This is a genomic window from Ignavibacteriales bacterium, from assembly GCA_026390575.1.
Taxonomy (GTDB): domain Bacteria; phylum Bacteroidota; class Ignavibacteria; order UBA10030; family UBA10030; genus Fen-1298.
In genome coordinates this window covers 230,687-346,029 of sequence record JAPLFR010000001.1, presented here as the reverse complement: position 1 = coordinate 346,029, position 115,343 = coordinate 230,687, and the positions used below count along the sequence as shown (strand labels likewise).

The 115,343-nt window shown below is 44.0% G+C and carries 112 protein-coding genes, 5 tRNA genes, 2 pseudogenes and 1 riboswitch (2 of these 120 running past the window's edge); of the genes and pseudogenes, 16 read left to right on the top strand and 103 right to left on the bottom strand.

The annotated features are described in order from the left end of the window. The 3 genes from NTX44_01590 to NTX44_01580 form a co-directional block, all read left to right on the top strand. Positions 1-37: the 3' portion of a hypothetical protein gene (locus NTX44_01590; protein ID MCX6120294.1), read on the top strand. 710 nt of this gene lie to the left of the window's left edge; 37 of the gene's 747 nt are visible here — the last part of the coding sequence; its start codon lies off the left edge, out of view; it ends in the stop codon at positions 35-37. 876 nt (positions 38-913) lie between these two features. Continuing rightward, positions 914-1,087: a hypothetical protein gene (locus tag NTX44_01585; GenBank protein ID MCX6120293.1), complete on the top strand. Its 174-nt coding sequence runs from the start codon at positions 914-916 to the stop codon at positions 1,085-1,087. A gap of 99 nt (positions 1,088-1,186) precedes the next feature. Beyond that, complete coding sequence (locus NTX44_01580; GenBank protein ID MCX6120292.1) at positions 1,187-1,894, top strand: polysaccharide deacetylase family protein; 708 nt, start codon at positions 1,187-1,189, stop codon at positions 1,892-1,894. A gap of 1 nt (position 1,895) precedes the next feature. Here NTX44_01580 and NTX44_01575 read toward each other — a convergent pair whose 3' ends face one another. From NTX44_01575 to NTX44_01235, 69 genes and pseudogenes are all read right to left on the bottom strand, one after another. Further along, positions 1,896-3,020, bottom strand: a complete 1,125-nt coding sequence (locus tag NTX44_01575; GenBank protein ID MCX6120291.1) for a PP2C family protein-serine/threonine phosphatase — start codon at positions 3,018-3,020, stop codon at positions 1,896-1,898. A gap of 78 nt (positions 3,021-3,098) precedes the next feature. Next, the gene (locus NTX44_01570; protein MCX6120290.1) at positions 3,099-3,650 is read right to left on the bottom strand and encodes a BMC domain-containing protein; all 552 of its coding nucleotides are present in this window, start codon (positions 3,648-3,650) and stop codon (positions 3,099-3,101) included. 14 nt (positions 3,651-3,664) lie between these two features. After that, a complete protein-coding gene (locus tag NTX44_01565; protein MCX6120289.1) occupies positions 3,665-4,978 on the bottom strand; it encodes a 4Fe-4S dicluster domain-containing protein in 1,314 nt (437 codons plus the stop codon). Next, a complete protein-coding gene (locus NTX44_01560) occupies positions 4,975-6,117 on the bottom strand; it encodes a serine protease (GenBank protein ID MCX6120288.1) in 1,143 nt (380 codons plus the stop codon). The genes NTX44_01565 and NTX44_01560 overlap by 4 nt, the downstream gene beginning before the upstream one ends. After that, positions 6,111-7,352 (bottom strand): MgtC/SapB family protein, encoded by a 1,242-nt coding sequence (locus NTX44_01555; protein ID MCX6120287.1) that lies wholly within the window; start codon positions 7,350-7,352, stop codon positions 6,111-6,113. Before NTX44_01555 ends, NTX44_01560 begins: the two co-directional genes overlap by 7 nt. 12 nt (positions 7,353-7,364) lie before the next feature. After that, positions 7,365-7,859: a Cys-tRNA(Pro) deacylase gene (gene ybaK / locus NTX44_01550; protein ID MCX6120286.1), complete on the bottom strand. Its 495-nt coding sequence runs from the start codon at positions 7,857-7,859 to the stop codon at positions 7,365-7,367. 9 nt (positions 7,860-7,868) lie between these two features. Continuing rightward, entirely contained in the window at positions 7,869-8,156 is a 288-nt protein-coding gene (locus NTX44_01545; GenBank protein MCX6120285.1) for a hypothetical protein, read from the bottom strand. A 38-nt stretch (positions 8,157-8,194) separates the two neighbouring features. After that, positions 8,195-9,718, bottom strand: coding sequence for a FumA C-terminus/TtdB family hydratase beta subunit (locus NTX44_01540; GenBank protein MCX6120284.1), 1,524 nt, complete (start codon positions 9,716-9,718; stop codon positions 8,195-8,197). Between the two features lie 227 nt (positions 9,719-9,945). Continuing rightward, positions 9,946-11,970, bottom strand: coding sequence for a S9 family peptidase (locus NTX44_01535; protein MCX6120283.1), 2,025 nt, complete (start codon positions 11,968-11,970; stop codon positions 9,946-9,948). Between the two features lie 196 nt (positions 11,971-12,166). Next, a complete protein-coding gene (locus tag NTX44_01530) occupies positions 12,167-15,157 on the bottom strand; it encodes a histidine kinase (protein ID MCX6120282.1) in 2,991 nt (996 codons plus the stop codon). 122 nt (positions 15,158-15,279) lie between these two features. Beyond that, complete coding sequence (gene gdhA, locus NTX44_01525) at positions 15,280-16,608, bottom strand: NADP-specific glutamate dehydrogenase (protein MCX6120281.1); 1,329 nt, start codon at positions 16,606-16,608, stop codon at positions 15,280-15,282. Positions 16,609-16,963: 355 nt separating this feature from the next. Beyond that, positions 16,964-17,485 (bottom strand): hypothetical protein, encoded by a 522-nt coding sequence (locus NTX44_01520; protein ID MCX6120280.1) that lies wholly within the window; start codon positions 17,483-17,485, stop codon positions 16,964-16,966. Between the two features lie 66 nt (positions 17,486-17,551). Further along, positions 17,552-19,726 (bottom strand): TonB-dependent receptor, encoded by a 2,175-nt coding sequence (locus tag NTX44_01515; protein ID MCX6120279.1) that lies wholly within the window; start codon positions 19,724-19,726, stop codon positions 17,552-17,554. A gap of 115 nt (positions 19,727-19,841) precedes the next feature. Then, positions 19,842-20,087, bottom strand: a riboswitch (cobalamin riboswitch). A gap of 87 nt (positions 20,088-20,174) precedes the next feature. Next, positions 20,175-20,606: a single-stranded DNA-binding protein gene (locus NTX44_01510; protein MCX6120278.1), complete on the bottom strand. Its 432-nt coding sequence runs from the start codon at positions 20,604-20,606 to the stop codon at positions 20,175-20,177. Positions 20,607-20,701: 95 nt separating this feature from the next. Beyond that, positions 20,702-21,574, bottom strand: a complete 873-nt coding sequence (locus NTX44_01505) for an NHL repeat-containing protein (protein MCX6120277.1) — start codon at positions 21,572-21,574, stop codon at positions 20,702-20,704. Continuing rightward, positions 21,553-22,923: a GWxTD domain-containing protein gene (locus tag NTX44_01500; protein ID MCX6120276.1), complete on the bottom strand. Its 1,371-nt coding sequence runs from the start codon at positions 22,921-22,923 to the stop codon at positions 21,553-21,555. Before NTX44_01500 ends, NTX44_01505 begins: the two co-directional genes overlap by 22 nt. 139 nt (positions 22,924-23,062) lie before the next feature. After that, positions 23,063-24,097 (bottom strand): PorV/PorQ family protein, encoded by a 1,035-nt coding sequence (locus tag NTX44_01495; protein MCX6120275.1) that lies wholly within the window; start codon positions 24,095-24,097, stop codon positions 23,063-23,065. Positions 24,098-24,148: 51 nt separating this feature from the next. Then, positions 24,149-27,631, bottom strand: coding sequence for a T9SS type A sorting domain-containing protein (locus NTX44_01490; GenBank protein ID MCX6120274.1), 3,483 nt, complete (start codon positions 27,629-27,631; stop codon positions 24,149-24,151). A gap of 36 nt (positions 27,632-27,667) precedes the next feature. Then, entirely contained in the window at positions 27,668-30,640 is a 2,973-nt protein-coding gene (locus NTX44_01485; protein ID MCX6120273.1) for a TonB-dependent receptor, read from the bottom strand. Positions 30,641-30,658: 18 nt separating this feature from the next. Beyond that, the gene (locus NTX44_01480; protein ID MCX6120272.1) at positions 30,659-31,360 is read right to left on the bottom strand and encodes a hypothetical protein; all 702 of its coding nucleotides are present in this window, start codon (positions 31,358-31,360) and stop codon (positions 30,659-30,661) included. Between the two features lie 389 nt (positions 31,361-31,749). Then, positions 31,750-32,379, bottom strand: coding sequence for a ribosome biogenesis GTP-binding protein YihA/YsxC (gene yihA / locus NTX44_01475; GenBank protein MCX6120271.1), 630 nt, complete (start codon positions 32,377-32,379; stop codon positions 31,750-31,752). Positions 32,380-32,621: 242 nt separating this feature from the next. Beyond that, positions 32,622-33,002 (bottom strand): annotated as a pseudogene (gene rplQ, locus NTX44_01470) (50S ribosomal protein L17). A gap of 21 nt (positions 33,003-33,023) precedes the next feature. After that, positions 33,024-34,007, bottom strand: a complete 984-nt coding sequence (locus NTX44_01465; protein MCX6120270.1) for a DNA-directed RNA polymerase subunit alpha — start codon at positions 34,005-34,007, stop codon at positions 33,024-33,026. Between the two features lie 64 nt (positions 34,008-34,071). Beyond that, positions 34,072-34,701 carry a 30S ribosomal protein S4 gene (gene rpsD / locus NTX44_01460; GenBank protein ID MCX6120269.1) on the bottom strand — a complete coding sequence of 210 codons (630 nt, stop codon included), beginning with the start codon at positions 34,699-34,701 and terminating at the stop codon, positions 34,072-34,074. A 70-nt stretch (positions 34,702-34,771) separates the two neighbouring features. Further along, positions 34,772-35,167 (bottom strand): 30S ribosomal protein S11, encoded by a 396-nt coding sequence (gene rpsK, locus NTX44_01455; GenBank protein ID MCX6120268.1) that lies wholly within the window; start codon positions 35,165-35,167, stop codon positions 34,772-34,774. Positions 35,168-35,203: 36 nt separating this feature from the next. Then, entirely contained in the window at positions 35,204-35,587 is a 384-nt protein-coding gene (rpsM, locus tag NTX44_01450) for a 30S ribosomal protein S13 (GenBank protein ID MCX6120267.1), read from the bottom strand. A 15-nt stretch (positions 35,588-35,602) separates the two neighbouring features. Next, complete coding sequence (rpmJ, locus tag NTX44_01445) at positions 35,603-35,716, bottom strand: 50S ribosomal protein L36 (protein MCX6120266.1); 114 nt, start codon at positions 35,714-35,716, stop codon at positions 35,603-35,605. Positions 35,717-35,774: 58 nt separating this feature from the next. Further along, positions 35,775-35,993 carry a translation initiation factor IF-1 gene (gene infA, locus NTX44_01440; GenBank protein ID MCX6120265.1) on the bottom strand — a complete coding sequence of 73 codons (219 nt, stop codon included), beginning with the start codon at positions 35,991-35,993 and terminating at the stop codon, positions 35,775-35,777. Positions 35,994-35,999: 6 nt separating this feature from the next. Next, positions 36,000-36,761 carry a type I methionyl aminopeptidase gene (gene map / locus NTX44_01435; protein ID MCX6120264.1) on the bottom strand — a complete coding sequence of 254 codons (762 nt, stop codon included), beginning with the start codon at positions 36,759-36,761 and terminating at the stop codon, positions 36,000-36,002. A 15-nt stretch (positions 36,762-36,776) separates the two neighbouring features. Then, on the bottom strand, positions 36,777-38,114 hold the full coding sequence (gene secY / locus NTX44_01430) for a preprotein translocase subunit SecY (protein MCX6120263.1): 1,338 nt from the start codon (positions 38,112-38,114) through the stop codon (positions 36,777-36,779). Continuing rightward, positions 38,111-38,596, bottom strand: a complete 486-nt coding sequence (rplO, locus tag NTX44_01425; protein MCX6120262.1) for a 50S ribosomal protein L15 — start codon at positions 38,594-38,596, stop codon at positions 38,111-38,113. Before rplO ends, secY begins: the two co-directional genes overlap by 4 nt. Next, a complete protein-coding gene (rpmD, locus tag NTX44_01420) occupies positions 38,596-38,787 on the bottom strand; it encodes a 50S ribosomal protein L30 (protein ID MCX6120261.1) in 192 nt (63 codons plus the stop codon). The genes rplO and rpmD overlap by 1 nt, the downstream gene beginning before the upstream one ends. 21 nt (positions 38,788-38,808) lie before the next feature. Further along, complete coding sequence (rpsE, locus tag NTX44_01415) at positions 38,809-39,309, bottom strand: 30S ribosomal protein S5 (protein MCX6120260.1); 501 nt, start codon at positions 39,307-39,309, stop codon at positions 38,809-38,811. Positions 39,310-39,332: 23 nt separating this feature from the next. Beyond that, positions 39,333-39,701, bottom strand: a complete 369-nt coding sequence (gene rplR / locus NTX44_01410) for a 50S ribosomal protein L18 (GenBank protein ID MCX6120259.1) — start codon at positions 39,699-39,701, stop codon at positions 39,333-39,335. Between the two features lie 32 nt (positions 39,702-39,733). Beyond that, positions 39,734-40,282 (bottom strand): 50S ribosomal protein L6, encoded by a 549-nt coding sequence (rplF, locus tag NTX44_01405; protein MCX6120258.1) that lies wholly within the window; start codon positions 40,280-40,282, stop codon positions 39,734-39,736. A gap of 23 nt (positions 40,283-40,305) precedes the next feature. Continuing rightward, entirely contained in the window at positions 40,306-40,701 is a 396-nt protein-coding gene (gene rpsH, locus NTX44_01400) for a 30S ribosomal protein S8 (GenBank protein MCX6120257.1), read from the bottom strand. Positions 40,702-40,725: 24 nt separating this feature from the next. Further along, positions 40,726-40,911, bottom strand: a complete 186-nt coding sequence (locus NTX44_01395; protein ID MCX6120256.1) for a type Z 30S ribosomal protein S14 — start codon at positions 40,909-40,911, stop codon at positions 40,726-40,728. 15 nt (positions 40,912-40,926) lie between these two features. Then, entirely contained in the window at positions 40,927-41,505 is a 579-nt protein-coding gene (rplE, locus tag NTX44_01390; GenBank protein MCX6120255.1) for a 50S ribosomal protein L5, read from the bottom strand. A gap of 170 nt (positions 41,506-41,675) precedes the next feature. Next, positions 41,676-42,011 carry a 50S ribosomal protein L24 gene (gene rplX / locus NTX44_01385; protein MCX6120254.1) on the bottom strand — a complete coding sequence of 112 codons (336 nt, stop codon included), beginning with the start codon at positions 42,009-42,011 and terminating at the stop codon, positions 41,676-41,678. A gap of 5 nt (positions 42,012-42,016) precedes the next feature. Continuing rightward, on the bottom strand, positions 42,017-42,385 hold the full coding sequence (gene rplN, locus NTX44_01380) for a 50S ribosomal protein L14 (GenBank protein ID MCX6120253.1): 369 nt from the start codon (positions 42,383-42,385) through the stop codon (positions 42,017-42,019). A gap of 26 nt (positions 42,386-42,411) precedes the next feature. Beyond that, positions 42,412-42,690: a 30S ribosomal protein S17 gene (gene rpsQ, locus NTX44_01375; GenBank protein ID MCX6120252.1), complete on the bottom strand. Its 279-nt coding sequence runs from the start codon at positions 42,688-42,690 to the stop codon at positions 42,412-42,414. A gap of 12 nt (positions 42,691-42,702) precedes the next feature. After that, a complete protein-coding gene (gene rpmC, locus NTX44_01370; GenBank protein ID MCX6120251.1) occupies positions 42,703-42,954 on the bottom strand; it encodes a 50S ribosomal protein L29 in 252 nt (83 codons plus the stop codon). 11 nt (positions 42,955-42,965) lie between these two features. Next, positions 42,966-43,340: a 50S ribosomal protein L16 gene (gene rplP / locus NTX44_01365; GenBank protein MCX6120250.1), complete on the bottom strand. Its 375-nt coding sequence runs from the start codon at positions 43,338-43,340 to the stop codon at positions 42,966-42,968. Continuing rightward, positions 43,329-44,037 (bottom strand): annotated as a pseudogene (gene rpsC, locus NTX44_01360) (30S ribosomal protein S3). The gene rplP and the pseudogene rpsC overlap by 12 nt, the downstream one beginning before the upstream one ends. Positions 44,038-44,049: 12 nt before the next feature. Next, complete coding sequence (gene rplV / locus NTX44_01355) at positions 44,050-44,499, bottom strand: 50S ribosomal protein L22 (GenBank protein MCX6120249.1); 450 nt, start codon at positions 44,497-44,499, stop codon at positions 44,050-44,052. A gap of 23 nt (positions 44,500-44,522) precedes the next feature. Next, a complete protein-coding gene (gene rpsS / locus NTX44_01350) occupies positions 44,523-44,810 on the bottom strand; it encodes a 30S ribosomal protein S19 (protein ID MCX6120248.1) in 288 nt (95 codons plus the stop codon). A 13-nt stretch (positions 44,811-44,823) separates the two neighbouring features. Continuing rightward, the gene (gene rplB / locus NTX44_01345) at positions 44,824-45,657 is read right to left on the bottom strand and encodes a 50S ribosomal protein L2 (protein MCX6120247.1); all 834 of its coding nucleotides are present in this window, start codon (positions 45,655-45,657) and stop codon (positions 44,824-44,826) included. A 20-nt stretch (positions 45,658-45,677) separates the two neighbouring features. Further along, complete coding sequence (rplW, locus tag NTX44_01340; protein MCX6120246.1) at positions 45,678-45,968, bottom strand: 50S ribosomal protein L23; 291 nt, start codon at positions 45,966-45,968, stop codon at positions 45,678-45,680. Between the two features lie 11 nt (positions 45,969-45,979). Further along, positions 45,980-46,609 carry a 50S ribosomal protein L4 gene (rplD, locus tag NTX44_01335; protein MCX6120245.1) on the bottom strand — a complete coding sequence of 210 codons (630 nt, stop codon included), beginning with the start codon at positions 46,607-46,609 and terminating at the stop codon, positions 45,980-45,982. A gap of 26 nt (positions 46,610-46,635) precedes the next feature. After that, entirely contained in the window at positions 46,636-47,265 is a 630-nt protein-coding gene (gene rplC, locus NTX44_01330; GenBank protein MCX6120244.1) for a 50S ribosomal protein L3, read from the bottom strand. Positions 47,266-47,388: 123 nt separating this feature from the next. Next, positions 47,389-47,697 carry a 30S ribosomal protein S10 gene (gene rpsJ, locus NTX44_01325; GenBank protein MCX6120243.1) on the bottom strand — a complete coding sequence of 103 codons (309 nt, stop codon included), beginning with the start codon at positions 47,695-47,697 and terminating at the stop codon, positions 47,389-47,391. A 62-nt stretch (positions 47,698-47,759) separates the two neighbouring features. Beyond that, positions 47,760-48,971 (bottom strand): elongation factor Tu, encoded by a 1,212-nt coding sequence (gene tuf / locus NTX44_01320; GenBank protein MCX6120242.1) that lies wholly within the window; start codon positions 48,969-48,971, stop codon positions 47,760-47,762. 48 nt (positions 48,972-49,019) lie between these two features. Next, positions 49,020-51,122 carry an elongation factor G gene (gene fusA, locus NTX44_01315; GenBank protein ID MCX6120241.1) on the bottom strand — a complete coding sequence of 701 codons (2,103 nt, stop codon included), beginning with the start codon at positions 51,120-51,122 and terminating at the stop codon, positions 49,020-49,022. A 74-nt stretch (positions 51,123-51,196) separates the two neighbouring features. Beyond that, positions 51,197-51,664: a 30S ribosomal protein S7 gene (gene rpsG / locus NTX44_01310; protein ID MCX6120240.1), complete on the bottom strand. Its 468-nt coding sequence runs from the start codon at positions 51,662-51,664 to the stop codon at positions 51,197-51,199. Positions 51,665-51,675: 11 nt separating this feature from the next. Then, complete coding sequence (rpsL, locus tag NTX44_01305; protein ID MCX6120239.1) at positions 51,676-52,050, bottom strand: 30S ribosomal protein S12; 375 nt, start codon at positions 52,048-52,050, stop codon at positions 51,676-51,678. 103 nt (positions 52,051-52,153) lie between these two features. Next, positions 52,154-56,440 carry a DNA-directed RNA polymerase subunit beta' gene (gene rpoC, locus NTX44_01300; GenBank protein ID MCX6120238.1) on the bottom strand — a complete coding sequence of 1,429 codons (4,287 nt, stop codon included), beginning with the start codon at positions 56,438-56,440 and terminating at the stop codon, positions 52,154-52,156. A 72-nt stretch (positions 56,441-56,512) separates the two neighbouring features. After that, a complete protein-coding gene (gene rpoB, locus NTX44_01295) occupies positions 56,513-60,289 on the bottom strand; it encodes a DNA-directed RNA polymerase subunit beta (protein MCX6120237.1) in 3,777 nt (1,258 codons plus the stop codon). Positions 60,290-60,568: 279 nt separating this feature from the next. Continuing rightward, a complete protein-coding gene (rplL, locus tag NTX44_01290; GenBank protein ID MCX6120236.1) occupies positions 60,569-60,946 on the bottom strand; it encodes a 50S ribosomal protein L7/L12 in 378 nt (125 codons plus the stop codon). Positions 60,947-60,982: 36 nt separating this feature from the next. After that, entirely contained in the window at positions 60,983-61,504 is a 522-nt protein-coding gene (gene rplJ / locus NTX44_01285; GenBank protein MCX6120235.1) for a 50S ribosomal protein L10, read from the bottom strand. 96 nt (positions 61,505-61,600) lie between these two features. Then, positions 61,601-62,299 carry a 50S ribosomal protein L1 gene (gene rplA, locus NTX44_01280; GenBank protein MCX6120234.1) on the bottom strand — a complete coding sequence of 233 codons (699 nt, stop codon included), beginning with the start codon at positions 62,297-62,299 and terminating at the stop codon, positions 61,601-61,603. A 25-nt stretch (positions 62,300-62,324) separates the two neighbouring features. Beyond that, positions 62,325-62,750, bottom strand: a complete 426-nt coding sequence (rplK, locus tag NTX44_01275; GenBank protein ID MCX6120233.1) for a 50S ribosomal protein L11 — start codon at positions 62,748-62,750, stop codon at positions 62,325-62,327. A 38-nt stretch (positions 62,751-62,788) separates the two neighbouring features. Beyond that, on the bottom strand, positions 62,789-63,322 hold the full coding sequence (gene nusG, locus NTX44_01270; protein MCX6120232.1) for a transcription termination/antitermination protein NusG: 534 nt from the start codon (positions 63,320-63,322) through the stop codon (positions 62,789-62,791). A 17-nt stretch (positions 63,323-63,339) separates the two neighbouring features. Further along, entirely contained in the window at positions 63,340-63,522 is a 183-nt protein-coding gene (gene secE, locus NTX44_01265; GenBank protein MCX6120231.1) for a preprotein translocase subunit SecE, read from the bottom strand. Positions 63,523-63,559: 37 nt separating this feature from the next. Next, positions 63,560-63,632, bottom strand: a tRNA-Trp gene (locus NTX44_01260). A gap of 285 nt (positions 63,633-63,917) precedes the next feature. Next, a tRNA-Thr gene (locus tag NTX44_01255) sits at positions 63,918-63,990 on the bottom strand. Between the two features lie 62 nt (positions 63,991-64,052). After that, positions 64,053-64,125: transfer RNA gene (locus NTX44_01250), tRNA-Gly, on the bottom strand. A 74-nt stretch (positions 64,126-64,199) separates the two neighbouring features. Further along, positions 64,200-64,282 (bottom strand) — tRNA-Tyr (locus NTX44_01245). 66 nt (positions 64,283-64,348) lie between these two features. Continuing rightward, positions 64,349-64,421, bottom strand: a tRNA-Thr gene (locus tag NTX44_01240). Between the two features lie 176 nt (positions 64,422-64,597). Continuing rightward, complete coding sequence (locus tag NTX44_01235) at positions 64,598-66,646, bottom strand: DUF2723 domain-containing protein (protein MCX6120230.1); 2,049 nt, start codon at positions 66,644-66,646, stop codon at positions 64,598-64,600. A gap of 31 nt (positions 66,647-66,677) precedes the next feature. Between NTX44_01235 and NTX44_01230 the strand changes: the two genes are divergently transcribed. The 10 genes from NTX44_01230 (at position 66,678) to NTX44_01185 (ending at position 74,892) form a co-directional block, all read left to right on the top strand. Next, positions 66,678-67,985 carry an NCS2 family permease gene (locus tag NTX44_01230; protein ID MCX6120229.1) on the top strand — a complete coding sequence of 436 codons (1,308 nt, stop codon included), beginning with the start codon at positions 66,678-66,680 and terminating at the stop codon, positions 67,983-67,985. Positions 67,986-68,291: 306 nt separating this feature from the next. Continuing rightward, positions 68,292-69,158 carry a 3-hydroxyacyl-CoA dehydrogenase family protein gene (locus tag NTX44_01225; protein MCX6120228.1) on the top strand — a complete coding sequence of 289 codons (867 nt, stop codon included), beginning with the start codon at positions 68,292-68,294 and terminating at the stop codon, positions 69,156-69,158. Between the two features lie 45 nt (positions 69,159-69,203). Then, positions 69,204-70,085: a 3-hydroxyacyl-CoA dehydrogenase family protein gene (locus tag NTX44_01220; GenBank protein MCX6120227.1), complete on the top strand. Its 882-nt coding sequence runs from the start codon at positions 69,204-69,206 to the stop codon at positions 70,083-70,085. Between the two features lie 61 nt (positions 70,086-70,146). Then, positions 70,147-70,836: a DUF1573 domain-containing protein gene (locus tag NTX44_01215; protein ID MCX6120226.1), complete on the top strand. Its 690-nt coding sequence runs from the start codon at positions 70,147-70,149 to the stop codon at positions 70,834-70,836. A gap of 2 nt (positions 70,837-70,838) precedes the next feature. Beyond that, the gene (locus NTX44_01210) at positions 70,839-71,294 is read left to right on the top strand and encodes a rhodanese-like domain-containing protein (protein MCX6120225.1); all 456 of its coding nucleotides are present in this window, start codon (positions 70,839-70,841) and stop codon (positions 71,292-71,294) included. A gap of 55 nt (positions 71,295-71,349) precedes the next feature. Then, complete coding sequence (locus NTX44_01205) at positions 71,350-71,826, top strand: DoxX family membrane protein (GenBank protein MCX6120224.1); 477 nt, start codon at positions 71,350-71,352, stop codon at positions 71,824-71,826. Between the two features lie 23 nt (positions 71,827-71,849). Further along, entirely contained in the window at positions 71,850-72,431 is a 582-nt protein-coding gene (locus tag NTX44_01200; GenBank protein MCX6120223.1) for a GNAT family protein, read from the top strand. A gap of 217 nt (positions 72,432-72,648) precedes the next feature. Beyond that, a complete protein-coding gene (locus NTX44_01195; protein ID MCX6120222.1) occupies positions 72,649-73,152 on the top strand; it encodes a hypothetical protein in 504 nt (167 codons plus the stop codon). Positions 73,153-73,155: 3 nt separating this feature from the next. Beyond that, positions 73,156-74,376, top strand: a complete 1,221-nt coding sequence (locus tag NTX44_01190; protein MCX6120221.1) for a TlpA disulfide reductase family protein — start codon at positions 73,156-73,158, stop codon at positions 74,374-74,376. A 186-nt stretch (positions 74,377-74,562) separates the two neighbouring features. Then, positions 74,563-74,892 (top strand): heavy metal-binding domain-containing protein, encoded by a 330-nt coding sequence (locus tag NTX44_01185; protein ID MCX6120220.1) that lies wholly within the window; start codon positions 74,563-74,565, stop codon positions 74,890-74,892. A gap of 57 nt (positions 74,893-74,949) precedes the next feature. Here the strand turns inward: NTX44_01185 and NTX44_01180 are convergent, their stop codons facing one another. The 18 genes from NTX44_01180 to NTX44_01095 all read right to left on the bottom strand — a co-directional run bounded on the left by NTX44_01180 (position 74,950) and on the right by NTX44_01095 (position 94,012). Then, positions 74,950-75,450: a cupin domain-containing protein gene (locus NTX44_01180; protein ID MCX6120219.1), complete on the bottom strand. Its 501-nt coding sequence runs from the start codon at positions 75,448-75,450 to the stop codon at positions 74,950-74,952. Positions 75,451-75,603: 153 nt separating this feature from the next. Further along, a complete protein-coding gene (locus NTX44_01175; protein ID MCX6120218.1) occupies positions 75,604-76,824 on the bottom strand; it encodes an ABC transporter permease in 1,221 nt (406 codons plus the stop codon). A 58-nt stretch (positions 76,825-76,882) separates the two neighbouring features. Further along, on the bottom strand, positions 76,883-78,103 hold the full coding sequence (locus NTX44_01170; protein ID MCX6120217.1) for an ABC transporter permease: 1,221 nt from the start codon (positions 78,101-78,103) through the stop codon (positions 76,883-76,885). 42 nt (positions 78,104-78,145) lie between these two features. Then, positions 78,146-79,378, bottom strand: coding sequence for an ABC transporter permease (locus NTX44_01165; protein ID MCX6120216.1), 1,233 nt, complete (start codon positions 79,376-79,378; stop codon positions 78,146-78,148). A 237-nt stretch (positions 79,379-79,615) separates the two neighbouring features. Then, complete coding sequence (locus NTX44_01160) at positions 79,616-80,815, bottom strand: ABC transporter permease (protein ID MCX6120215.1); 1,200 nt, start codon at positions 80,813-80,815, stop codon at positions 79,616-79,618. A gap of 59 nt (positions 80,816-80,874) precedes the next feature. After that, positions 80,875-82,107 (bottom strand): ABC transporter permease, encoded by a 1,233-nt coding sequence (locus NTX44_01155; protein ID MCX6120214.1) that lies wholly within the window; start codon positions 82,105-82,107, stop codon positions 80,875-80,877. 1 nt (position 82,108) lies between these two features. Next, positions 82,109-82,834, bottom strand: a complete 726-nt coding sequence (locus NTX44_01150; GenBank protein ID MCX6120213.1) for an ABC transporter ATP-binding protein — start codon at positions 82,832-82,834, stop codon at positions 82,109-82,111. A gap of 16 nt (positions 82,835-82,850) precedes the next feature. Beyond that, complete coding sequence (locus NTX44_01145) at positions 82,851-83,828, bottom strand: tetratricopeptide repeat protein (GenBank protein MCX6120212.1); 978 nt, start codon at positions 83,826-83,828, stop codon at positions 82,851-82,853. Positions 83,829-83,853: 25 nt separating this feature from the next. After that, on the bottom strand, positions 83,854-85,119 hold the full coding sequence (locus tag NTX44_01140) for an efflux RND transporter periplasmic adaptor subunit (GenBank protein ID MCX6120211.1): 1,266 nt from the start codon (positions 85,117-85,119) through the stop codon (positions 83,854-83,856). A 51-nt stretch (positions 85,120-85,170) separates the two neighbouring features. Continuing rightward, entirely contained in the window at positions 85,171-86,523 is a 1,353-nt protein-coding gene (locus NTX44_01135) for a TolC family protein (GenBank protein ID MCX6120210.1), read from the bottom strand. A gap of 142 nt (positions 86,524-86,665) precedes the next feature. Beyond that, entirely contained in the window at positions 86,666-88,102 is a 1,437-nt protein-coding gene (locus tag NTX44_01130; protein MCX6120209.1) for an HD domain-containing protein, read from the bottom strand. 2 nt (positions 88,103-88,104) lie between these two features. Beyond that, positions 88,105-89,100: a Gfo/Idh/MocA family oxidoreductase gene (locus NTX44_01125; GenBank protein MCX6120208.1), complete on the bottom strand. Its 996-nt coding sequence runs from the start codon at positions 89,098-89,100 to the stop codon at positions 88,105-88,107. A gap of 73 nt (positions 89,101-89,173) precedes the next feature. Next, complete coding sequence (locus NTX44_01120; protein ID MCX6120207.1) at positions 89,174-89,899, bottom strand: hypothetical protein; 726 nt, start codon at positions 89,897-89,899, stop codon at positions 89,174-89,176. Next, the gene (locus NTX44_01115) at positions 89,896-90,228 is read right to left on the bottom strand and encodes a hypothetical protein (protein MCX6120206.1); all 333 of its coding nucleotides are present in this window, start codon (positions 90,226-90,228) and stop codon (positions 89,896-89,898) included. The genes NTX44_01120 and NTX44_01115 overlap by 4 nt, the downstream gene beginning before the upstream one ends. Beyond that, entirely contained in the window at positions 90,221-90,778 is a 558-nt protein-coding gene (locus NTX44_01110; GenBank protein MCX6120205.1) for a sigma-70 family RNA polymerase sigma factor, read from the bottom strand. The genes NTX44_01115 and NTX44_01110 overlap by 8 nt, the downstream gene beginning before the upstream one ends. A 287-nt stretch (positions 90,779-91,065) precedes the next feature. After that, complete coding sequence (locus tag NTX44_01105; protein ID MCX6120204.1) at positions 91,066-92,307, bottom strand: DUF5103 domain-containing protein; 1,242 nt, start codon at positions 92,305-92,307, stop codon at positions 91,066-91,068. 16 nt (positions 92,308-92,323) lie between these two features. Continuing rightward, a complete protein-coding gene (locus NTX44_01100) occupies positions 92,324-92,977 on the bottom strand; it encodes an HAD-IA family hydrolase (GenBank protein MCX6120203.1) in 654 nt (217 codons plus the stop codon). A 228-nt stretch (positions 92,978-93,205) separates the two neighbouring features. Beyond that, positions 93,206-94,012, bottom strand: a complete 807-nt coding sequence (locus NTX44_01095) for a DUF4382 domain-containing protein (protein ID MCX6120202.1) — start codon at positions 94,010-94,012, stop codon at positions 93,206-93,208. Between the two features lie 121 nt (positions 94,013-94,133). Here NTX44_01095 and NTX44_01090 point away from each other — a divergent pair, with 121 nt between their 5' ends. Beyond that, positions 94,134-95,297, top strand: coding sequence for a class I SAM-dependent rRNA methyltransferase (locus tag NTX44_01090; protein MCX6120201.1), 1,164 nt, complete (start codon positions 94,134-94,136; stop codon positions 95,295-95,297). Positions 95,298-95,385: 88 nt separating this feature from the next. Beyond that, positions 95,386-96,141, top strand: coding sequence for a hypothetical protein (locus tag NTX44_01085; protein MCX6120200.1), 756 nt, complete (start codon positions 95,386-95,388; stop codon positions 96,139-96,141). 67 nt (positions 96,142-96,208) lie between these two features. Here NTX44_01085 and NTX44_01080 read toward each other — a convergent pair whose 3' ends face one another. Next, the gene (locus tag NTX44_01080; protein MCX6120199.1) at positions 96,209-96,742 is read right to left on the bottom strand and encodes a transposase; all 534 of its coding nucleotides are present in this window, start codon (positions 96,740-96,742) and stop codon (positions 96,209-96,211) included. A gap of 80 nt (positions 96,743-96,822) precedes the next feature. Next, a complete protein-coding gene (gene uvrA, locus NTX44_01075; GenBank protein MCX6120198.1) occupies positions 96,823-99,675 on the bottom strand; it encodes an excinuclease ABC subunit UvrA in 2,853 nt (950 codons plus the stop codon). Between the two features lie 117 nt (positions 99,676-99,792). Between uvrA and NTX44_01070 the strand changes: the two genes are divergently transcribed. Further along, positions 99,793-100,170: a response regulator gene (locus NTX44_01070; GenBank protein MCX6120197.1), complete on the top strand. Its 378-nt coding sequence runs from the start codon at positions 99,793-99,795 to the stop codon at positions 100,168-100,170. A 187-nt stretch (positions 100,171-100,357) separates the two neighbouring features. Here the strand turns inward: NTX44_01070 and fusA (NTX44_01065) are convergent, their stop codons facing one another. From fusA (NTX44_01065) to metH, 14 genes are all read right to left on the bottom strand, one after another. After that, on the bottom strand, positions 100,358-102,469 hold the full coding sequence (gene fusA, locus NTX44_01065; protein ID MCX6120196.1) for an elongation factor G: 2,112 nt from the start codon (positions 102,467-102,469) through the stop codon (positions 100,358-100,360). 101 nt (positions 102,470-102,570) lie between these two features. Further along, positions 102,571-102,966, bottom strand: coding sequence for a DUF948 domain-containing protein (locus tag NTX44_01060; protein ID MCX6120195.1), 396 nt, complete (start codon positions 102,964-102,966; stop codon positions 102,571-102,573). Positions 102,967-103,022: 56 nt separating this feature from the next. Further along, the gene (locus NTX44_01055) at positions 103,023-103,355 is read right to left on the bottom strand and encodes a YtxH domain-containing protein (GenBank protein ID MCX6120194.1); all 333 of its coding nucleotides are present in this window, start codon (positions 103,353-103,355) and stop codon (positions 103,023-103,025) included. 258 nt (positions 103,356-103,613) lie between these two features. Then, positions 103,614-104,363, bottom strand: a complete 750-nt coding sequence (locus NTX44_01050) for a tetratricopeptide repeat protein (GenBank protein ID MCX6120193.1) — start codon at positions 104,361-104,363, stop codon at positions 103,614-103,616. 8 nt (positions 104,364-104,371) lie between these two features. Then, positions 104,372-104,668 carry an integration host factor subunit beta gene (locus tag NTX44_01045; protein ID MCX6120192.1) on the bottom strand — a complete coding sequence of 99 codons (297 nt, stop codon included), beginning with the start codon at positions 104,666-104,668 and terminating at the stop codon, positions 104,372-104,374. A 17-nt stretch (positions 104,669-104,685) separates the two neighbouring features. Beyond that, positions 104,686-105,588: a signal peptide peptidase SppA gene (sppA, locus tag NTX44_01040; GenBank protein ID MCX6120191.1), complete on the bottom strand. Its 903-nt coding sequence runs from the start codon at positions 105,586-105,588 to the stop codon at positions 104,686-104,688. 272 nt (positions 105,589-105,860) lie between these two features. Continuing rightward, the gene (trxB, locus tag NTX44_01035) at positions 105,861-106,802 is read right to left on the bottom strand and encodes a thioredoxin-disulfide reductase (protein MCX6120190.1); all 942 of its coding nucleotides are present in this window, start codon (positions 106,800-106,802) and stop codon (positions 105,861-105,863) included. Between the two features lie 538 nt (positions 106,803-107,340). Further along, positions 107,341-108,507 (bottom strand): PAS domain S-box protein, encoded by a 1,167-nt coding sequence (locus tag NTX44_01030; protein MCX6120189.1) that lies wholly within the window; start codon positions 108,505-108,507, stop codon positions 107,341-107,343. Positions 108,508-108,716: 209 nt separating this feature from the next. Next, the gene (locus NTX44_01025; GenBank protein ID MCX6120188.1) at positions 108,717-109,271 is read right to left on the bottom strand and encodes a cob(I)yrinic acid a,c-diamide adenosyltransferase; all 555 of its coding nucleotides are present in this window, start codon (positions 109,269-109,271) and stop codon (positions 108,717-108,719) included. 21 nt (positions 109,272-109,292) lie between these two features. Next, entirely contained in the window at positions 109,293-110,234 is a 942-nt protein-coding gene (gene queG, locus NTX44_01020) for a tRNA epoxyqueuosine(34) reductase QueG (protein MCX6120187.1), read from the bottom strand. 5 nt (positions 110,235-110,239) lie between these two features. Then, a complete protein-coding gene (locus tag NTX44_01015; GenBank protein MCX6120186.1) occupies positions 110,240-110,578 on the bottom strand; it encodes a Rieske 2Fe-2S domain-containing protein in 339 nt (112 codons plus the stop codon). A gap of 89 nt (positions 110,579-110,667) precedes the next feature. Next, positions 110,668-111,006: a YfhL family 4Fe-4S dicluster ferredoxin gene (locus NTX44_01010; protein MCX6120185.1), complete on the bottom strand. Its 339-nt coding sequence runs from the start codon at positions 111,004-111,006 to the stop codon at positions 110,668-110,670. Between the two features lie 151 nt (positions 111,007-111,157). After that, a complete protein-coding gene (locus NTX44_01005; GenBank protein MCX6120184.1) occupies positions 111,158-111,793 on the bottom strand; it encodes a 2,3-bisphosphoglycerate-dependent phosphoglycerate mutase in 636 nt (211 codons plus the stop codon). Positions 111,794-111,892: 99 nt separating this feature from the next. Next, positions 111,893-115,343 carry the 3' portion of a methionine synthase gene (gene metH / locus NTX44_01000; GenBank protein MCX6120183.1) on the bottom strand. 80 nt of this gene lie beyond the right edge of the window, so the window shows 3,451 of its 3,531 coding nt (coding positions 81-3,531); its start codon lies beyond the right edge, outside the window; the stop codon is at positions 111,893-111,895.

Here is a 115,343-nt window from a genome sequence, read left to right as displayed (position 1 = left end):
AGCACGGCAGCATCTTTTAAAACTCTCCAAACAATAATTACCGTTTAACTATATCCATACGCTGTGGTGTCGGGAATTTCTTCCCGACACTCTCAAGGATCGGTCAGGTCATCCACACAATAAACCGACGAGCAAACCGATCACGGATACAAAGTCATTTCACCAGACCGAACTGCAACCCCACCCTACCCCTCCCCTATAGGGGAGGGAAAAGGGAGGGGTTGGTTTTACTTTGCTGGTTCTGTCGGTGGATTCTTCGGCGGCGGAGTTTCTGGCCTATGCCGCACACCCGTATCTTTAATTTGTTATATCGGGAGTTGTTTCCCGACACTCACTAGGAATAATAATTGATGTGTTTTCGGGGTTGTGGGCTATTTTCACAAAGTTAATTATTTTAAAGATAGATTCCCGATAGAATCATTCGGGAATGACAAAAAGAAAGAAGAATGTCATTCCCGCGGATTGTAAGCGGGAATCTAAAATAGCCCACTATCTTTTTTCGTAGAACTACGTCTTTTTTAGGATCGGTCAGGACATTCACACAACAAGCCGGTAGGCAAATCGATCGCGTCTATACTGTCATTCCATAAAACCGAACCCCCCATATCCCCCCTTCAAATTGAAGGGGGGAAGTTCCGATGCAGTTCAATCGGAACGGGGGGTTGGGATTCGTTTTACTTTGCTGGTTCTGTCGGTGGATTCTTCGGCGGCGGATTTTCTGGCCTATGCCGCACACCCGTATCCATAATTTGTGGTGTCGGGAATTTCTTCCCGATACTCTCAAAAAAGTACTGACTGCACTGTAAAAGAAATTTTGAGTTAGCACTTGACAATTGTATAGCAAGTCAGTATCATCTTGCAGGTACCTGAATTCATTAGTTTATTCTTCTTACATAAACATAAGGAGGGGTTAATGAAACCTGCAAACGTACAACTGCCGAAGGAGCTAAAAACAAGCAAGATGCTCCAACGAAAACTGGAAAGCACTGAGTTTAAGTTAAAACTCAGAAACCAGATCACGAATCGTCAACGCATTGGCTTGAGTGTTACAGCAGGCCATGTTCGAGGAGGACATTCATTCCACTAAACACGAATTCAAAGTGAACTTACTATGTGCCTCTTGCTTTCTAAGAGGCATTTTTATATACACACCTTGCTCTTTTAATTTATGATATCACTCTTCCAAATGATCCTTCTTCTTTGTGTTGTTTTACTGCAGCCTCAACAAGCCAATGCGCAGGTATTATTCCATGGTTCCAGACACGAAAAGAAGATTGCACTGACGTTCGATGCGTGCCCTTCTTATACACACGGCGGATTTGATGAACGTATAGTCAAAACTCTTATTGATTCCGGTGTGCCTGCAACATTGTTCCTCAGCGGTAAATGGATTGTCAAACATCGAAACATTGCAAAGAAACTTGCACTGGTACCGGGATTTGAGTTAGGCAACCATAGTTATTCACATCCGCATTGTACGACAATTTCAGATGACAGCATAAGGCAGGAGCTTGAACGAACGGAAACTCTGTTGAAGAGTATTGCTGGAACTTCGTCAAAACTTTTTCGCCCTCCGTATTGCGAGACAGATCAGCGAGTTGATTCCATCACACAGAACATTGGGCTTACCACAGTAATGTACGATCTCGCATCCGGCGATCCGGACTCTACAATCTCGAGAGAACGCCTTATTCAGTACGTTGCCACAAGCGCACGAAATGGTTCCATTATCGTCATGCACATAAATGGCCGGGGCTGGCACACAGCCGAGGTTTTACCGGAGATTATTCAAGCGCTTCGCGCTAAAGGATTTATATTTTCTAAAGTGAGTGAGTTACTGAAGACACAGAAGAGTGTAGATTCGTCTGCTACAACCAGGAAGAACCTGAAATGAGTTATGTCCGTTTCAAAAGCACAAATGTAGTATCGTCTCTCAGATCCGCTCCTGCGCGATGCCGGGTGAGTTCGCTAATAATATGCTGACGCATTTGTTCCACTGTTTCTCCTGCGCAGTATTTGACCAGATCAGCAATTCTTTCCAGTCCATATTCTTTTCCATCCGTATCGACTGATTCGATCACGCCATCTGTAAAAAGGAAAAGCACATCGCCTTGTTCCAATTGAACAGACTGTGTTTCTAATGAATTACCAAAACAATTTGTCTTCTGCTCAGATCCAGTATCGCCGTTAGATGAGGGCGCCATCCCCACAGCAATGCCATTGGGCTTGAGCCATGTAATAGACTTATCAGCTGCCCGGCACAAGAGAGCCGGCGGATGACCTGCACGGCACAATTCCACTTTTCCATCGGAAAGCAGTTTTACCAAGAGAAGTGAAAGGAAATAATTTCGTTTCAGCTGTCCGAACACATGCGAATTAAGCCGAATGAGTAATTCCCGAGGATCGTTCGTTTCAGCTGTATAGAGCTGAAGAGCCGTCTGCATCTTTACGACATACAACGCCGATGAAATACCTTTCCCGGACACATCACCAATGACAGCCAGCGTACTGCTATCCGAAAGATTGAGAATATCATAATAGTCGCCGCCGACCTGCTTTGCCGCTTCGCTATGCGCGGCGAGTTGATATCCCGGAACGATCACATCGCTATCCGGCTGAAGACTCAGTTGAATGTCCCGTGCAATACCCAATTCATCTTTTGTAATCAGTTTGTCGGCAAGCTCCATTGCTAATAAAAATGTAACAATGATAAAAGAATAGACCGCAGACGCAGTCTTGCCTTCCGACACTGCAACGATAATAAACACAAACGCGATGGCATACATCAACCGCCGCGGCGGTGTAAGTTTCAAGAGGAAAGCAACGAAGAGATGCCACACAAATTTAACCGATCGTTTTATTCCTCTTCGCTCCCCCTCAACTGATTTTATGCTTCTTGTATAGAATTCGTACATCCCGCGCATATCTTCATTCAGTGATTTATTTAAATCATCCCATGTGAGATCGCGGGTAAGAATATTGTGCAAACCTTGAAGAAAACGAGGTATTCTTGGGGTCATGGTGTTACTATTTGATTTTTTCTTCACGCACAGTAATACGGCGGTACTGGAAAAAAGTTCACTCTAGGGAATAATAATTTAGACGATTTCTTTTAACAATTCTTTGCGCGGATTAGGAATGACAACTTTGTTCACTAACAATCCACGTTCCGAACACACCGCCGCTGCAGCATCAACCGCGGACTTCACGGAAGCAACATCGCCGGTCATTGTAACGAATGCTTTTCCGCCGAGCGCCATCGCCAAACGAATTTCTATCAATTGTACGCGTGCAGTCTTGACAGCGGCATCCGCAGCTTCGATAAGCGAAGCAACACTGAACGATTCAACAATTCCAAGCGCTTCGAGCATCTGCACTTGCGTTGTACCGGAAATAGCAGGGAATATATCCGGATGAATATTCGGAATAACAAATGTATCTATGATCATTCCCCTGCTTGCTTCTTTTCCCGCGTCAACACTCGCACGCACTGCTGCCACATCGCCGCCTATAAGCACCATATATTTGCCGGAGCATATACTGCGCGAAAGTATTAATTCCACAGCAGATGCTTTCAGCATTGCGTCAGCAGAATTAAAACCAGCCGCAATACTAGTTAATTCAATTAATCCTATTGCGTTCATTTCCATGGTCGTCTCATCTTTCAAGCTCGTTCGATAACAATCTCGCCATCTACTGTTTTCACCTGTCCATCAATGCTCGCATGAATGCGTGCACCAAGTTTTCCTTCCGGTATATCTGCGACAGCTTCACCAGCATTTACTCGCTGTCCGATCGATACAATTGCTTTTGCGGGCGCTCCAAGATGCTGTAAAAGCGGCAGCCGGATTTGATCAGGAGAGAATTTTTTCTCGACAAAGTGAGCCAGCACGTCATATTCTTCTATTCCCAATTTGGCTACGAGCTTTTTCAGCGGGACATGCCTTCCGTCATAAATTGGATGAATATGAACATCGCGGTCGCCACTCCATTTTATTCCCTTCGTACGTAAATCGCTTTTTGCCTTATCACAAGCTTCCTTTGGATAGAGATCTTCCGGGCAGGCATACAGTGTGCATAGACCGCACGCGCAGCACAATTGCGCCGATTGATTCCAAATATCTTCTCCCGTAGCTGTGAAGGACAAGCTCCGCATGACTTTGTGCGGCTGAACATCATACCCTAATAAATAGCGCGGGCAGAACTCCGTACAGAAGCTGCATTGATCGCATGCCGATTTTCCAATGCGATGCATCGCGTCCGCTGGTAAGCTTTTTCTTTGCACAAGTCGATGTGTCGTTGGAAGAACGATCAGTCCCGCGCAGGTTTTGGTGATCGGAAGCGTCATATCTGTTTCGAGTTTTCCCATCATGATTCCGCTTACGAACACTGCATAATCAGGAACTGTAACGCCTCCCGCCGCTTTCAAGACATCGGCGAATGATATACCGATAGGTACTTCAAATGTGGAAGGATGCGCAACAGCACCGGCTACGGAAATATATTTTGTGATGGACGGAAGATCTTGATCTGCGCGATGGAGATTCCGAAGTGTTTCTACGTTGTGTACAACAACGCCGACATCGAGAGGAATTCCTTGCGGAGGAATAAGACGTTTCGTTGTTTCGTACACAAGCACATATTCGTCGCCTGTCGGATAATAATCTCCAAGAAATTGTACTGTAATATTCGTCCCGCGCAGTGCTAATTTTATTCCATCTAACTTCTCTTCATACTTCTTTTTTACACCGATGATTCCCTGCTGCGCACCTGTCGCCGACATCAACAATTTCACTCCGCCTACGATTGCCTCCGGCTCCCGCATCATCAATTCTAAATCTTTGTGAAGAAGCGGTTCGCACTCCGCCCCGTTGGCAACGACAATGTCTGCTTTCGATGCGGCTTTCACTTGAGAAGGGAATCCAGCACCGCCGCATCCAACAACACCGGCTGTGCGTATGCTTTCTACAAGATTCATTTTTTCTCTGGCTTTACAATGGACGGGCGTTCGAGAAAAGATCGCAAATCATATCCCTGGCCGATGAGCTTGGATTGATTCGTTTGTAGAAAATCTACTATTAATTCTGCCGGAATTGCAGGAGCTACACCATAAATTATATCAGTTCGACTTTCAGCATACACATCGCCTTTAAATGGAATAGTGGAATCAAACTCAATAGATTCCCCTACCTTGGCAGGAGTCAAATAGTATTGTTGACGTCCGGGAACTAATTTCATCATTCCCACTAATTCAAAATTCGGAACGCCATCGCGGATGGCGAGCACAATGCCTCCGCTGAATCCCCTATTGAAAACAGCATCTGTGAGGAATGATCCATATTTATCCCGGTTAGGATTGCTGACAATTGCTTTTGTCACGATCCGATATCCGGCAGGGTATCCAAACAAGTATACAAACGCTCCCCATTCAAGTTCTTTTGCCTTTCCGATCGGATAATCGAAAACAGTAATAGCAGAAACACCAGAGGATTCGATTCTCTGTCCCAAAATTGCCATATCATTTTCTTTGTCGAGCGCTAAGATTTCTAAATTACGCGCTCCCGGAATTGCACTGGCGTAATTTATCTGGCGATCTTTCAAAGCGATACTTTGGATGAATTCTGTTTGTTGCCTATCTTCTCCACGATAAAAAGTATACACTGTATCGTTGAAGTCGACAACGTGTGCGCACGTCAGCATTGCAATTTTCTTATTCTCATAATATATCACTGTCGCACTTCCTGATGCAACCTGATTCAAATACACTTCTTTTTCTGCTTTTTCTTTGAAGAATGGATCGTGGATGTCTTTGAGGCGGATTTTTGCCTCTAATGGAAACACCCAGCTTTTATAATATGCAATGCAACTGACCATCCTTACAGATTCTGAAATCCGTTCAAGTTGTTCAGAACATCCGCGATATGGAAATTCAGAATCGTATCTGCCGTCTGTGAGCATGGGATACACTTCTCTGTAGGATGTCGTTGAACAGGATAATGACAACAAACAAGCAAGTACTAAAACACCACACTGAGATATTTTAGAGAATGTCATGGCTGCCCCGCTCGTGGATATATATGTACTATGTTCCTCATCGTTCACTGCTTTTGTTACCATACTATAAACGGGATGTGGAGCACTGCATAGATGGAATACTTCAACGCAGTCTCTTTCCTTGTCATCGGAGAGAGTGACCAAAAATAAATTGCTTTTGCAATAGTGTTGCTCATCATCGCAAGAATAATTGCCGACGTAAATATATGTACTGTTCCGTCCGATCCCTGCACTAACGACAGGATGAAGGGATCGATATCAGAGACACCAACGATCGCGGATACAGCCAGCAGTCCGGAATTTCCCAGAGTGGATTTCACGAATCTTGTTACGATAGAGAGAAGGACAAAGAGCAATGCGAAACCAATTGCAGGACGGATTTCAAAGGGGTTCTGTAAATCCGGCACTTCCGATTCTGATGCAGGCAGTTCCTTCCTGGTTATTCGCAGCGACAACACAACGCCCACGGCCGCAAGAAAAACAAAACGCGGCCAGAGTTTTGGAATAAACGAGGCATTGATGAACCAGATCAACACTAACACACGGAGATACATCACACTGCTTGCAAGCAATGCCGCCTGCAATGCACTGCTGCTGCGCGATGGATTTCGCTTTGCCATATGCCCCATTGAAAGCGTTACCGCCGTGCTAGAAACAATGCCTCCGAATATTCCCGACATCCATAATCCGAGCTTGGATCCAAATTTTTTCTCTAATAAATATCCGACAAACCCCAGCGTGGAAACGATGATAACAATTTGCCAGATTTTGAATGGATTGATATGGAATTGTGTAAATTCTTGGTTTGGGAGGACAGGCAAAATAATGACAGTCACCAAAATAAATTTGACTGTTGCCAAAAACTCCACTTTGCTGAGCCGTTCCACGTAGGATTCGAGCATGGCTTTTTCTGAGAGCAGCATGGTATTCATGACACCCAACGCCATCGCTATCCATACATCTACCAGCAGTGCCAATGCACCTGTGACAAATGTGAGTAATGCAGAGACCTCGCTTGTGGTGCCAAAACGATCGACACGGATTTTTGCGACGAAAGCAATGCCGGTGAGTGTGGCAATCGCCAATAATCCCACGGGCAGCATAGCAGTTGCCCCGATCTGGTACAGCCATGCGCATCCGAAACCAAACATGCTGATGATAGGATGTGTGCGCACACCGCCAAAAACAAGCTTTTGGTCAACTTTTATACTTTCTCTTTCGAGGCCAACAAGGAAGCCAAGCGCAAGAGCTATAATGAACCGAAGTTGTACGGTCCATTCAATTGTTCCTAATTCCATATCTTCTCCTGCTTATGAGTTGTGAAGAATTGCCGCTTCAACTTCAGTGATCTCTAAAGCCGCGCAAAGACTGAGCGGTGTGATCTCGATAATGAAACCGCGTTTTCCTCCATTGATATAGATTTTTTGTAGGTTTAATATAGTCTTTTCCACATAGACAGGCAATTGATGGCGCGTTCCGAACGGACTTGTTCCGCCGAACTGGTAGCCGGTGTGACGCTGCGCTGTGTTGGCATCGCACGGTGTCACTTGTTTTACTCCGATGATGCGCGCCATCTGTTTCGTGGAGACTTCTTTGTCGCCATGCATCAGCACGAGCATCGGTTTCTTCTGATCTGTCTCAAAAACTAATGTCTTGATAACTTGATGATCGGGCACATGAAACTCCGCTGCAAACTGATGCGTGCCTCCGTGTTCTTCGTAGCGATAGAGAAACGGAATAAATGCAATCTTTTTCTCACGAAGAAATCGAACTGCAGGAGTAATTGGATAATCTTCTTTCAGCATTGAACTTATTTATTTCACCTTCTTCATTTCCCACACAGTTCCGAGCTTTGAAGGACAATGAATTCGGTACACGCCTCCGTCATCTTTTTCCCATGAAGGGAAGCCTTGTGCCACCCGCCAGGTATACAGATCAAGAATATGAAGCAATGCAAAGCATACTTCATTTGGTCTTTGATACGGAGTTTGGTATTGGAACGTGTCACCTAATTGATGCTTACATTTCCCATGCTTCTCAATCATTTTAATTTCAATGGGCCCGGCATCTTTCCATTTACCGCGGTACTCTTCTTCCGTCATCTGGAATACTCCATTCGTGCATTTCTTTTTATTATCTATTATACAATCACCGGTTCTGCAAATTTCGCAAGCTCAGCTGCAGAAGCTTTCTCCACATCTGCATGGAGACTGTTGCCGTGCGCATCCATCGTGACAATCACGGGAAAATCTTTAACGCGTACGTGCCACATCGCTTCCGGAACGCCAAATTCCAGCAAGTCGACACCTTCTACTTCTTCGATGCATTGAGCATAATATTGCGCTGCACCGCCAATCGCGCTGAGATATACTGCACCGGCTTCCTTTAACGCAGCAAGTGTTTTTGCTCCCATCCCGCCTTTGCCGATCACTGCACGAACTTTAAATTTGCGAATGATTTCACCTTGATATGGTTCTTCACGAATGCTTGTTGTCGGACCGGCCGCATTCATTGACCATTTGTCGCCTTTTTTGAGCGCAACCGGACCGCAATGATAAATCACGCCTCCATCAAGATTCACCGGTGAGTCGTGCGTCATTAAATGATGATGAAGGACATCGCGTCCCATGTGCATCACTCCACTCAAGAGGAGAACGTCGCCGACTTTTAGTGCACGCACTTGGTCTTCGGACAACGGCATCGTAAGTGGAATCTCACGCCCGGTGAGCGGCAGGCTTTCTTCTTTTGCCATGCGCATCACTGGCGTATCTTCCTTGTAAAGCCATCTCTTAATTGCTCCGGTCTTTGCATCCAAAATCATACCGAGCCGGCGATAAGCCCAGCAATTGTACGCCACCGTCACAAAGAAACATGCAGGCAGGCGATGATAAGATCCTATCTTGCAACCGATGAGAGTTGATAATCCTCCAAATCCCATAGTACCGATGCCAAGTTTGTTGGCGTTTTGTAAAACGTAGTCTTCAAGTTTTGCAAGTTCTGGATTCGGATTGATGTCGTCAAGCAAACGGAACAGCTGATGCTTCGCGTAATGATACCCGGAAGCGCGATCTCCGCCAATCGCAACACCGATTGCACCGACGCTGCATCCCTGTCCCTGCGCCTGCCAGACAGCATGAAGCAAACACTTGCGGACACCATCTAAAGAGCGATCTGCTCTGCCGAGGTTTGGCAGTTCGCATGGCACAGCGTATTGAATGTTTTTATTTTCGCATCCGCCGCCCTTCAGAATCAATCGCACTTCAATTTCTTTTTCCTCCCACTGCTCAAAGTGCATTACCGGACAGCCATCTCCAAGATTATTCCCGCTGTTCTTGCCAGTAAGAGAATCAACTGCATTCGGTCGAAGTTTCCCAATCTTCGTCGCCTCAACGATCGCTTCCTTTATTTCCTTCTGCATGAATAGCTGGTTGGTGCCAGCCGGTGTTTTTATTTCGAAGGTTGGCATTCCCGTATCCTGGCAAATCGGCGCTTCGTTATCGCATGCCATATCCGTATTAATAGCCATCGCCTGCAATGCCAGCATTGCCTGGCTTCCTGGAGTCTCGCGCTCAATTGCCCATTTTAATGCCCGCCTAATGTCTGGAGGTAAATTTGTCGAAGTCTCACTGATGAGAGTCAGCATACTTTCTTTGAATTGAGACATTGGAGACGAAGTTTTTTTCTGAACCGTCCGTTTCACTTTGAGGATGGGTTTGCGCTTTGAGATGATTTTCTTTCCAGCTTTCTTTGAAACTTTAATTTTCTTCATTGCAAATTCCTCCATCGTTGTCGTCAAATCAGTTAGCAGTCGTCAGTTTTCAGTAACCAGTCGTTTAAACCATCTACCCGCTATCTTCTTCCACCTATCTTCTTCTATTTACCTCTTTTTTCTCACTTTGTATTCTCATCTATCCAATCCAAAACCGTTTTATACCACAACTCGGAATTTTGTGGTTTTGCCACAAAGTGAAATTCATCTGGAAAATACAGCATTTTTGATTTCACTCCTTGCCGCTGGAGTGCTGTGAACAACTGGAATCCTTCACTCACGTCTAATCGAAAATCCTGCTGGCCATGAACGACAAGTGTCGGGGTTTTAAAATTCCGTGCAAATTCCAGTGGTGACCACTTCTTATACAACTCCGGATTTTTGTACGGCGTTCCACCAAATTCCCACTCGTTGAACCAAAGCTCTTCCGTCGATCCATACGCGCTCGCCGGATTGAAAACACCATCGTGCGAAACAATACACTTAAAGCGATCCGTATGTCCAAGAATCCAATTCATCATATAACCGCCGTACGAAGCGCCGGCTGCAGCCATTCGAGTGCTATCTATGAACGCATACGTTTTCAGTGCGTAATCCAATCCACTCATCAAATCTTCATACACTTTGCCGCCCCAGTCTTTACTAATCTCATCTGTGAATTTCTGCCCGTAGCCGGTACTGCCCCGCGGATTGATCATAACCACAACATACCCGCGCGATGCAAACATCTGTGCATTCCACCGGTAGTGAAAATCATCGCCCCATTGCCCTTGCGGCCCGCCGTGGACGAGAAATATCAGCGGATATTTATTTCCAGCGGAAAAGAATGGCGGCTTCAATAAAAAGCCCTGTACACGTGTTCCTTCGGCTCCATCAAACCAGAAGTTATCCAATGAATTCATCTCTAATTGAGAAATCTTTTCTGTGTTGATAAAAGTGATCTGCTTCAAGTTCTTACCATCAATATCCATTCTAAAAAGCTCTGTTGGTAACTTGGTTGTTTCTTCTGTGATAATCATTGTCTTACCATCGGGCGTTAATCGCAGTGAAGTATTAAAACCTTTATCGAGAATTGTTGTTACATTATTACCATTCACTGTCACTTTAAAAATCGAAACATTGCCTTTGTCGTCAGCGTTGAAGAATAGCGATTTCGAATCCGGCGACCAGACGACATCGTTGATGCTGTAATCTAACATTTCTGTAAGGTTGACAAGCTTTCCTGATGCACGTTCATAAAGAACAAGTTCGCGTCGATCTGCTTCAAACCCAGCCCGCCTCATCATTCTATATGCAATATATTTACCATCGGGCGAATACAATGGCTGACTGTCGTTTGCAGGATTGTTGGAAATGTTCTTTGGCGTTCCCCCGGTTAACGGAACTATATAAATTTCGTTGTTTGTACTTATTGCGACAAGCGTGTCTGGATTCCTTGTGAATGCGATTTCTTTGCTAACCGGTGAGAAAGCATAATCCCAGTTACCGCCGAGATCGATGGGTGGTGTATCATACTCACCTGGGGTCACATCAATCGCCTTTCCACCACTAGATGGCATAATAAATAAGTGGCTGCGTTTGCCGTCTTTCCATGCATTCCAGACTCGATATGGTAATGTCGTGAATATTTTTGCTTTTACCTTGCTCTTCTCAACAGCTTCAAGACGCTTTGCATTGCAGTCTTCAGTCAAACAATCAGGATAAACATCTGAAGAAAACGCAAACCATTTTCCATCAGGAGATACAATAAGCCCGGACGCTTCAGTTGCGATATGTGATACTTTTTTTGCTTCTCCGCCGTTGATAGAAATCGTCCAAATCTGCGATTCACCATCCCGCGTGGAAATAAAGGCAATAGTTTTTCCATCCGGCATCCAACGCGGAGAATTGTTTCCGCCTTTGGCATTCGTCAGTTGACGGACATCGCCGCCAGTGACATTCACTACATAGATGCTGCTGGTAGACTTGTTTTCCTCTTTCAGTTGCCAAGTGACAACAAATGCAACATTTTTTCCATCCGGAGATATTTGAGGATCGGAAACTCGCCCGAAACTGATGAGATCATCAAATGTGATGGCATGCCTAGGCTGGGCATAGGTCATACTTGCGAAAAGCAAAGCAATAAAGAATATCAAAGAGGTTCTCATACAGACTCCATAAAGTGTTAATACTTCCGAAAGTTACGTGTGATCGAGTGATAATATTTTCGGAAGATTACTGAGAATATTTATTGGCATGAATGTAGATGAAAAACTCGAAACCCACAACGAGGAGAAGCGATCGATAATTTGGTTCTCGTTGAGAAACGAATTTATTTCATACTTTTCAGATCTTCTTTATTATTTACGAGTCCTGTTTTCCTGGTTTTACTATCACGCCTTTGTTCTTTCGCCCATTAATTTTTGCAATGATGGATCTTTCAAATCGAAGATGACGGACATGTTTCAACTCTTGCAATGCGGGTTGCGATTTCAGCCATTCCCAATCAATAAAGCCGAGATGATGCAAGGTATCGACCGTGAAGTACCCGATACGAAATGAAGTAATGTTTTGAAAGAAATGTGATCCTTGCGATGGCGTGACATCGATGTCTTTGAAACCCGATTCAACAATGACCGCCGCGCCGGAAATTTGATCCCATGTCACCGGAATGCCAAGCCATGGATCCATACTTCCCCATCTTCCCACGCCGATCAACACATACGGCCTATTCTCTGCAAGCAGCCGAGTATTAATTTCGCTCACTTCTCGAGCAGTCTCTTTGCTTTTCGATCGCTCAAACCGTTCTGCATCCACAATCACTACATCATAAATATCCTGGATGGCGCCATTGCCAAGCACCTGCTCGCTTTGACAAATGAGATTTTCACGATTGAATTGATCGACATCGAGTTCTTCGAATTCAAGGCTCATCACTAATGGACGAATCTGCAGCATTGCGAATTCTTTCGGCGTGCCGGGCTGTGTATTCATATTGACGGCAAACTCTATCTCGACATGCGTGCCCATCCCCCACGTCCCCATATCGAGAATCAAATCTAATATTTCAGGTAAGGGGAATATCTTATGCTTCAGCACCGGAGCAAACGTCACGACACGCTTCCCTGCACGTGATACACCATCGTACACCGAATCATCCTCCGGTGAGTACGTGGAACCGACATAGTAGAGTGTATTATCTTCTTCCGCCGTGCTCAGATCATAATGCTTAATCATCACATCCGGTGTTTCATGGTTTTCGTGACTGAATGTGGACGTGAGATCAAGCGCAAGATATTCCTGCTGGGCATTGCGTACAGTTTCTTTCGTTGAGAAAAATTGCAAGAGATGGCGCGGGAATTTGGGACAAAAACGCACGGAGTTGCGCCCCTCCACGACAGTGAATCCCAACCCTAACGCCACCTGCACAATTCCATCTTCAGATTTCTGAGGAGGCACGGGATAGAAATTGTACGACTTTGCAACACCGGCAAACTCCGGATAAAATCGGTTGTGATGCGACGTTCCAACCATTCGCTGAACAATAACCGCCATTTTTTCCTCTTCTAACCGGTACGGCGTTGCCTTCATATAATCTTTGGCTTTTTGAGAAAAAGTTGACGCATAGACAAGTTTGATACTTTCTAATAATTCTTTCAGCCGGATTGTCGGATCAGAATTATTATTTGGAATCATGTACGTCTGGTACACACCTGCAAACGGCTGGTATTGCGAATCTTCCAACAAGCTCGATGATCGCACAGCGAGCGGCTCGTGTGACATAGCAAGAAAATCTATCAGCTTGAAAATCACATCAGGCGGGAAGTACGGCGCGTCGACAAACCGCTGAAGAAGTTCCTCATCGTCCTTTGCTTCAAGAATAATTTTATCCAGCTGATTCTCTCGAATGAATTTATCAAAGACATCTGTGGCAACGACGACCGCCGATGGAACAGATATTTCCACGCCTTCAAATCTATCGCGAAGATTATAATTATTGATAAGAGTATTAACAAATCCTAATCCGCGTGCTTTACCGCCGACAGAGCCGGTACCGATGCGCGCAAAACTGTTCCTGAGGTCGAATGATTCCTTAGAAAACTCTGTGATGGTGCCGCGTTGGCGTGTCTCCTGATATAACCGCAGAGCACCGATTAAATCATTCCGTAATTCCTTAATCGTCGCAAAGTCTTCCACTTTTTGCGGACGAAGTTTATGCGCCAGCCAAAATTCAGTCCTCGCCTTGAGCCAATTCGAAAAATGATTCCGCCTCGCATGGAATTGAATACACTCATCGGGAACGAGTTGAAGTTGTTCTTCGAGCTGCTTCAAATTTGCGGCTCTTCCAACTTCCACTCCATCCGGCGTGCGAAAAATAAAATCTCCAAACCCAAAATGGTTCATGACAAAATCTGTGAGATCGCGTAACAATGTCGGTGAACCTTTTTGCAAAAACCCCGCGCCAAGTTCAGACGCTTTCGCTGCTGCTTGCGTGTCACCCGATTGCAGAAGGATGGGAATGTCTTCCTTTCTCTCCTTCACTGATGCAGCAAATGTAAATCCAGCGTTCGGATCTTTTTCGCCATCATGTAGAAAATCAATATCCGAAATAACGCCGAGCACGTACTCTTCATACTTTTCAAAGCATGACCATGCTTCTTCATAGGTCGAACAAAGCAATATCTTCGGCCGCGCGCGCATTCTGAGAAATTTATGTGTCAGATTGACGCCTTCTGAAATAAGCCGCTGCGATTGGTTCAGAATCTGCGTGTAAAGAAGCGGCAAATAGGAAGAATAAAAACTAATATCGTCCTCCACAAGAATAATAACCTGCACTCCAACCATCGCGGTATCACTTTGGACGTTGAGTTTGTCTTCAACATATTTAATCATCGCAACAAGCAGGCGGTAATCCCCATGCCAGATGAAGATGCGATCGAACACAGACGTGTCATAATTAGTCACTATTTCTTTTTTTTCGCGATTGTCATACGCCAGCAGGATCATCGGAATATCGATGCCCGTTTGCCTCACTTTTTGTGCAAACCGGATGACCGGCATATCTTCAATGTGCAATGTGGTAATAACGAGATCAAAATTCTCGCCGGAAGTGAGAAGTTCAATCGCTTCTTCACCGCTCGTCACATGCGTGATCTCCGGCGGATGGCTGAGATTAAGAACCTGAAATTCCTGCCGAATCAATTCGTATAATCTGCCGTCTTCTTCAAAAAGATATTGGTCATACAGACTTGCAACAAGCAGAATATCCCGTACTTTAAAGCGCATCAACTTTTGAAACGACTTGATGCGGCCCCCGTAAATATCTTCTATTGATAATTGTTCAATAGGATTCATAATGTATAAACTCAAGATTTCATAAATATGAAAATGGCGCCGCTATCCCTGCGCTGTTGTTCATGCAACCAAAGATACGTGCGCCATCTATCGTAATGTCAAAAATTTCGAGTATCCCTCTGTTATACCAAGCCTTGTTCAAGCATCGCGTTGGCGACCTTTAAAAAGCCGGCGATATTTGCGCCCATGACATAGTTCCCCGGTTCACCAAAACGTTCTGCTGTCTGTACACACGTGGCGTGTATGCTTTTCATGATTTGATGCAGCCGAGTGTCAACCTCTTCTTTCGGCCATGGCAAGCGCATGCTGTTCTGGCTCATTTCTAATCCTGATGTCGCAACACCGCCGGCATTGGATGCTTTACCGGGAGAGAACAATATTCCAGCAGAATGGAACACTTTGAAGCCCTGCATGGTCGTCGGCATGTTTGCTCCTTCGCACACACAGACGCAGCCATTCTTCACCAGTTCTTTTGCGTCATTCTCATCCAATTCATTCTGCGTCGCGCATGGGATTGCAACATCAACTTTCAAATTCCATGGACGCTTGCCTGCAAAGAATTGTACTTTGAACTTATCAGCATAAGATTTTACTTCATCCTTTGCACTCGATCGCAATTCAAGCATATAATCTATCTTTTCGCCTTTGATGCCATCCGGATCATAGACAAATCCATCCGGACCGGAAAGCGTTACCACTTTGCCGCCCAATTGGTTCGCTTTTGTGACTGCACCCCATGCAACATTGCCAAAGCCGGAAACCGCTACGGTTTTTCCGGCAATGCTCATACCTTTCGTCTTTAACATTTCTTCCGTAAAATAAACGACGCCAAATCCCGTTGCTTCGGGCCGGATAAGCGAGCCGCCCCAGTTCAATCCTTTGCCCGTCAACACGCCGTTAAATTCTTTTGTAAGCCGTTTGAATTGCCCAAACAAAAATCCGATTTCCCTGCCGCCCACCCCGATATCGCCAGCAGGCACATCTATATCTGCACCGATATGACGGTACAGTTCCGTCATAAAACTCTGACAAAAGCGCATCACTTCATTATCGGTTTTTCCTTTGGGATTAAAATCCGAACCTCCTTTGCCGCCGCCCATAGGCAGCGTTGTGAGACTGTTCTTGAATACTTGCTCGAATGCAAGAAACTTGAGGATGCTCAGTGTGACAGATGGGTGGAAACGAAGTCCGCCTTTATACGGACCGATTGCGCTGTTCATCTGCACGCGAAATCCACGATTGATGTGAATATCTCCTTGATCATCCATCCAGGGAACACGAAAGATGATGGTGCGTTCGGGTTCAGTCATACGCTCAAGAATCCGCGCCGCTTGATACTCCGGATGACGTGCGAAGACCGGCTCCAAAGATTCACATACTTCTTCTACTGCTTGATGGAACTCCGGTTCGTTGGAGTTTTTCGCCTTCACATTGGCAATTACCTTGTTGATATAATCAGACATGACGTCCTCTCTCCCTCAATCCTTGAGGTGATGAGTCTCCAAAAAGATGTGTGCGAAGGGATAGTCTTCTGCGGAAGTGATTTGCGGGAAGCTATGGATGGAGAATCGCGACACAAATTCTATTTTTCGGAAACGTGATTGCGTTATAGTTTTGTGGTGTTCAATATAAACCTTTTTCTATAAAAATTATAGAAGAAAAAGGCAAAAGAAGCCCGATAAATGCGAGAAAACGCAATGGAAACATAACAATGACGAGCATGAACTAATCTATAAACAAGAACGCCAGATCAGCATCGTAGAGAGCTAACCTGACGTTCATATTTCTTGACGACTAATTATCTTGCTATATTTTGACAGTTGTATTCTCGAACAGCCGTACAGCATATTGAGAGAATTCAAACAGACCAAACAAGGCACCCGTATACACTAAATCTCCAGCAATCGTATTTCGGAAGAATGGAATAGCAAGTGTATAACATTCGATCAATCCTTGCCAGGTTTTCGGATAGAACCAACCGCCGCCGGTAAGCCACACACCAAAGTTTGTAATAACAAAAAAGAGGCTTGAGCTTAGAAGCGTAGCTCCTAGGATAGGTAAAAGTTTCTTGTACGATTTCAACCATAAACCTATGACTCCGATGAGTACAAAACTTCCATAGACAAAGAAAATGGTATTGTGAAATCCAATAACTATATCGCTTATAACAAGCGCAGCAAGCGGAATAACAAGAGCGACTCGTTTGTTAAAATAGACACCTCCGGCTAATGCCATCGCCGCAATCGGAGTAAAGTTAGCCGGATGCGGAAGAAGACGGGATAGCGCGGCGGCAAGAATCAAAGCAGAACCAAATAGAATATTACGCATACATCCTCCATCAAAATGAATAGGTTTATTATACTGCATTTTCCTTTTTGAATCAAATGACTGCTTTTAAAATGACAACTGCGTGCCCACATACAATGCCCTGCCTTTTGTTGTATAGCCGAGTACCTCAGAATATCGAGTGTCCAGAATATTCTCAACACGTACATTCAGCGAAAGATATGTATGAATCTCATAACGGACTGCACAATCAATAAGTGTATAATCGTTGAGCTTGAGTACATCAAGCGCTCCATAAGGACCAATTGCATTATTATAATATGCATCATATTTAGAACCAACATATCTGATATCAATTTGCGTAAGTAAAGCTGTCATCGGTTTATACTGAATATTTACGTTACAAGAACTCGGGCGACGTACCAAGTTCATTGTTTCGATCTCCCGAGTAACGAAGGCACCGTTACTATAAAGCTGGACATGATTCCCTTCAATATGTTGATTTTGAATATCTTCAGGGTAATAGGCTAGTTTACCTGTTATGAGAGAAGCTGAACCGGCAATTGTCAGAAAGTCAGTGAGATGGACATCAAATATCAAATCCAATCCACTTGTTGTCTGTTTTCCAAGATTGAGATACGTATCACCGCGATAATCATCTCTCATCCAGTTGTTTCCTAGTGTATCAAGACCAATATTTTTGTCCCAGAGATATACATATTCAATACTATTTTCTACTAGTGTGTGGAAATATGAAATCATAAGATACGCCCGATCACTCAACCGGTACTTCCACCCAAGCTCAACAGATGAAGAGGTCTCAGGATGAAGCAAAACATTTCCTCGTGTAATGTCCGAAGTGTAGTAGGTTGTTGGGCAAAATAGTTGATAGAGTGACGGCGCATTAAATCCAGTTGAAAAGGATATGAAAAGCAAGGAATTCTTAGAAACTCTATATGAAGGATTTACCTCATAGGTCAAATTATCTCCATAGGAGCTATGATGATTCATACGGAGTCCAAGAACAATAGTGAGGTTCTTCAATTCCTCAGCCAGAATTGTTCCGTCAATCTCTGTATGAAAGAGAATATGATTGAGTGTTGAACTCAAATGAAGTGTGTCTAAATTTGTTCTCGATTCATAGGCTCCAAATACACTCCCTTGATAGAGATATGATTGCTGCGTCATCGTTTCTCGTTGAGTTCCCAACCCTATGACCGTACGCACGGCAGACATACCGGCCTCAAAAAGGATTTCATGGCTCGAGGTAGTTCCTTTGAAGGTATCTTCAGAAAAGCTATGGTCGGTAGTCCCCAGCAGATCAACAACTGACGAATCATCTATGGTATGTCGCTGTATCGGAGAATATCCGCCGATGTACTTTAATTTCATTCCATCGTTTATAGTATACGATGTCCCGATAGTCCATAGCTGACGTTCAAAATCAAGACGGGCATTGTTGTCGTCTCTGAACGCTCCTTTGTCGATATCTGCTTTCTCCTGAACCTGGAGAAAAGACAGGTGCAAGTCCCAGTCTTCATTTCTAAAGCCAATTTTGCCGATAACATTGAGTTTATGAAAACCATCACGATCACGGTTCTTATAAACCGAAGAACGAGTAACCGTATCTATAGTCGCATCCAATCCTTTGACTCCAGAATTGACTAAAGCCGCATTCACATACATTCCAGCAGGCAGCGAATAATTAAGGAAAATATTTTCTGTCAGAGCAGATGTTTGAGATCCAAAAGTACCCGCCGTCATGTCTGCTTCGATATGGAAACCAGGTAATTGGTTTGAACGACTAATAATATTCACGACTCCGCCAATTGCAGATGAACCATATAAAGTGCTATGCGCGCCGCGAACAATTTCGATTTGCTCTGCATTTGCCAGTGATAATTCAATAAGATTCGGTGCATTGTTCGTGCTCGAGGGATCAGTCAGCCGAATATCATCGAAAAAAACAGAGGTCTGATTACTATTTGCCCCGCGGAGGAAAAGACTTTGTTGCATTCCCGGATTCAAAGTGGCACCAGTAATAAAACCCACTCCTTCCTTACTCAATACATCGCCAATATCATTCAATGGCGAAACCCGGAATTCCTTTGAAGTAATAACGCTTACATTACGACCGATATCAAACATCGGTCTGTTTACTCGTGTTGCAGTGATGACGATTTCATCAGCTTTGTAGATCTTTGTCGTGTCATTTTCGGCTGCAATGACCGAAACGGAAAAAAAGAGGATTGAGAAAACAGTTGTGTTGCATTTGTATCGCATAGAACATGTCTCCTTTGAATAATGATGTGAATGAAAAAAGCCCCAACCTTCATTAAAGATTGGGGCTTCACACTCATCAAAAAAGACATGCATGAATCACCTTCCCTCGAAGGATACTGAGGCACAATGCTCTGGCAGGTCTCCTGGCTCTTCCGATCTTCAACTCGCCTTCCCATGGCACCTGAGGCACCAAAGTGACTTTTATGTTGAAGATAGAATCCTGCGACACGCAGGATCAGAATTACAGTTGCGGGGCAGCTTCTGCTTTATCTCGATGAACTCTATGTACCGGGATGTACAGAATTCCCTTTTCATCCCGATGCACGCTGTGCATCGGGACACCAGAACTGATTATGAAAATGAACAAATTACATTGACGTTAACTTAGCAAACTTGAAAAGAAAAAGCAACACTATCGATTCACTCTCTATAGTAACTCAGGTACACCTTAGAACGGTAAATCATCCACTTTATCGGGACCAGCGTCTTCGGTTTGAGGCTGCGATGGAGCAGAAGCAGATGCTCCACTTGTATGACTCGCACCTTTAGAATCCAGCATAAGCATCTGATCTACAACGATCTCTGTGACATCCCGCTTAACGCCATTCTTATCGTCATAACTCCTATATTGAATGCGCCCTTCGACATAGACTTTGCTGCCTTTTTTCAAATACTCGCCCACAATTTCAGCAAGTTTCCTCCACGCAACAAGTTTATGCCATTGAGTTTTTTCCTGAACATTTCCATCTTGATCTTTCCATGATTCACTCGTTGCCATCGAAAAGGACGCGACGGCAACCCCGCTGCTCGTGTAACGCAGTTCGGGATCCTGTCCAAGGTTTCCTATAAGAATGATTTTATTAACGCTTTTAGATGCCATAGTGTTTCCTCCTTAAAGTAGGTAGTGGGTTTATCAAGAATACAGTTCAAAATTAGTGTAATTAAAAACGAATGTCAAGATTTGAGATCCGGAAATCAATAACTCATTCTGAACACGTGAATCCTATGGAGCGATAGGATAAATAATTGTTTTCCATTACTCGCGATATCTTGGATTTGATCTATTCGTTCTCCAGAAATAATATTATCGAGTGATGAAATATTTTGCAAAGCGCCCTCGCGCGTAAACCACCAGATCGTATCATTTGAAGCAGCAAGAATTCCGTTCGTCAGCATCGTGAACCCGCTGAGGCTGTGTATTATACCTTCGCCAACGCTTCCGAGATAGTTGCCAAAATAGTCATACACAAGTACTTTGTTTTTTTCACCGACAAAAATTCGGGAATTTGTTGCAACGAGCCTCAGAGGATTTTGAAGCTTGCCCTTTCCAGCATTCATATCACCGATTGCACGCTCGAAGGAGTTTTGAGCATTGAACTTCATCACGCGGATATTCTCGCCGTCAAGGATGAACAAATCTCCAAGCTCGGATAATGCAATATCAAGAGGATAACCAAATCGAGAGACAACATCGGAAGTATCTCTTGTAGACAGTGATGATATATAATTGAAATCCCGGTCGAAGCGTTGAATTCGATGATTGCCAAAATCGGAGACGTAAACATTTACTCCGTCCGTTGCAACACCTGTGGGTGTATCGAACGAAGACGATGACCAGCCAAACCCTCCAAGTGTTTTTGGAGCATCCTGAAGGTTAGAAAAAAGCGAAAGTTTGTTCTCGTCCGCGTCAAGAACAAATATTGATCCTTGCGTTCCCAGTTCAATGCGCGTTGCCCGCTGGAATGAACCGACAGCATAATCTTCCACTAGAACAGAATCAGCCGGCTGTGCAGATGCAGGCGACAACCAGGTAAGCAGACAAACCGCTACTGCAAATAATTCTGCCATGAATCATCCTGAATTTCACCGCGCTTTGTCGAATGGAAAAGCGTATAATCTCCGAAGCCGTTTCGATCGATAAACACGAAAATAACGCCGCTCTCAATTTGATTGTAATTCCATATCTCGTACGGTTTGCCATTTTCAGAACTGGGGAACCTCTGAATTTCGTCTGGTTCAGCATACAAAAGATACACTCGTCCGCGATCTGTCTGCCAGCCTTCTTTTCCAAATGCACGATATCGTTGATTTGCAGTGTGGACACGGTCTAAATAAATTGCACGGGTAAAATCTGTCTGCCCATGTTGCCCACTCTCGATGTCAGACCAAAATTTCGCAAGAAATTCACGCTGCCCTTCCACAGAAGAAATGTTCGAAAACATTTTAATTTCTTGATCCGTTGCCAAGTACTTCGCCGTTCGGAATTCTTTTGCCAACTCATCAGCGGTTGCTCCAATAAATTCAGCTGCCTTTACTGAGATTCGTGACGTCGCTTGTTTTACGTGGGGGTTATTAATAAAGAATTGCCTTTTGGCACTTGCGACCTCTTTCAGACAACCATCAAGAATACGAACTTGATACAGGTATTTGCCGGACGGCAGATTCATGATAGCAGTCGTACCGACTTCGACTGCATTTTCCACTCCATAGCGTTTTTGTCTGTTTGTGCTTTTTTGGATTTTGCCATCCTGATCCTTCACTGCTATGTCGATCGTATACAGGGAATCCTTATGGAGATTATACACTTCCGCATAGTGGAATACAACGGGATAATTTATTCTTCCAAAAACCAACGTTGGATTGGGAACAACGAGGAATGAGTTTTTATAAAATGGATTGGTCTTGTCGGCTGATTCTGAAATATTCGATGAAAGATCGAGATCGCTGAGCGCAACCATCTGCGGCCGGGGAAAAATCGTCACTGGTATTTTCACACTATCGTTGCGAGACGGGCTGGACTGATCGAACCCTCCAAGCTCCAACAGGTATGATCCACATTCCAGGACATAGGTGAATTTATTTACAATCGATTTATCGATTTGTGCCGAGAGAGTATCTTGGAGAACAAAAGGCAAGTGGAACCTCTCTGCGCGAACATATTTATCCGTCAACGTATTTTTAATTTTGATTCTTAATTCAATATTTCCCCTATATCCGGTCGAATCCTTAGCAAGAGCGATTTGTTTAGTATAGAATACTGTTCCAATTTCAAGAAAGGCTGTCGAATCACTTTGCCAAAATCGATTACAGACAACATTGAAAGTAAATTTGTCCGGATGTGTGTTCTGAGTATATACTTCTGCAGATAAAAGAGAAAAAAGGAATACACAGGAGAGTGATACTATGATGTTCTTCATTTGACCTTTCACCGTGAATAGAGTGTTCAATTTCTGTATCAAACTTATATAAATTACTGCTTTTTCCAATAGCAAACAAAAAAAAGCCGTCAATGATCAGTCATTGACGGCTCTCGAATGCAATTATCAGTTCTTGATGTTAGAAGTCTAAATGAATATCAAAAATTTGGTTTGCATCGAAGTATTGAACAGGTACGTATGCATAATCAACACTGAGCGGAACACCCAAGTATTCCTTTAGATCAACTCCAAATCCCATTGTGAAATTTTGGAAAATAGATTTTAATCCATTGGGGCTTGTGCTATATACATACCCGGCACGTAAATACAGCGAATTGACAAAACCAAGTTGGGCGCCTACTTTGTATTGGTCAATTCCATAGTTATCATTCGTAAATGCCCCGCTGAGCAATAAACCGCTGCTCGGGCCAAGGTCCATATGATATCCCAGCCCAATTTCGATGATAGAGGGCATCTGATAACTTGCTGCTTCAACTTTATAAGGCGTTAAACCGCGCTGTGAAGTAGGAACATCTGCAGCGACCCATAACCCAGAACCGCCGTACTGCATAGAAGTCCCGATGTTTTTTACACAAACACCAACACCAAGGCCCTTTACTCCACCGAGATTTCGGTATTGTACACCAGCATCAATTGCAATGCCGGATGCGCTTACCCTGCCAAAGCTTTCATTGACGATATTAAAATTCGCGCCAACGCTGACATTGTCAGTCAGTTGCTTTGAATAGGTAGCTCCCAGTACGAAGAACGTCGGTGAGATAATTTCACCTGTCCCATCCGTCTGGTCCTCTGTCGTCACATTGATGTCACCGATCCCAAAGGTACGCAGGGTTAAACCTACAGACCCAAAGCTTCCGAGTTTTGAACCTAAGGCGAGGTAATTGATACCGATATCTGCAATATACGACCGGTGGGAAAATAGCACACTTGCACCTGTGGAATTGTAATCAAGACCAGCAGGATTCCAATAGATGGCATCTACTCCCATCACGGAGGAAATAGGCGCTCCTGACATTGCTACCTCTTTTGCGCCAAGGTTAATAAGCAGTTCAGGAGCTCCTGAAGTTCCTGCCTTATCTTGAGCTACTGTAGCAAGAGGTGCTACAAGCACAAGTACAAATAACATGAATATTAGAAAAAATCTCATTTTCATAATTCGCTCCTTATAATATGTGTGGAGACAATTCACAGTCATATACATATGTTAGTATGTTGGTAAAACTTGTTCTTCTTGAACAAGTGCAAGTTTTAAGATTTTTACTTTTCCGATGTCCGGCATATCAACATGGACTATGTATATGCCGCTTGCAACTGGAATAGCTCTTTCATTTCGGAGATTCCAGGTTGCGAATTGTCCCATGTCAGGAGTCTTTTGAATAGTCCTTACCAATACACCGGCGAGATTGAAGATTCGAATTGTTGCATTTCCCGGTAAATGGTTGAACTTTACAAATTTATTCAACCGATTCCATTCTCTCGAATTCATGCCATAGTATGGATTCGGGAAGACATTGATTTTTTCAACATCTGCTTTTGCATTGTCTGCACTATACGTCGGTGCTGTTGCTGTGTAAATGAAGACATCGCCTGGAGCACTCGGTTTCATGCTCACGATTCTGAAGACTGTTCCTGTCTCCGGCAATCTCTTTGCCGCTGGTATATTTAACGGGAACGTTGGATCGGTTACGAGTCCGAGATTCCATCCAACAAGCACCATACGGGCAAATATTTCCGGTCCGCCGCCCGCAATATTTTTTGCACCTACAGTATCTCCAGCTACAACGGCTGCAGCGAAAGAATCATATTCGCCGGTGCCCGGAGTCATGGTTGAATTACGATACCAATAAATCCAATCTGTCTCAGGATCATTATTGCCACCCGAAATTGGATGGGTTGTACCATCGAGACCCCATACACCATCTCCATTGACATCATAGACAAGGGGAATGAGCTTGATATCATCGGATGCACTAGGACTCGTTCCGCAGTCCCATAATTCAAACGGAACATGCAAGATCACATCGTTTCCGAAAGCATCATACGCATAGCTGCCTGCGGCTGTAAAGCGTATTTCAAAATCACGACCCGAGAAACGTGGGCTGTTCGCGCCACTTCTTAAAACTCGTGATACGAAATAACTAAATTTAGCGTTATCTGCTGCACCGGTAACCCCTGTATGAATACCCCAATACGCTCCGCTCACTTGTTCAGTTGCTGGAGGACGATCTCCTGCGGGATAATTTCCTGTATTTGGGAAACCGCTGCTGTTAAATGCATAAGCTGCATAGACAGGTGAAGCAAGTGTTCCGCTTCCATTCGCAGTCTCAATAAAATCTTTAAATCCTGCTGGAGAGAATACTTTTACCTGAACTCCGTCGACTATCAGATAATTTGCATCACCAGATGAATTGGACTGGTCAGCTAATGCAACTCGATTATTATCAGTGGAATCGATTACACTCCAATGCGTTGCTGAACCAACCGTTTGGAATGTTACCTTGTATGTATGACCATTTAATTTATCCGGAGCAACGACGATCGGGTATACTGCCCCTTCACTCAATACGCCTGTGCTTGTATGAGTTACAGCAAGAGTATCACCGCTCGATGTTGATAATGACACTCCTGGGTCATTTGATTTTGGAACCACTGTGATGACAATGGGCTGGCTCTCTAATGAGGGGAATGGAGCCGAAAAAACTGAAGTCGGGTCATTCCACTTATTATTATATGAGTACGCTGAGACAGCAAAATAGTACTCTTGTCCATTCACAAGAGGTCGTTGAAGAATATTATCTCTATCGACCGTGTATGTTCTACTGATTCCACTCTCACTTCCATACTGGACAGGTGCAGTGACGATAACACCAGAATTAATATCCAACACCGGTGCTATAATAACTGTAACGTTATCACCTGGAACATCGTAGGTTGCTAAGCGCACCCACAAGCTCTTATCCGCGGATGGAGAAGGAAGTTGATAGACATTGTATCCCTGGAATTTGAAATTACTATTGTTGCTTGCTTCAATGACCTTTGCACCGGCATTTGCCCAATTTAATATTATTTCCTTATCCAGACTTGAGACTTCAGCCGTTGGATTAGGCGGTGGTGAGGGCAACACGAAGAGGTTGTTGAATGCAAATTGAGCAAATGTAGTATTGTATTTCAAAACTTTAACGCTGGTAAGATTATCTGCACCAACACCACCCACGAGTGCTATGACAACCTCAGCTGTGTCGTGGAGAGTGAGTGTAAACGGTCCATGGACGCTCACCATCCTGCGGTCACCTGCTTGTATATCAATTCCATCAATCCAGCCCTGTCGGGTTGTTGGATCGCCACTCATACAATAATTCGTGACGATATTATGAGCGGACGCATAACCGGATGTGGTATAAAACTTCTCATCAGCTGGATATTCCGGACGTGGAATACTACCGCGCATCAAATTATACCATTGCTTTGTGCCATCATACGTGGCATCATCCGGATCGCTGATTGGTGAATTAGCGGCGAAATAGTCAAACGCCGAAAGTGGAGTAGTGAGATAATACTTATATCCATGTCTCCATCTAAAGTTCACGACAGCGCTATCTGATGCATTGCCGGTGAATTTTGCAGCACCTTGGAGAAATGCATATCCCGCTGCCGGGGCAGGCAATCCTTTTGCTGCGTATTTTGCATCCTTGGTAGTCGAATTATAGACATATCCCAAGTTCAGCGTAGAATCACTTCCGGCATAATCATCACCTGCATCTCCATTATCCGGATCTGACCATTGAACGATATACATACTATCGATTTGTGAATTCGCCGGAGCGCCAATATTTCCTTTATAGATCAGCTTGACCTGCTTAAAGATAATATTATTGAGCGGTGTCGATGATGCATATGCCCACATAGTCATCTGCTGCTCAATACCCTGGGGGGGTGAACCAGCAAATACCAGCGTAACATTATTATCAAGATCGTTGCAAACATTCCAGATAGTTTTTGTTGCACCAGGTATCCCGGGAATATGGTGAGGATTTGTAGGTGAGAAACCACCGTCGTTTCGCACAACACCTACCGTATCGATATACCACGGTGCTCCTTTTGATGCCGGCCAATTTTTCCAATCTGCAAAATAGCTCGCAGCGACAGCTTGGATTTGCGAAGCAGACGGAGTTGCAACTATATTAAAAGTTGCTGCATCAGTTGTAAGATCCGGCCATAGTGAAGGAAAGCTTTCCACTGTCGGCGGCATATCAGGCCTCACTGCAAAGACTACCGAGGTCGGGGCTGTAAGAGGATCCACGCCTGTGCTATTCCCAGCTGCATCTGTGGTGATCGATCCTGCACGCATACCGTTAAAGTATGTATTACCGGTAATACGGAGCGATTGAGAGAAAAGACCATCATTACAGAATCCACCGAAAACAATGCCTTCAGCATAAATCGAGCCAACGCCTGATCCCCGCGGAAATTCTCCGTTCCATGAGGCAGCAATCAGAAAGTTGAAGAATCCATCTCCTCGCACAAATGAAGTAATATTATTTGCATTCATGAGTGCGTATTTCTGGACTCCAATATTGGTTTTTGAAAGATCTGTTGATCGTTTAGGATTTTCTTTCGCTGAAGAAAAAAGGAACCCACAAACAATCAAAGAAAGCAGCAAGATTATCAACTTTATTTGTGACTTCATAGTATCTATCTCCTGAACATTCAGAAATGTTGAATATTATAATTCTAATTTTGCACCAACGCGCAACTGGCGAGGAGCACCATAGTTCACAAATCCACCCAGACGTTGTTGGTTTTGATTATTTTGGAGATTTATTACTTGATACAACTGCTCATATGTCTGGCCGTACGTCGGATTGCTAACGGTTTTACCGCTTGCAACTGGATCACTCAACCATCCATCATCATACGCATTACCTGTGCGATAATAAACGTTGGTGACGTTTTGAGTATTCAACAAATTCTGAACGTACACATAGATGTTCAAGCTTGTCGAACCGATAGAAAACGTTTTATCCAATCGCAAATCAAGTTGATACACCCAAGGTGTTGTTGAGTTATTGATCGGCTCAAGCGGGAAACGTGTACGGGCATCACCGTCGTTCAGCAGCGAGCCGAGGTCAACACCTTGCTGTCCGCCTGTTCCGGTTGCATGTGTATAGGGATGGCCTGAGTTAAATGTGAACAGGAAATTGATACCAAATTGCTCGAGAATTGGACCTCCATCATTCTTCCCCCAGCGATAATCTAACGAAACAGATCCGCGATGCGTCTGGGCATAATCAGTTGGAACGACCTGGCTTGGTATTACTGTACCGCCAGTGGCGTTCAACAACGAAGCAGAACTGTTGGCAAATGAGTTTGTACCTCTGGCATCTTGTAATGTATAGTTAACTTGAGCCTGCATACGCTGAATTCTTCTTACACGCAGGCTAAACTCCAAACCCATAACCGTTTGGAAATCGCCGTTAGTGTATGCATAATAATTACCGACAGACGATCCTGCACCTTGCGGAAAATATGCTACTTGCAGCTGGCCGGTAATATCCTTATAGAATGCGGTCATATCGAATGCCGAGACATCACTAAATTGCTGCTGAAATCCAATTTCATATTGTGTTGTTCGAACTGGTTCTATATTAAATCCAAGGGGGTTTGTAAAGAAATGACCGCCCTGGAAAAGATACACAGCAGCTGCACGTGATCTAAATGTTGTGAACAATGGCGGTGCCTCGACATATTTTCCATATTGCAGATGGAAAACTGTCCTATCGGATGCTGGGAAAGAGAATCCGATACGGGGTTCAATATATGTAAAGGTACCGGTTGTGCTTGGTTGATCGAGGAGATATTGATCACCATTATATCCCAGGTCATTGACATTGCCAAATGACCAGCCATTTAAGTTCATAGCATCGAATCTTAAACCGGCACTAATAATCAGATCTGCCAATTCGATTTTATCTTGAATATATGCTGCCATAAAAGATGGATGTTTAGGACCATCCGGACCGCTTGTTAATGAATTACCAAATTCATCATAGCCATAATTGTTTACTTGACTCAATGATCGTAACAATTTGGCATATTGCGCCGGATCTCTGGCAATATCAGGAGCAACAACCACATTTGGATATACTGTTGAAGGATCAATATCATAGTGGGAAATAGTCCAATATTGATATGAAGCGCCAAGTTTGAACTCGTGTGTGCCCATGATAGAAATTACATCTGCAGATCCTTCAATTTTTTGGTTTTTGTCCTTGCTATATAAGGTAGCTACTAGAGCACCAGGACGGAGGAATGTGAATCCATTAAAATTATATGGTAATGGCGGCTGGGTCAATGTCGGATATGTCCAGCCATGCTGCGCTGCGGCATTACTATCTGAATACTGCATGAGATTATCACCAAACGTAGGATCATACCCTTTATTGCGTTGATCAGTATAATTTATGGTTGCTTCGAAGATCGTGTTCTTTGTAAGGGCATAATTAGCCTTCGCATTCAACAGCAAGTTGCTATTATCACCGACAAAAACTCGATCGAGATCGAACATGTTCCGGATTAAATTATTGTTTGAATTCTTAGAAGAAGAAAATGCCCCTGCCAAACGAACCTGGAGCGGTTTGAAATCAAACAATAATGTTCCGTTTGCAGAAAACCTATTATTCATTCTGCCCGGCACATTGCCATCGACCCAACTCACAAGTGCAGAATCGCCTCTGTGGCTGCTGCCAGCACTTAATCCGTTATCATAGAGATATCCAAAATCTGCGCCTGTCCAGAACCAATAACTTCCATCACGATCACGCGTGAAGTTATTTTCTAGAGCGGCAAATAATTTGATGTTATCGCTTAAGATCGGAGTGCCAACTGTCAAAACGTAATCTGAGTATCCGTAGGAAAAAGTATTGAGGACTTTTTTTCCGGGATAATTTCCAAAATTATCGGTTTCTGCAAGGAGCGTAATATTTAATTTGGAGCCGGCTGTTTTAAAAGTTTGAGATACTATACCGGCACTGGCACCGCCAAATTCAGCACCAAACCCGCCGGATTGAATTCCTATTTCTTCTAGAGCTTCCGGGATCGTGGTTATGAGATTACTATTGACGTTATTTCGCCCCACATTTCCTACAACATCACGAACATCGGCACCTTCTACCTGGAAACCGACTTCGTCGTTACGGCTGCCTCTCATATAAGCAATGCCGTTTTGTAAAACAACTCCAGGTTGGAGTGTAAAATAACCTTGCACACCGCGCACCGGCAGTTTTTCCATATCCTCTGATACCTGGACACGTACCGCGTTGGTTGCGCTTTTTTCAATCAAGGGTCGTTCTGCAACAACAACAACTGTTTGAACTTGAACAGATGTATTGGACAAAACAATATCAATACTTCGTGTTAACCCTGCTACAACTTTTACTCCCGTCATCGTTTTAGTCTGATACCCGATGTAGGAAGTTTTGATATCGTATGTTCCGGCAGGAACATTGAGGATATTAAATCCACCGTCAATATCTGTTGCGCTGCCGAAAACAGTTCCTTCCAAAATAATATTTGCACCAACCAGCGGCTCTTTGGTTTCTTGATCGGTTACTTTTCCCGATATTTTTCCATACTGAGCATACACAATGGTTGAACATAGAAAGGACATTAAGAGCAATATTGCATATTTTTTCATCATACAATCCTCCTTCTTTCCTTAGTCTTCTTTGAACACAGTTGCGTGAAGAGAATTTGCCACTTTATTGCCGCTGAGAACGACTGCATACCTACCTTCTGCAGATAATAGAGTCTTCGTCACAAGAGTGTTATTGAAGCGGCCATTTATTACAAAGCTTGGATTTGCACTAAGATCGGATTGGATATAAGCGGTATTTCCACCTATTGCAACAGTCGTACTATGATCACTTGTATCCGACAGAACAACATTTACATTTGTTGCCGTTGTATCATTTGTTAAATTGAGGAATCGAACGAGGACTTTTTGTGGGACATACGTAACAGAACCACTATACGTCTGTCGTTCCATGGAAAAATAATACGTGCGAACTAAATCTCCATTCAGAGGTTCATAAACACTGAAGACAGAAAATTTTGCATTTGGATCTAATGCTCTTTGCACTGTATCGCTCTTGGTACCATATGCAAAAACGAACGTCCGGGTTCCAGCAGCAAGATCTAAATAACTCGAAGCAGCACCATAACTTACCGCCGCAACTGAGTTTCCATCGATATTGACGTTCATCGATGTGCCCAGATTTGAAAGATTCACAAACTTAACATTAGTCCGTTGATCCACCGTGCTAATGGCTGGGTTGTCTGTTTCGACACACCCAATAATATAAAACGTCAGCACAATACTTAACAAAAGCGTTAGCCCAAACTTCAGGAAAAGTTTCATATTTCCTCCATATTATAAATGATACGACAGGACAGAATATTTAATTTATTTCTGTCTCTGAAAAGAAAAAACATGGGGTTGGTTACAAAAAGATAAGAATCTTTACGTGTGTAAAGAAATTTTGCACAAGAAATATCGCCACCTCCTTCTTAAGTTGTGTGCGTTATTAGTTAAAGGAATATATATCTTGTTGCATTATTTGTCAAGCTCTTTTTCATAAATGTTGAAAATAATTATACATGCGTGCCAATGAAAAGCTCTTGCGTGAAAAACAGGAACGCTATTAAACCCTCAAACGAATAAAGAAGTTCCTCTCAATTTTCTCCATAAAACAAAAAAACCCCGAGTGTTAGCTCGAGGTTTCTGAGTAAGGAATAGAACGTAAAGCGCTACACTGCTTCCTTCTTCTTTTTCGGGGATGTCTGCAAATTGAGATCGATATATTTGAGCAATTCCACACGTCCATCGCCGCTCACAATCGAAAAGGGTACAATACCGCGGCAGCATCCATCAGTCAACTGACTTTGGAAGCGCTCTTTATATGTTTCTATTTGCTTCCCTAATTTACTAAACGGCAGCTTATCCGCTTTCGTAAGAACAAGCAGGTAAGGAACTTCATAATACTCTAACCAATCCATCATCATCAGGTCCAACGGTGTCGGTTCTTGGCGTGAATCGATGAGCTGCATTGCTAAGACGACCGGTTCGCCACGCTTCAAAAAATCTTCGATCAACTTCTTCCAGCCTGCGCGCATCTGTTCAGGTACCTTGGCATAACCATATCCCGGTAAATCAACAAAATAGAAATCGTTGTTGATGATATAATAGTTAATCTCACGCGTCTTTCCCGGGATGGTGCTCGTGCGCGCAAGGTTCTTCTTGTTGCACATCTTGTTCAACAAAGAAGACTTGCCGACATTTGAACGTCCAATGTATACGATCTCGCGTAATTCGTTCTTCGGAAGCTGCCGAAGATCGACTACACCCTGCAAAAATTCTGCTGATGCAATCTTGAGCATACTTTTCTCCTACACAACAAAAGCAAGAAAGGATAGCAATATGCTATCCTTTTTTGTTCTCCATATTATTCCGCAACCGGAGGTGATCCTGCATTAGTCTCCGGTGTATTTTTCGCTGCCTTCTCAGGGATATCAGAAGAGGTTGCCGTATCGGTACTCTTCTTTGTTTTTGATGCACTCTTTGTACGAACAGCAGATTTCTTCGCCGCCTTTGCTGCCGCTTTTTCTTGACCAACATTAAAATCGACAAGTTCCAGCACAGCAAGTTCAGCACCATCGCCTAATCGTCTGCCGAGTTTCACAACTCGCGTATATCCGCCTGGACGTGCAGCAACCTTTGGTGCAATATCCTTGAACAATGTTGACACTGCCTCTTTGCTCCGCAGAGCTGCAAACACTTCACGCCGGGCTGATATATTTTTCTTGTCAGGTGCAATTTCTCCTGCAACAGCGTTCTTTGCCCGTGTGATAATTTTCTCTACGAACATCCTCGTTTCCTTTGCTTTCGCAACGGTGGTTTTGATCTTCTTGTGGACAATCAAAGCAGTGCACAGTGCTGCAAGCGTTGCTTTGCGATGGCTGCTTGTTCGTTTAAGTTTTCGCCCAGAATTTTGATGACGCATACTTCACTTTCCTTCTACGACTTAGTCGTTGCCTTCTTTTAAATATTTGTCCACATCCATTCCGAATATTAATCCATGCTGTTCAACTATCTCGGAAAGCTCTGCCAGAGACTTACGTCCGAAATTACGGAATTTCAATAACTCAGATTCACTGCGCCGTACCAAATCCGCCAGTGTTTTGATATTCGCTGAACGTAAACAATTGTGCGAACGTACCGATAGTTCCAGTTCATCCACAGACATTTTCAAAATTTTCCGTACTCTGCCCACTTCTGCTTCTTGTTCTGTTTCTGCTTTTTCGGCTTCCGGTTCTATGCCAAAATTAATGAAGAGCTGCAAGTGATCTCGTAATATTTTCGCTGCGTGGGTGACCGCCTCTTCTGGCGTTATGGAACCATCGGTTTCAATATCAAGAACAAGTTTCTCAAAGTCAGTCTGCCCGCCGACGCGAGTAGGTTCAACCGTGTAGTGCACATTCACGATAGGTGTAAAGATTGAATCGATAGCGATTGTTCCTAACGGGAGATCTGCCGACTTATTTTCTTCGGCAGGAACATACCCTTTTCCGCGGCCGAGGCGCAACTCAATCTCGAAGTCGGCATCTTTATTCAACGAAGCAAGATGGTAGTCCGGATTTAAGATTTCAATTTCAGATGAAAACTTTTGAAGGTCGCCGCTCTTCAATTCGCCCGGGCCTTTCACATGCACCGTCACTTTTGCCGCTTTTTTATTAATCGGTTTGATCCGAAGTTGTTTCAGATTCAGAATAAAATCGGAGACATCTTCGACCATTCCTTTAATGGTAGAAAATTCATGATGAATTCCTTCAACACGAATTGCGGTAATCGCTGTGCCGGGTAACGATGACAACAAGACACGGCGCATCGAATTTCCAATGGTCACTCCAAATCCTTTTTCCAACGGTTGAAGTGTGAATCTTCCCGAGGTAACGGAATATGTCGACTGTTCCAGTTCGACTCTTTCAGGCATTTGCAGGGTACTCATAGTCTTCCTTTTCCCGAGTTCATCGAGGCGGATAAAAGTTTCTGTCTCATAGTTAAGTTTTTAATTATTTCGAATACAACTCAACAATCAACTGTTCGTTTGCATTCAATGGAATATCCGCGCGCTCCGGAATATTCAAAAATGTACCGGTCATCGTCGCCTTATCAATACTCAACCACGGCAGCATCGAAGTATCTTTCACGCGTTTCATAGCATCATGGATAAGGGCCAACTTCTTGGCATGATCCCGTACTTGAATGACATCGCCGGGGTTAATAAGATATGATGGAACATCGACAATATGATTGTTCACCGTAAAATGCCGATGGACAACCAGTTGTCGTGCCGCTTTGCGCGACGGTGCAAACCCCAGCCGATAGATAACATTATCAATACGGCGTTCCAACATTTTCACCAAAGCATCGCCAGTACGACCCGACTGCTGAGATGCCCGATGGAAATAATTTCGGAATTGCGCTTCCAAAATCCCGTACATCCGGCGAACTTTTTGCTTCTCTCGCAATTGTACGCCATATTCGGAAATCCGCGATCGACGAGATTGACCATGCTGACCCGGTGCATAATTCCGTTTTTCAAGCGGACATTTTTCCGTTAAGCACTTTGTTCCTTTTAAGAACAATTTTTGTTTTTCCCGACGGCACAGTTTGCAGTTGGCATCAATGTATCTTGCCATAATTCTCCTAAATGAATTGTCAATTTGCGATATCCAATTTCTAAATTGAAAATCGGCAATTGGAAATATTTTACACTCTTCTACGTTTTGGTGGACGGCATCCATTGTGCGGAATTGGCGTAATATCACGAATCAATGTTACTTCCAATCCTGCGGTTTGCAATGAACGTACGGCTGCTTCTCGTCCGCCGCCCGGTCCTTTGATAAACACTTCAACACGGCGAAGTCCAAGATCACGCGCTTCTTTGGCAGCTGCTTCCGCGGCAACCTGAGCAGCAAATGGAGTGCTTTTCCGTGATCCCTTAAATCCGTTTTTCCCAGATGTTGACCACGCGATAACGTTGCCATACGTATCTGTCAGCGTCACGATTGTGTTGTTGAAAGTTGCCTTGATGAATGCTTTTCCGTTTGCATCAACATGCACTTTCTTTTTTTTCTTTGTAACTGGTGCTGTTTGTTTAGCCAATGAAATTATCCTTTTGAAAGAATCTCTACAAAATTATTACTTCTTCTCGAGTGCTTTTTTCTTGCCGGCAACTGTCTTTCGCTTACCTTTTCTTGTACGAGAATTAGTGCGCGTCCTCTGGCCGCGAACTGGCAAACCTTTACGATGGCGCAAACCGCGATAACAGCCAATATCCATCAGCCGCTTCGTGTTGAGCTGATTCTCACTGCGCAACGCGCCTTCCACTTTAAAGTCCGATTGAATGATAGCGCGAATTGCAGCTACTTCCTCATCGTTCAAATCGCCAACCTTCTTGGCGCCATCGATCTTTGTCTTTTCAAGGATCTCCAGCGCTGCAGAATGGCCTATACCGTATATATACGTGAGGCCAATTTCGGTACATTTATTCTTCGGTAAATCTACTCCAGCAATACGAGCCACGTTGTTACTCCTTGTTTATCCTTGCCGCTGTTTGTGTTTCGGATTCTTGCAGATAATCCGCACAACACCTTTTCGCCGGATGATCTTGCAATTCTCACACAACTTTTTTACTGATGATCGAACTTTCATAGAATGTTCCTCTGTTGCACTTGTACGATTTCGAAATTCAAATGTTCACTTTCGAAATTTATTTATACCGATACGTAATCCGACCTTTCGATAAATCATACGGCGACATTTCCACCGTCACACGATCTCCAACAAGAATCTTGATGTAATGCATCCGCATCTTACCGGAGATATGAGCGAAGATTTCTACACCGTTGTCAAGTTTCACACGGAACGTTGCGTTCGGCAGCGTATCCGTTATCACTCCATCAACTTTAATAGGTCCTTGCTTCGCCATTCTACCTTAGGACAAGGTGAGAATTTCTGCCTTGCCGTTTTTAATCGCTACCGTATGTTCAAAATGTGCCGACGGTTTTCCGTCTGCTGTTAAGACTGTCCAACCATCCGATGCTACTTTTACCCGCCAAGTTCCTGCGTTCACCATTGGTTCGATAGCAAGCGTCATTCCATCTTTTAACACCGGTCCCGTTCCTGCTTCACCATAATTTGGAACGGATGGTTCTTCGTGAAGCTTCTTTCCAACGCCATGTCCAACTAAATCTCGAACGACCGAAAACCCATTTTCTTCTACGAACTGCTGAATCGCATTCGAAATATCATGCACCTTGTTACCGGCAACTGCCTGCTCAATTCCTTTGAGCAGCGATTCTTCTGTCACGTGCATCAACCGCATTTTTTCTTCAGAGACTTTCCCAACTGCAAAAGACCAGGCACCGTCTCCATAAAATCCATTCTTCTTTGCGCCAACATCGATGGATAACAAATCCCCATCTTTTAACACACGCTTGCTCGGAATACCGTGCACAACTTCTTCGTCAATCGACATACAGAGTGTTGCGGGAAATAAATTATTTTTATCCCACCCGTATCCTTTAAACGCCGGCTCTCCGCCCATTGAGCGTATATACTCTTCCGCAACTTGATCAAGTTCTAATGTCGTAATACCAGGCCGAATCTGAGCACCCACTAACTTGAGCACGTCCGCAACGATTCTGCTGCTCTCACGAATTAACTCAATCTCTTCAAGCGATTTCAAAGAAATCATCACACTGTTCGAGGCTTATCGTCTCCCCCGAAGTTTACCACTCTTCATAAATCCATCATAGTGGCGCATCAACAGATGCGATTCAACTTGTTGGAGCGTGTCAAGCGCAACGCCTACAACAATAAGCAAACTTGTTCCACCGAAGAACGATGCAAAACCTGGCGTCACTCCCAATTTGATCATCAACGTTGGAAGGATAGCAATAATTGCCAATGCAATCGAACCCGGTAGTGTAATCTTTGTCAGAATATTATCTACAAATTCTGACGTATGAGTACCGGGACGAATACCAGGAATAAATCCACCCTGTTTCTTCATATTATCTGCCACATCTTTCGGATTGAAAGCGATAGCAGTATAGAAATATGTGAAGAAAATAATCATCAGGGCATACACAAATGAATATGACCAAGAACTATACCCAAACCAATTCGTTGACAATTCATTCATGAACTCGCTGTTCGGGAAGAACGAAAAAATAATTTGTGGAACGAACATAATTGACTGAGCAAAAATGATCGGCATGACACCAGCGGTATTGACGCGCAAAGGAATGTACTGCGTGACACCGCCATAGACTTTTCTTCCGACAACTCGTTTCGCATACTGCACAGGAATACGCCGTGTACCTTGGGTAATTAACACAACACCAGCAACAATGAAACCCATGAGGACCAAGATAACCAACTCGACAATCAAATTGCGAGTACCACCCTGCACAAGCTGGTATTCAGAGAGAAGGGCATTCGGAAACCGCGCCACGATACCGATAAAGATGATAAGAGAAATTCCATTACCAATACCGCGTTCAGTGATCTGTTCACCCAGCCACATCATAAACATTGTACCAGTCGTAAGAATAATTGTTGTGCTGAGATAAAAACCTAATCCGCGGACAGCTTCCGGTACAATAGGCATTCCACCAGTAGAAGTGCTCATCAGCTTTGCAACGACACCCGTTGCCTGCATCAATGAAATGGCAACTGTACCATAACGTGTGTACTGTGTAATTTTTTTACGTCCTTCTTCACCTTCTTTTTGAAGTTTAGCGAAGTAAGGGACCACCGCACCGAGCAGCTGAATAACAATCGATGCGCTGATGTACGGCATAATACCGAGCGCAAAAATTGCGGCATTGCTGAATGCGCCGCCCACAAAGAGATCATACAATCCGAAGAGTGTATTCTCGGATGATTTCTTAATGGTATCTGCTAACAAAACAGCATCGACACCGGGGACGGTAATGTGCGAGCCGATACGTACGATAACCAGAAGGAGCGTTGTAAAGAGCAACCGCTCACGAAGTTCCTGGATTTTAAAAATATTAGAAAAGGTTTCAGTCAGCTTACTCATGATTTCACAGTCGTCTTTGTAAGAATCGTGGCTTTCCCTCCGGCCGCTTCGATCTTTGTCAGCGCCGATTTGCTAAAAGCATGCGCTGTCACTTCTAACTTAACTTTCAGATCGCCGTCGCCAAGAATTTTCACAGGTACATTTTTCTTTGCTATTGTTCCGGTTTTATAGAGAACCTCGGGTGTTACAATACCGCTCTTCAACTTCTTCTTTTCATCGAGTATTCCAAGCGTTTCAATATTCACCACTTGTATTTCAGTACGATTGCGAGGTGTAAAACCGAATTTCGGTACGCGGCGCGTCAGCGGCATTTGTCCGCCTTCAAACCACATTTTAAACTTGTGACCCGAACGCGATTTGGCGCCTTTATGCCCCTTGGTTGCCGTTCCACCATGCCCCGAACCCTGTCCACGGCCAATGCGCTTTGTTTTTCTTCGCGAACCCTTTGCCGGCGTTAAATTGCTAAGAATATCTTTCGCCATTACTGCACCTCTTCCACTTTAACGAGATGCCGAACCCTGTTAATCATTCCGCGGATTTGCGGTGTGTCGTTCTTGACGACAAAATAATTCGGCCTGCCAAGTCCAAGCGCTTTAATCGTACGCTTGGCATCTTTGAGGTGATCAACGATGCTCTTGACCTGTGTGATTTTTATTTTCTTCTGTTCCGACATAGTAATAAGTCTTACCTGAGTTTATTGAAACAGTTCCTGAATTGTGATCCCGCGGCGCGCAGCAATCGTTTTGGCATCTGAAAGATTCAAAAGCGCCTGCATCGTTGCTTTCACAACGTTGTGGGAATTGGGTGAGCCCATTTGCTTTGTGAGCACGTCTTTTACACCGGCCATTTCCAGCACAGCACGTACACCGCCGCCTGCGATAAGACCTGTTCCGGGAGACGCTGGTTTCAGCATTACTTTTCCCGCTCCAAATTTTCCAATGACAGAATGCGGTATGGTTCCCTTGAAGATGGGAACGAATACGAGATTTTTCTTCGCATCATCTGTTCCCTTTGCAATTGCATCTTGCACTTCATTCGCCTTACCGAGTCCGACGCCGATATGTCCATTGCCATCACCAACGACAACGATTGCGTTAAAGCTAAAGCGACGTCCGCCCTTGACCACTTTGGCCACACGGTTGACGTTTACCAATCGCTCTTTAAGTTCTAGTTCGCCTGCTTTGACTTTTGCCATGTTTTTCGTACGAGTATTAGGAGTTAGAATTTCAGTCCACCTTCGCGAGCACCATCCGCGAGTGCTTTGACGCGGCCATGATACAGATAGCCGCTGCGATCAAAGACCACTTCTTTAATATTCTTCTCAAGCGCTTTTTTTGCAGCTGCCACTCCAATAAGTTTATAGCGCTCAATCGGAGTCTTCGCTTGTTTAACATCTTCGCGCAAATCCTTTGACAACGTCGATACCGACAACAACGTTTTGCCCGTTGAGTCATCGATGATCTGCGCATAGGCATGTTTGGCACTTCGAAAAACCACTAATCGAGGACGTCCCGATGTGCCTTTTATTTTCTTGCGGATACGCGCCTGTTTCTTGGCGAGGCGTTCCACAGTATTTTTTTGAATCATACGCTATTTTTCCTTACGTCAAAATCTCTTTATTACTTTGCAGCCGTAGCAGCAGCTTTACCAGCTTTGCGACGAATGTACTCGCCCTCGTACTTGACACCCTTGCCTTTGTATGGCTCAGGTGGACGGAACGATCGTATCTTCGCAGCGACTAATCCAACAAGCTGTTTATGAATGCCGCTTATCAAGATGCTCGTCTGTGTCGGCGCTTCAATCTTAATACCATCCGGTGCTGCAAATAATATTGGATGACTAAAACCAAGCAAAAGATTTAAGCGTGTTCCCTTCATCTCTGCACGGTACCCAACGCCGATGATCTCTAACTTTTTAGAGTACCCAAGAGTCACGCCGGTAATCATATTTTGAACAAGCGCACGCCACAATCCATGGAGTGCACGATATTTTCCTTCATCCGATTTGCGCGTAATGAGTATCTGCTGGTTTTTCACTTCCGCGCCAATATCTGGATGTACTTTTTCAATTAATTCACCCTTTGGTCCTTTAACGGAAATAGTACCGTTCTTCACAGTCACTGTGACGCCCTTTGGGATTTCAATTGGTTTTCTACCGATACGTGACACTATGCTCTCTCCTCTTCAAACACTTACCAGATATAGGCAAGAATTTCGCCGCCAACATTATCTTTTTTCGCTTGCGCATCCGTCATCACACCTTTGGAAGTCGAAATGATAGCAACACCCAAACCGCCAAGCACACGCGGTAATTCATTTGATCCGCGGTACAATCGAATACCTGGCTTACTGATACGGCGTAATCCGGTGATGACCGGCTTTCCATTATAGTACTTCAGATTAATCCGCAGAATATTCTGCTTCTTGTCTTCCAGCACCGTGAACCCAGAAACAAAACTTTTTTCTAAAAGGATTTTAGAAATCGCTTTCTTCAAATTGGAGGATGGAATATCCACCCTGCGATGCTTCGCTTTTGCTGCGTTGCGGATTCTCGTTAGATAATCAGCGATTGGATCAGTCTTCGACATCGATTCAACTCTCTTATTATAGTTTTACCAACTTGCCTTGCGAACACCGGGAATCTTGCCTTCAAGCGCGAGCTTACGGAGGCAGATACGGCAGAGGCCGAACTTGCGATAATAGCTGCGCGGACGACCACAGATGTTGCAACGGTTGTGTTGTGAAACTTTGTGTTTTGGCGTTCTCTTCGCCTTTACTCGCATTGCTAAGCGTGCCAAGCGAACTCCTTTGCTTTACTTATTTTGGGCTGCTGGTTGAACAATTTCTTGCCGTTTTACAAACGGCATGCCAAGCTCTTTTAATAATTCATACGCTTCAACGTCATTCTTGGCTGTGGTGACGAAGGTAATATCCATGCCGCTCACACGTGTTACTTTGTCTACATCAATTTCCGGAAAAATAATCTGCTCTTTTATTCCAAGAGTATAATTACCATGTCCGTCAAATGAGGTATCTGATAAACCGCGAAAATCACGAACACGGGGTAATGCGACACTAATAAACCGATCTAAAAATTCGTACATCTTCGCACGGCGCAAGGTGACACGGCATCCGATGGGAAGATTCTCTCGCAGTTTGAAATTAGAAATCGCTTTCTTAGATTTTGTGATGGCGACTTTTTGTCCAGTAATAGATTCCAACTCATGCACAGCTGCATCAAGCAGTTTTGGATCCTGTGTCGCTTGTCCAACTCCGATATTAATTGCTATCTTTTCTAATTGCGGCACTTGCATTCTGCTTTTAAACTGAAATTTCTTCATCAGTGCCGGTACTGATTCTTTTTGATAGCGTTCGAACAAACGCGCAGGCACGCCTTTTTCCTGTCCACCAGCAGCTTTTTTACCTTTTGCTTCCGGTGCAGACTTCTCAGCCTTGCCCTTGGCTCCTGATGCTGCTTTTTCGCCCTTGCTTTTTGCCGCAGGTACCGCCTTTTCAACTTTTTCCTTATTAGGAACTTTCTCGTTCGCCATGGATTACTCTCTTAGAACATCTCTTTACACAGTTTGCAGGTTCTCATTGTCTTCTTTTTATCACTCGTTGCATCTTTCACATGCGTATGTCCAATGCGAGTCGGTTTACTGCACTTCGGACAAATCACCATCACATTAGAAGCTCGGATGCTTCCTTCTTTCTGAACAACTCCGCCTTGCGGACTTTTCTGTGAGGGCCGTGTGGCTCTTTTAATAATGTTGACGTTCTCGATAATCACCCGCTGAGTATCGGGAAACACTTTCAACACTTTGCCTTGTTTTTTTCGGAACTCGCCCGAGACGACCAAAGCAGTATCATTTTTGTGTACATGTAAATTCTGCGCCATAATTTTTAGAGCACCTCAGGTGCTAAGGAAATGATTTTCATAAATTGACGTTCACGCAACTCTCTCGCCACCGGACCAAAAATACGTGTTCCGCGCGGCTCACCCTGTGCATTCAGCAACACGGCAGCATTCTCATCGAACCGAATGTACGAACCATCCTTCCGGCGAATTTCTTTCTTTGTCCGCACAACCACAGCACGCGAGACTTCACCTTTTTTTACCGGAGCGCCCGGAATAGCGCTCTTCACGGATACAACGATAAGATCGCCAACACCTGCGTAGCGTCTATCGTGGCCGCCAAGTACACGAATGCACTGGACGCGTTTCGCTCCCGAATTATCGGCAGCTACTAAATTCGTTTCTTCCTGGATCATTGTCTTCGCCTGCTCTGAAAAATAACCTATTTAGCTTTTTCAATAATTTCCACTAACCGCCAGCGCTTGCGTGCGCTCATCGGCCGGGTTTCCATAATCTTCACAGTATCGCCAATACCAGCTTCCTGCTTTTCGTCGTGCGCCATCAACTTTGTTGTACGGCGGAAATATTTTTTATAGAGTGCATGTGCAACCTGACGCTCTACCGCAACCACAATACTCTTCAACATTTTGTTGCTCACCACTTTACCGATTCGAACTTTGCGCCGTGCGCGTTTTGGAATTTCTTTTTGGATTTCTGTCATCATCATCTCACATTACTTAGGCTGCTCAACTTGCCCGGCTTGAGGCGTCGCTTGTGCAGGTTTCTCGGTTGATGGGTTCAATTGTCGGTCACGAAGAATTGTTTTAATCCGCGCGATTCCTTTTCGAACATGTCCTAATTTCATCGGATTTTCGAGTTGACCAATGACCTTCTGAAATTTCAGATGGGACAGGTTCTCTTCTTCTTCTTGAATTCTCTTCAGCAATTCTGCGTCAGAGAGTTGTCGCAAGTCATGTGCCTTCATCGCTTCGCCTCTTATACACCCTGATAATCGATCCGGGTGACAAACTTTGTTTTAATCGCAAGCTTATGTGCTGCAAGCTTCATAGCTTCTGCCGCCGTTGCACGGTTAATACCGCCCAATTCAAACAGAACACGGCCGGGCTTTATCACTGCAACCCAAAATTCTGGTGAACCCTTGCCGCTTCCCATACGAGTTTCCGCTGGTTTCTTCGTAACCGGTTTATCCGGAAAAATTCGAATCCATACTTTGCCTTCGCGTTTCATCATGCGAGTCAGTGCAACACGTGACGCTTCAATCTGTCTCTGCGTCACCCACCCTGGTTCCATCGCTTTCAATCCGAAATCTCCAAAAGCAATCGTTGCACCGCGCGTCGCCTTACCCTTCATGCGTCCACGCTGGGCTTTTCTATACTTCACTCTTTTTGGCATCAACATAGATCAACACTCCTTATTGCCGCGGTCCGATAATTTCACCCTTACAGATCCAAACTTTAACACCAATGGCTCCGTAAATAGTGTGCGCGGTTGCGCCCGCATAATCAATGTCTGCACGAAGTGTCTGTAAAGGAATGCGGCCGTCTTTATAATGTTCTGTGCGTGCAATTTCTGCGCCGCCAAGGCGTCCTGCACACATGACCTTAATTCCTTCAGCACCCATACGCATTGCAGCAGTAATCGATTGTTTCATAGCGCGCCGGAACGAAATGCGTCCTTCGAGCTGACCGGCAATCGCCTCTGCTACAAGAAAGGCATCCAATTCCGGACGTTTTATTTCATGAATAAGAATTTTAATTTCTTTTGATGTGACCTTCTTTAATTCTTCTTCGAGCTGCGCGATTTCTTTTCCGCTTTTCCCAATCACAATACCGGGTCGTGACGTGTGAATGGTAACGACTGCGCGCTTTGGAGTTCTGTCAATTTGAACTCGTGCAATTCCAGCTTTCTTTAATCGGTTGCGGACATAATTCCGCACAAGTGCATCTTCCTGTAATTTGTTTGCAAAACTTTTATCGTCGTACCAATTTGCATCCCAAGCACGAACGATTCCGAGACGAAATCCAACTGGATGTGTTTTTTGACCCAAGTGATCCTCCGATTAACTTTCGGTTACTTCTTTTGTTGCTGTTGCTGGTTCCGATTTCTTTGTATCGGTTTTCTTTGCATCGGTCGAAGCTTTGGCTTTTGGAACTATCGCCTTCGCTTGTTCGCGCTGCGCTACTATAATAGTAATATGGTTTGAACGTTTCCGTACACGAAAGGCGCGTCCCATCGGCGCTGGCAATACTCGCTTCGCCATCGCACCTCCATTGACAAACGCTTCCTTCACATACAAGGTTGCAGTGTCCACTCGTCCGCTTTCTTCCTTATTCTGCACATTGGAGATCGCTGAACGAAGAACTTGTTCTGCTGTCTTTGCAGCGGCTTTTGTTGTGAAGTGAAGAATGCTCAATGCTTCCTCTACTCCTTTACCGCGGATCAGATCAATCACCAGCCGCATTTTACGCGGTGATGTTCCGATATATCTATTTATTGCTTTCGCTTCCATGGCTCACTCTTCACATACAGTTCTTACGCTGGTGATGTTGTCTTTTCGCTCTTCACGCCGGGATGTCCGCGGAAAACGCGAGTCGGTGCAAACTCACCGAGCTTGTGTCCTACCATCGCTTCGTGAATGTACACCGGTATAAATTTATTTCCGTTGTGCACCGCGAAGGTATGCCCGACAAATTCGGGAATAATTGTGCTCGCTCGCGACCAGGTTTTGACAACACGTTTCTGGTTCGATTTGTTGAGCACTTCTATTTTTTCTTGCAGCTTGAGGTCAACGAACGGCCCCTTTTTTATCGAACGACTCATAGGTACTTACCTATTACTTACGACGTTTAACGATGTATTTGTTTGACTGATTTTTCCGCTTGCGTGTTTTCAATCCTTTGGCATACTTGCCCCAAGGAGATTCTGGATGCTGTCCTCCTCCGCCGCTTTTTGAACGACCTTCACCACCACCCATCGGGTGATCTACGGGATTCATCGCCATTCCGCGTGATTGAGGACGAATTCCAAGCCAACGCGACCTCCCGGCTTTGCCAAGACTGATATTTTCATGGTCTGCGTTACCGACTAATCCGATCGTTGCATAGCAATCCGAACGAAATTTTCTTATTTCTCCCGAAGGCAATTTTAACGAAACCCACTCGCCTTCTTTTGCCATCACCTGCAGGGAATTACCGGCACTGCGGCCAATTTGACCACCTTTGCCGGGAGTAAATTCAACATTATACACAAACGTACCTGCTGGAATATTTTTCAACGGCATTGCATTGCCGTTTTCAATTTCAGCCTGCGGGCCGGACATTATTTTTGCACCGACTTTCATTCCATGTGCTGCGATGATGTACCGTTTTTCACCATCAGGATAATGGATCAATGCAATGCGTGCTGCGCGATTTGGATCGTATTCTATTGCAGCAATTGTTCCAGCAATTCCGAGCTTGTTGCGCTTGAAATCTATAATTCGATACTGACGTTTATGTCCACCACCGCGGTGACGCGACGTGATACGTCCAAGATTATTTCTTCCACCCGATTTTTTATTTGATTCGAGAAGAGCCTTTTCCGGTTCTTTCTTCGTTATCTCATCAAACGCCGAGATAGAATAGAATCTCGTCGCAGGAGTCATTGGTCGTAATTTTCGAATTGCCATAGTCTCTTATACCTTTACGATCAGACGTTACCGAAGTAATCGATCTTATCGCCTTCTTTCAGCGTTACGATCGCCTTCTTCCATGTCTTTGTATGTCCTTCAAAGCGACCGCGTTTTGTCATCTGATTTTTACGCTTTCCTTTGACGATGACGGTGCGCACACTCGTCACCTTGACATTGAATTTCTTTTCGACTGCTTTGCACACTTCAATCTTGTTCACAGAGGTCGGGACCTCAAACGCATATTGGCGTTTGTCGCCGAGTTCTGTCATTTTCTCTGTGATAATTGGTCGAACGAGAATACCTACCATTGCCTGTTGTCCTAATTCTTCAAAGATTTTTGCAAAACATCAACGGCGCTCTTTTGAATAAGCAGCACCTGATTTTTTAGAATTTCAAATGTTGATGCTTTATCTGCTTCGCGCACTTGCAGCTTCGGAATATTGCGTCCTGACTTCAACAGCGTTCCATCTGTTGTCTTCGTCAATAACAATGTTTTTTGTTTATCTATGGAAAGAGCTTTGAGTATCGCTGACATTTTTTTTGTCTTTACTTCATCAAATTGAAAATCTTCCACTACCTTGACGGCTCCATCTTTTGCTTTATAGCTCAGAGCGGACTTACGCGCAAGCTTGCGAACCTTTGCGGGAAGTTTGACCACATAATCATGCGGAGTTGGTCCAAAAATCGAACCGCCACCTATCCACAACGGTGAACGAGTCGTTCCTGCGCGCGCGCGGCCTGTTTTTTTCTGCTTAAACGGTTTCCGACCACCGCCGCTTACTTCACTGCGTGTTTTTACTTTGTGTGTGCCTTGACGCTGATTTGCCTGAATACTGCGCACAGCCTGATAGATGACGTGGTCATTTGGCTCGATCTCGAAAATATTCGCATCCAGCTCAATCTTCTCGCCGCTGAGCGTGCCATCTATATTATAGACATCAACCTGCATGGTACTTTTTCCTTACGAGGAAACCCTTAATTATGCTTCTTTTCAATTTCCAAATATCCATTGATCGCACCTGGAACCGAGCCGCGAATAATGAGAATATTGGACTCCGGTATCACCTTGACAACTTTTAGATTCTTTATTGTGACTCGTTCAAATCCCATACGCCCACCCATACGCATACCTTTAAAAACACGCGATGGATAGGAACTTCCGCCGATAGATCCGGGAGCACGTACACGATCTGATGCGCCGTGTGTTGTCATGCCGACACCACCGAAATGATGACGTTTCACAACACCTTGAAATCCGCGACCCTTTGATTTTCCACTCACGTCAACAATATCACCAGGGGAGAACATATCAACCTTCACTTCGTCGCCTGTTTTCATTGAAGCTCCATTCGCTCCTCTGAATTCACGCATCAAACGCAGCGCTTTTGTTGCTGCCTTTGCAAAATGTCCCTTTAATGGCTTGTTGACAAGGCGGTCTTTCTTTTCATCAAAACCAAGCTGAATTGCATCATAGCCATCCTTCGCTTGTGTTCTGACCTGGGTGACGTAGCACGGACCCGCTTCGATAACGGTGCAAGGAACTGCTTCACCATTCTCATCGAAGAGACTTGTCATTCCAATTTTTTTTCCTAAAATGCCACTCACTGTTTCTACTCCTTTGCGCTTCAGCGCATGAGCCTTTGTCTCTATAATCTCAAGTAAGAGCTTTTACAAATTATCGTTGCTCTCACCACACATTCAATTCATTCAAGCACATTTTGAAAAAAACTATACTTTAATCTCGACATCGACGCCTGCTGGAAGTTCTAACTTCATCAGCGAATCGACAGTACGGCTTGTCGAATTGAGAATATCAATCAATCTCTTGTGCGACCGTGTCTCGAACTGTTCTCGAGATTTCTTATCGACGTGCGGAGAACGATTAACCGTATAGACACTTCGTTTCGTCGGCAACGGAATCGGGCCAGAGACGATAGCACCTGTCGACTTCACCGTTTTAATAATTTTCTCTGCAGACTTGTCGATCAAATTGTGATCGAATGACTTCAGCTTTATTCTAATTTTTTGTCCAGCCAAGGAAAACTCCTTAGACTACTCTCCGCTCTCGAGTTACCCCCGAGAGCGGAATAATCGATAAGTTACTTTATGATCTTTGTAATAACGCCAGCACCAACCGTGCGTCCACCTTCGCGAACTGCGAACCTCTGTCCTTCTTCCATCGCGATGGGAGAAATCAGTTCAATGTTAATAGCGTCAAGGTTATCACCCGGCATAACCATCTCAACTCCGGCTGGCAACTCTGCAACACCGGTAACGTCTGTTGTTCGGAAATAGAATTGAGGACGATACCCGGTCAAGAACGGTGTGTGACGTCCGCCTTCTTCTTTCTTTAAAACGTAAATCTGTGCAGTGAATTTTGTGTGCGGAGTAATCGTTCCCGGCTTTGCAACGACCATGCCACGCTCAAGTTCATCTTTTTCAATACCGCGCATCAACAGACCTGCGTTATCACCCGCAACCACTTCGTCCAATTCCTTGCGGAACATTTCGGCACCGGTAATAACTGTCTTTTTATGCATGCCGAGACCAACGACTTCTACTTCATCGCCGACCTTTGCTTTACCACGTTCTACACGACCTGTTCCGACCGTGCCGCGACCAGTAATGGAAAACACATCTTCGATCGGCATTAAGAACGGACGTTCTGAATCACGTTTCGGCAATGTAATGTAGCTATCAACTGCATCCATCAATTCCATAATACACTTGAACGCAGGATCATCAGCCTTCACATCCGGCCGAAGAGCTGCTTCCATCGCTTTCAAAGCAGAACCACGGATGATAGGAATTTCATCACCAGGAAAATCGTTCTTCTTTAATAAATCACGGACTTCGAGTTCGACAAGATCCAAGAGTTCCGGATCGTCAACTGCATCCACCTTATTCATGAACACCAGCATCTTCGGTACATTCACCTGGTGAGCAAGCAAAATATGTTCACGGGTTTGCGGCATAGGACCATCTGTTGCAGCAACGACTAATATAGCACCATCCATCTGTGCGGCACCGGTGATCATATTTTTAATATAATCGGCGTGACCCGGACAGTCGACGTGAGCATAATGGCGTTTCTCTGTGGAATATTCAACGTGCGCCGTATTAATCGTTATACCGCGCGCTTTTTCTTCTGGAGCATTGTCAATTGAATCAAATGTTCGAATCTGGGAGAGACCCTTCTTGGCAAGCACCATAGTGATGGCAGCCGTCAGAGTGGTCTTTCCGTGGTCAACGTGGCCGATCGTGCCGACGTTCACGTGCGGCTTGCTACGGTCAAATTTTTCCTTTGCCATGTGTTGATCTCCTTTTAATTAAATAAATGTGCTGATTGAATAAAAACCTTACGCGGCTGCATTACTTTTTCCGCGAACTTTTTCCACAATTTCTTCCGCAATATTCTTTGGTACAGGTTCATAGTGTGAAAACTGCATTGTATAAAGCGACCTGCCTTGTGTCATCGAACGCAGTTGCGTCGCATAGCCAAACATTTCTGATAACGGTACATGCGCTTTTATCACCTGCGCATCTTTTCGCGGAGTCATTCCTTCTATCTTACCGCGGCGAGAATTAAGATCGCCCATGACATCGCCAAGGTATTCTTCGGGAGTCACAACCTCAACTGCCATTACTGGTTCAAGCAATACCGGTCCGGCTTTTTTTGCTCCAGATTGAAACGCCATGGAACCAGCAATTTTAAATGCCATTTCTGATGAGTCAACTGCATGGAACGATCCGTCGAACAATCGTACCTTAATATCTTCCATGGGATATCCGGCAAGCACTCCGTTTCGCATTGCCTCAATAATACCCTGTTCGGTTGGTTTAATATATTCTTTTGGAACCGCACCACCGACAATATCATTTTCAAACTCAAAGCCCTTGCCTTTTTCATTCGGCTCAACGTCAATCCACACATGTCCAAACTGACCACGACCGCCCGATTGGCGAACGAATTTGCCTTCTGCTGTTACTTTCTTCGTAATCGTTTCTTTATACGCAACCTGCGGCTTTCCAACATTTGCTTCTACCTTGAACTCACGCCGCATCCGATCTATAATAATTTCCAGATGTAATTCACCCATACCGCTGATAATTGTTTGTCCTGTTTCTTCATTGGTAGAGATTCGAAATGTAGGATCTTCCTCTGCGAGACGCTGCATTGCCTCACCCATCTTTTCCAAATCAACTTTTGTTTTCGGCTCAATAGCAACATCGATGACAGGATCAGGAAATTCCATCCGCTCAAGAATAATAGGATCCTCTTCAGTCGAAAGCGTATCACCTGTGCGAGTATTTTTTAAACCAATTGCTGCTACAATATCACCTGCGTAAGCTTCTTGCACTTCTTCACGATGATTCGCATGCATTCGAAGAATACGGGCAATGCGTTCTTTTCGATCTGTAATAATATTATGCACATAGGAACCAGCAGAAAGCGTTCCAGAATAAACCCGGAAATATGTCAATCTGCCGACAAAAGGATCACTCATAATTTTAAACGCTAACGCTGTGAACGGTCCATCATCGCTTATCTTCCGGATAACATCATCATGTTTGTGAGGATGGTGTCCATGAATCTCACCGTTGTTAATATCTTTGGGTGACGGTAAGAAATCAACAACTGCGTCCATCAGATCTTGTACGCCTTTGTTTTTAAAGGAAGAGCCACAGAGAACTGGAATAATTCCGCCTTTGAGTGTAGAACGCCTTAAAACCTCTATAACCTCTGCTGGAGAAATTTCTTTCCCGTTCAGATATTTTTCGAGCAATGTATCATCTTCATCAGCAACCGCTTCAAGCATCTTTATTCGATATTCATTTGCCTTGGGTCTGAGTTTTACCGGAATGTCAATTTCATCCCATGTAGCCCCTTGCGTCTCTTCATGATACATCCTGGCTTTCATTGTAATCAAATCGATGATACCCGCAAACATATCACCTTCACCAACAGGCAATTGAATTGGTACCGCATTTGCTTTGAGACGCGATTTCATCATTTCTATGACAGCAAGAAAATCTGCACCAGCTCTGTCCATTTTATTGACAAATGCTATTCGAGGCACACCATACTTATCGGCTTGACGCCAGACTGTTTCAGATTGTGGCTCTACACCGCCAACCGAACAGAACAAAGCAACAGCGCCATCGAGCACGCGAAGCGAACGCTCGACTTCAATCGTAAAATCAACATGGCCCGGTGTATCAATGATATTAATTTGATTGTCGCGCCAGAAACATGTTGTCGCTGCACTAGTAATCGTAATACCCCGTTCCTTCTCCTGCTCCATCCAATCCATCGTTGCAGCACCGTCATGGACTTCACCAATACGATGCAATCGACCAGTATAGAACAAAATACGTTCTGTCGTAGTCGTCTTACCAGCATCAATATGTGCCATGATGCCAATATTTCTAGTTTTTTCTAAAGAATACTCACGAGGCATAAATAACTACACACTCCAACCCACAGACTTCATTATTCAAGACTGGGTGGATGAAATACAGCTATGGAAAAAAATTACCACCTAAAATGCGCAAAAGCTTTATTGGCTTCGGCCATACGGTGTACATCATCTTTTTTCTTCACCGCACCACCTTCACCTGAAGATGCAGCAAGCAACTCTGCTGCAAGCTTTTGTGACATTGATTTATCCGAGCGTTCTTGGGCATAAGTAATAAGCCAACGAATTGCAAGAGCGGTTCGTCGCTCGAGACGAACTTCTGTAGGAACCTGATAGGTCGCACCACCAACTCTTCGTGCTCTAACTTCAATCAGCGGAGACGCGTTGTCTACCGCTTTTTTAAATACTTCTAAAGGATTCTTTTCAGTCTTTTGTCCAATTTGATCAAGCGCGCTATAGACAATATTACGCGCGATATTCTTTTTCCCATCCTTCAAAACACTGTTCACGAAACGGGAAATAAGTTCATCACCGAACTTTGGATCTGGCGTTACACGCCGTCGTATGGCTCTTTTTTTTCTCATCGGTTAGTACATTACTGCTTAGGTTTCTTAGCTCCGTATTTTGAACGTCCTTGCTTTCGATCCTGCACACCTTGCGTATCCAGAGTGCCACGGATAATGTGGTAACGCACTCCGGGCAAATCCTTCACTCTTCCACCGCGAATAAGAACGATTGAATGTTCCTGAAGGTTGTGTCCCTCACCAGGAATATATGCCGTTACTTCAATTCCATTTGTCAAACGAACACGAGCAACCTTACGTAAAGCTGAATTAGGTTTCTTTGGCGTTGTTGTATACACACGTGTACACACGCCTCTTTTTTGAGGGTTGCCACCGAGAGCAGGCGATTTGCTTTTCCACAGCACCCTCTCTCGACTATCTTTAATAAGTTGATTAACTGTTGGCAATTCTCACTCTCCAAAATTTCCTGATTCTACGTCGATTAAAAGTTATTTAATATAATGTTTTTTATTTTAGAAGTCAACGCAAATCATTTCTTATGGTGAAAAATTATTCTGCTAATTTTACTTTCCGCTTGATTTTCTTTGTTTCAACTTCGGATACAATTGTCTCTTCCGACATCTCCTCAGATGCTTCTGCAACAACCGGCTCAGGTGCTGAAACAACGATATCTTTGAACTTCTTCTGTCCTGTTCCTGCAGGAATGAGGTGGCCCATAATAACATTTTCTTTCAGACCAAGAAGATGATCAATTTTTCCTTCTATCGCTGCATCCGTTAACACTTTCGTTGTTTCCTGGAACGATGCGGCTGAAATAAAGCTTTCCGTTGTCAACGATGCTTGTGTAATACCGAGAAGAATTGGATCCGACGTAGCTTGTAATGCATCACGGAACTCAGCAACCTTCTTCGACTTCTTCTTGAGATCTGTATTCATCTCACGCACAGTTCTCTTCACAACTGATTGGCCGACCTTTAACTTCGCATCGCCTTTGCCGATCACAATGACCTTGTCTGTAAGGTTTTCATTTTCGTCGTTTAGGAGGTTCTTATCGATATGATCGCCTTCAAGATATTTCGTATCACCCTGATCTGCGATTCGAACCTTCTGCATCATTTGCCGCACGATCACTTCGATATGTTTATCGTTAATTTTCACACCTTGCATACGATACACTTCTTGAATTTCGTTTACAAGGTATTCCTGCACTGCAGTTGTTCCCTTAATCCGCAAAATGTCGTGCGGATCAATCGAGCCGGCTGACAAGCGTTCGCCTGCACGAATGAGATCTCCATCTTGAACTAACAGATGCTTACCCAATGGAACGAGATAGGTACGTTTATCTTTGCCATCAGGACTTTCGATGAATACTTCCCGCGAACCGCGTTTCGGTTGACCAATAGATATCGTTCCATCAATTTCACCGACGACAGCCGGATCGTTCGGATGCCGAGCTTCAAAAAGTTCAGTGACACGCGGCAAGCCGCCGGTGATGTCACGTGTCTTACCGATGTCGCGCGGAATTTTTACGAGAATTGCCCCAGGTTGAATTACTTCACCATCATCAACATTCAAATGTGCCCGTGTCGGAATTGGGTATGATGAAACCTTGTTTCCCTTTTTATTGATAATTGCAATCCCAGGGATAAGACTCTTTTCACGGCTATCGATAACAACTTTTTGAATGTGTCCCGTCTGCTCATCCGGCTCTTCACGATACGTCAGGTTCTCTTTCATATCGATATACTCAACCGTTCCGCCATGTTCCGAAACAATAACCGCATTGTACGGATCCCATTCGTAGACGAGTTCGCCTTTTGTAACCTTTGCACCATCCCGCAGCAATAATGTAGCACCATAGGGTACATCGTATTTCGTGAGCATGCGGTTGTCATTGTCTAACACATTAATCACTCCGCTTCTGCCAGAGACCATCAAGCGAGTCATATCTTCTTTTGTGAACTCGAGGAATTTAATTCCGTCATATTTCACATGTCCATCAAACTTAGAAATGATCTGCGATTGCGCTGCTATAAGACTTGCTGTGCCTCCTGTATGGAATGTACGTAATGTCAACTGCGTACCAGGTTCGCCAATGGATTGTGCCGCAATAACACCAACCGCCATTCCCGGTTCCACAAGATTTCCTGTCGTGAGATCACGGCCATAACATTTTGCACACACACCGCGACGCGAGTCGCAGGTGAGCACGGAGCGAATGATGACTGTTTCTATAGACGTTTCAGTAATTTGCTGTGATTTTTCTTCATCGATAAGTTCACCGCCGTGCACAATCACTTCTTTTGAAATCGGATCTACAATATCTTGCAGCGAGACACGACCAAGAATGCGTTCCGCTAACGGTTCTTTAATATCTTCCGCTTCTTTTAACGCGCTTGTTGTAACGCCTTTGATCGTACCACAATCGATTTCACCGATGATCGCATCTTGTGCAACGTCAATCAACCGGCGCGTTAAATACCCTGCATCGGCTGTTTTTAAGGCGGTGTCCGCAAGACCTTTACGAGCACCGTGCGTAGAGATGAAGTACTCCAAAATAGAAAGACCTTCGCGGAAGTTTGCTATGATCGGGTTCTCGATGAGTTCTCCTGTCGCACCCGACATACTTTTTTGCGGCTTCGCCATCAAGCCGCGCATACCGGCAAGCTGACGAACTTGTTCCTTCGAACCGCGAGCCCCTGAATCCACCATCATATAAAGAGAGTTAAATCCATTTCGGTCGTGCTGCAATGCATCAAATAACCGATCTGCAATTCTGCTCGTAACGCGAGTCCAAATATCAATTACCTTATTATAACGCTCGCCATTGGTTATGAAACCGCGGAAGTATTGCGATTCCACATTTTCTACATCCTTTTGCGCTTTTTTAACGAGATCAATTTTTTCTTGTGGAATAACAACGTCGCCGATAGAGACAGAGAGTCCGCCTTTCGTTGCATACGCAAATCCCAATGTTTTCAATTGATCAAGGAAGTTTGCTGTCACGAGATTGCCGCACCGGCGAAATACCGTCGAGATAATCTGCACAAGACGTTTTTTATTCAACAATTCATTCACAAATGGAATTTCCTTTGGAACAATTTGATTGAATATAATGCGCCCTGTTGTCGTCTCGACTATCTCTGCCTCAATGCGTACCTTAATCCTTGCATGTAATCCAACTCTTTCCTGATCATACGCAATAATAACTTCTTGCGGTGAGGAAAATATTTTTCCTTCTCCGAGATCACCCGTTCTGGATTTTGTTAGATAGTAGCAACCCAATACTTGATCTTGCGTTGGCGTGACTATTGGCGCGCCGCTTGCAGGTGAAAGAATATTGTGACTCGAAAGCATGAGCATACGCGCTTCGAGCTGGGCTTCATAGGAAAGCGGTACGTGTACTGCCATTTGATCGCCGTCGAAGTCCGCGTTGAATGCCGTGCAAACCATTGGATGAATACGAATTGCCTTGCCTTCTACCAGCACTGGTTGAAACGCTTGAATTCCGAGTCTATGCAGCGTCGGTGCACGGTTTAACATAACTGGATGTCCGTCGATGATATTCTCCAGGATGTCCCATACTTCAGGACCCTTCTTGTCCACCATCTTCTTCGCACTTTTTACAGTTTTGACAAGCCCGCGCTCAATAAGTTTTCGGATGATATGCGGTTTAAATAACTCAACTGCCATATCTTTCGGCAGGCCGCATTGATGCAATTGTAATTCAGGCCCTACGACAATAACAGAACGACCGGAATAATCTACACGCTTGCCGAGCAAATTCTGACGGAAGCGCCCTTGCTTTCCTTTGAGCATATCGGAAAGTGATTTGAGCGCGCGATTATTATCAGAACGTACTGCATTGACGCGGCGAGAATTATCGAAAAGTGAATCAACCGATTCCTGAAGCATGCGTTTTTCATTACGCAAAATAACTTCCGGAGCTTTAATTTCAATGAGCCGTTTTAACCGGTTGTTACGGATAATAACACGGCGATAGAGATCGTTCAAATCCGATGTCGCGAATCGTCCGCCTTCTAATGGAACTAAAGGCCGCAGCTCAGGTGGAATAACAGGGATAACATCCAGGATCATCCACTCCGGTTTATTCGATGCACCACTTTCGGGATTACGAAACGCCTCGACAACACGCAAACGTTTCAACGCATCCTGCTTCTTTTGCTGGGAAGTTTCCGTTGCAAGTTGAGCACGTAATTCTGCTGCAAGATTATCTACATTCACGCGCCTGAGAAGATCCTTAATAGCGTCACCGCCCATTTTTGCGATAAATTTTTTGGGATCGTCATCGTCCAAGTCCTGATTTTCTTCAGGCAGGGAGGAAAGAATTTCTATGTATTGATCCTCTGAAATCAAGTCGAGTTGCTGCAAACCGGTGGTACCCGGGCTGACAACAACATAGGATTCATAGTAAATAATTTTTTCTAATTCTTTGCCAGCAATCCCAAGGATGGTACCGATCTTACTTGGCACGGAACGGAAGTACCAAATATGTACTACCGGCACCGCCAACGAAATATGTCCCTGTCGTTCGCGGCGAACACTCTTCTGCGTCACTTCGACCCCGCAGCGATCGCATGTTATGCCTTTGTAGCGTATGCGTTTATATTTTCCGCAATGGCATTCCCAATCGCGCACAGGGCCAAAAATCTTTTCGCAAAACAATCCATCCTTCTCCGGACGGAACGAACGGTAATTGATCGTTTCCGGTTTCGTCACTTCGCCATGCGAGCGGCTCAGGATCATATCCGGCGATGCAAGGCTAATTGTAATTTTTGAAAAAGTTTTCTTTGTTGCTAAATCTGTATAAGGCATATCGCCTCCGTCAATCAAACTATGTTCATTGTTGAATGAGTGATTACTGCATTTGAGCAGCACACATCACGATCACTCAATCTTCATTTCCAGACCCAATCCCTGCAGCTCTCGAACGAGCACATTGAACGATTCAGGGATATTTGATTCTGGAAGGTTTTCACCTTTCACGATGGCTTCGTACACTTTTGCGCGCCCAAGCACATCGTCTGACTTCACGGTGAGAATTTCTTGCAAAATGCTCGCCGCACCATAACCTTCGAGCGCCCACACTTCCATTTCTCCAAAACGCTGACCGCCAAATTGCGCTTTACCGCCCAATGGCTGCTGTGTAATAAGAGAGTATGGTCCAATAGAACGCGCGTGAATTTTATCATCCACCATGTGCGACAACTTCATCATATACATATACCCAACCGAAATTTCCTGATCGAACGGCTCACCAGAACGCCCATTAATGAGCACTGACTTGGAGGTTTTACTGATTCCGGCTTTCTCTAACCATACTTGCACTTCTTCCCACTTTGCACCATCAAAGATCGGTGACGCAAATTTCATTCCGAGCTTTATCCCAGCCCAGCCAAGTGCCACTTCAAACAATTGTCCCAAATTCATACGGGAAGGCACGCCCAACGGATTGAGCACAATGTCAACCGGATGACCATCTGGAAGGAACGGCATATCTTCCATAGGTACTATTATGGAAACAACACCTTTGTTTCCGTGACGGCCTGCCATCTTATCGCCTACTTGGAGCTTGCGTTTTTTAGCGACGTATACTTTTGCTAATTGAACAATTCCCGGTGCAAGTTCATCGCCAAGTTGAATTTTATTTTTCTCATGGCGATAGAGTTCTCCGATCTCGCTCATCTTCTGATGGAAATTTTCAAAAATGCGGACGACGATATTGTGTTTCCGCTTATCGTCAATCCACTCTTGATTAAAATCAAGCTTTTCGAGATTTTCCATTTTTTGGAACGTATCGTCTTTGAAAACAACTCCCGCACGAATAGCAATTTCTCCATCCGTATTTCGAATGCCGATCGATTTTTCGTCTTCGAGAACCTGGTCTAATTTATACCCAAGCTTCTCTTCCAACTCTTTCACTTCCTTACGGCGTGATCGTTCAAGAGACTCCAACTTTTTCTTGTCTTCTTTTTTACTTTCCGTATCTTTCTTCTTCCGGCTGAAGAGCTTTGTCGAAATAACAATTCCTTTCATACCTGGAGGAGCTTTCAGCGATGCGTCTTTCACATCACCGGCTTTCTCTCCGAAGATCGCCTTCAGGAGTTTCTCTTCCGGCGTTGGATCGGTTTCACCCTTAGGTGTAATCTTGCCGATGAGAATATCGCCTTCGTTCACTTCTGCACCGATGCGGATCACTCCATTTTCGTCGAGATCTTTCGTTGCTTCCTCACTGACGTTCGGAATTTCGCGAGTCAGTTCTTCTTCGCCGCGTTTTGTATCCCGAACTTGAAGCTCAAATTCTTCAATGTGTACAGAAGTGAAAACGTCTTCGGACACAATGCGTTCACTGACGATAATTGCATCTTCGAAGTTGTACCCGCGCCATGGCATAAACGCGACCAGAATATTTCTGCCAAGCGCTAATTCTCCGCCGTCTGTTGCACAGCCATCTACCAAAACATCATTTCGCTTGAAGCGTTGGCCTTCCTTCACCACGGGTTTCTGGTTGATGCATGTATCTTGATTAGTTCGGAGGAATTTTGTCAACTTATATTCAACGCGCCTCTTGTCATCGAAGCTGATGATTGCTTCGTTGCTGTTCTCGTCAATATCGTATAAGACGACAATGCTGTCGCCATCCACAGATTCCACGGTGCCATTGCGTTCCGCAACGATAATAGTTCTCGAATCGCGGGCAATTGTTTCTTCCAGTCCCGTTCCTACGACAGGCGCTTCCGGCTGTAATAATGGAACTGCCTGGCGCTGCATATTCGATCCCATCAATGCACGATTTGCGTCGTCATGCTCAAGGAATGGTATCAGTGCTGCTGCTGCGCTGACGATTTGATTCGGTGCGACATCCATATACTGAATTTTCTCCGGTTCAGTTACGGGATAATCGCTTTGGTATCTCGCCTTTACTTTTTCTTCAGTGAAACGTCCGCGTTCATCGAGAATTGCGTTCGCTTGTGCTATCGTGACTGCATCTTCTCGTTCGGCGGTCAGGAATTCAATCTCTTCTATTACCTTGCCATTCTTCACCTTGCGGTACGGTGTTTCGATAAAACCGAAATCATTAATGCGCGCATGTATGCAGAGTGAGGAAATGAGACCGATATTCGGACCTTCCGGTGTTTCAATTGGACACAGCCGGCCATAGTGCGTATAGTGCACGTCTCGGACTTCGAAACCGGCGCGTTCACGTGTAAGACCGCCTGGTCCGAGCGCAGAGACACGGCGCTTATGCGTCATTTCTGCCAGCGGATTTGTCTGATCGAGGAATTGCGAAAGCTGGTTTGTTCCAAAGAACGCATTGATAACGCTTGTAATCGTTCGCGCATTTACCAAATCCTGCGGCGTGATTGTTTCTGCATCACGCAAGTTCATCCGTTCACGAATCGTACGTGTCATTCGGGACAAGCCGATGTTAAACTGCTGAGCGAGTTGTTCGCCAACCGTCCGGACGCGACGATTTCCCAAGTGATCGATGTCGTCCACTGAACGCTTGCCTTGCTGAAGATCAATGAGATATTTTACGATGGCAATGATATCATCTTTTGTCAGCGTGGTAACATCTTCAGGAATATTCAAGTTGAGTTTAATATTCATCCGGTGCCTGCCGACATCACCAAGATCGTAGCGTTTTGGATTGAAGAACAACCTGTCGATTAAATTTTTTGCGGTATCAAGATCGGGGGCTTCACCTGAACGCAATTGTGTATAAATAGCTTCTAACGCATCTTCCGAGGAACGTGCAGCATCTTTGAGAATCGTGTTTGCGATGACAGAGCTTGATGCTGCATCATCGGTTTTGAGCAAACGAAGCTTTTTCAAGCTTGTTTTTTTAATCTGCTTGATATGCTCATCGGTGAGTTTTGTATCTTTGTTGATGAAGACTTCGCCGGTTTTTTTATCAAAGACATCGCTGCATACTTTTCGGTCGATGAAATCTTTCAAGTCGACCTTTGCTATTTCGATCTCTTCCACAAGTCCGAACAAATCGAGAATATCGTCGTCTGAAGAATATCCCAATGCACGAAGTAATGTCGTGACCGGAAATTTCTTTTTCCTATCGATGTACGCATACATCACATTATTGATGTCCGTAGCAAACTCCACCCATGACCCGCGAAATGGAATGATGCGTGCTGAATACATCATCGTACCATTTGGGTGAACCGATTCGCCAAAGAATACGCCCGGTGAACGGTGCAACTGACTCACGACCACGCGCTCGGCCCCGTTAATGATGAAGGTGCCGCGATGTGTCATCGCCGGAAGATTGCCCAAATAGACTTCCTGTTCAATCGTATCGACAAATTCTTTGCCGCCTTCTTTCTTGGCGGACAATCGCAGTTTCGCTTTCAATGGAACAGCGAAAGTCAAACCGCGCTCCTGACATTCGACAACGGAATACTTAGGTTTCTCGACATAGTATTCCGAGAACTCGAGGAGAAAATTCTCGCGTGCATCGGTGATTGGAAAATTCATTTCAAACACTTGCTGCAAGCCAAGCTTCTTCCTGCGATGCGGAGGTATATCGGCCTGGAGAAAATTGTTAAACGAATCGATTTGGACGTTCAGTAAGTCAGGCGTTTCTATGACTGACGGAATGCGCGCAAACGAAATACGCTCTTTGGAACCGTTGGATTGGTTTTTCAACGTAACCACTCCTTGATGATAATAAGATTTTCGAATTCAACCATTCCGGTTGAACAATAAATTTCATTAACTAATGACTATCTACAGCCCTGTCGCCGATTGCTATTCTATATACAGCATAAGCCGAGAGTTCATGAACCCGATTCCTCGGCAGAACCATCGGCTTAGCGACCTATGCATCCTCCACATTCTGAACAAAATTTTCATTTGTATAGTTCGTACTCCCCTGCTATTCTTTAGCGCTTTCTCAAGGCAGGTGGAAAGGATGTGCTACTTCATTTATTTCAGCTCGACCGTAGCGCCGGCATCTTCGAGTTCTTTTTTCAGCTTTTCAGCATCATCTTTCGAAAGGCTTTCTTTCACTGTCTTCGGTGCGCCATCGACGAGATCTTTGGCTTCTTTTAACCCGAGACCTGTTGCTGCACGTACGACCTTAATGACGTTGATTTTTTGCGCACCCGCGCTCTTCAATTCGACATTAAACTCTGTTTTTTCTTCCACGACTGCTGCAGGTGCAGCGGCGGCGGAAACGGCGCCCATCATCATCGGGGCAGCGGCTGTAACACCAAATTTCTCTTCGAGCGCCTTCTTTAATTCAACGGCTTCGAGGAGCGTAAGTTTTTCAATTTTCTCTACGATTTCAGCAACGACTGACATTGTAATTCTCCTTAAATAATAGTTTTCAAATTCTGATTAAGCTGCTTTCTTCTTCTCAATAGCATCTACGACATAGACGAGATCACGTGCGACTGCGTTCACCGCACCGATGATGCCCGAAGCAGGTGCATTCACGCTTCCGAGAATGGCAGCAATTAATTCTTTGCGCGTCGGCATACTTGCAAGCTGTTCGAGCTTTGTGGCTTCGTAGACTTGCTTTTCGACAACGGCTATTTTGAGTTTCAACTTTCCTGTTTTTTCGGAAAATTTCTTGATAATTTTCGCCGGCGCCGACGGATCGTCGTACGAATACGCGATACCGGTAGGTCCAACAAGCTTATCAAACACACGATCATAACCGCTTAACTGCTCAAGTGCTTTGCGTGCGAGTGTATTTTTCACAACATTGTACTCGACACTGGATTTCCGGAACTCGCGGCGCAGTTCTGTTTCTTCTGCAACCGTCAGTTTGGAGAAATCAGCAAAGTACATTGCTATAGCACGCGCAGCTTTCTCAGCAACTTCGGCGATGATCGCCTCTTTTTCACTGCGTTTCATGGTTTTCCTTTACGTTAGTTCCTGTTGTCGAATGAGAAGCCCTCTGTTTCGCAGAGGCATTCAACGTTTCAAGCGAACGTGAGTGCGTAATTTCTATTATGCATGCGCTCCCGCTTCAGCTCGGTCGATATGCACGCCAGGTCCCATCGTTGTGGAAATGGCAATACTTTTAACATACGTTCCTTTTGCTGTTGCAGGTTTCAAGCGCATAATGGTGCTGAGAAACGAATTAATGTTCTCAACTAATTTTTCTTTTTCAAAATTTGCTTTACCAATGGTGGCATGAACAATGCCAGCCTTTTCGACTCGGAATTCAATTTTGCCAGCTTTTACTTCCTTCACTGCTTTTGCTACGTCAACTGTCACGGTACCGCTTTTGGGATTCGGCATTAAACCGCGTGGACCAAGAATTTTTCCAAGCTTTCCAAGATCACCCATGACATCTGGAGAGGCAATAATGACATCGACATCCGCCCACCCTTGCTGAATTTTTTCTAAATAGTCCTTGTATCCAACATGGTCGGCACCCGCCGCCCTGGCCTCATCATCCTTCGGCGATTTCGCAATCACGAGCACACGAACTTCTTTACCAATTCCATGCGGCAATGCAACTGTGCCGCGAAGCGCTTGGTCTGCCTTCTTTGGATCGAGTCCGAGGCGAATGGCAATATCAACCGCCTCAGAAAATTTTGCAGAAGCAGTCTCTTTGACTATACTAACCGCTTCAGCAATAGTATAGTTTTTGGGTTGAACTTTTTTTGCAACAGCTTTGTATCGTTTGCTATATTGTCTCATTGTCTGAACTCCATCTCCAACAGTCTTAGTCTTCGACCGTAATGCCCATGCTGCGGGCTGTACCGGCTATCATGCTCATTGCTGAATCGATGTTTGCCGCATTCAAGTCGGGCATTTTCAATTCTGCAATTTCGCGAACTTGTTTTTTTGTCACTTTGCCGATTTTTGTGCGGTTCGGCTCGCCGGAACCTTTTTCCAGTTTTGTCGCTCGCAGCAATAATGTCGCCGCAGGCGGTGTCTTCGTTATGAATGTAAACGATTTATCACTGAAGACCGTGATGACCACCGGTATGATAAGTCCTTGTTGATCCTTCGTCCTGGCATTGAATTGCTTGCAGAACTCCATAATATTCACACCCTTTTGACCGAGAGCGGGACCAACTGGCGGTGCAGGATTTGCCTGACCGGCGGGGATTTGGAGCTTAATGAATCCTGTTATCTTTTTTGCCATACTTAATACCTTACATTATTAATTCTCAAACAATCTAATTATTTTTCTATTTCTACCTGCGAAAAATCAAGCTCAATAGGTGTCTTGCGCCCGAAGATACTCACCATCACTTTTACTTTGAGTTTTTCGGAATTCACTTCTTGAACAAATCCATTAAAATTATTAAATGGTCCTTCCGTCACCTTCACCGGTTCACCAACATGGAATGGAACATCGAGAAGCTGCGTCTCTTCCTTTTGTTCCATCTTTCCGATAAGGCGCCGCACTTCCTCCGGTTGTAATGGCGCCGGATTATTTTTGTCCGGTACAAATCCCATCACCGATGGTGCTTCAAGAATAAGGTGCGTTGATTCCTTATCAAGAACAGCTTCAACTAAAATGTATCCGGGGAAAAAATTCTTCAATCGTGATTTCTTCTTTCCATCTTTAATCTCGAAAACTTTTTCTGATGGAATGAGTACGTTTGAAATCTTTTCCTGTAATCCAATGCGCGCAATCTCGGTTTCTAGGTATGTCTTCACCTTCGCTTCGTGTCCAGAATACGTTCGTAATACATACCATCGTTTATCCAAAGTTCATCCCCCCGAGATTAAAGAATTGCTTTGAGAATTCCGGCTACCACAAAATCCACAATCCACGTAAAAGCCGAAATAATTAACGTGACAAGGATGACAATTTTTGTTGACTCCATGAGTTCTTCACGCGAAGGCCATGTCACCTTTGCCATCTCTTTCGAGACATCAGTAAAAAAATTTATAATTTTATCTTTCATCGCTCAATATCTTCTTTCTTGTTGTTGAGTGATCATGCACGTCAGGAGGGAGTCGAACCCCCAACCTGCGGTTTTGGAGACCGCTGCTCTGCCAATTGAGCTACTGACGTATCATCTTTTTGCTCTAATTGCAGGCGGTGATACCGCTGCCCAACTGAATAAATTACTCTCGTGCGTAACACAACTTGAGTATGAATCAGAACTAAAAAAATGTTACTTGGTTTCTTTATGCGGTGTTCGCTTCTTGCACCAAGGGCAGTACTTCTTGTACTCAACCCTTCCGGTCTGCTTCTTCTTATTCTTTGTTGTAGAATAATTGCGCCGCTTACAATCTGTACACTCTAACGTAATAATGTCTCGCATAGTGGTTCCTTCATCTTCGTCTAACTCGTTCGAGCTTGCGATCGGGATTGAACCGATGACCTCTTCCTTACCAAGGAAGTGCTCTACCAACTGAGCTACGCAAGCGCTCAGATTTTTTTGAGCGGGTCGCTTATCTTAGGCCATCGCTCAAAACGTTTTACGTTTTGAGCGGGAGACGGGACTCGAACCCGCGACCAACAGCTTGGAAGGCTGTGACTCTACCAACTGAGTTACTCCCGCATGCATTCCATTCCGTCATATATAAAGAACTCGTCCACATGAAGTGAACTTAATTTTTCCATCCCGCAAAAAAGTGGGCAGGGGAGGATTCGAACCTTCGAAGGCATGAGCCGTCAGATTTACAGTCTGATGCGTTTGACCGCTTCGCTACCTGCCCAACAACTCTGCTCAATACAACGACTCCGCTTCTCGACGCGAATTATTATCTTCACGAGTTTTAACGAGCTGGCTATCGGACTCGAACCGATGACCTGCTGATTACAAATCAGCTGCTCTACCAGCTGAGCTACGCCAGCATATTATTGCTGGAAGCATAATCTATCCTCCAGCGATTTTTCTAAACATCAACCGCAGTATATCCTGAACATCGAAAATACCGGTGATTCGCCCGATGCGCTTAATTGCCGAACTATAAATATATAAAAATTTCGCATATAGTCAACGGTACTTATCAAAATTTATTATTTTTTCCCTACTTGTTTAACAAACCAATCGCTTCATAGTTGCCGGGTTCGAGGCGGAGGACTTCAGCCAAAACGATTTTTACGCTATCCATTTTGCCTTGTTTCGCCAGCCAATAAACGTCTCGCATCAGTATCGTGCTATAATATCGAGTAAAATCTTTCACAACTGGTTGGTAGGTTTTTCTAGTGATAAATGGAGCGAAGGCAGACCGATAACAATTTGTGTCTTCCTTTTTGGTAAGCCGTAAAAATAGACCTGCAGGTGTGCGTCGGAACTCAGGTGAAAACTCCTGGTCTATTCGTGCATCAACATATACCGGGTGGTCAGGAAGCGATTGCTCAACAATCTCGGACAAGAGTCTCTGCCATTGTGATTGAATGACAGTAAAATTAAACGGTACCTCATGTTCAAACTTATTCAATTCTATTAAAAAAAGATTTACGCTTGGATGAATACGCTCCATCAGCCATGGAGCATTGTGTTCAAGCTGGAGGAAATACCAGGAACGATTCTGAAGCAGACTTTTATCTACCACTGTAACATCAGGCCGTACATGCCGGACGAGTTGATAATACAGCGATGGTGAAATAAAGTAATCCCACTGTGTTGCTAAAACAATTGCATTGGGTTCAAAATCAGAAAATGCTTTCTCTACAAATTGCTGTGGAATTTTATTTTCTGTTTCATTAACTCTTCCCCAGTTATGAACAATTTGTATCACAGGAAGAGCATAGAACAGTATCGCAATAATTATTTTTACCAAAGACTTGCTGTTTTCTATCCATTCTAGAATAAAATTAATTCCGTATGCAACAATGAAGCCAATGACGAAATAGGAAAGCAAGAAATACGAATCAATATCAAAGATGTCATAGTTGACAGCGTATATAATTGTCGTACCAAATAATAATGCAAGAAAGATCAAGAGTCGGTGCGATTGTTTGGACAGCGTCAGTAAGCCAGCGATGATACATACAAGAATACTAAAATGAAATTCTGATGTGAAGTTGCTGACATAGTAGTTCAATTGTTTCTGCGCCACATCCCAGCCGGAAAACATCCATACACGAAATTGCTTGCCGCTGACATGCCAGAAAAAACGTTCGAGTGTCGCCGGATGTCCCCAATCAAGGAATGGATAACCTGATGAACGAATAGGTAAATACAGATAGACGGAAAGACCAAGAACGAAAAATGGTGCAATCTTGAGAATTCGGAGAAATGATTTTCTTCCGAATTCAAAAGTGCGAAAGTATAACCACAAAAATCCTGGCGCTAACAAGATCGTCGTCATATGGTTCGAGAAACTCAATCCCAAAATAAACGCAAAGAGAATCATCTTACGCGAAATAGAATGCAGATCAGCAAGTTGTTCTTCCAAACCGACGACAAAGATCCATAGTGTAAGAAGGACCAAGACAAGGTGGAGTGCATAGACTTCGACAGCAGTTGATTGAGACCAGAACGTCGCTGAGAATCCGAGTACGAAGCTTGCAATTATTGACGCTAGAAAAAAACGACGTTCATTTGCTTCTTTTCTTTTTCTGTTTTTCGATGGAAATACCATCATCGCTCGGCGAATCGCAAGTATTGTTTTAAAAAATACTCCAACAGCGACCGCTGTGAGCAAAGCCGAAAAAATATTCAATCGAAGAATTTCTTCAAGTGAGATGGGGAGCATCACCCAGCACTTTCCAAGTAACGTGAAGAGTGGATATCCAGTAGGATGTGCAATACCTAATGTACAGATAACAGTCGCGAGTTCACCTGAATCTGTGAATCCCACCGATCGACACATGGTGGTAAGATAGACACAAAACGAAATGACACTCAACAAAAAACTGATAATATTTTCATTCCAAAACAACGGAACAAGTTTCTTTATCATTTGACAGCCGTGGATATTTTCGATTTCTTTTGGAGTTAGTTTGATGTGAGCATTGATCTCTTGAAATAAAAAATACTGAAAAACAAAGAGAATTGCATTACTCTGGCTTCCATTCTGAAGCAGATGATTAATTTGCAACTCTGCTTTCGCTCTTATATATTGAGCCAAATTATATCTTTATCACAGACAGGCACGACCAATGAATGCCCTGCGCTCTTTTTTCGAGCTCGATAAATTCGGCACTTCCATCCAGCTGGAAATTACTGCTGGATTGACAACATTTGTAACGATGGCTTATATCATCATTGTCAATCCGAAAATTCTTGAAGCAGCAGGAATACCGTTCGGTCCATCGATGGTCGCTACAATCCTGAGCGCATCCTTTGGAACACTAATGATGGGCCTCTATGCCAAACGTCCTATTGCGATTGCGCCATATATGGGTGAGAATGCGTTCATCGCCTTTACTGTAGTACGGGTGATGGGCTACACTTGGCAAACTGCTCTCGGGGCGATCTTTATCAGCGGAGTGTTGTTCACAATGCTCACTATTTTCAAAGTGCGAAGCTGGCTAGCGGATTCAATTCCAGCATCACTCAAGATCGGTTTTGCAGTCGGCATTGGAATGTTCCTTGCGTTTATCGGAATGAATGAAACGGGCATCGTTGCTCTTGGCGTTCCGGGTGCACCTGTGCACGTTGGTAACATGCACCAACCAACCGTCTTACTCGCAATTCTTGGTTTCATTTTCATTGGCTGGCTGATGATTCGAAGAGTGAATGGTGCAATGCTGATCGGAATTTTGACGGTAACCCTATTATCGTTTATTTTTGGATTATCACCTTTCCCAGAACGTTTGTTAAGTATGCCTCCTGATATCAGTCCGATTTTTTTACAACTTGATATTATCGGAGCGTTACGTTGGGGAATGTTCTCCGTTGTATTAACCGTTTTTGTCATGGCATTTCTTGATACTATTGGCACTCTCATTGCACTTGGTTACAAAGCAGAATTATTGGATGAGAAAGGGAACTTTCCAGAGATAGAAAAACCGATGATGTGCGATGCCATCGCGACGACAGTTGCTTCGCTCATCGGCACAACAACGACCGGTGCATATATCGAATCAGCGACAGGCATTGCAGCAGGTGGAAAATCCGGACTGACTGCTGTTGTGACGGCGATCCTTTTTCTCTTCGCATTATTTTTTTCTCCATTCCTCACCGTTATTCCAGCACATGCGTACGGACCGGCACTCATTATTGTCGGTGTGTTAATGATCGCTCCAATAACCAAAATGAAGTTTGATGATCTTTCAGAATTTATTCCTGCTTTCTGCGTTATCACACTCATGAGTTTCACATACAACATCGGGATCGGAATGACAGCAGGATTTGTCTTATATCCGCTCTTCAAAATACTCACTGGTAAAGCACGAGAAGTAAAAGCTGGGCTGTGGATATTGTCAGGATTATCGACGATGTTTTACATTTTCTATCCGTATTGATGTGACGTGGCGGCCTTTTCAAGGATAGCCATGTAACCTTTTCAAGGTATCTGGGCTCAGGCAGAGAGACCTTGAAAAGGCTGCAAAGGAAGGGAACTATGTACCAAGACGAATTTATTTCTATCAGCTTAAACACAATTCGACATCGATAACCAAAAAGATGCTTCTCATTCGATAGTATCAGGTTTCCTTCACATCACAACCTTTCCTTCCCTACCTTAAGGAGTAACTTTGAAAGTAATATATGGTTATTGTTTTTTCGAAAGACATTGAGTAAGTTTCAATCATTACAAGGATCTCAAAGATATGTTCAAACAACTCGGTATTGTCGGCACAGGAACGATGGGCACAGGAATTGCGCAGCTCGCTGTGCTTTCCAAAATTGATGTTCAACTGTTCGATGTGAACGACACACTTTTACGGCGATCAACAGTCCGCATCAATGCGAACCTGCGTAAATTGGTGAATCTCGGTAAGTTAACACCAGAAGAAGCGCAGGCATCAATGGAACGAATCCGCACACGAACGAGTCTGCCTGATCTCGGAAATTGCGATTTCATTATAGAGTCAGTGATCGAAGATATTCGCGTGAAGAAGGATATTTTCAAACATCTCGATGCGAGCACGAAGAGCACTGCGATTCTTGCAAGCACTTCATCTTCCCTTTCTATCACCTCCATCGGTGCCAATACTCGAAATCCCGAGCGCATCGCAGGAGTGCACTTCTTCAATCCAGTCGAAACGTCCACACTGGTGGAAGTTGTCAAAGGATATAAAACGAATAACGAGACCATCGAAAAAATCATTGCATTTGTTAATCTGCTCGACAAGACTCCCATTGTTGTGAAAGACACTCCAGGATTCATCGCCAACCGTGTGTCCCAACCGTTATTCGGTGAAGCGCTTCGCCTGCTTGGAGAGAACGTTGCAACTGCCGAACAGATCGACCGCATCGTGAAAATAATCGGCGGCTTTCCTACCGGACCATTCGAATTAATGGATCACATGGGTATTGATTTAACGCTAGCTGAAGCGCAATCCTTGTATGAGCAATCGTACGGTGAACCGCGTCTTCGCCCGCATCCGATTCTGAAACAGATGGTGGAATCAGGATGGCTGGGGAAGAAAACGAGTAAAGGATTCTTTAGTTACGAAGAAACGAATGGTAAGTAGTTGAGTCTTGAAGCACATAAGTCTTTGAGTAACGGAGAATGAAGATTGAAGACAACTCAGAAAAAGAAGGCGAAGTTACATAAGAAATCTCCAAGGAAGGTAAAGCAAGAGAGTGCAACATCTTCTCCTCTTATTATGGAATCTATCAAAGTGGATAATGTTGCTCAGCCACAGGAAAGAGGAAAACAAACTCCTGCTCTTATTTTTATCACCGGCGAATCTCCCATGGTGGAACAATATGCTGAGGTATGTTCTGCACACGGATACGATGTCTCTATTTCGTGGAACGAACGGCTAAAACAGAAACCGGAATTCCACTCTGGTAGTATCAAAATCACCAATACTATTCCGGCAAATACATCGCTTGCAATAGAACTGACAAACATCGATCCGGCTGCAAAGAGAAAGAATATTGAACGGTTCGATGCAGCCCTGGCGAAGACCGCACCGATACTTTCTTCTTCCATCACCGTCACGGCGACGGAACAATCTTCTTGGATTTCAGGCAAGCATCGTCTGGTCGGTATTGCCGCGCTTCCAACGCTTATACAAAAATCATTAATAGAAATCTCACCGACAATTTATTCACCAAAAGAAACGTTGGAAGTCACAAAACACTTTTATCAATCGATCGGGAAAGAAATTGAGATTGTGCAGGACCGCATTGGCATGGTACTGCCGCGCATGCTTTGTTGTATTATCAATGAAGCTGCCTTCGCTATCACCGAAGACATTGCAACACCGCAAGACATTGACACAGCGTTGAAACTCGGCGTCAATTTCCCATTCGGCCCATTTGCATGGGCGGAACAAATCGGATTGAAGCAAGTATATGCGGTGCTCACAGCCCTTCATACAGATTTGCAGGAGGAGCGTTACCGAGTTGCTCCACTTCTTAGACAAATGGCGATTACCCGAAACTCGTGAATGAATCATGAAAACAGAACGGTGATCAATACATTTTTATGTATCTCGGAGAGATGATACTGTGAAACGGATCGAACAGATATTCATACTGACCATACTTGTCGTTGGTCTTTCGTTTAGCCAACCCAAGCTTTCGCTCGATAGGCCCGAAGTTGATCTCGGCATTATTTATGGTGGAATGAAGAAGCAAGGCAAGATTGTGCTCACGAATATCGGTAACGATACATTGCGGATTTACTCCGTACAACCCTCGTGCGGCTGTACAACCATAAAACGACCCAAAGACATACTCCTTCCATCCGAATCGGATGCAGTAGAAGTGGAATTCAATTCCAGCGGATACCGTGGAAAAGTAGAAAAGTATATCAACATCACCTCGAACGATCGGTTATCGGCGAATGTTTCGATAAAATTAATTGCCGAAGTGAAGGAAGAGCTTGAATCTACCACTCATTCCGCATTACTGTGGCTTGGGAATATCGGTCTTGGTAAAACCGTAGTGCAAGAAACGTCCTTAAAAAATATATCCGATCATATAATCAAAATAAGGAACGTCACAACTTCTTCCTCATCCATGAACATAAAGATACAGAAGAAAGTGCTCAATCCGAACGATACACTTCTTGTGCAGGTGGCAATCAAACCAGAGAAGCTCGGTTATGGCAGCGACCATTTTACGATTGAAACCGACAGCAAGAACCAGCCCCATGTAGAAATCAGGGCGTCGTATGTGTGCGTGAAAGAGAATTGAACATGCGTCAATCACTCCTTGAAGCATTCCTGCTCATCGTTGCGGCAATGATATTAGGTGTTGCATTTACATTTGTCACGAAGCAGGGTTTTTTTGCTGAAACTCAATCGGTTCAGTCTACGGCGCCTTCCAACATAGCAATAATCTCGCTCGCAACAGCAAAGGAATTGTTTGAAAATAACAACGCCCTCTTCATCGACTCACGACATGAATTCGAATACCAGGCAGGACATATTCGCGGTGCCATGAATGTCGCACTAAAAAAGTTCGACACACATTTTGTACGATTAAATAAAATTTCAAAAGAAAAATTGCTCATTGTCTATTGCGATGGCGCGGAATGCAATTCCAGCATCGAATTGACAGTGAAACTTATGGAAACAGGATTCACGAATGTAAAAGTTTTTTTCGGCGGCTGGCAAGAATGGAGTTCCGCCAAACTCCCTATTGAGAAATAAACGACGCTTTTCCATCGCATTCTGAGAATCCATCTCTTCGGGAAAAGAATTCAACATGAAATCACTCCTCTCCAATACAATCCTTATTCTTCTTATCCGAATTTTTCTTGGTGGATTATTTGTCGTCGCCGGTTTAGATAAGATTATGGATCCGCAGGCGTTTGCGAAGTCTATTCTCCTCTACAAAGTTGTCGGACCGACGCTGGCGATGTGTACAGCCACCATTCTTCCATCGTTGGAACTTCTTTGCGGACTGAGTTTACTGATAGGTCTTTATCCACGCGGTTGTGAAATGCTCATGAGCCTCATGCTTATTGGTTTCACCATTCTCGTCGCCTCCGCTCTTTTGCGCGGGCTCGATATTTCGTGCGGATGTTTCTCTCAAGATCCCAACGTCAGTAAGATCGGCTACCAAAAAATTTTAGAGAATTGCGGGTTAATTGTACTGAGCCTCTGGCTGCTCTTCGCTCCAAACCAAGACGTCGATCTCTATCAATTCTTCAGAAAACAGCCCGATAAACCGGCTCAATAATTTCATCGTAATCATATTTACGCATGCCTTCTCTTCGTATTGATGATGATGTTGTTTTAAAAATTCTAGAGCCTGAAGATGCCGAAGCTCTTTTTGCTTTAGTTGATTGTAATCGTCTCTATTTGCGCCAGTGGCTGCCATGGGTAGATACAAATACAACACTAGAAAAGAGCAGGCTCTTCATCCTGTCAGCACAAGATCAACATAAATTGAATTTTGGCTTCCAATGCGGTATCTGGTTTCGTGGCGCTCTTGCAGGCATCATTGGATTTCACAGCATCGATTGGATGAACAGGAACGTTGAAATCGGATACTGGCTTGGTGAAAAATTTCAAGGCCGCGGTATTGTAACGAACGCATGCCGCACTCTTGTGGATTACGCTTTCTACGAATACCAACTCAACCGGGTTCAAATTCGCTGCGCCACCGGCAATAAGAAGAGCAATGCAATCATCGAGCGTCTCGGTTTCTTCAAAGAAGGAAACACACGGCAAGCGGAGTTCTTATACGACCACTACGTCGATTTATTTGTTTATGGTATGACAGCAGATGAATGGAAATCACGCTATGGGCAGCAACCAAACAATATTAGGTGGGCTGAATGATTTCTTGTTATTCATCCGCTGAAATTTCTAGAAGAGTACAATGAGACAACTGTATTATCGATTCGATGCCGCCGTTCGTCACACAAATCGGTTTATTAAAGAACCATATTTTTCTCACGAAGGACTTCGAGGATGCGTTTCCTTTTTATCAAATCATTTTCTTATCTTGCGATGAATACGGATAAATGATTTTATTCACTTTTTCGTCGAGGTCAGTATGAGAGGTTCAATTAATTTTCTTTTTCACATCATTGGTTTTGGATTGGTCTTCACAGCACTTCTTGGCGGATGGATCATTGAACGAAGAATTCGTGCTGAGAAAGATTGGAATCAAAAACTTTACATTGGAAAGATTAGCCGCCGCTTCGGCTTGCTTTCACCCATCGCCTCCGTCGTCATGCTGCTCACCGGCATCGTGAACATCTTTAATCTTTACAACGGCAATATTAATCTCTGGTATACCGAAGGTTGGTTGATTGCAAAAATTATTCTCTTCGCCTTCCTGCTCATCAACGGAGCCGTCTTCGGTCCAATACTTATCCGGCGCCGTACAAAATTAATACAAGGCATCACAGAGAAATCCGCACACGAAGACGCAGAACATACCATCAAAATCTTAAGTAAAAGCATCACCACGTTTTATCTTGTTCAATTTTTACTCCTCATCATCATTTTAATTCTATCGGTGGCTGGCGGAGGAAAACATCCGGGAATGATTTAATTTATGAATATCAAACGATTCCTGTTCATTGCATGCGTTTTCATATCACTTGGATGCCAGCACCATATTCCAAAACAAGAGAGATGGGTTGGCGCTCTCACGATCGGTGAGAACAAACAGATTCCGTTCCAGTTTTACCTTGATTTGAATTCCACTGCACCGGCCGGTTATTTTATCAATGGCACAGAACAAACTTCGATTCCTGAAATTCTCCTTCATGATGATTCACTTTCGTTTATCTTTTCTGAATACGGTGCGGCAATGCGCGGAATTTGGAACGGCAAGAAATGGCGCGGCAAATTTTTCCGCTATCGCGCTGATACAAGCTGGAACGAATTTGTTTCAACGCCAAAGGGCAGTACCAAAGAAAATAATAAGTCAGCGATTTCAACTGGACATCCGCTTGCAGGCAAATATCAAGCTTATATTTCCGGCTCAAATGGAATCGATAGTACTTCCATAGCAAACTTTTGGATGAAGAACGATAGTATATTCGGAACGCTCATAGCACCGGACGGCGATTATGGTTTGCTTGCCGGCACACAGGTCGGACCCAAGGCGACACTAACCCGTTTCACTGGATGGCAGGCATTTATCATGGAACTTGAGCGGCAAGGCACACAGTGGAATGGCAGTTTGTACGCGAGAAGCGGCAAACCGATGGAATTTACGCTCGTTCCACAATCGATACTGACGTTAGAATTAAAACCGGAATACATCACAACCATGAAGAATCCAAAAGTGCCGTTCACATTTTATGGAACGACATCGACCGGTACAGTGATAAGCAGTGAGGATTACTCATTGAGGAATAAGGCACTTGTAATAGATATTATGGGAACCTGGTGCCATAACTGCATGGATGCTGCACCTCTTCTTCAACAGATCTACTCTGAATTTGGGAAGGATGGATTGGAAGTCATCGGACTTGCATTCGAGATCAGTGATAATCCTGCAGTGGCAAAGAAGAATCTTGCGCTCTTTCAAACACGTTTTGGTCTCACCTATCCAGTACTTTTCTGCGGAAGTACAAACAATGCAAACGTTCAACAGAAACTGCACTCTCAATTAAACAACTTCAACGGCTATCCGACAACCATCTTTGTGGATAAGAAAGGGATTGTGAAAAAAATCCATGTTGGCTTTAATGGTCCTGGCACGGGCGACGAATACCAACGGCAGATTCAACAATATTATGAAACGGTGAAACAATTAGTGAAATGAATTTGGCAGATGGCAGATCACATGCTGCAGATTTACAATAGTGATTTGGGATTTAAGTATTGATGTTTCCAAGTGATGAGGGAGATGTTCTCCCGAACGGGAATGCAACATAGACAAAGGTCAGGATTGGGAACCGCCTCCCAATCAAGTCACAGAAGTTTTTAATTTTAATGAAAGAATAGTCCGATGGACCACACCCTCATCACAACGAATATTCAACTTGACGGATACCGCGTTATAAATAATCTCGGTGTCGTACGCGGTATCATCGTTCGATCACGCTCGCTCTTTGGTAATATTGGTGCTGGATTTCAGATTCTCTTTGGTGGAAACATAAGTCTTTACTCTGAACTCTGTGAACAAACTCGCCGCGATGCGTACGAACTTATGATTCGGCATGCAGAAGAACTCGGTGGTAATGGTATTCTCGCCTTTCGCTATGATGCTACAGAAATCGCTGCCGGTGTTACAGAAGTATTGGCGTATGGGACAGCAGTTGTTGTGGAAAAAATATAAAATAGAATTTCTGTAACACAACTCCGACGCACCTTTAAGGTGCGTCGGAGTTGAACTTCATTGTTCTGGAGTTCCTTGCTTTTTCATGAACTCCTTTCGCACCGGATTATCTTTCTGATACTGCTTGATCACTAAATATTTTAATTCGGTATCACCGGCATTACGAATGCCATGCTCGACATTAGATGGACAGTAAAAACTTGTGTAGGGTTCAGCTGGTGTCCACTTCCCTCTGAGATACAATTCTGCCTTTCCTTCAAGAATAAAGAAAAATTCGTCTTCCGCATGGACATGCGGCGGGTGTGTTGCTGAGTGCGGAGCGACAACACTCATCTTCAAGGTTTTTCCATCTGCAAGGTTCGGATCAGCGAACCAATATTGATATCCGACTTTTGTTTTTTCAATGTTCTCTAATAAAAACTTATTGATGCAGTTTTCAATTGTGTATTTTGTCGTATCGCAGTTACCAGCATTCTCTGTTTTGGTCAGGGCAGAGACACTTAAGAAGAACAAGCTTAATAGTATTACCGTAGATAGCAACATGATGTGCTTTTTCATAGTATCCTCATTATAGATTAATATTTTTAAATAGTAACATTCTATTTCAGATTTATCAAATTCGTCAGTCGTATTATTCTTGGAGAAATAATCAAGAATTGCGCAAGATGGGAAATCGTGGAAAAAAATAACAAGATAAACCAACAAATCTATTTATTCATATCGAAGAGAATCGATCGGATCAAGATTTGCAGCTTTCCAGGCAGGGTAGACACCAAACACTACTCCAACAAAGGTCGTAATCGCAAATCCAATCAGCGCCCAATCAAGCGGAAAGACCGGCGGGAAATTCAATGCAAGCGCAGTTAAGTTGCCGCCAAGGATGCCAAGCCCGACGCCGACAATGCCACCGATTTGACACAGGACAATAGCTTCGGTGACAAACTGTGATAAGATATTTGACCTACGAGCACCTAGCGCTTTTCGAATTCCAATTTCTTTAGTACGTTCTGTAACGGAAACAAGCATAATATTCATTACGCCGACCCCCGCTGCAATCAGTGCAATGAAGCTCATGAATCCAACGCCAAGTTTGACGTAAAGAGTAAATTCATTAAAGGTCGCGATGAGCGAATCATTCGAGGAAAGAGAAAAATTATCTTCATCACCGGGAGCAACTTTTCGTATCGTGCGAAGAATCATTTGTGTTTCCTCGACACAATCATTATACATTTCCGGACTTTTTGCTTTCACCTTAATATAGACGCTACGTATCTTGCCGTATTGATTAAGGAATGTACTGAGCGGTATCACTACCTTGTTTTCAGACTCCGCTATTGTAGATCCTTTCGATTCAAACGTTCCAATAACAGTATAACGGTGCGCACCCATTTTAACAATACTTCCGACTGCTCCGCCATGCGGAAACAGTTTGTTCTCAACATCCGACATAAGAATGATAACGTATGAGGCATATTTCACATCATCATCCGTGATATTTCTCCCATCTTTAATCGTCCAGTTGTTCGTCCGCATTCCTTCCGGCTCCTCACCACCGACTCCAACATCCGGATTGGTTTTCAGTGACCCAAACTGGACGGTCTGTTCATCCTGAAATACTCCGATACCAACATACTGAGCAAGTGTTACCCGTTCTTTAACAATTTTTGCCTGTTCGTATGTAATATCTTTCCATTTCAGTGATTTCAACCATTGTGTGCGAGTCGCGATAGCTGGCTGCTTCTGAATCTGAAAGGTATTGGTGCCAAGACCGCTCAAACCAACTTCAATACTGTTCTGAAGTACCTGAACTGCGGTCATGACACCGATTATAGAAAAAACTCCGACAATAATACCCAGCAACGTTAACGCTGAGCGAAGTTTGTTGGAGCGGATGGCCGTTAAAGCCATTTTTATTATTTCAGAAAATTGCATAGAAGCTCTTCTGGGGGAATCAAAAATGCCGATCCCTCTAACCCTCGGCCTTCTCTAATTACTCATATCGAAGAGAGTCGATAGGATCGAGATTTGCAGCTTTCCAGGCTGGATAGACACCAAACACTACTCCCACAAACGTCGTGATTGCAAATCCAATTAGCGCCCAATCAAGTGGAAATACAGGTGAAAAATTAAGAGCAAGGGCAGCTAAATTGCCGCCAAGGATGCCAAGCCCAACACCGATAACGCCGCCAATTTCACACAGTACAATAGCCTCGGTGATAAACTGCGAAAGTATATTTGCTCTTCGAGCACCAAGCGCCTTCCGAATACCAATCTCTCTGGTGCGTTCGGTGACAGAGACCAGCATGATATTCATAATACCGATCCCGGCAGCTATCAGCGAGATGAAACTCATAAAACCAACTCCGAGTTTGACGTAGAGAGTAAATTCATTAAAAGTAGAAATAAGCGAGTCGTTCGAAGCAATATAAAAATTATCTTCTTCCCCGGGATCAACTTTTCGTATCGTACGGATAATCATCCGCGTCTCCTCAATGCAAGCATCATACATTTCTGCATTTTTCGCTTGGACCTTGAGATAGATACTGCGAATCTTGCCATATTGTTGAAGAAATGTGCTGAGCGGTAAAATCACTTTGTTATCATTTCCACCTATTGATGAACCTTTCGGTTCAAACGTTCCGATAACCATATAACGCTGAGCACCTACTCTGACAATATTGCCAACTGCACCACCATGAGGGAATAGTTTTTTCACAACATCATCCATGAGTATAACAACCATGGAGGAATATTTCACGTCATCATCCGTGAAATTTCTTCCATCACGTATAGTCCAGTTGTTGGTATAAATCCCTTCCGGTTCCTCTCCGCCAACGTCAACATTCGGATTAGTTTTAAGTGATCCAAATTGGATGGTTTCTGAACTCTGATATGTTCCGATTCCGACATATCGAGCAAGTGTAATCCGCTCCTTGGCTATTTTTGCCTGTTCGTATGTAAAGTCTTTCCATTTCAGCGATTTCAAATATTGAGTACGATTCGCAATTGCCGGCTGCTTTTGAATCTGGAAAGTGTTAGCTCCAAGACCGCTCAAACCAGCTTCAATACTGTTCTGCAGAACCTGAACGGCGGTCATAACACCAATAATAGAAAATACTCCGACAATAATACCAAGCAGCGTCAACGACGAGCGAAGCTTGTTGGAGCGGATGGCCGTCAAAGACATTTTAAATATTTCAGAGAATTCCATGAGTCACGCCAAAAGCAAAACAGTTAAAAGAAAAAGCTTTTCCTATTCATATCTTAATGCATCAACAGGATCGAGACGCGATGCCCGATACGCCGGCAAAAATCCAGAAACAATTCCAACAATAATAGAAACAACCAGAGCAAAGGCTACCACACTCAAGGGCATAGCTGTTGGAAGAAACGTATCAATTATCAGACTTATTGGAAAGGCAATAATAATTCCGATGATACCGCCAATGAGACATAACGCTGCAGATTCCATCAAGAACTGCAGAAGAATAGTCCGCCGGGGTGCACCAATTGCTTTACGGATTCCGATTTCTCTCGTGCGTTCCGTAACCGATACAAACATAATATTCATAATTCCTATACCACCGACAAAGAGCGACATTCCTGTAACAAATAAACCTACCGCGGCAATAACACCGCCAATCTGATTAAACGTTTGAACTAATATTTCTTGCTGGTTAATCGCAAAGTCATCACGATCTTTCGGTTTGAGTCCGCGCGTTTTACGCATAATGCCACGAACTTCTTCTTTTGTTTCATCCAAATCACCCACAGATTTTGCTTTCACCCAAATCTGGATACCGCCACGAAACGACATAAACTCTTTAAAGAAACGGTTGATCGGGACATAGACTCTATTATCAAGACTTTGCGATCCAAGAAAATTTCCTTGTTTATCGAAAACACCTGATACGTGATATAGATACCCGCCAATTTTAACAATTTTCCCAATCGGATTTTCATTTGGGAAAAGATTGGCAGCAACTTCAGATCCAAGGGCACACACAGGCCGCCCTCCGTCGGCTTCTACTCGTGTAAAGAAACGGCCAAATGCAACAGTCGCGCCGCTGGTCTCAAGCATATCAGAACCTGTGCCGACAACAACGACGTTTTCAACAAGCTTTTGTCCATATTTAACATTTTTTAATGTTCCTATGACTGGGTTAACTGCACTAGCATATTCAGAATTTTTTTCAATAGCTTTTGCGTGCTGTATCAGAATATCCTTCCTATTTCGCAGTTTCCAAAAATCGTCATCGTTAATGATCCACGGGAACTTTTGTACATACAAGACATCCGTTCCAAGAGCGGCTATACTCTTATTGAAGGCGCGATCCAACCCTTCAATCGCTGTTCCCATAAGCGTCACAGAAACAATACCGATGACAATGCCAAGTGTTGTCAACACCGAACGCATTTTATTAGCGCGGATGGCTGCAAATGCAATCGCCATCCCTTCTTTGAATTCATCAAATACAAATTTCATGTTATACCATGACCTTTGTTGATCGAGTTATGGCAATTCGATTCTTCATCGGTGCGTCCTCTTCCATCTTGCTATGAACATCTATGGACTTCCATTTCAGTGTGGCTTATTCGTTAGATCGTTATAAAACGAAGACCTCACTGAGATTGGGTTGTCCTGGTTTGCAGTAAATCAGCATTTCCCTATCACCCAAAATCGATCTCAATTAAAATAACGGGAAATATTCCCATATCGACTTTATTCGTATCTTAAAGAGTCGATAGGATCGAGATTTGCAGCTTTCCAGGCTGGATAGACACCAAACACTACTCCCACAAACGTCGTGATTGCAAATCCAATTAGCGCCCAATCAAGAGGAAATACAGGTGGAAAATTAAGAGCAAGGGCAGCCAAATTGCCGCCAAGGATGCCAAGCCCAACACCGATAACGCCGCCGATTTCACACAGTACAATAGCCTCGGTGATAAACTGCGAAAGTATATTTGCTCTTCGAGCACCAAGCGCCTTCCGAATACCAATCTCTCTGGTGCGTTCGGTGACAGAGACCAGCATGATATTCATAATGCCGATACCGGCGGCAAGCAATGAGATGAAGCTCATGAATCCAACACCAAGTTTGACATACTGTGTAAATTCATTAAAGGTCGAGATGAGCGAGTCATTAGAAAAGATGGTAAAATCATCTTCATCGCCCGGTGCTACGTTACGTATACTCCGAAGAATCATGCGTGCTTCCTCAACACAATCCTCATACACTTCTGCATTTTTCGCTTTGATCATAATATGTATGCTACGAAGTTTTCCATATGTATTGAGGAAAGTGCTCAATGGTATAACGACATAATTATCACTATTTCCCCCCAAACTCGATCCCTTCGGCTCAAATGTTCCAATAACACGATAGCGATCATCACCGATACGAACCTCACTTCCTACAGCACCGCCATGGGGAAAGATTTTATTAATAATATCCTGAGCAAGAATTACAACAAAGGAGCTGTAGCGAACATCATCATCATTGAGGCTCCGTCCTTCTTTGATCGTCCAGTTATTTGTGGGCATACCGTCGGGCTCTTCTCCAGCCACGGCAACACTTGGATTTGTCTTCAAAGATCCAAATTGAATAGTCTGTCCGCCTTTCCATGATTCAAGCGCAACAGATTGAGCAAGCGTCATCTTCTCCTTGACAATCAATCCTTGTGGATAGCGTATATCTTTCCACTTCAATGATTTGAGCCACTTGGTATGACCTGCCATAACCGGCTCCTTCTGTACCTGAAAAGTATTGGCTCCAAGACCGCTTAAACCATCTTCAATACTGTTCTGCAGTACCTGAACGGCTGTCATGACGCCGATAATAGAGAATACTCCAACAATAATACCCAGCAACGTCAACGCAGAGCGAAGTTTGTTGGAGCGGATAGCAGTCAAAGACATTTTAAATATTTCAGAGAATTCCATGAATCAAGTTAAAAGTTTAAAGGAAAAAGTTTCCTCTATTCATATCTCAGTGCGTCAACTGGATCGAGACGCGAAGCACGGTACGCCGGTAAAAATCCGGATACAACTCCAACAATAATCGAAACGAGCAGGGCAATGAATACTACACTTAAGGGCATAGCTGTTGGAAGAAAAGTATCAATGATCAAACTGATCGGAAAGGCGATAACAATTCCGATGATACCGCCGATGAGACATAATGCAGCAGATTCCATCAAGAACTGTAAAAGGATGGTTCGCCGGGGCGCTCCGATTGCTTTGCGGATTCCAATTTCTCTCGTGCGCTCTGTAACCGATACAAACATGATATTCATGATTCCAATACCACCGACGAAGAGCGACATTCCTGTTATAAATAAACCTACAGCCGCGATAACACCGCCGATTGTATTAAACGTCTGGATTAACGTCTCCTGCTGGTTGATTGCAAAATCATCCGGCTCCTTCGGTTGAAGACCGCGCGATCTACGTAAAATACCACGGACTTCTTCTTTCGTGTTCTCCAAATCTTCCACCGATTTTGCTTTCACCATAATCTGAAGATCACTTCGATGTGACATAAATTCTTGAAAGAACCGATTGATCGGGACATAGACCCTATTATCAAGACTTTGCAATCCAAGAAAACTCCCTTGTTTATCGAACACACCTAATACATGGTATGCATACCCACCGATTTTAATGATTTTCCCAATAGGATTTTCATTAGGAAATAGATTTGCGGCTACTTCAGAACCAATAGCGCACACCGGTCGTCCTCCATCTGCTTCTATGGGGGTAAAAAATCTACCAAAGGCTATAGTGGATCCACTTGTCTCAAGCAAGTAAGCGCCAGTACCAACAACAACGACGTTCTCTATAAGTTTTTGTCCATATTTGACATTCCGCATTGCTCCCGTTGCAGGATTCACCGCTGCTGCATATTCTGAATACTTTTCAACATCCTTTGCCTGCTGTATGCGAACATTTCGCCGATTTTTAATGATCCACCAATCATCTCCATGATCGGCCCATGACCATTTCTGTATATACAACACATCAGAACCGAGAGTCGCAATGCTCTTATTAAAGGCGCGGTCCAGTCCCTCAATCGCAGTTCCCATGAGGGTGACAGAAACAATGCCGATCACGATGCCAAGTGTCGTCAACACCGAGCGCATCTTGTTGGCACGGATGGCGGCAAAGGCAATCGCCATTCCTTCTTTGAATTCATCAAATATAAATTTCATTTTATGCCATGACCGTTGCCGGTCGAGTTATGACTTTGCGATTCTTGATTGGTTCATCCACTTCCATTTTACCATCACGGAGACGAATCCGGCGATGTGCATGCAACGCAATATCCTCTTCATGAGTCACGAGAATGATTGTATTGCCTTCCTTATGCAGTATATCGAAGAGCATCATAATTTCGTCGCCGGTTTTTGTATCAAGGTTTCCGGTCGGTTCATCTGCAAGCAAGATAGACGGTTGCGTCACAAGAGCACGCGCTATGGATACACGCTGGCGTTGTCCGCCGGAAAGTTCATTGGGTTTGTGATGGATTCGATCCGTTAAACCCACACGTTCTATTGCCGCGCGTGCTAATTTCTTCCGCTCCATCGATCCAATGCCGCCATAAATGAGCGGAAGTTCAACATTGTGGAGGACATCCGATCTGGCAAGCAAGTTAAACGTCTGGAATACAAATCCGATTTCTTTATTCCGAATCTTGGCAAGCTGATTGTCGTTCATATCGCTGACGTTTATGTTGTTCAATTCATACAAACCAGACGTAGGCGTATCAAGACAGCCAATAATATTCATCAATGTTGATTTGCCGGAACCAGACGGGCCCATAATTGCCACATATTCATTTTTCTGAATCTGGATGGAAACACCATCTAAGGCATGAACTTTTTCTTCGCCTACTTGATAGAATTTTGTGATGTTTGTGAGTTGAATAATAGTTGACATTCCGGCTTCCTTTTTATTACTCTACTTCTTTTAGTTTCTTCTCAGCCATTTTGCGAAATGAATCGTTGGATTTGTCATCAAGTACAAAATGGTACATTTCTTTTGCTTCCTTCTTCTGCCCTTTCGCTTGATACGCTTCGCCAAGATAGTAGTGAGAAGCGGTAAAATTCTTATCTAGTTCGAGCGATTTACGGAGATGGACAATCGCCTGATCTGGTTTGCCATTCTCAAGTAACGCTTCGGCGAGACTCTCATAAGAATCTGCTGTATCAGGTCGAAGCTCAACGTATTTTTGAAAACAATTCACCGCTTCCGCTGGATGTTTGGTACGCATATGGAAGTATCCATATTCCTTCCAAACTCTCCATTCCTTTGATTGTGATGACGTAAGCGTTTTCCATTCTTTTTCTGCTTCTGCAGGTTTCTTATTGCGCTCGTAAAAACGAGCTTTCATCAATCGACCCTGTAGTTCATCTTGTTTTACAATTTCATCCAGCTCGCGCCAACCCTGATCTTCGTCACCGCCCATAATCGAAGGAGCCATGAGATAATATTGCGCTAAACCAATACGCGCCGGTACAAGTTTGGGATTGAGCTCCACCGCTCGCTTAAACGCGTTTTTTACTTTGGGTGCAAGAAATGCTTGTTTAATCATTCCTGCATTTTGAGTCTTTTCACCAAGAGCAGCTCCATACCTGAATTGATAGTCGGCATTATTGGGATTGAGATCGACTGCTTCTTCAAGCTGATCAACTGCTTCATCAACATCCCGATCTTTAAATCCGCGATTCAGTAATACTGAGCCAAGACGATAATGCGCTTCAGCGTCGTTCTTGTTTTTATCAAGAATTTGTTCAAACACTGCTTTCGCTTCTGCATATTTCTTTTGTTGGACAAGCGCAACACCTTCTTCAATTGACTGTGCCGGCAAGTGTGTTTGTATCAACAGTACTGTCGCAGCAATAAATCCAAATATTCGCAGGAGCTTTTGCATTCTTATCGTTTCTTTCTCTGTCTTCTTACTTCTTCTCTGTGTCAGCACTTGCTCCGGTTTTTTTCGAGGACTTATTGTCCACTTTCACTTTCGAATCAACTTCCAGATCACGATTGATCGCCTTGAACGATCCTATCACCACTTCTTTCCCCTCAAGGCCATCTGCCTTCACTTCCACATACGTATCATTACTGATGCCGCGTTTCACAGGTAACGTCTTCACAGCACCATTGTTCACAACAAACACCACTTCTTCAAGTTTATCTTCTTCCTTCTTTTTACCAGCGACTAATTGCGCTTCTCCTTCTTTCGGTTCTTCTTTCTTTTCCGTTTTCGGTGCACGTACTGTCACAGACTGGATGGGCACGGTGAGAACGTTAGCATGAGTTTCCGTTTCAATATCTGCCGCCATCGACATCCCCGGCCGGAATTGGATACCTTCAGGAGTATTGATACGAATACGTACTTCAAAATTCGTCACCGCGTCTTGCGTTCCAATGCCTGTCGATTTTGCGGTATTAGCAATCTGCGTCACGATGCCGGTAAATTTACGATCTTGATACGAATCGACTTCGATCCGCGCCGTATCACCTTTTTGCACCATCACAACATCATTCTCACCGACATCGACACGTGCTTCCATAGAAGTAAGATCGGCTATCGTCATAATTTCTGTGCCCTGCGTAAACGTGCTTCCGCTGACGCGCTCCCCAAGTTCAGATATCAATTGGCTCACAACACCGGCCATCGGCGAATAAATTGTGGTCTTTGAAAACTGTTCACGATTTTGTTTTAGGATCGCATTCGCTTGATCATATCCCGCTTTTGCGCTCAGGTAACTCGCTTTTGCAATGTCCATATCAGAATCAGAAATAAGCTTTTTCACAATAAGTTCTTTTGCACGGTTGTAATCTGCCTCGGCTCTGCGAAGGCCGGCATCTGCCATTGCTAAAGACGCTTCTGCATTTTCTAATTGAGCTTGGTATGCATCCGGTTTTATGCGGACAAGCAATTGTCCTTTTGCGACGCGTTGACCCTCGCGAACGGGCAATGCGATAATTTCGCCGCTCACCTCTGCATTAATCTTCACTTGTGTTTCCGGTTGTATCTTTCCTGTCGCTGAGACGATCTGCGTGATCGTTCTCCGCTGAACTTTTTCCGTCTGAACGGTTATGATAGTCTCGCGCCTGCTGCCAAGGAACACGAGCACGCCAAGAACAATGATCACCACTCCGATAATCGAAAAGATGATTATCTTTTTCTTTTTCTTTTTCCCATTACCATTTGCCATTGCTTACTCCTGAGTAGTATGAACTTTTAAAAATATTGTCGACGATCTTCTTTAGTAATTACGTTCACCGATGACATATTCCAAATTGCGTTTTGCAGTGATATAACCGTACGTTGAATTTATTTTTGTCACTTGCGCGTTCACAAGATTTGCATTTGCTATTTGAAGATCGAGAATTGTACCAGAACCGAGATTGTACTTCTCTTCTGCTACTTTACGATCCTGCGTGGCAGAAGTTACACTCTTCGCACTCGCGTCGTATTGTCTCCGTGCAGCTTCGAGATCGAGTAATGCCTTCTTTACATCGACACTGACGTCACGTTCCGTTTGATAAAGCGACAACTCTGCATTGCGTTCCTGTACCTTTGCAATCTGAATACCTTGATTGGTGGAGAAACCGTCGAATAACGTCCAACCTAAGCTGATACCCCAATTAATATTTTTGTTTTCCGATAAACTCGACAATTCTGAAGAAGAAAGACCATATCCTGCAAATGCTCGAGCACTTGGAAGGTAATTGCCCCATGCTTTTGTTACGCTATAACCGGCAGTCTTCATATTTTCAATTGCGTTTTGGTAGTCCGGACGTGAAACAAGCGCACGCTTTCGCATATCGCCAAAACCGCCAAGGGATTGGGTTGTTGTTGCAAGTTCAGTGGAGTCGATGTCAGGAGAAATCGCCGGATCGGCAATCGCATATTCTTCCATGACGTCAAGGCCAATAAGTGATACTAAATCCGCCTTCGATTTATCGTACGTGTTCTGCGCATTGATGAGATTTACTTCGTCAAATGCTACAGCCGATTGTTGACGATACACATCACTGATCGAGAGAGCACCAACACGACTGGATTCCATAATCCGTTCCAACTGCTTTTGGTCTCGTTTCAGATTTTCTTCGCTAACTTTTACAAGCTGCTCATTACGCAGGACTGTTAGATAACTGGCTTGAACCTGAAAAATGATTGATTGCTTCGTTCTTGTGAACTGCTGTTCTGCAATCGCTTTTGCAGATGTTGCCTTACTAAAATTCGATTCCCGCGAAAGCCCGTCAAAGAGTGTATAATTCAAACTGAGTCCGGCAGAGTACGATGTCGTCAGATCTGATCCTCCTGCCGCAAGATATGTTCCTGTCGCCGAATTGTATATCAATCCGGAAGGTGACTCGCGTTGATTACGCGACCAGCTTGACGATGCGGACAGAGTCGGCATGTAAGAACCATATGCAGCCAGGACTCCACTTCGTGCAGCATCGATACCGTTTGCCGCCTGTTGTATATTCAAATTGCGCTGGAGCGAAACGGTAATAGCATCGTTTAATGTAAGCGTCTTCGTAATTCCGGATTGCGTTTGTGCGCCACAAAGTGAAGCTGTTAATACGATTAAAGCCATTATTTTTTTCATTGATACTTCTCCAATGTTTCTAAAATTGGCAGGAAATCAAAAACTACATCTTATAAACGGTTAATTTACAGTAAAGTTGCATCAAATATATAAAACTTCAATACTACATGGCAGTTTGGACGCTTAAAATTAAATATATGTTTCATTTTTCAGGATAACGTCTCTTCTTCATAGGCGGCCGATTCATCACTTCATTTTTGATTGAAAGAAGGTATTGTAAAGCGGCATCGTGTTCGTTCGGAATAGCACCATCGAGAATGGCATCGGTGATTTTGTCCTTTAACACACCCACCATCGGGCCTTCGGTAAGTCCGCACACCGACATTATTTCTTCGCCACGCAACGGCGGCTGCCAATTTCTGATACGATCTTTTTCTTCTACTTCTACCATCTTGGTGATAACAAGCTCGTAGTTTCGTTTTACGTGCTCTACAAGTTTTTGATTCTTTGAAGTAATATCAGCCCGACATAATACCATAAGGTCATCAATATCGTTGCCGGTTTCAAACATCAATCGGCGAACAGCGGAATCTGTCACGCCATCATCAACTAATGCCTGTGGACGGAGGTGAAGGCGAATTAGTTTTTCTATGTATGGAAGGTTCTCCAGCGGAAATCGCATCCGGCGGAAGATGCGCTTTGCCATTCGTGCGCCGAGATCTTCGTGTCCATGAAATGTCCAGCCAATTTCCGGTTTGAATGCTTTCGTTTTCGGTTTGCCTATATCGTGCAGAAGCGCCGCCATGCGCAGCCAAAGATTATCCGATGCTGCTGCAACTTTATCCACAACCTGCAGCGTATGTTTGAAAACATCTTTGTGATGATACTCTTTTAATTGATCCACGCCTGCCATCTGTGCAACTTCTGGAAAAACAACCTGCAGAACACCTGAGTCGTACATCAATTGAAGTCCGATGGACGGAGCGGAACTTGACATGATTTTCAAGAATTCATCCGAGATGCGCTCCTGAGAAACAATCGCCAGCCGCCCAGCCATTTTCTGTGCAGCGTTCAGCACATTCGGCTCAATGGTAAATCCAAGCTGTGAGGCAAAACGCATCGCGCGCATAATGCGGAGCGGATCATCGTCGAATGTAACTTCCGGGTCGAGCGGTGTGCGCAGAATCTTTTCCTGCAGATCACCTTCACAATTAAACGGGTCGATAATTTCGCCGAAGGTTTTTTCATTGAGACTTGCGGCCATTGCATTCACGGTAAAATCACGCCGTGACAAATCTTCGTTCAGCGTGCCGGCTTCGACATGCGGGTTCCGGGAATCTTTCCGATAACTTTCTTTTCGTGCACCGACAAATTCCAATTTCCTGTCATCCAGCGGCAACATTGCTGTCCCAAAGTTTTCAAAGAGAATAAGATTTGTTCTGCCAAAATCTTTCGCAACAATTTTTGCAAACTCCACACCGCTGCCGATAACAACGATGTCCGTATCTTTACCTTCCCTGCCAAGCAGGATATCACGCACATAGCCGCCAACAACGTACGCTGCAATACCCTCACGGTCGGCAATAACACCGACGCGTTTCAGAATCTCATCCTGAATATCAATACACTTTGTTATCATATCTATGCGGTTGTAATTTTCTGCGATTCGATCTTCTGTAAAATTTCCTGCGCCACTTCCAGTGCATGCAAACCATCGCGGCCGGTAACCGGCGTTTCACTATTCTTTTGCACAGACTCGATAAAGCGCTCAAGTTCATACTTCAAGGCATTCACTTCCTGTACTTCTGGCTGCTCATATATAATGATCCGTTTGTGCTGGCCTTGATCAATCTTGCCAAGCATCATCGTCGATTTTACGTTAGGTGTCTGCTCATCAACCAAACGAAATACTTCTGCCAATCCTTGCGCAAAATCGATGGATATGTATGCGTCTCGTTGAAACAGGCGCATCTTGCGCATTTTATTTTGCGAGATGCGGCTTGCTGTTACATTCGCAACACAGCCATTTTCGAATTGCAGACGCGCGTTGGCAATATCGGGTGTATCCGAGATGACAGCAATACCGTTGGCATCAATGCGCGACACTTTCGATTTCACCAGGCTCAAAATCAAATCAATATCATGAATCATCAAGTCGAGCACAACCGCCACATCCGATCCTCGCGGGTTAAATTGCGCCAGCCGGTGTGATTCAATAAACAAAGGCGTAATATTATATGGTTCCAGGGCAAGAATAGCCGGATTGAACCGTTCAATATGTCCGACTTGCAATTTCAACCCGTTTATCTCCGCCCGTTCGGTCAGCGCTTTTGCCTGTTCAATAGTGGCAGTAATTGGTTTCTCGATGAGGAGATGCACACCGCGCTTGATCACTTGCATCGCCACATCATAATGCGATTGCGTCACCGTGGCAATGCTGACCGCTTCGACTTGAGACAACAGATTATCGAGAGTCGAAAATGCTTTGATTCCAAACTCCGCCGCTAACTTTTCAGCTCGCTGCGAGTCAAGATCATATACGCCGACCAACTTTACCGAAGAAATCTCCGCATACATTTTTGCATGAAGACTGCCAAGGTGTCCAACGCCAATAACACCAACACGTAATGGATTCATTTTTGTATCCTTCAATTCTTTTACACCGGTTGATAATACACCGCCATACTTTTTTCTTTTTTTGTTTTAAATATTACTTCCTAATAAGAAGATATGCTATATAGGCTGGTAAGTTGCCAATCAATACAAACAATGTCCATAAAACATATTTTTCTTCTTTTTGTCGGGAATCAAAGTAGACCCAAACAGGTAATGATATCCAGTAAATAATAAAACTGAAAAAGAATAAAATGCCAATTATTAGGATACTTTTTCCCCATACATTATCCTTGTTTTCAATATTATATGATAGACCTATAAAACCTGCCAAACCGCTATTGTTATTTTTTATTGGGACTAAAAGATGGTTAACAATATCATTATGCTCTCCTTCCCTTTGAATAGCTGAAGCCGATAATAATAATAACTTTTGTTCTTCTGAGAGGTTGTCACTTATTGAATGAACAATTTCTTTAGTTTCACTGGTTGCAAGTTCCGACACATTTCTATTAAGCGGAGTAGATGCAGCAAGGAATCCATTAGCATAAATAAACGTTCCGTTATTGGATATAAACCAAACTGTAGAAATCTCGGGATTCTTAAGCAGATCGTTTAAACGGGATTTAAATAAATCGCCCGATATATCTGATGCATTCAAATTCTGAAAACCGTTAAGAAGGTTTTGACTTTTAAGCCGATTTTCAGTGTTTTCAGTATTTTTATGGTTGTAGAAAAAAATACTTAATACAAAAATCAGTATAGCTGATAATCCGGAAATCAGAGCTATCCAAGGCAGTGATTTTATGATATTGTTTTTCATATCGCTTCCTTTAAATTAAAAATTAATATAACACTTGAAATAGGTATAAAAAGAATGCTCATCAAAATACCGCATTGGAATATTTTTACAAATAATTCAGGTAGAGTTGAATGATAATTTCCTATGAGAATCATAACCGTTGGAAAAAAACACAGTACTGTTAATAGTACCAATACAATTTGTTGATTGTCATGTGTTTGTTTTTTATCAGAAATACGCTTTAGCAATAAAGACGATGTTTTTTCTTTATCATTTTCATCAAGCCATAAATTCTTGCCAAAACTACCTTTAATAAGAGTTTCGACATTGTGTTCAAGAGAATTATCCATTTTTATTCTTATTACTTGTATAAGTTTTTATAAAAGCAAGTCTTGCTCGACTGAGAAGTGATTCGGTAGCTTTATATGTTTTGTTTATTGTGACTGAAATTTCTGTAATACTTTTTTCTTCAATATACTTTGAAATTAACAGCATTCTATATTCTTTATTAATTTGGGCAAGTGTTTTGACAACTATAAGTTCTGTAGAATTTTCATCTGATTGATTTTCAGGTATAACTTCATATTCGGAATTTTGAGATAGTATGTCCTTGTTATACTTTTCACCTTTAATTTTGCTTCGCAAGTAATCGGAGGCTTTATGTTTGGCTATTCCACATAACCATGTAAAGAAGCTGCTATTCCCTTTGAATTTATGAAGGTTTTCAAAAGCAATAATGAAAGTTTCCTGCCAAATATCTTTGGCATCTTCCCGATGTCCTTTAATAAAATGCAATATGTACACATATAATAAATCCGCAAATTCTTTATATAAATTTTCATAAGCACTTTTTTCGCCATTTAATGCGTCATAAATAAGAATCCTTTCTTTTACATTCATTCTAACAGCTTTTCATTAATATTTTCTATTTATTAGTTAATGTTACGCAAGGTAGAAATAGCGCCTAATAAAGTTGTCATGCCCGAATGTTTTAATCGGGCATCCATTTTTCTGGATTCCTCTAAAAACGTGAGGGAATGACAGCTGTTCTTTTCTTCTTTGTGCAACATCACTTATTAGTCGAAATAAATGTAAAAATCCTTCGCTTTATTTTTATGAAAGAATATTTTTGTCGCTAATATTGAAGCATTGTGAGAATGAATAATGCGAAAATCACCTTGTAGCTTTTATCGTGAGTTCGCATTCTGTCCGCCCGAACTTTTTGCTTGAGCGGCAAGAAGAATTCTATCGAAGCCGCCAAACCGTACATCGTGGTAATAAAGCAGCGCTGTGTACACGTTCACCGTTCGCCAATCGTTGCCTTCAAGTGTCATCCAATCATTCTCGTTGATCACATACTGGTAATCGTACGCTCCGCGGCGAATCCATGTAAGAAGCTTGTAATGTTTTATTGCATCATCGTACTGCAGCCGCCACTTTTCATCCACCTTCCAACCATTAAAATCTCCAACGACATAAATCTTGTCATTCGAATTTTCTTCGGGCCGTCCCAATTCAAATTGAAACTGTACGTAATCTGCGTAGCGATTTCCAGTGCTCAGTGTGGACGTTCCATTCTGATCCTCTGCACCTTGCCATTGCCATCGACCCATGTCTGCGCCATCGCGCAGGCGTAAAATTTCATAAGGCGGAAAAAGATCGGCATCACGAAGGTCTATGCGGCGATATTCATTGCCAGGCTGAAGATTGTCGATCACAAACTTCAGAGTGTTCGTTCCCAAACCATCAATGAACGTGTTCGAATTTCTGTTGTCAGCATCAATCCGGTGCGGTGTTTCTATTTCCCGGTTGCGATAAATATCGACCGTCTTAACAAAATTCGCATACAACGGGCTTGCATCATCCATACGCGGCGGTGGAAGCGTAAAGAATAGAACTGCTTTATTCACCTGATTCTGCGGTGAAATCTCCGACTGCAGGTAACGATTAAAAATCATCAAGACTGAATCTTCAATATTTTCTACGGCAAAAATTTTTCCATCAGCTTGTAATTCATTCTTATTTTCATCCCATATTTCGACTTTGTAATTGCCTGATTGCGGCAAATGTTCTAATCCTTTTATTCCCGGTATAAGAAATGAATATGTTCTTTCGTAATTTCTTACTCCGCTGGGAACTATCTCAAATGGAATCTGGCTTGTGGAATAATTCCTAAACTCATCATTGATGAACGACGACTGCGTGATATTCCAATCCTTATCGCAATGGAATATCTTCACCCGATAGTTTTCAAGTGTCGTCTCATCAACGTCAAACGAAATCGTCACCGGATGTGAATCCAACAAAACAATCGGAAAATTTGCCTTTGCTGTACCGTTGATGCGCATGCTTTTAATATGATCAGAATAAATCGTCTGCGCGGAGCACGACGCAACGACCGTAAAGATGAGGAGAACAAATGTCCGCATAGAGTGTCTCATAGTTTTACTTGAACTGTCCATCCAGCCAGTGTTGAAATTCTTTTGTATTATTAAACACAAAATCTGTTTTCATTTGCAGCACTTTTTCTTTCGCATACGAATCCCATACGACAGCGGCTATCTTGACGCCGGCTTCGCGTGCCGCCTTCACATCGGAAACAGCATCCCCTACCATCAGCAGTTCTTCCGGCTGAAGCGTAAAGTGTTCCATAATTTTCAATAACCCTTCTGATGATGGCTTGTGCTTGACAACATCATTTCCTGTTACCATATAATCGAAATATTTATCAATACGGAATTCCTGCAATGTAATCGTTGCGGTATACGTTCCCTTGCCCGTGAAGAGAGCCAGTATTTTACCGTGTTCTTTTATGGAACAGAGAATATTTTCTATTCCGGGATAAATCCGTGCTAACCGATTGTGGTTTGTACGATAGAACGAGAGGTAATCTTTCATCACGATATCAATTTGGTCTGCACGAACGATGGAAAGCAGCGCTCCTTCTTCCGGCGGACCGAACATTGCTGTTATTTCAGGAATGCTGTATGTTCTCCCCGCATATTTTTGCGCAATGTAATTAAACGAGTCATAAATGAGCTGATTCGTTTGTGTTAATGTACCATCCATATCGAATACAATGCATTTCAAATGTTTCACAGATTATTCCTTATTGCAGCCATTCATGATTGTTCGTCATCATCACATCACAACGATACCGAATAAAAAGCGATGATCGCGATACCTCGTATCAATATAAACACAAAAGGCATCAAGCGGAACACTGAACGCTTCGTTCGTATCATTTGATGAGCGCAAGAAATTACGCTTGAACTTCGCGCAGAACTAACGGGTGGGTGAGAAATCTTCAGTATTTGCACAAACACATTATTTTGTGCGCAGGGTAATCGCTCCGATATTTGTAGCTTGTTTCCGAATGACGATGACGTTGGCGATAGTAGTATCGTTCAACTTCGGATCGCCTGATTGAATGGTGACAGTATACGTGTTTTCCGGTATATCCGAGATTTGAAATGAACCGTTGGGATCGGTTAAAGTTGACACCGAATCCACACCGGTGTAAGTGCGTACAGACGATACATTGGGAAGTGTATCAGGTCTCACAACAGAGCCCAGAATCGAACCGGAAAGCACTGTGTTCTGCACACGGATAATTGGCTTAAAAAAATAGAGCTCGCCGTTTTTATACACTGAACGACTTGCATCAAAATCAAATGTCAATTGTAGTTGCTGTCCTTCAATAATTTGAAAGCCATAGGCAATGGAATTGCCGGACTGGATTGTTGGATCCACATTGAGCAACTGTTCCGGTCCGTTTTGTATTATCGTACATGGGCCAAAATTAATTTTGATTTGATCATAGGTGCCAACGGGGACTTTGTTCAGCGCCAATTGAAGATTCCTGCCGTTTCGCAGATTGAGCAAATCGAATGATCCCGATGAGTTGGTAGTTGCGACCGTCCACCCAATATCCGCCGTTGTGCCGGTTCGATGAATCGAAACACGGTCCACGACAATATTCATTTGCTGAAAACTTGCCGGAGCATCGAGCACTTTGATAAAAAGTTCTCCCTGAAAATTTGCGCCATTGCTTGAACAACTCACAAGGATGAAACTCAGAAGAATACATGTCAAGACGGCAAACAAGTATTTGTGCTGAACCGGTGTTGTCATTTTACTTTTCTCTACTCCGTTGATGTACTAATTTATAACCTTTTGAATGAATGTAAAGTGGATAACGTTCTTCCAAATACTCAAGCTTGCTTATCCTTCAAAAACTCTCTAATTTGAATGTATGAAAAGTCAAATCATACTGAAGAAAAACGAAGAACACAGAATTACTGCCGGACACCAATGGGTGTTCAGCAATGAGATTGCATCTCTTCGCGGTACTCCGGAAATCGGTGAAGTTGTTGAACTGCTCCGGCATGACCAAAAGTTGCTTGGACTCGGCTTCTATCATCCTCATTCGCTCATCGCCTTTCGTTTTCTTACATCAGAGCCGGAAGAAATTGGATTTAGTTTTTTTGAGAAAAGAATTCAGCAGGCACTTGCACTGCGTCAAAGGCTCTACCCCGGCGCAGAGACATTTCGGCTTGCACATGGCGAAAGTGATTTTCTGCCCGGGCTGATCATCGACAAATATAACGAGTTCATTTCCATGCAAATCCTTTCTGCAGGAATGGACAAGCAAACGGATATCATTTGCGATGTACTGGAAACGATATTCCATCCCAAAGCCATTGTAGCCCGGAATGACGTGGCCATTCGCTCGCTGGAAGAATTACCATTAGAGAAAAAAATTCTACGGGGAAACACCGGTATTACAATTATCGATGATGGTGTGAAGTTTGAAGTAGATGTACTCAATGGACAAAAGACCGGTTTCTTCCTCGATCAGCGCGAAAATCGGAAAGCAATTCATCGTTATGTTATTGGCGGAACCGTACTAGATTGTTTCTGTAACGAAGGCGGATTTGCCCTACACGCCGCATCTGCGAATGCAGTATCTGTTCGTGGAGTAGATATTTCTGAATCGGCAATCACAAAAGCCAAAGTGAATGCCCGGTTGAACTCTGCCGCTGTGGAGTTTGAGATTGGCGATGTGTCCGAAACGATAAAATTGCTTGGCGAGAAAAACAAGAAATTTGATATGGTTATTCTCGACCCGCCGTCATTTACAAAAAGCAAAAAGAACATTCCAGCTGCGCTGCGCGGATACAAAGACATGAACGCGACGGCAATGCGGTTGATCAACGCAGGCGGATTTCTCGTGACGGCATCATGCTCGCACCATATCACAGAGGATGGATTTCTTTCCACCATCGAACAAGCTGCGGTGAAAGCGAAACGGCGTGTACAGCTTCTGGAATTTGCAGGTGCGGCACCGGATCATCCGGTCATACCAGCAATGCCGGAAACGAAGTATTTGAAATTCGCGATCTTTGCCGTTCGGTAGATATTATGGTAGAATCCGATCACAGATCGGATGACAGGACATACTTTGGAATTATTTACAGAATTAAACTGTTATTAAATTGAAACCAATGAAATACGACATAAACACATACCGAACGATTCTACTCCTTTTTCTCGTATTTTTTCTTTGCACCAACTCCTTCGCACAATCACCGATAATAACAGACACAACGATGGTCTTTACACCTTCCAATCCAAATCTCATACATCCGCAAAGTTATAGACCAATGGTAAGAGCATGGGGACTCGATCTTCTCATGTCCAACAATGGATTCGGTCTCGGAACGTTTTATCGGTACGAAATGACTGATGAGCTTTCTTTGATGTTCAACTTCGCCATCTCGGACGTAAAGGACGAAACTGAATTTGAACAATATGATTACTACGGAAACAGCTTCGTTCCCGGAAAAAAGAACCGGCTTCTCATGATGCCACTTACGGCAAGCGTAGAGTACCGGTTATTCAAGGATGACATCGTAGATAATTTTCGGCCATTCATTGATGCCGGACTTGGACCAACGATGGTGTTCGTTGCACCGTATGCACATCCTACAGTATATTACTACCCGGATGGTACATATAATTATACAGATCCTGGAAAAATCGATTTTTTCACCAGCTTAAAGTACGGCAAGATGCGATATACTCTTGGCGGTTACATTGGAGCCGGCGCATATTTTGGGATGGAAAAGGGAACGATTACCGGTCTCAGTGTAAAGTACTTCTACGCTCAATTCCCGGATGGGATTGAAGTGATGTATGGCGGTTTTGTTAGAACCTTCGGCGGATTATTTATAACGCTTTCATTTGGTTCGATGTTTTAAGTGCATATAGAACTCGCTCCCAAGCTCCGCTTGGGAGCGTAACTTGAAGGCTCTGCTTTCCCGATATTCACCATTCCATTTCTACGTTCACTAATCCTTGCTTACTCTCATAATTTTGCGCATTAGAATAACGCCAATAACTCGCTTCTTCAACATACCCACGTTGAACAGGATTGTTATGTATATATTCTATCTTCTGATGCATCATCTCATCTGTCGTTATTTCTACAGGATGACTCCCTTCCTGCCAAACCTGATATTCGCTCTCTGTTTTATGGCTCAATTTGTTTTGTCTCAACTTCCTGAGTATACCTGCATTCTTCCGTTCCGTGAAGTAATCAATAATGGCACGCGCTGTGTACGATTTGAATGATTGTATCACCTTCGTTAACTCATCGCTTTGAACAACACAATGAAGATGATTTTCCATTATAACATATGCGTAGAGTTTTGCCTTTTTCTCTTCTTGTAGATATCTCAATGAATCAAGAATAATGTCTGTTACCTCCCGATTGGAAAATATCGGCAACCAATCTACAACCGTCATTGTAAGAAAATGAGGATACTGTGAATCATATATTTTGTACCGACTGCGCCCCATATTTATCGTTTTTTGTTTTGAAGCGGAGCTTCATCACTCCTTGTTCCCAAACAGAGTTTGGGAACAAGGTAAAATATTTCTCAGAGGTGTCTTTTCAGAAAAGCACCTGTGTAGGAACGAGGATTTTGAGCAATCTCTTCCGGTGTACCGGTTGCAACAATTTCTCCGCCTCGCTCGCCTGCATCAGGTCCTAAATCAATGACAAAGTCGGCACACTTCACGACATCCATATTATGTTCGATAACAATAATGGAATGTCCCGCCTCAACGAGTGCGTCAAAGCACTTAAGAAGTTTTGCAATATCATCAAAATGAAGTCCGGTTGTCGGCTCATCAAAAATGAAGAGCGCATTGCCTTCCTGTTCACTCGTCGAAAGATGATGCGCAAGTTTAATGCGCTGTGCTTCGCCGCCTGAAAGCGTTGTTGCAGGTTGGCCAAGCCGTAAATAGCCCAGTCCTACATCATCCAAGACCTTCAATCGTTTTGCAATGCGCCGGCTATCCGGTCCCAGAGAGAAAAAACCCATTGCCTCTGTCACGGTCATATTCAAAATATCATCCACATTCTTACCGCGGTATCGGACATCGAGTACCTCCTGCTTAAAACGCTTGCCTTTGCACGATTCGCATGGCAGAAAAATATCTGCGAGAAACTGCATTTCGATGCGCTGCAAACCGTCGCCTTCGCACACCTCACACCTGCCGCCGGGCACGTTGAATGAAAAATGTCCGGGCGCATAACCATGGGTCTTCGCCGCCGGTGTGTGGGCAAGCAAGTCGCGGATGAGATCAAAAATTTTAATGTACGTGATCGGATTCGAGCGCGGACTTCTGCCGATAGGCGACTGATCAATCAATTCGACACGATTGATATAATCGATTCCTTCGATCGCTTTACATATACCGGCAGTTCCATCAAAGCCGCCTTTCCGTTTCATGATTCCGGCATATAAAACTTCGTGCACGAGCGTACTCTTGCCGGAACCACTCACTCCGGTTACACAGACGAACATATTCAGCGGAATACGGATATCAATATTTTTCAGATTATTTGCCGATGCACGGTGAACAAAGAGCGATTGCTCATTGTCCGCTCTTCTTGATTTTGGTGTTGGAATTTTCAGCGTGCCGTTCAAATACTGCGCGGTAAGAGATGACGGGTGCTGAAGAAGCTGTTCCATTGTTCCTTGAAAGACAAGTTCGCCGCCATGCTCACCGGCTCGTGGTCCTATATCTACAATCATATCGGCTTCGCGCATCATCTCATCATCGTGCTCAACGACGAGTACGGTATTTCCGATATCGCGCAATGATTTCAACAGAGCGATGAGCCGCCCGTTGTCGCGCGGATGCAGTCCGATGGTCGGTTCATCAAGAACGTAAAGCGATCCCATCAGCGAAGAGCCGAGCGATGTGGCAAGATTGATGCGCTGCGATTCGCCGCCGGAAAGCGTCATCGACAAACGGTCCAGTGTGATATAGCCCAGCCCTATTCCGTCGAGAAAGCGAAGCCGCTTGCGAATTTCTTCCAAAATACGTTTGGCAATTTCTTCTTCATAGTTCGAGAGCGAAATGTTCTGGAAAAACAAGTTCGCCTCTTCAATTGTCATGTGCACAATGTCGCGGATATTTTTCCCGCCGACACGAACATTGAGTACTTCTTTGCGCAGCCGCGAACCGCCGCATTCTTCGCACGTTGTATATCCGCGAAAGCGGCTGAGGAAGACACGATAATGTAGTTTGTATGATTTGCGTTCGATGTATTTAAAGTACTTATGAATGCCGTCGAATCCTTTCCATCCATTCATGACGACTGCAAGCTGGTCTTTTGTCAATTCGTTAAATGGAACATCGAGCGGCACATTTGCTTCTTTAGCAATACGGAGCAGATCGACAAGATTTTCCCGCCAGCGAGGAAATGTCCACGGCAGGATAGCGCCTTGCCGAATTGTCTTGCTGGGATCCGGTACAACAAGATCCATATCGATGCCAATGATTCTGCCGAACCCCTGGCACGTGGGGCACGCACCGACCGGATTATTGAATGAAAAAAGTCGCGGCTCCGGGTCTTCATATCGTATGCCGTCTTCTATACACTCAAAATGCTGGGAGAAACGGAGCAGTTGCTTTTGCTCCAACACATACATGTGCGCGTACCCGCTTCCTTCTTCAAATGCAGTCTGAATGGAATCTGCCAATCGCGTTACATTTTCTTTTCCATTCTTGCGTACGATAAGGCGATCCACTAACACATGAATATTCTTTTTTGATTTCGTTTTAAATGCTTGCTCATTCAAATCGATCAGCTCGCCATCCACAATAAGCCGGAAAAAACCGCGCTGCTTGAGAACGTCTAATTCTTCCTTCAGCGTGCGCCCCGCATGTTCATGCATCGGGAACATCACGTACACTTTTGCTCCATCCGGTTCCTGCTGGATTCTATCAACAGCCGTCGTCACGGTATCTCTCGTTACCAATCTACCGCAAACCCGGCAATACGTTTGTCCGATGCGGCCAAAGAGCAGCCGAAGGTAATCGTAAATTTCTGTAGAAGTGGCGACGGTTGAGCGCGGGTTGCGTGAAGTGGTCTTTTGTTCAATGGCAATCGCCGGACTCATTCCTTGAATCAAATCGACATCCGGTTTCTCCATACGCTCAAGAAACTGCCGGGCGTACGATGAGAGACTTTCCACATAACGCCGCTGACCCTCGGCATAAATTGTATCGAATGCGAGGCTCGATTTACCGGAACCGCTCACACCGGTAAAGACAATGAGTTTATTCCGCGGCAGCGTGAGGCTGACGTTCTTGAGATTATGAACTCTTGCCCCGCGGATAATGATATCGGATGGCTTCCGGGAAACCTTCGGAAGGTTGCTCTGCTCTAACCCAGAGACCTTCTGAAGGTTCGCTTTTGTTTTCTTTTTTGCCATAAGTATATGTAAGATACAGAAAAAAGAGGAGACGGGAAAACAAAGTCAACCTTATTACCTTGTATTTAGGAAAGAAACTTTGTAGGTTTATATCAATATTTAATGAGGATATTTCTTATGGGGAAAAAAATACTTGTGGTAGACGACGATGAGTCTGTGCGCAAATCCGTAACTGCTGCACTTAGAATGAAAGGCGGTTTTGAAACACTGGAAGCCGAAGATGGATTCGCAGGGCTTGAACTTGCAAAACAACATCATCCTGATTTGATTATTAGCGACGTTGTGATGAAGAATTTAAACGGCTTCCTTATGTTAGAAGTGCTGAAGGAGTATCCGGGAACTGCCGATATACCTATTATTATGATGACCAAGGAAGCCCAAGCAGACAGGGAATGGAAAACTGGCGCAGCTGTAGAATATCTTACAAAAGGATTCACTCTCGACGTGCTTCTCGAGAAAGTCAATTCGATTCTCAAAACAAAATCTACATCATAAATCATTCGATAGATTCATACAGCTCCGCAATATCTGAAATCAAATTCCACATGGCTTACAAGGATAGAGAGCCCCGCTTGTTTGCCGCCACGTAAAAACAGAACGTCCCATCAGGATTACCTCACGGGACGCGTGAATAAAAATGTAGGTGTTCAATATATTGAACACCTACAAAGATTAAATATTTTTACTCTTCTTCTTCCTTCTTATTCTTCGCGCTGGCTTCGATGACCTTCTCTGCTGCTTCACGCGGCATCTCATCGTAATGCGAGAACTTTGTTTTGTACACTCCGCGTCCCTGTGTCATAGAACGGAGAATCGTGGAATACTTATGAATCTCGGACATCGGAACGGTGGCTTTAATAATTTGGAAATGCCCTTCTGCTTCCATCCCTTGAATCTTTCCGCGCCGTCCTGAAAGATCGCCCATAACATCGCCCATATATTCTTCCGGCACTGTCACTTCAATAATATTGATCGGCTCCAGAAGAACTGGTTTCGCTTCCATAATGCCTTTTCTAAAAGCCATAGCACCGGCAATTTTGAAAGAATGTTCATCAGAATCCACCGCGTGGTATGAGCCGTCGAAAATTGTCACTTTCACATCCACCACTTCGTAACCGGCAAGCACGCCGCGCAGCATCGTTTCGATAACGCCCTTTTCAACCGCCGGCACAAAACGTCCCGGCACGACGCCGCCGACAAGAGCATCTTCAAATTCAAATCCTGCGCCTCGCGGCCGTGGTTCAATTTTAATATGCACGTGTCCGTATTGTCCGCGACCGCCGGTTTGTTTCTTGTGTTTATATTCTACATCCGGTGCCACAGCACGGATCGCTTCTTTGTATGGAATTTTCGGCTCAGTAAGATCCACATCAACGCTGTACTTGAGTTTCAGACGTTTGGTCACTATGAGCAAATGCAATTCGCCCTGTCCGGCAATGATAGTCTGGCTCAGTTTGCCATCGACCGAAACAACAAATGTCGGATCTTCCTCGTGCAAAGAATGCAATCCATTTGCCATCCGGTCTTCATCCCCTTTTACTTTAGAATGAATTGCCATGCGAATAACCGGATCCGGGAAAGCGATCGCTGAGTACACGACCGGAAAAGTCCGGCTGCTGAGCGTGTTATTGGTATGCGTATCTTTCAACTTCACCACGGCGCCAATGTCGCCTGCTGTCAGCTTTGCAATTTCCTGTCGCTCTTTGCCGTTCATCAAAAACAATTGTCCGAGGCGCTCGCCTTTACCGTTGGATTGGTTCAAAAGATCCAATCCCGGCATGATTGTACCGGAATACACACGGAAGTACGATAACTCGCCAACGTGCTCCTCCGAAACTGTTTTAAATACAAAGAGCGACGGTTCCTTCGTTACATCAGGCTCTACATCAATTTCCTTTTTATCGGTGGTATTTGTTGCTTTCACTGCACCGCGATACTTTGGCGAAGGCCCGTAGGTATCGATGAAGCTCATGAGTGGTCCCACCCCTATGCCAAACGTAGCGGCAGTACAATAGATGGGGAAAATTTTTCGCGTGAGCAGTGCAATGCGGAAGCCGTTTTCGAGATCGGCATCTTTCAACGTACCATCCTCGAAAAACTTATTCATTAAAGATTCATCGGTTTCTGCAATTTTTTCGATGAGTTCTTCGTGCAACTGTTCAGCTTTCTGCTGCAGGTCGGCGGGAATATCGAGCTCAATAAATTTTCCGTTACCTTCCCGATTGAATTTCAGCAGTTTCATCTTCAGTACATCTACAACGGTGTCAAATGAAAGCCCTTGGTTCAGGGGAAACTGCACCAGCACAACATCATTCCCAAATCGTTCTTTTGCTGTCGAAACCGCCTGATCGAAATCGGCGTTTTCTGCATCCAATTTATTGACCACTAACAGTGCAGGCAGATTGTGAGCTTTTGTGTAGTTCCACACTATTTCAGTACCGACTTCCACACCTTCAACCGCTTTGACAAGTACAACCGCAAGATCAGCGACACGCAGTGAACTAATAACTTCGCCCGTAAAATCTGAATAGCCTGGAGTATCGATAATATTGATCTTTGTTCCCTGCCAATCGGTATGAAGTACAGCGGCGTTGATAGAAATCTTGCGTTCAATTTCATCCGCATGATAATCAGAGATTGTCGAACCGTCTTCCACACGTCCCATGCGTGCAGCGGCTCCTGAGACAAACATCAACGACTCGGTCAACGTCGTTTTCCCTGAACCTCCGTGACCGATAAATGCAATGTTTCGAATTTTATCAATTGAATATTCTTTACCTGTTGTTTTTGACACGATGGTCTCTCCTATCCTTAAAATAGCAACGCCAGCATTCCGCTGCAGAAGGCAGGCGGGTATCCGTCGTCAGCATAAAATTCTTTTTTCTTAGGACTACATCAGAAGATATCCTGCGAGCGACGCCCGAGCAAGGATACAACGCGATTGATGACGTTGCCGAACAATGCGCTCACGCGCAAGAGCGGCTCTTCCAACATCTGTTGAAAACGTTCCTCAAAACGAGTCACGTTTTCCGTAATGCGTTTGAACGCAACAAAAACTCCCTGCACCATGTTGACCTGTTCGTCCACTTTGGAAGCTATCAAACGCAGCTTGTCCGTCATTGTATTGATATTTTCGAGGATCGGTTTCAGGTTTTTATTCAAATCGACAAGCTCACGCTGCAAGATCTGCAGAAATGCATTGAAGCGAGTCAGGACAACGATAAGATAAATGCACAGTGCGGAAGCGCTGAACAGCGCTAGTATTATTGAAAGATGAATTAATGTTTCCACTCGAGTTTCCCTCTTATGGATTTAGTGAATAGTGTTGTTTGGATTTCAATACACAATCAGGCGTTCTTTCCGCCTTCGTTCTTGGTGCGCGCGTGATTCATAACACGATCTGCATCGCCCATGATTGAGTCGGCCTTGCGGCGTGCATCATCTACCAGCGAGCTGGCTTTTTGTTTTCCTTCATTAATAATATCGACTGCTGTCGATTTCGCACGCGCCATATATTCCTGAGCGTCATCCATCATATCGCCTGCCTTTTCTTTTATATCGGCGCGCAGTTCTTTGCCTGTTTTTGGTGCATAGAGCAGCGCAATTGCCGCACCGACGATACTGCCTGCGATGAACCCAACAATGAGTCCTTTCGCCATACCATCATTTTCCTGTGCCATTACAACCTCCTGTATGTGACGATTTTAACTGTTGAACTGAACATCATTACATTTTCATCTCAATTCTTCTCTCCATCAACTCACATTCGTATCTTACTCTGCCTGCCGTGAGTGAACCAACCGGCAGGCAAAGGGATAAGAACCTAACGGGACTTCTTCTTGTGACGCTGCTTCCGCAAACGCTTCTTGCGCTTGTGTGTCGCTATTTTATGGCGTTTCCGCTTACGACCACATGGCATACGCGGCTCCTTTCTGTTATTACTGCTTCATTGTTTGTGAGTTGTGTTGAGTTAAAAGTTGCTGCGCTCGTTTCCCGACTTCACTGGCGGGATCGAGAGCAACTGTCTTCTTAAACCATGTATTCGATTCCTGGAGGCTGCCTTCGCTGAGACAAACAATTCCAAGGTTGAAATGCGCATACAGATGGTTTGGAACGTAATGTAACGCCGTCTTCATTTCGTTCTTTGCTTCTGAAAAATTGCCAAGTTCCTTAAAGCAAATTCCCAAGTCCACACGAGCATTGGCATCGCTCGGATTCTGCAATAAATACTTTTTGTAGTATGGAATTGCTTTCTCAAAGAAAAGTCCGTCATGCAAAAGATTAGCAAGCTGCAGCGTCAACGTCATGTCTTTCGGTTGAGCTGCTACTCTGCTTTCCAATTCCTGAATCTCTGCAGGTACTTGCATCGGTGCGCTCACCGGTTGGATTGCCTGCTGTTGAACCACATCAGCACCCGGCCGTTTCTCAACCAACAATACATACGCAGTGAGAGCAAGCGCTATAACAGCAATCGAACCGAGAATTGATTTCGACGACCAAGGCGCAGAAATATTTTTATTTTGCGATTTATTTTCTCGTAGTTTTTTTTTGAGTGTATCCTTTTGCGAAACGGCTTCAACCGCAGTTGCGGTTTCTGCCCAATCCACTGCAACACCGCACGATGGACACAACATATCCTTTCGTGTTAATGCCGAGCCGCATTGCGTGCATGTAATTTTTGGTTTCATTCCCGCCATTAAGCAGCGCTCTTCTTCAGATTTTCATTTACTACTTGCTTCATTTCTTTCGATACTTTAAATATCGGGACAAAATGTTCATCCACCATCACCTGCGCGCCTGTGCGCGGATTGCGTGCCATCCGGCCTTTTCGTTTCTTAACCTTAAAACTGCCGAAACCGCGAATCTCGATATTCTTTCCTTCCTTCATTGCAGAAATAACCGTCATGATGAATCCATCCACCACGGCTTCGGTTTCTACTTTCGTTAGTCCTGTTGCCGATGCAATAACTTCTACGATATCTGCTTTTGTCACGGAACCTCCTTACAGTGTTAGTTGGGGGACGTGAATCGGTACTGCAAAACCGGCTGCTGCAAAAACTCCTGCCGAATTTTTGTCACTTCCGTTGCCGCATCACCAATGAGTTTTTCAAAGATTGTTTTTCTCTTTGTCTCTTTCACAATGCTCGGTTTGCCATGAATACCACCAAGCTCCGCTGCAATGCTTATGGCATCTTCCATGGTACCGAGTGTATCGACAAACCCATATTCTTCTGCCTGCCGTCCGGTAAACACACGGCCGTCGGCATACTTTAAGACATCCTTGCGATCCATTCCGCGTTCTTCTGCGACAACATCGACAAACTGATCGTATACATCGCCGATAAGCATGTTGAAGTACCGTTTCTCTTCCTCCGTGGTCTTGCGGAATGGTGAACCGGAATCCTTAAACTTGCCCGTCTTGAATGTCGTCTGATCTATGCCAATTTTATCCATGAGCTGCTGAAAATGCATGAATTGAAATATGACGCCGATGCTTCCCGTGAGCGTTCCGGGATTTGCTACAATTCTCGTTGCACCACACGAAACATAATACCCGCCGCTTGCCGCCACAGAACCCATCGACACAACGACAGGTCTACCGGCATCACGAGTCTTTTTCACTTCCTCATAAATTTCCTGACTCGCCGATACTCCGCCACCCGGCGATTCAACACGAAATACAATTGCCCGAATCGATTTGTTCTCGCGATACTTTTTGAACTGCCTCACAATATCTTCGGAAGAGATAATCGGTTCTTTCAGTTCAACCACAGCAATCTTTTCGCCGCCGGTCGATATTGTTTCTTCGCTTTCGTCAGAAAATATCCACGAGACTATCGTCAGGACAAATAGCCCAAAGAGGAATACGAGCGCGGCAATAATGCCTATGACCCATTTTGAAGTTTTGGACATAGATTCCACGAAGATCGAGCTTGATTAGCTCGTTTCGTGCCTTTCGTGTAAGTTATTATGGCGAAACAAATTATGAAATAGAGGGCGGAAAGTCAATCAAACAAGCTGAAAAAAGAGATATGAATAAAATGAGTATTACAACGAATAAATGAAGTATTTGTTCACAGAAGTTGGAGACTACAACAGACCGATAGATATGTACTACCCTGATAATAGATAGAGTCCACTTACCCAAGATAAACTAAGTGAAATGGACTCTATCTTCTTAGTTGTTATTCATATTCTGCCAAAAATCGCTCGGCATCGATTGCAGCCATGCAGCCTGTACCGGCCGCACTAATTGCCTGCCGATATTTTGGGTCTGCAACATCACCCGCAGCAAAAACTCCTGGAATGTTCGTTGCTGTGCTTTGCGGCTGTGTCTTTAAATAACCGACGGCATCCATTGCTAACACACCTTCAAATAATTTTGTGTTCGGTTGATGGCCAATGGCAAGGAAAAGTCCATCGCATTTGAAATCTGTCTCAGCATTTGTTTTTACATTCTTCAATCGTACACCGGTTAATTTCTTATGTCCGCCTTCGTTTGTACCAAGTACTGTCTCAACTACTGAATCCCATATAAAATCGATCTTCGGATTTTTCTTCGCCTTGTCAATCATTGCCTTTGACGCACGCAGTTCATTCCGCCGGTGCACGACTGTCACCCGTGCGGCATGCTTTGTGAGGTATGTGGCTTCTTCCATAGCCGTATCACCGCCGCCCACAACTACAACGTGCTGATTCTTGAAAAAGAATCCATCGCATGTGGCGCACGCGGAAACTCCATAGCCCATATATTCCGATTCGCTGGACATGTTCAACAGCTTCGCCGACGCTCCTGTGGAAATAATCAGTGACTCGGCAAAATATTCTTCACCCTCCGCAACGACTTTAAATGGACGCTTTGAGAGATCTACCGATTCAGCCGACTTGAACACCGTTTCCGCACCAAATCGCTGTGCTTGTTTTCGGATGGCATCCATGAGATCCGGCCCCATGATTCCTTCAGGAAATCCGGGATAATTATCTACTTCCGTTGTTATGGTTAATTGTCCGCCGGGCTGCTGCCCCTCAAATACGAGTGGTGAGAGATTTGCGCGCCCTGCATAAAGCGCAGCAGTAAGTCCGGCTGGTCCGGAACCGATGATGATAACTTTGCGATGATCAGACATATTCGATTTTCGATTTAGTGATCTAGAGATTTAATGATTTTATGATTTAAAAATTGTCTTTTACTTATACAACTGATATCTGATAACTTTCACTCTATTAGATGAAACTCAGTCTAAAAAGGATTCAGAATCTTAGACTGCACAACAAAACTACTTTGAACTTCTATGAGATTCAAGTACAGTTTTCGCATTTCCAGTTAATCCGGAATGCTTTAGCCGTTTCATGGAACTTCTTCTGAACCGCCGGCTGAACTCTTCCTGACTCATTCGCAGTAGTCTAACATCGGCATACTGTATTCCAGTTCCGGCCCGACCAAGATTTCTCCATTGAGCAGATACTCTCTGAGAAGGTCTCATTCTGTTTTATGCTGGGCTAACGTAGTACAAGAAGGAATTGTTTGGTGCAACATGCACCAATGTCCGAATGAAGGCAGTCAAAGCTCGCGTGGAATACTCCTGATCTTATGATCGATCATCTCCATTGATTGATCGCTGGTAGAGTGATTATGTCTTGTGATTCGAATGTTAAATTGAAATACTATATTTTCTTTTTCTTGGTGCGTTTTGGTTTTGTGATTTCAGTAGCCAGGATCATCTTCGCGTTATGCCCGTTGAATTCCAGTGTATGTGAAATGATTTCGACTTCGACAATCTTGCCGTTCTTCTTCCGATGACGCCACACCCCAGCTTCATTAAATCCATCGTGCTCTGAAGTTTTCTTCAAATGCTTCGTTAAAGCCTTATTATCTTCCTCCGGTCGAATATCCCTGATCGACATGGAAAGAAATTCTTCGCGGCTGTAACCATAGTAATGCACCGCGGCATCATTCACTTCTAAAAATTGCAGTGTATCGATGTCATAGAGCCACATTGGATGCGGATTGGCTGTAAAAAGCAGACGGTACCTCAGCTCTGATGCCTGCAATTGTTCTTCTATACGTTTTCGATCCGTTACGTCAAACGCAATACCTAGTCCTGCAGGAATACCTTCATAATGAATCGCGCTTGCGGCAAAATCCATCCATCGCTCTTTTCCGTCTTTCGTTACGATTTTAAATTCATAACGAGCCGGTACATTTTCATTGCGCTGCCGTGCTAATCCTCGCTGATGAACCATCTCGCGATACTCCGGATGCACTAACTCCCAAAATTTCATATTGAGCAATTCATCTTTTGTGTAGCCGGTAATCTGTTCTGAAGCAGTATTTACATATGTGAATCGTTCCCCCTGGTAAATCACAATGAGGGCAGTACTCATCTCCGCAAGCGCTTTGAACCGTGCTTCGCTTTGTCTCTGTGCTTCTTCCGCGCGCATACGCGCCTCACGATCACGTTTCTGATTCACAACAGAAAGAATCGCGGGAACCAATCGAATGCTGTTTGTCTTTAAAAGAAATTCGGATGCCCCTTCTTTCATGCATTCAACAGCTTTTTCTTCCCCTACAGAGCCGGTATAAATAATCGTTGGTGTTCCGGGTGCAAGTTCATTGACAAACCGGAGTGCTTCGAGTCCATTGATATCAGGAAGCGTATAATCGATGACAATGCAATCAAATCGGGGTGCTTCAAGCTCACGAAGGAATGCTTCTTTGTTGCGAACATCTTTCACGATCATCTCCACAGGAGCAGATTGTGTCTTCCGTGTAAAGAGACGGATTGACGATGGATCGTCTTCAAGCAAAAGAATTGAAAGCGGAGAGGACAAGGCACTCATCCTTTATTAAAAAGGGTTACATCATGAAAGACAAAAAGGGATTATGAAAAGATAGTTGAAGTCAAACAGAAAGGCAATAGAAATTTTCAATTCTCTTTATAACCACGAATTCAATGGACGAAAGACCTACACAGGAGTGCCGATCATTCTCGTGGGAACTGCTCAGCTACTAGTGTCCTGTTCTTCCGATTTTCGGGCGATCAAATCTCGGATGTTGGATGCCAGGAAATTTCATTCACCTTTGAAATCTTATTTGCATAGCGCGCCAATACAAACAAAAGATCGGCAAGCCGATTGAGATACACGAGCGGAAATTTTCCAATCTCTTCTTTTCTTCCAAGCGCATCTACGAACCGTTCGGCACGGCGGCAGACTGTCCTTGCAACATGCAGCTGCGCACTCACGGCCGAACCGCCAGGAAGAATAAATGATTTCAAAGGTTCTAATTGTGCATCCAATCGATCAATTGTTTCTTCAAGAATTTGAATTTCATTTTGTTGAACGCGTTTCATCTTCATCGGCGTAGTATCGAAAGGTGTGGCGAGATCGGCACCAAGCACAAAAAGCTGATTCTGAATTTGCTCAAGAATGCTGTCCACTTCAGTGTGAGGTTTGAGGGCACGGGAAACTCCAAGCAGTGCATTCAATTCATCTACTGTGCCGTACGCATCGATGCGGAGTGAGCTTTTCGGGACACGCTTGCCTCCAAAAAGTGAAGTATCGCCTGTGTCGCCGGTTTTAGTATAAATTTTCATACTCATTCTTTATTGTTGATGTTATGTTATATCTTTGAAAGATTCCAATACGGCTTTTGCATTTCGGGTCATTCCGGAATGCTTCGTACGTTTTATGGGGCTTTTTCGGAACCGCCGGCTGAATTCTTCCTGATGCATTTCGGCAAGTTCTGTCAACCTGGGTGCAACATTTTCTTCCCGCGGCTGGAAAGCCGGTTCTTTCGTCTCATGCTGAAATCGATTCCATGGGCAAACATCCTGACAAATATCGCACCCATATATCCAATTCTGAAAATTCGAAACAATCTCTTGTGGCAATTCACTGCGATGTTCGATGGTCAGGTAGGAGATACATTTGTGAGCATCGAGTACATACGGCTGAACGATTGCCTGTGTCGGACACGCATCAATGCATGCAGTGCACGTGCCGCAGTAGTCTACCATCGGCGTGTCGTATTCCAGTTCTGCATCGATCAAGATTTCTCCAAGGAATACCCACGACCCGAACTTCCGTGTAATAATATTTGTATGCTTCCCCAACCATCCGATACCGGCACGAACAGCCCAGGCTTTATCCATCACCGGCCCGGTATCAACATAAATTTTCCCTTCAGCTCCAGGAATTTCCGACTTAATAAATTCATACAACTTCTCCAACCGATTCGTCAGCACAAAGTGATAATCATCACCCCAGGCGTATCTTGATATTTTACCAACATCAGCGGCGTTGGAATGTTGTGATGGTGTATAATAATTGAGAGCGACACAAATTACTGATTTCGCCTTCGGGAGGATTTTCGTTACGTCAAGACGTTTCTCGAGATCACGTTCCAACCATTTCATCGAAGCATGATAACCGCGGGCAAACCATTCGCGTATATGGTTTTCTTCTTCATTCAATACTTCAGCGCGTGCGATTCCGATGCCGGAGAAGCCGAGCTCATGAGCTTTCGTTTTTATGCGGTATGTGAGGGATAATTTCATACGCCCTATGAGGATCCAGGAAGTATGTTCTCATCTTCAGACTTTTTTATCCAGACATTGTTTTTATCCACACGAACCTCAAGGATATTCAAGCGCCCGCTCCCCGTTACCGCTTTTCCGGTCCTTATATCGAAACTCCAGCCATGCATAGGGCAAGTAATCGTGTGTTGTTCCAATATCCCTTGGTGAAAAACTGCATACCGCTGATGCGGACAAAGATTTTCGATAGCAAATATTTGTTCCCCAACGCGAAGGAGCACACATTCGCATTCTCCAACTTTAACGCGTTTGGGAAACGCTTGGGTAATTTCATCAACCTGTGCAACCTTTTCAAATCCGATCATTTTCCTCCCGGCGCATGCAGTGGTCAAAATAAAAAAAGTCGGTCCCTCGCTGTTGGAAGAACCGACTTTAAAAACTAACCGCTCAGTTATTACTTGCGGAAACGCGAGTTTGACGCGTTTAATTCTCCGAAGGTTTTTTCGGGGTGAATCACCTTTGCTTTTGCAGCTAATTGCTCTTCCGTTTCAACATGTTCCGGATCCGGTACGCAGCAATCAACCGGACAAACCGCCGCGCACTGCTCTTGATCGAAGTGGCCGACGCACTCAGTGCATTTTTCAGGAACGATATAATAGAAATCCTTAGATAATGCGTCAAATGTTTTTCCGCCTAATTCATAAGATGTGCCGCTGGAGTAGATTGCCGTATTCGGGCATTCAGGTTCACATGCGCCACAGTTAATACATTCTTCAGTGATCTTCGTCGCCATAGGGTGTCTCCTTGATTAAAAAACTTTAGTGATGAGTTGTCTCGTTATCAATGCGGGATCATGCAATTACAACTCTAATTTTGACGCATCGAATATGCAAAAGAGACAACCGAAATGCAAGCGGAAATTCCGCAAAAATATTGCCTGTTTTTTACAAATATCGATGTTCTGTGATTTTTCCATTGCTGTCATAGACATATAATAATGGAACACCTGTAGGGATATTAAGTTCCAGCACTTGTTCTTTTGTAAGGTTGTCTAACCGCATAACAATGGAACGCAGACTATTTCCATGTGCCGCGACAATCACATTCTTGCCGGCGAGAACATCGGGAATGATCTTTGCTTCAAAATACGGCAGCGTGCGCGCGGCTGTGTCCTTTAGGCTCTCGCTAATACCGTCGGGATTCAGTTCGGTCACATCTCTCGGCGGCGGTACATCGTAACTGCGGCGCCAGATTTTCAACTGTTCTTCACCATACTGTTTACCGATATCGGCTTTATTCAATCCCTGCAGAGCACCATAGTGACGTTCATTCAGTGCCTTGTCCCGATCAAGAGGAAGATTACTTTGACCTATGATTTTTAGAACAATATCCATCGTGTTGATAGCACGTCTGAGAACGGATGTGTATCCTTTATCGAATTTATATCCTTTGAGCTTCTCTCCTGCTTGGCTCGCTTCCTTTTCGCCTTTTGGCGAAAGAGGAATATCCACCCAGCCGGTAAAACGGTTTTCAAGATTCCATTGTGATTCTCCATGACGGAGAAGTACTAGATGTGGCATAGTTGATCCTTATATAAAAGTTATCAGTTGTCAGTTATCAGCTGTTTACTTTTAACAATATTTTGTCTTAATACTTACTTACGTTATACTTTCAATTTTTTACTTGATATTAAAGTACCTCGCTTCAGGATGATGAACAACGATAGCATCTGTTGATTGTTCAGGATTCAGCATAAACTCGTCGGTCATTGTCACGCCGATGCGCTCCGGTTTCAGCAAATCAAAAAGCTTTTTGTGATCTTCAAGATTCGGACACGCTGGATAGCCAAAGCTGAACCGCGAACCTTGATATCCCTGGCTGAACAGGCGCTTGATTTCCGGTGAATCTTTACCGGCAATACCAAGTTCTTCGCGAATCTTCTTATGCCAGAGCTCCGCGAGCGCTTCTGCGGACTCAACACTCAGCCCGTGAAAATAAAGATACTCTTTATATTCATTTGAATCAAAAAGCTTCTTCGAGTGCTCAGATGCTACCTTTCCCATAGTCACGAGATGAAATGCCACGACATCAATCTTACCTGAATTCACCGGCGCGAAGTAATCACTGATGCACAAGAAGCGGTCATCTTTTTGGCGCGGGAATGTAAACCGAAGCCGTTTTTTTAATTTCGAATTTGGAAATTCGAAATTCGAAATGTCATCAGGTATTGCATAGATAATAAGATCATTCCCATCCGATTGGCAAGGGAAATATCCATACACAACTTTCGGTTCAAAAAGTTTTTCTTTTTTAATTTTTAATTTTAAAGTTTCAAATTCCGGATAAATTTGTTCCTGAAGAATCCGCCGATATTCCTCTTCGCTCTTCTTTCCGCGCACCACCCGCCACTGTCCGCGAATAAGCGCAGCTTCATTGATGTAGCGAAAAACCTCGTCAAGCGAAATATCATCCACAACGTGTGAACCCCAGAATGGCGGCTTCGGAATTTCACTATCCGTCCGAATTTTTGATCGCGTCGGTGTCTTTTCCTCTTCTGCAAACATCAGTGCAATCTTTGCTTCTGTACCAATCAGCGTTTCTTCGTTTTCCTTTTCTGTTTGACCAATTCCCCGCTCGTTTCTATCATCTCCCTTCTTTCCGCTTTTAATTTCTTCTATCAATCGTAGACCATCAAAGGCATCATTCGCATAGAAGACTTTCCCGTTGTATACCGATTTTAAATCCTGATCAACATAACGCCGTGTCAGTGCCGCGCCGCCGAGAATAACCGGAATCGTGATGTTCTGTTCGTTTAGCACTTCCAAATTTTCTTTCATCACCAGCGTAGATTTTACAAGCAATCCGCTCATTCCGATCACATCTGCATTGTGTTCTTTTGCCGCTTCGATCATCTTTTCTATCGAACACTTAATACCCAGGTTGATAACCTTGTACCCGTTGTTCGTCAGGATAATATCCACCAAATTTTTGCCAATGTCGTGCACATCACCTTTCACGGTGGCAACCACCATCGTTCCCTTTTGGCTCTCCGCATTCTTCTCCATGAACGGTTCAAGGTACGCCACTGCCGACTTCATCACTTCCGCCGATTGAAGAACAAACGGCAGCTGCATCTGTCCCGAGCCGAACAAAGTCCCAACCGTCTTCATTCCATCAAGCAGAATAGTGTTGATGATTTCTAGCGGAGCATAATTCTTCAATGCTTCATCGAGATCAGCCTGTATTCCAACTTTACTGCCGTCAATGATGCGGTTTTTCAACCGCTCTTCAATCGTTCCATCAACGACTTTCGATTCTTTCTCTTCCTTCATCTTGCCGGAGTAATGCACCATTAATTCCGTCAATGGATTGAAGACAACTTTCCGATTCTCTCCTTCACCTTCATACCGCCTTTCATCAAACACCAATTGCCGCGCAAGCTCGCGCCCTTTTTCATCAATCTTGAAGAGCGGAAGAATTTTCGATTGATGCACAATCGCCATATCGAGTCCTGCTTCAATTGCGTAATGCAGGAAAACGCTATTCAGTACCTGCCTTGTTGCCGGCGATAATCCGAACGAAACATTGCTCACACCCAGCGATGTATGGACTTCAGGAAATTCTTTTTTCATGAGCCGTATGGACTCAATTGTTTCTATCGCCGAGCGGCGGAATTCTTCATCGCCGGAGCCGAGCGTAAATGTCAGCGAGTCGAAAATCACATCGTGCGGCTTCATACCGTACTTGTTCACAACCAAGTTGTAAATGCGACGGGCGATAGAAAGTTTGTTCTCCGCCGTTTTCGCCATCCCCTGCTCGTCAATCGTCAATGCGATGACAGCCGCACCGTATTTTTTGCACAAAGGCACAATCTTGCCAATACGTTCTTCGCCATCTTCTAAATTGATAGAATTGACGACAGCCTTGCCACCAATGCGCTGAAGTGCTTCTTCAATCACATTCGCTTCCGTGGAATCAATGACTAACGGAATTGTAATTTGCTGATTGAAGCGCGTTATAATTTCGCGCATATCCGCCGCTTCGTTGCGCCCCACATATGCCGCGCAGACATCCAGCATGTGCGCGCCTTCCTTTACCTGCTCGCGTCCCATCGCGACGATGCCTTCCCAATCTTCTTTCGCTAACAGATCGCGGAAGAGTTTACTGCCATTGGCATTCGTCCGCTCGCCGATCAGTGTCGGCGGATTATCAACGCGGAACGCGGCGGATTGATACAAGCTCGATGCACCCGGAATAAATTCATAGTCGCGTTTCTTTGGAGCAAGGTGGCCAACTGCTTGCACAAGTTGACGGATATGTTCCTTCGTTGTACCGCAGCAGCCGCCGACAACGTTGACACCGAGATCTTTTACAAAGTGAGAAAGATAGTGCGCCATCTCTTCCGGTGTCAAATGATAGTGTGCGTGCCCACCAATATTTTCCGGTATGCCAGCATTCGGCATAACAAAAATCGGTTTAGGACTAATGTCTGCAAGTGTACGAATATGTTCGGACATCTCTTTCGGTCCGGTTGCACAGTTGATACCTATAACGTCAACATCGTACGGTTCGATACTTGACAATGCGGCAGATATTTCTGTGCCAAGCAGCATCGTTCCCATGGATTCGATTGTCACGGAAACAATGACAGGTAATTTCCTTTTCGCCTGGGAAAAATATTCAAACACTCCATACAACGCTGCTTTCGTCTGCAGAATATCCTGGCATGTTTCAACACACAGCAGATCGACGCCGCCTTCGGCTAAACCTTTTGCCTGTTCGTGATATGCCATCGCCATGTCTTTAAAACTGATATGTCCAAGCGACGGAAGTTTTGTGGTCGGTCCCATCGAACCAGCAACGAAACGCTGATGTCCCTTGCCGGAATAATCTTGTGCAATGCGTTTGGCAATTTGCGCGGCTTTAAAATTCAATTCGTATACACGATCTTGCAAACTATATTCTGCAAGCACAATGCGCGTACCGCCAAAAGAGTTTGTCTCGATAACATCACATCCTGCTTCGAGGAAATCGGTGTGTACATTTTCTACCGCTGATGGCTTTGAGATGACAAGATACTCATTGCATCCATCAAGCTGCTCACTGCCAAAGTCATCCGGCGTTAAACCC

Bases quoted from the DNA above. Each gene is read 5' to 3' on its own strand.
- NTX44_01585 (MCX6120293.1), top strand. From the start codon at position 914: ATGAAACCTGCAAACGTACAACTGCCGAAGGAGCTAAAAACAAGCAAG.
- NTX44_01580 (MCX6120292.1), top strand. From the start codon at position 1,187: ATGATCCTTCTTCTTTGTGTTGTTTTACTGCAGCCTCAACAAGCCAAT.
- NTX44_01575 (MCX6120291.1), bottom strand. From the start codon at position 3,020: ATGACCCCAAGAATACCTCGTTTTCTTCAAGGTTTGCACAATATTCTT.
- NTX44_01570 (MCX6120290.1), bottom strand. From the start codon at position 3,650: ATGGAAATGAACGCAATAGGATTAATTGAATTAACTAGTATTGCGGCT.
- NTX44_01565 (MCX6120289.1), bottom strand. From the start codon at position 4,978: ATGAATCTTGTAGAAAGCATACGCACAGCCGGTGTTGTTGGATGCGGC.
- NTX44_01560 (MCX6120288.1), bottom strand. From the start codon at position 6,117: ATGGTAACAAAAGCAGTGAACGATGAGGAACATAGTACATATATATCC.
- NTX44_01555 (MCX6120287.1), bottom strand. From the start codon at position 7,352: ATGGAATTAGGAACAATTGAATGGACCGTACAACTTCGGTTCATTATA.
- ybaK (MCX6120286.1), bottom strand. From the start codon at position 7,859: ATGCTGAAAGAAGATTATCCAATTACTCCTGCAGTTCGATTTCTTCGT.
- NTX44_01545 (MCX6120285.1), bottom strand. From the start codon at position 8,156: ATGACGGAAGAAGAGTACCGCGGTAAATGGAAAGATGCCGGGCCCATT.
- NTX44_01540 (MCX6120284.1), bottom strand. From the start codon at position 9,718: ATGTCTCAATTCAAAGAAAGTATGCTGACTCTCATCAGTGAGACTTCG.
- NTX44_01535 (MCX6120283.1), bottom strand. From the start codon at position 11,970: ATGAGAACCTCTTTGATATTCTTTATTGCTTTGCTTTTCGCAAGTATG.
- NTX44_01530 (MCX6120282.1), bottom strand. From the start codon at position 15,157: ATGAATCCTATTGAACAATTATCAATAGAAGATATTTACGGGGGCCGC.
- NTX44_01520 (MCX6120280.1), bottom strand. From the start codon at position 17,485: ATGCGTAATATTCTATTTGGTTCTGCTTTGATTCTTGCCGCCGCGCTA.
- NTX44_01515 (MCX6120279.1), bottom strand. From the start codon at position 19,726: ATGCGATACAAATGCAACACAACTGTTTTCTCAATCCTCTTTTTTTCC.
- NTX44_01510 (MCX6120278.1), bottom strand. From the start codon at position 20,606: ATGGCATCTAAAAGCGTTAATAAAATCATTCTTATAGGAAACCTTGGA.
- NTX44_01505 (MCX6120277.1), bottom strand. From the start codon at position 21,574: ATGGCAGAATTATTTGCAGTAGCGGTTTGTCTGCTTACCTGGTTGTCG.
- NTX44_01500 (MCX6120276.1), bottom strand. From the start codon at position 22,923: ATGAAGAACATCATAGTATCACTCTCCTGTGTATTCCTTTTTTCTCTT.
- NTX44_01495 (MCX6120275.1), bottom strand. From the start codon at position 24,097: ATGAAAATGAGATTTTTTCTAATATTCATGTTATTTGTACTTGTGCTT.
- NTX44_01490 (MCX6120274.1), bottom strand. From the start codon at position 27,631: ATGAAGTCACAAATAAAGTTGATAATCTTGCTGCTTTCTTTGATTGTT.
- NTX44_01485 (MCX6120273.1), bottom strand. From the start codon at position 30,640: ATGATGAAAAAATATGCAATATTGCTCTTAATGTCCTTTCTATGTTCA.
- NTX44_01480 (MCX6120272.1), bottom strand. From the start codon at position 31,360: ATGAAACTTTTCCTGAAGTTTGGGCTAACGCTTTTGTTAAGTATTGTG.
- yihA (MCX6120271.1), bottom strand. From the start codon at position 32,379: ATGCTCAAGATTGCATCAGCAGAATTTTTGCAGGGTGTAGTCGATCTT.
- NTX44_01465 (MCX6120270.1), bottom strand. From the start codon at position 34,007: ATGAGTACCCTGCAAATGCCTGAAAGAGTCGAACTGGAACAGTCGACA.
- rpsD (MCX6120269.1), bottom strand. From the start codon at position 34,701: ATGGCAAGATACATTGATGCCAACTGCAAACTGTGCCGTCGGGAAAAA.
- rpmJ (MCX6120266.1), bottom strand. From the start codon at position 35,716: ATGAAAGTTCGATCATCAGTAAAAAAGTTGTGTGAGAATTGCAAGATC.
- infA (MCX6120265.1), bottom strand. From the start codon at position 35,993: ATGGCGAAGCAAGGACCTATTAAAGTTGATGGAGTGATAACGGATACG.
- map (MCX6120264.1), bottom strand. From the start codon at position 36,761: ATGATTTCTTTGAAATCGCTTGAAGAGATTGAGTTAATTCGTGAGAGC.
- secY (MCX6120263.1), bottom strand. From the start codon at position 38,114: ATGAGTAAGCTGACTGAAACCTTTTCTAATATTTTTAAAATCCAGGAA.
- rplO (MCX6120262.1), bottom strand. From the start codon at position 38,596: ATGGCGAAAGATATTCTTAGCAATTTAACGCCGGCAAAGGGTTCGCGA.
- rpmD (MCX6120261.1), bottom strand. From the start codon at position 38,787: ATGTCGGAACAGAAGAAAATAAAAATCACACAGGTCAAGAGCATCGTT.
- rpsE (MCX6120260.1), bottom strand. From the start codon at position 39,309: ATGGCAAAAGTCAAAGCAGGCGAACTAGAACTTAAAGAGCGATTGGTA.
- rplR (MCX6120259.1), bottom strand. From the start codon at position 39,701: ATGATTCAAAAAAATACTGTGGAACGCCTCGCCAAGAAACAGGCGCGT.
- rpsH (MCX6120257.1), bottom strand. From the start codon at position 40,701: ATGTCGAAGACTGATCCAATCGCTGATTATCTAACGAGAATCCGCAAC.
- rplX (MCX6120254.1), bottom strand. From the start codon at position 42,011: ATGGCGCAGAATTTACATGTACACAAAAATGATACTGCTTTGGTCGTC.
- rplN (MCX6120253.1), bottom strand. From the start codon at position 42,385: ATGATCCAGGAAGAAACGAATTTAGTAGCTGCCGATAATTCGGGAGCG.
- rpsQ (MCX6120252.1), bottom strand. From the start codon at position 42,690: ATGACAGAAATCCAAAAAGAAATTCCAAAACGCGCACGGCGCAAAGTT.
- rpmC (MCX6120251.1), bottom strand. From the start codon at position 42,954: ATGAAGGCACATGACTTGCGACAACTCTCTGACGCAGAATTGCTGAAG.
- rplP (MCX6120250.1), bottom strand. From the start codon at position 43,340: ATGAAGGGTAAGGCGACGCGCGGTGCAACGATTGCTTTTGGAGATTTC.
- rplV (MCX6120249.1), bottom strand. From the start codon at position 44,499: ATGGAAGCGAAAGCAATAAATAGATATATCGGAACATCACCGCGTAAA.
- rpsS (MCX6120248.1), bottom strand. From the start codon at position 44,810: ATGAGTCGTTCGATAAAAAAGGGGCCGTTCGTTGACCTCAAGCTGCAA.
- rplB (MCX6120247.1), bottom strand. From the start codon at position 45,657: ATGGCAATTCGAAAATTACGACCAATGACTCCTGCGACGAGATTCTAT.
- rplW (MCX6120246.1), bottom strand. From the start codon at position 45,968: ATGGTAGGTATTCTCGTTCGACCAATTATCACAGAGAAAATGACAGAA.
- rplD (MCX6120245.1), bottom strand. From the start codon at position 46,609: ATGCAGGTTGATGTCTATAATATAGATGGCACGCTCAGCGGCGAGAAG.
- tuf (MCX6120242.1), bottom strand. From the start codon at position 48,971: ATGGCAAAGGAAAAATTTGACCGTAGCAAGCCGCACGTGAACGTCGGC.
- fusA (MCX6120241.1), bottom strand. From the start codon at position 51,122: ATGCCTCGTGAGTATTCTTTAGAAAAAACTAGAAATATTGGCATCATG.
- rpsG (MCX6120240.1), bottom strand. From the start codon at position 51,664: ATGAGAAAAAAAAGAGCCATACGACGGCGTGTAACGCCAGATCCAAAG.
- rpoC (MCX6120238.1), bottom strand. From the start codon at position 56,440: ATGCCTTATACAGATTTAGCAACAAAGAAAACTTTTTCAAAAATTACA.
- rplL (MCX6120236.1), bottom strand. From the start codon at position 60,946: ATGTCAGTCGTTGCTGAAATCGTAGAGAAAATTGAAAAACTTACGCTC.
- rplJ (MCX6120235.1), bottom strand. From the start codon at position 61,504: ATGAAACGCAGTGAAAAAGAGGCGATCATCGCCGAAGTTGCTGAGAAA.
- rplA (MCX6120234.1), bottom strand. From the start codon at position 62,299: ATGAGACAATATAGCAAACGATACAAAGCTGTTGCAAAAAAAGTTCAA.
- rplK (MCX6120233.1), bottom strand. From the start codon at position 62,750: ATGGCAAAAAAGATAACAGGATTCATTAAGCTCCAAATCCCCGCCGGT.
- secE (MCX6120231.1), bottom strand. From the start codon at position 63,522: ATGAAAGATAAAATTATAAATTTTTTTACTGATGTCTCGAAAGAGATG.
- NTX44_01230 (MCX6120229.1), top strand. From the start codon at position 66,678: ATGAATGCCCTGCGCTCTTTTTTCGAGCTCGATAAATTCGGCACTTCC.
- NTX44_01225 (MCX6120228.1), top strand. From the start codon at position 68,292: ATGTTCAAACAACTCGGTATTGTCGGCACAGGAACGATGGGCACAGGA.
- NTX44_01210 (MCX6120225.1), top strand. From the start codon at position 70,839: ATGCGTCAATCACTCCTTGAAGCATTCCTGCTCATCGTTGCGGCAATG.
- NTX44_01205 (MCX6120224.1), top strand. From the start codon at position 71,350: ATGAAATCACTCCTCTCCAATACAATCCTTATTCTTCTTATCCGAATT.
- NTX44_01200 (MCX6120223.1), top strand. From the start codon at position 71,850: ATGCCTTCTCTTCGTATTGATGATGATGTTGTTTTAAAAATTCTAGAG.
- NTX44_01195 (MCX6120222.1), top strand. From the start codon at position 72,649: ATGAGAGGTTCAATTAATTTTCTTTTTCACATCATTGGTTTTGGATTG.
- NTX44_01190 (MCX6120221.1), top strand. From the start codon at position 73,156: ATGAATATCAAACGATTCCTGTTCATTGCATGCGTTTTCATATCACTT.
- NTX44_01185 (MCX6120220.1), top strand. From the start codon at position 74,563: ATGGACCACACCCTCATCACAACGAATATTCAACTTGACGGATACCGC.
- NTX44_01180 (MCX6120219.1), bottom strand. From the start codon at position 75,450: ATGAAAAAGCACATCATGTTGCTATCTACGGTAATACTATTAAGCTTG.
- NTX44_01175 (MCX6120218.1), bottom strand. From the start codon at position 76,824: ATGCAATTTTCTGAAATAATAAAAATGGCTTTAACGGCCATCCGCTCC.
- NTX44_01170 (MCX6120217.1), bottom strand. From the start codon at position 78,103: ATGGAATTCTCTGAAATATTTAAAATGTCTTTGACGGCCATCCGCTCC.
- NTX44_01165 (MCX6120216.1), bottom strand. From the start codon at position 79,378: ATGAAATTTGTATTTGATGAATTCAAAGAAGGGATGGCGATTGCATTT.
- NTX44_01160 (MCX6120215.1), bottom strand. From the start codon at position 80,815: ATGTCTTTGACTGCTATCCGCTCCAACAAACTTCGCTCTGCGTTGACG.
- NTX44_01155 (MCX6120214.1), bottom strand. From the start codon at position 82,107: ATGAAATTTATATTTGATGAATTCAAAGAAGGAATGGCGATTGCCTTT.
- NTX44_01150 (MCX6120213.1), bottom strand. From the start codon at position 82,834: ATGTCAACTATTATTCAACTCACAAACATCACAAAATTCTATCAAGTA.
- NTX44_01145 (MCX6120212.1), bottom strand. From the start codon at position 83,828: ATGCAAAAGCTCCTGCGAATATTTGGATTTATTGCTGCGACAGTACTG.
- NTX44_01140 (MCX6120211.1), bottom strand. From the start codon at position 85,119: ATGGCAAATGGTAATGGGAAAAAGAAAAAGAAAAAGATAATCATCTTT.
- NTX44_01135 (MCX6120210.1), bottom strand. From the start codon at position 86,523: ATGAAAAAAATAATGGCTTTAATCGTATTAACAGCTTCACTTTGTGGC.
- NTX44_01130 (MCX6120209.1), bottom strand. From the start codon at position 88,102: ATGATAACAAAGTGTATTGATATTCAGGATGAGATTCTGAAACGCGTC.
- NTX44_01125 (MCX6120208.1), bottom strand. From the start codon at position 89,100: ATGAATCCATTACGTGTTGGTGTTATTGGCGTTGGACACCTTGGCAGT.
- NTX44_01120 (MCX6120207.1), bottom strand. From the start codon at position 89,899: ATGAAAAACAATATCATAAAATCACTGCCTTGGATAGCTCTGATTTCC.
- NTX44_01115 (MCX6120206.1), bottom strand. From the start codon at position 90,228: ATGGATAATTCTCTTGAACACAATGTCGAAACTCTTATTAAAGGTAGT.
- NTX44_01110 (MCX6120205.1), bottom strand. From the start codon at position 90,778: ATGAATGTAAAAGAAAGGATTCTTATTTATGACGCATTAAATGGCGAA.
- NTX44_01105 (MCX6120204.1), bottom strand. From the start codon at position 92,307: ATGCGGACATTTGTTCTCCTCATCTTTACGGTCGTTGCGTCGTGCTCC.
- NTX44_01095 (MCX6120202.1), bottom strand. From the start codon at position 94,012: ATGACAACACCGGTTCAGCACAAATACTTGTTTGCCGTCTTGACATGT.
- NTX44_01090 (MCX6120201.1), top strand. From the start codon at position 94,134: ATGAAAAGTCAAATCATACTGAAGAAAAACGAAGAACACAGAATTACT.
- NTX44_01085 (MCX6120200.1), top strand. From the start codon at position 95,386: ATGAAATACGACATAAACACATACCGAACGATTCTACTCCTTTTTCTC.
- NTX44_01080 (MCX6120199.1), bottom strand. From the start codon at position 96,742: ATGGGGCGCAGTCGGTACAAAATATATGATTCACAGTATCCTCATTTT.
- uvrA (MCX6120198.1), bottom strand. From the start codon at position 99,675: ATGGCAAAAAAGAAAACAAAAGCGAACCTTCAGAAGGTCTCTGGGTTA.
- NTX44_01070 (MCX6120197.1), top strand. From the start codon at position 99,793: ATGGGGAAAAAAATACTTGTGGTAGACGACGATGAGTCTGTGCGCAAA.
- NTX44_01055 (MCX6120194.1), bottom strand. From the start codon at position 103,355: ATGGCACAGGAAAATGATGGTATGGCGAAAGGACTCATTGTTGGGTTC.
- NTX44_01050 (MCX6120193.1), bottom strand. From the start codon at position 104,363: ATGAAACCAAAAATTACATGCACGCAATGCGGCTCGGCATTAACACGA.
- sppA (MCX6120191.1), bottom strand. From the start codon at position 105,588: ATGTCCAAAACTTCAAAATGGGTCATAGGCATTATTGCCGCGCTCGTA.
- trxB (MCX6120190.1), bottom strand. From the start codon at position 106,802: ATGTCTGATCATCGCAAAGTTATCATCATCGGTTCCGGACCAGCCGGA.
- NTX44_01025 (MCX6120188.1), bottom strand. From the start codon at position 109,271: ATGAAAATTTATACTAAAACCGGCGACACAGGCGATACTTCACTTTTT.
- queG (MCX6120187.1), bottom strand. From the start codon at position 110,234: ATGAAATTATCCCTCACATACCGCATAAAAACGAAAGCTCATGAGCTC.
- NTX44_01015 (MCX6120186.1), bottom strand. From the start codon at position 110,578: ATGATCGGATTTGAAAAGGTTGCACAGGTTGATGAAATTACCCAAGCG.
- NTX44_01010 (MCX6120185.1), bottom strand. From the start codon at position 111,006: ATGGCGACGAAGATCACTGAAGAATGTATTAACTGTGGCGCATGTGAA.
- NTX44_01005 (MCX6120184.1), bottom strand. From the start codon at position 111,793: ATGCCACATCTAGTACTTCTCCGTCATGGAGAATCACAATGGAATCTT.